Below are 115,343 nucleotides of genomic sequence, written 5' to 3' on the forward strand. Positions count from 1 at the left end.
GAGGACGATGTGGGTGCCGAACAGATGCGGGTTGTAGTCCGTGGGCTCCAGGAAGCGGGCGGCCACGAACACCTCCTCCGTCCGGACCTCCCTCTCCTCCCCGAGGGATTCCGCAGCCGTTCGGGGCGTACGGACCCGAGTGGCCCGCCAGGCCAGGGCGAACATGACCAGCGTGGCCGACGAGCCCACGGCCGCCCAGATGATCGACGTGGGAGAACCGAACGGGGTCGTGGGGTGGAGGTAGCAGAACGGCAGCACCCACAGGGCCGTACCGACCAGCGCGCCCCGGAACGGCAGTGCCGACGGGAGCACCTCGTCGTCGGGCAGCCGACGCCCCCGCAGATGCAGCAGCACCCGAGCGCCGGGAAAGCCCGCGAGCAGGGTCAACAGGGCGGCGAAGACAGCCACTTCCCCGCCGGAGGGGACATGCTCTCGCCACACGTGGTGCGCTCCGGCCACCTTCCGTGCCCCGCCGTGCCAGAAGGTCACCTCGACCCCGTCGCCCGGCTCGAACCCCTGGGCCCCCTCCTGGGAGACCGCGAGCCGTTCCAGCGGGCGGCCGTCGGTGAAGTACAGCCAACTCTTCTTCTTGGGACGGCCGATCTCGGTCCTCTCGATCACGGCGGGCACGATGGTCAGGCATTCGCGGCGCTCCTCGGCGGCCGTCCCGGTGGCGCACGGGGCGGCCGACTGCCATGCCCGCGTGCGCGAGGCGGCGTCCGGAACGGCCAGAGCGGCCACGCCCGCACCCACGAGCAGCAGCACGCACAGTGCCAGGGCCCCGACCGGAACACGTCCGGCGGTGCGGTACGAGATGACGGGAACGTGACTCGAACCGGGATTTCCGTACCGGGCGTGCAGCGCACGGAGCGCGTCCAGTTCCGCGTCGAAGGTCGCGCGGTCGTCGGACGACCAGCTCCGCGGCAGCGGCAGGAGTGTGCTGCGCCCGCCGCGCAGCGCCATGCTCACCCGCCGGACTTCCGGGGCCCGGGGGTTGTGCTCGTGCTTCAGGAGTACGCGCAGGTCGGCGATGTCGTCCCACGGCACGCTCCGGCGGCGCAGCAGCGTCCGGACGTGCACGCCGTACGCGTCGGCACGCACCCGCCTGGCCACCATGCCCAACGCCAGGACACCCATCAGGGCGAGCAGCAGGCCGACACCCATCCATACGTCCGGGAACCCGCCCCCGTACACGACACGCACCGCGACCAGGCACGCGCCGGCGGTTCCGAGGTGGACGAAGAACCACAAGGGGCGCTGTCGGAGAGGGCGACAGTTCACTTCCCGTTCCCGAGCATCGTTCATGTGCGGAATCCTGGCACCGGCCGGGCCACGCCTTCTTGTGCGATGTCCGGCAACCCTCGCCCCGCCACATTGCCGACCTGGCGCAGTCCTTCTCCCCGCCGATGCCGAGGGGCCGCTCCCGCCCCAGCAGGTCCGCCATCCGTTGTCCCGTCATATGTCTCTCGTGCGACAGGTGCTGAGTCCCCATCAGCAGAGCAGGCCGTGCGGGTCTACCGTGTGGAGAGGGCGATGGCGACCGGCCGTCGCGGAGAGGGAAGGAAAGTGGGGAAGAACCTCCTCGTCCTGCTCTGCCTCTTCGGGGGAATCGGCCTCGTGTCCCTCCTGCCGATGCTCCTCATCGCCACGCCCGAGCAGTGGTGCCGCACCTGCAAGCACCAGAGCCGCGACCACGAGGGCGGCACCGGGTCATGCGCCGGGGACGACTTCGCCCCGGGCGAGTTCACACCGAGTGGTACCTGCCGCTGCGCGGCGTACGTGCCGAACAAGGAACTCGGCTGAACCACGCTCCCTCACCGCGATGCCTCCGGCCCCGGTCGGGACGGCTCCCCCGGCCCCGGCCGGGAGGGAAGGACCCCGGCCCGGCCGGGGTCATGCCAACCAGCGTTCCGCCCTGGCCTGCTTGTCCGGGTCGCCGGATGCCAGGGCCCCTTGCAGGAGGCGGGCTCTGAGCGGTGCGGGGAGGGCGTCCACGTCCCGCTTCTGCTCGGGCCGGCTCTTCCAGCCGACGAGGTGACGGACCGCCCCCGCGTCGTGGCGGGCATCGGCCCGCGGGTCCTGCAAACCGGCGATGATCTCCGCCATGGGCACCTCCCCGAGCAGCAGCCCCGGTACTGCCTCGTGCGAGGGGAAGCCCGAGCACAGGCCGCTGCCCGCACCGCACCAGGCCAACAACAGCAGCGCCCGGTTCACCGGATCCGGGACCGACTGCCGCAGCCGGTCCCGTGCCGCGGTCAGGAGCTGGGGTGACGCGCTCCCGCCGGTTCGGGAGAGCCCGAGCATCGCCTCGGAGAACTCGTTCAGAGCGGGCGGCATCGCCGCGAGCCACGACCTCTCCTCCTCCCTCGCCCGTTGGTACCGGAGCTCGTCCTCCTCGAACTGCCGCAGGGGACCGGGAACGCCGTGCAGGTCCAGCCAACGCAGGAGCGACCGGCCGTCGACGAGGACCGCGTCGCCGTCCCAGCCGTCCCAACGAAGCGTCACACCGTGGTGGAGGAACGCGGCGGTCAGGAACAGACCATGTGCGTCCAGGAATTCGAGCTGGACGTCTCCCGAGCACATGCACACACCGCCGGGCAGCGAGCCCACCGCCATGGCCGCCCGCAGACCGTCGAGCTCGCCGGCACGGGAGAGGTCCACAACGACCCCGCTGCCCGCCGAGTCCTCGTGGAACGCGGTGGCCTCCGTCAGCCGGACCCGGACGGCGTGCCCCAGGACACTGTCCAATGCGAACAACTCACCCACTGCTCAACTCCTTTTCACTCCCATCGTTTTCACCTCGTGCCGCCCCATTCCACCGCACCCCGTCGGACCCACCGGAACCGGGCCGGGCGCGGCGGGGCCGTGCCGCTCCGGTCACGGCCGTGCCGGGTCTCTCCGCCTCCGTCCCCGTACGCTCGAACGCGGTGGCGCAGACGGGGCGGGTGCGGGCGTAGTAGGAGCGGGAGGCCAGGAGGAGGCCGAAGCCCAACCCACCGAACGCCAGCCCTCCGAAGGCCGCCAGCCACAGGGTCCCGGCGGGGGTGGCGCCCAGCTCCGCGTCGGGTTCCGGGGCGGGAAGCACCCCGAGCGCCGCGAGCGGGGTGCAGACCACCAGGACGACCCCGTACACCGACAGGCCGACGGCCGTCAGCCAGGCCGGGAGCAGCGGCAGCAGGCGCGGCACCCGACGCCCGGAGAGGAACAGTACCCAGCGGGGAAACACCTGCCCCCACCGGTACATCAGGCCGGTCAGCAGGAAGACGCCCAGCCCCGCGGCCAGGACGGTGACGTCGATGCCCACCGCGGCGAGCGCCCGTACCGCCTCCGAGCCGCCGGAGTTGGACTCCTTCCACTTCTCGGCGGTCACGCCGAACGCGTCACCGCCCAGCGTCCAGACGGTCTTGACCGCGGCCCACGGCAGCAGCCCGCACAGCAACAGGTAGGCCGCCTTCCGGGTCCGGGGCGGGGCGGGGGAGGCGTCGGGACGGCGGACCGGTGCGTCACGGTCGTGCCCGTGTGCGCGCCCGCTTCCGCAGCGGGGACACCTGCCGGTCAGCCGTCGGCGGTATGACAGCCCGACCAGGACGAGACAGGAGACGAGGGCCGCGCTCAGCAGTACGTGGACCAGTCCGGTGACGCTCTCCGGTCCCGTACCGGACGCCAGGGTGACGAAGTAGGCGGGCAGGGCGGCCATGCCCATCGCGAACACCGGGACGGTGAGGGCGAGTCCGGCCGTCACCACTCGCCGGCCCCACCGCCCCGACCGCTCCGGCGGCCACCCGGCGACCCGGCAGACGGCCCCGGCGACGAGGGCCAGAGCGGCCAGGGCGAGCTGAGTGGTCGGCGAGTACGGGGTGTGCGGGGTGAGTGGCACGGTGCTTCCCGTCACCGCCCAGGTGGTCTCGACGGCGGCGTACACCACACTGCTCGCGCCGGCGGCGGCAGGAGCCCGCTCGGGCCATTGCCGCTGCTGAACCCCGCCGCGCCCGCGTCCTGCCGAAGCACCGGACGAGGTCCTGCCCTGCGTGCTGCCCGTCGCGGAGACGACCACGATGACCTCCGGATTCCTTGATTCCTGGTCACCATGCTGGCCGGACGCACCACCGCCCACATCACTCCTGAGAGCGGTGCTCCTCACCCGCGCGGGGGAGGCGGGGGAGGTGGGGAAGGCGGGGAAGATGGAAGAGTCCCGTGGCCGGTCGGGGCGTGCGGCCGCTTCACCCTTCGGCGGGGGCGAGGCCGTGCCAGCCGTTCTCCAGCAGTTCGAAGGCGCGGACGACGGCCTGGCGGGGGTCGTCGTGGCCGAGGGCGGCACGGGGTGCTTCGAGGGCGAAGTGGGCCAGGGCGGTGCAGGCGGGATCGCCGGCCGGCAGACCGCTCTCCTCGGCGATCACCCGGGCCAGGGCGGAGGTGTGGCGCAGCCACATGGCCTGGAGGTAGTCGCGCAGGGGCGGGGTGTCGTTCACCAGACGGGAGAAGGAGGCGAAACGGGCGTCCTCGTCCGCTGACGCCATGCGGTGGCGCAGCGCGTGCTCGCGCAGCGCCGCAGGAAGGGACTGGCCTTGGGGGCGCTCACGCACGGCCGCGAGCAGCCGCGCTTCCTGGTCGGCGTCCTGGTCGAAGACGAGAGCTTCCTTGACGGGGAAGTGCTTGAACAGCGTCGTGGTCGACACATCGGCGGCGTCCGCGATCTCGCGGATACCGACGTCGTCGTACCCGCGCTCCAGGAACAGCCGCAGGGCGGCGTCGGCGATGGCCCGGCGAGTGGCGGCCTTCTTGCGCTCGCGGCGGCCCATGGGGGCTGACGCCGCCGGGGCGTCGACGGCGGTGCTGGTGTCGGTGCCGACACCAGCACCGGTTTCGGTATCGGCCATGCCAGGACCCTATCTCTTCGGTTGCCCAGATTCAAAAGTTGACTCGTTGCACTTAGTGAGTCGTTGTGCTTTTCTGGAATGGCGGCCGTGAGGGCCCGTCAGACCCAGGCCCTCCTTTCCCTGCCCGCTGCCCTTCCTTCAGCTGTACCGCGGCCCCGTTCTGGGGCTCGGGACCCGCCCATCACACTCCACGGCACCGCTGTGCGCGCGAACGGAGCATCACCATGAACACCGCCCCTTTCCCCCGGATCGTCATCGTCGGTGCCGGACCCGGCGGACTCACCTGCGCCCGGGTCCTTCAACGGCACGGCATCGCCGTCACCGTCCACGACCTGGACGCCTCTCCCCGGGCCCGCGGTCAGGGCGGCGCCCTCGACATGCACCCCGACTCCGGCCAGTACGCCCTGCGCGCGGCCGGACTGCTGGACGACTTCCTCGCGCTGTCCCGCCCCGAGGGCCGGCAGATGCGCGTGGTCGGCCGAGACGGCCGGATCGTGTTCGACGGCGTACCGCCCGAGGCCGACAGTGCCGAGGGCGCCCCCGAGATCGACCGCGGCCGACTGCGCGGGCTCCTGCTGGACTCCCTCGAACCCGGCACCGTCCGCTGGGCCCACAGGCTCACCCGGGTCGAGCCCCTCGGCGACGGTGCCCACCGCCTGCACTTCGCCGACGGCACCACCACCGAAGCGGATCTCGTCATCGGCGCCGACGGGGCCTGGTCCAGGGTCCGTCCTCTGCTGACGAACGTGACACCCGACTACACCGGTGTCACGTTCGTCGAGACAGGCTTCGACGACGCAGACACCCGCCACCCCCGACTCGCCGCGCTCACCGCCGCCGGCACCATGATGGCCCTGCACGACCACCGGGGCCTTGTCGCCCAGCGCAACGGCGACGGACACATCCGCGTCCACATCGGCATGCGCGTCGACGAGGACTGGCACCGGCGGGCCGGGCTCGACCTCACCGACGCCGCCGCCGTGCGCGACGCCCTCCTGAAGGAGTTCACCGGCTGGGACGACGACCTGCTCGGCTTCATCACCGACACGGACACGGGCTACGTCAACCGGCCCCTGTACGCACTGCCCGTCCCGCACACCTGGCCCCACACCCCCGGCCTCACCCTCCTCGGCGACGCCGCCCACCTCATGTCCCCGTTCTCCGGTATGGGAGCCAACCTCGCGATGCTCGACGGCGCCGACCTCGCCCGGACCCTCATCGACCACACCGTCACCGCCGGCGCCCTCACCGACCACACCACCCCCGCCGGCGCAGCCATCGGCAACGCCACCGTCGACCGGGCCGTCAGCGCCTACGAGAAGATCCTCCTGCCGCGCTCCGTCGAAGCCGCCGAAGGGGCGGCCGAGGCCATCGACGAGGCATTCGGCCCCGACGGCGCCGCCCGGGTGCTCGCTCACATGACCGGCCCCACGACCGTCATATGATCGCCGCATGACCGGCCATCACCGACCACTCGGTGCCCGTGGCGACGCGCACACGTGTGGGCGAGCTCTGAGCCGGCGCACATGAGCGCGCCGGGACGGAGGAGCTATCCCTATGTGGGACCGGCCGAGCTGAGGGCCGTGGTCCGGCCCGGGAGCGGTGGTCGCCGGATCGGGTCGGCGGCCGACTTCGACAGCTGGGCCGGTGGGCTGCCCGAGGCGGAACTGACCGAGCCGTTCACCTTCGTGGTCGCCACGGACGGTGTGCTCCGGCTGGCGCCGCGACGGAGCGAGCACGTGGCCTGTGCCGGTGGGGAGCCGGTCCTGGGCGCCGGTGAGATCGGCTTCGTCCACGATGCGGGCCGGTGGGCCGTCGACGGGATCAGCAATCATTCGACCGGGTACTGCCCGGACGTCACCTCGTGGCCGGCGGTCGCCCGGGCCCTGGACCGTACGGGCCTCGGGCGTCCGTCGGGCTTCACCCACGAGGTGGTGTTCCGGTGCTGCCCCGGCTGCCGGGAGCACAACATCGTGCGCGAGGACGACTTCGTCTGCGTCTTCTGCGGCGACGACCTGCCCCGGGAGTGGAACGTGGGTCCCACCGGCCCGTCGCACCGACACGACGGCCCGTCACCCGCCCCTGCTCGCCAGGGGGGCGGATGACGGGGCGGTGACGTACGCCTGTCACCGGGGCCGCTCCGGTCGGTGAGCGCCGTGCCCCGGGAGGCTCACCCCTCAGCGGTCCAGGAGCGCGAGTTCGGCGAGCGCACCGCGTACCCGCTCCCCGAAACCGACCTGCCCCACCTCGTGGTGCGCGGCCGGGAAGGAGCGCACCGGGGGCTTCTCCTCCCACTCGAACACGGAGCGGGCGGCGCGGCGGACGTAGACCATGGCGCCGACCACGTTCTGGTGGAAGACGACCTCCAGCTCCCCGAACCGGCCCGGATTCGCGGGGTTGCCGACGAAGAAGATCTGGTACAGGCCCTGGTGCGCCTCCACGTCGGGGATGTACGAGTCGATCAACTGCGATCCGTCGACCCGGTAGCCCTCCTCGGCGAACGTGTCCAGCACCGCCTCGTACAGCGGCGGCGCCACGATGTGCAGGAAGTCCAGGTCCCTGACCGGGGATTCGGTCTCCCAGCGCAGCCGGGTGGTCAGGGACACATCGACGCCGAGGGCACGGCCGCCGAGCTCGGTGACCGGACATTCCCAGGGCAGCTGCCCGTTGAACGGCACCCTCTGCTCCGTGCCGGCCTCCACCTCGAACGAGTAGCGACCCACATCCAGGCCGACCACGTTCTCCTCCCTGAGCGTGCCGTTGTAGGAGTAGCTCTTGGCCTCGACGTCGAGGTTGAGGTGATCGACCTTGAAGCCCTGGCTGCCGCCCTTGAGGACGACTTCGCCCTCAATGATGTGGCCGGGCAGCGGAGCGATCGTGGTGATGTGCGTGTCGATCTCCGGCGGTTCCTGGACGGCGCTGTTGTTCTCCAGCCCGAACAGTCTGCGAAAGCCCATGTGTGTTCCCTCCCCTATGGCTACGGCGCAGCATAACCACTGGTCAGCAGTGGGTCCCGGGCGCGCCGCCCGCTGCGGGGGCGGCGTCGGACCACAGCTCGGTGCCGTGGGCGGCGACGAGGGCGGAGATACGGGCGAGCACCTCGTCGACCGGTCGTGGGCCGATCCGGCGACCGTCGCGCAGCCGCAGGGCGACATGGTCGTCCACGGCCTCCCTGGCGCCGATGACGGCCTGATAGGGAACCAGGCGGGCTTCCCGGATCCGGGCCCCCAGGCTGCCGCGGTCCGGTGCCACGACCTCGGCACGCAGCCCGATTTCGGCGCAACGCCGGGCGAGCGCCGCGGCGTTCGGCAGCTCTGCTCCGGAGACCGGGAGGACCACCAGCTGGGTGGGGGCGAGCCAGGCGGGGAAGGCGCCGCCGTGCCGTTCGACGACATGGGCGACGGCCCGCTCCACGCTGCCGATGATGCTGCGGTGGACCATGACCGGGCGGTGCCGGGCACCGCCCGCGCCGATGTAGTGCAGGTCGAACCGTTCGGGCTGGTGGAAGTCGATCTGGATGGTGGACAGGGTGGACTCCCGGCCGGCGCCGTCGGCGACCTGGACGTCGATCTTGGGCCCGTAGAACGCGGCTTCCCCCTCGGCCGCCTCGTAGGGCAGACCGGAGCGGTCGAGGACGTCGATCAGCAGCTCGGTGGAGCGCCGCCACTGCTCGGGTGCGGCGACGTACTTGCCACCGGGGCCCGGCAAGGAGAGCCGGTGGCGGGCCAGGGTGATGCCGAGTGCCTCGTACGCCCGGCGGATCATCTCCAGTGCGGCCCGCGCCTCCTCGGCGACCTGGTCCAGGGTGCAGAAGATGTGCGCGTCGTTGAGCTGGATGGCCCGGACCCGGGTCAACCCGCCGAGCACGCCGGACAGTTCGGAGCGGTACATGCCGCCGAGCTCGGCCATGCGCAGGGGCAGCTCGCGGTAGCTGTGGGAGCGGGAGCGGTAGATCACCGCGTGATGGGGGCACAGGCTCGGCCGCAGTACGACCTGCTCGCCGCCGAGGTCCATCGGGGGGAACATGTCGTCGCTGTAGTGCGCCCAGTGCCCGGAGATCTCGTACAGCTCCCGCTTGCCGAGCACCGGCGAGCAGACGTGCCGGTATCCGGCCCGCCGTTCGGCGGCGCGGATGTACTCCTCCAGGGTGTGCCGGACGGTCGCACCGTCGGGCAGCCAGTACGGCAGGCCCGCGCCGATCAGCGGGTCGGTGTCGAACAGGCCCAGTTCACGGCCGAGTTTGCGGTGGTCGTGCATGGTGGTCTCCTCGCGGTCATCGGGCGGGTGACCGCAGGACGAAGCCCCGGGGCACTCGCCCCGGGGCTTCGGACTGAGACATGGGTCAGCGCGCCGGGACACTCTCCGGCGTCGTCGTCATGGCGGCGCGCTTCATGCCGGGGACGTTAGCAGGGGAGGCCGGTGTCCGCCCGGCCTTTTCCGCCGGGCGGGTTCGCGAAGGCCCCGCCTGCCGTTGTGCACCCGCTAGCCCGGCCCGCCGACGCGGATCGGCCCGCCCGGCCCCGCTGCCGTGCACCTGCCCGGCCCCCTGCCGTGTACCTGCCCGGCCCCCTGCCGTGCGCCCGCCCGGTCCGTCGGCGCGAGCCCGCCCGGCTCATCTGTTGAGGAAGTCCGCGCACCGGTAGGGGCCCAGCGCGGCGCCCTCGGACGGCCGCAGGGTCACCTCCACGTCATCGGCCCCGACCTTCGGTTCGAGCACGGACTGGGCGCGTGCCAGCGTGCACACCACCTGCCCCGTGCCCTGGTCGTGCCCCGAGCCGCCGTAGAGGCCCTCGATGCTGACCGTGACACGGGTGCCCGAGCCGGTCGCCGAGTAGCCGCCGAGACGGACGAGGGAGATGAGTCCCTCGGGCGGCTCCTGCCCGAGCAGCTTCAGCACCCCGGCGAGGTCACCGACCTCCTGGTCGATCAGGGGCACCGCGCGCAGCCCGGCGGCGGACGCGTAGTACAGCCGCATGCCGCGCGTCAGCCCGGACGCGGGTTCGCCCGCGCCTATCACCCCGGTCGGCTGGACCCCGCACCCCACCAGGACGGCCCCCAGCACGGCAGCCGTTCCCACCGGTCGAACCCTCACTCCGCGTCCCCTCCCATGCGCCGAACCCTCACTCCGCTTCCTCCTCCGTGCGCCGGACCCTCACTCCGCTTCCTCCTCCGTGCGTCGCAGGGGCAGCCGCAGCGTGAACACCGCGCCGCGCCGCGGCCCGTCGGCGGCCGTACCGGTCACATCGGCGGTGCCGGCCACGTCAGTCGCGTCGGTCACCTCGATCGTGCCGCCGTGCAGCCGGGCGTTCTCCAGCGCGATCGCCGTACCGAGGCCGCTGCCCTGTCCGCTGTCGTCGGCCGCACCGCGCGTGCGGGCCGCGTCCGCCTTGTAGAACCGGTCGAAGACCCGTTCCCGCGCATCGGGCGGCAGCCCGGGGCCGTGATCGGCGACGGACAGGACCACCCACTCCCCGTCCGCCGCACGGGACGTCCCGAGGGTCACGGTGACCGGCGGGGCGCCGTGCCGCAGCGCGTTGCCCACCAGGTTCGCCACGATCACGTCGATCCGGCGCCGGTCGACCACCGCCCGCACGCCCTCGCGAAGGTCCGTCCGCACCCGGTCCGTCCAGCCGCGCAGCGCCAGCGATGCCCGTACGGTGTCGGCGAGGTCGGTCTCGGCCGCGTTCAGCCGCACCGCCTTGGCGTCGAAGCGGGAGATCTCCATCAGGTCCTCGACCAGCCGGGACAGCCGGGCCGTCTCCGCGCCGACGGTACGGGCCGCCCGCGCCGCGTCCGGCGGCAACTGGTCGGCGTCCTCCTCCAGGACGGTCGCCACCATCGTCATCGCCGCGAGGGGCGTGCGCAGTTCGTGCGACACGTCCGCCACGAAACGGCGCGCCTTCGCCTCCTGCTCGCGCAGCTCCGCGTCGGACGCCTGGAGGGCGTCGGCGGTTTCGTTGAACGTCCGTGCCAGGTCGGCGAGTTCGTCGTGCCCGGTGACGGCGACCCGGCTGCCGAGGTCCCCGGCCGCCAGCTCGCGGGTGGCCCGGCCCAGCTTCCGCACCGGACGCAGGACCGTCCCCGCCGCCAGCAGCGCCAGGACGGCGGCCAGCAGGACCACCGGCACGATGCCGGCCCGTACGGAGTCGAGCAGGGCGGCCGTGTCCTCGCTCTCGGCCCGCAGATCGGTGATCGCGTAGACCTCCAGACCGGAGGCCCGGCGGTCCCCGTCGGCGAACATGACGGGCGTACCGACGACCAGGTAGGGGTCGCCCCGCCACCGCACCCGCTGGAATCCCGCACCGTCACCGGTCATGACGGCGGCGCGCAGCTCGACGGTGATCCGGGACTTCGTGTCGGCGAACGAGTCGGAGGTGGCGGACAGGTCCTGGTAGCGGGCGACCACGATCTTCCCGCCGACGCGCTCCGACACCTTCACCGCGAACCGGGACAGCGACTGCTGGTCGGGCGGCAGGTCGAAGTCGACGGCCACCGCACCGACCTGTTTCCGGAAGTCGTCCACGGCCGCGTTCTGGGTGCGCTGGAGGACGGCGGTGCGGGCGTCCCGGTAGGCGAGGGCGGTCGCGGTCGCCGCGCTGATGAGGGCGACGACGACGAAGGTGACGAGGAGCCGCACACGCAGGCCCCCGGTGAGCTGCCGGCGCCGCCGCTCCGGGCCGCCGCCCCCACGACCGCCCCGGCCGCTCCGACGGCCGCCTCCGCCGGTACGGCTCACAGCGGCCCGAAGCGGTAGCCGAAGCCCCGCACCGTCTGCACGTACCGGGGTTTGGCCGGTACGTCCTCCAGTTTGGCCCGCAGCCGTCCCACCGCCGCGTCCACCAGCCGTGAATCGCCCAGGAAGGTGTGGTCCCACACCGATTCGAGGAGCTGCTCGCGGCTGAGGACCCGGCCGGGGGAGGCGGACAGCTCCAGCAGCAGCCGCAGCTCGGTGGGCGGCAGCGGGACGGGGATGCCGTTCTTGGTGACGGTCAGCCCGGCGCGGTCGATCACCAGCCCGGCGAGATCGGCGTCCGGGCCCCGGGGAGCCGACGGCTCCGCCCGGCGCAGCGCGGCCCGGATGCGGGCCTCCAGCACGGGCGCGGTGACCGGCTTGACCACGTAGTCGTCGGCGCCCGCCTCCAGACCCGTCACGATGTCGTGGTCGTCGCCGCGCGCGGTCAGCATGATGATCGGCAGGGCGGCGGTCCGGGCCCGGATGCGGCGGCACACCTCGAAGCCGTCCATGCCGGGCAGCATCAGATCCAGCACGGCCAGCTCGACCCTCCCGCCGGCCGGGCCGTCCAGCAGGGCGAGGGCCAGCTCCCCGGTGGCGGCGGTGTCCACGCCGTACCCGTGCCGACGCAGCACGAGCTCCATCCCGTCCCGTACGGACGTGTCGTCCTCGATGAGCAGTACATGCGGCATGGGCCGATTATGGGCGTGCCGCAACCGTTTCCCCCACCCCGGACGGGGGCGGAGGCGCAGGTCGGAGGCATTGTTACGTTCCCATCATGTGCCCATGGACGGGCCATCATCCGCGGCGGCGAGCGTGGGGCGCATGAACCTCCCCGACACGAACTCCCGGGCTGCCGCCACGAGCTCCCGCGCCGCCGCCCGGCTGCGCCTGGCCACCCTCGTGGCACTGCCCCTCCTCGCGTTCTCCGCCGCCTGCGGCGGCTCCGGTGGTGAATCCGGCGGGGCGGACGAGAAGGACACCGCGATCGCCGACGTACCGGACGCGCCGACGGCGGGCACCGCGAAGGACGACGGCGAACCGAGCGCCCCGCCCGCGGGCAAGAGCGCCTTCTACGACGCCCAGTTGAAGTACGTCCAGTGCATGCGCGCCAAGGGCGGCTACAAGGACTTCCCCGATCCAAGGCTCAGTGGGCACCTCGACTGGGACAAGATCAACGAGATCGGTGCCCAGCCAGGCCGCAACGAAGGCATCAAGGGCGGCAGGAACGGTGTCTGCGTGCCCGAGTTGCAGGCCGCCATGGCGGCCGAGCCCGAACGCGACCAGCAGAAGTCCTACGAGTCGATGCTCGCGCACGCCAAGTGCATGCGCGACAACGGCGTCTCCCGGTTCACCAACCCGACCATGAGCGGCGGCAACGCCCAGCCGGGCGGCGACCCGAACCCGGCGTCCCCGTCCATCGACACGAACTCACCGGCCTACAAGAAGGCCCGTGAGGCGTGCGCGTCGAAGCTGCTCGAAGGTCTGGACGGCATGCAGTGAGGCGCGGCACCGCTCTGCGCGCGCTCGGCGCGGCGACCGCCGCCGTCGCCGTCACCGGGGGAGTGCTGCTCCTCGGCGACGGCGGCGACGCGGGCACCCCGGGGCGGGGCGACGACCTGCCGCCCGCCACCACGACCGTCGTGCGCACCGATCTCGTGCAGTCCAAGACGGTCGACGGCAGGCTCGACTTCGCGCAGCGCCGCCCGGTCAAGTCCGCCGTCGAGGGCACCGTCACGGTGGCCGCCGTCGAGGGGAGGACGCTGACCAGGGGGCAGGCACTGTACGAGCTGAACGACAAGCCCGTCACCCTCCTCTACGGGCCGGTCCCGATGTTCCGCGAGATGAAGCCCGGCGACCGGGGCAGCGACGTGCTCCAACTGGAGCGCAACCTGCGGGACCTGGGCTACGGGGCGGGGCTGTACGTCGACGTCTGGTACGGCAAGGACACCGAGGCCGCCGTCAAGCGGTGGCAGAAGTCCCTCAACCGCGACACCACCGGCCGGGTCGGCAGGGGCGACGTCGTCTTCCAGCCGGGACCGGTCAAGGTGGTCTCCGCCGACGCGGCGCTCGCCGACCAGGTGGGCTCCGACGGGCCGGTCCTGACGGTCGCCTCCACCAAGCCCGTCGTACGGGCCCGGCTGGACCAGACCGACGGACCCCTCACCTCGTCCGGCACCAGGGTCGAGGTCACCCTGCCGAGCGGGCGGACCGTGGCCGGCAAGGTCGCGGGGACGGTACGTCCGGAGGAGTCCGGGTCCGGCGGCGCGGGCGCCGAGGAGGGCATCACCGTCGAGGTCGTCCTGGAGGGCGGGGCGAAGGCCGCGTCCGGCGAGGACCCCAAGTCACCGGCGAGCGTGAAGTTCGTCAGCGAGGCGCGCGAGGGCGTCCTCGCGGTACCCGTCGAGGCGGTCGTCGCCCTGCGCGGCGAGAACGGCGGCTACGGCCTCCAGATCGTCCGGGGCACCACGTCGAAGATGGTGCGGGTGGAGACGGGCATGACCGCCGACGGGCAGATCGAGGTCAGCGGCCCGGACCTGCGCGAGGGCCTGAAGGTCGGGGTGGCGGCGTCATGACGGTGCCACCGGTGGTCGAACTGCGGGACGCCACCAAGTCGTACCCCGGCGGCGTCCACGCCCTGCGCGGAGTGGACCTCACCGTCGAGGCGGGCGAACTGCTCGCCGTCGTCGGCCCGTCCGGCTCCGGCAAGTCCACGATGCTCAACATCATGGGCACCCTCGACAGGCCCACCACGGGCACCGTCAGGATCGCCGGGTACGACGTGTCCGGGCTCTCCGACTCCCGGCTCTCCGCACTGCGCGCCCGCCACATCGGCTTCGTGTTCCAGCACTTCCACCTGGCGGCGGGCCGCGACGCGGTGGACAACGTCGCCGACGGGCTGCTGTACGGGGGCGTACCGGCGAGGGAACGGCGCGCGCGGGCGCGGGAGGCACTGGCCAGGGTGCGACTGGACCACCGCGGCTCGCACACGCCGGACGAACTGTCCGGCGGCGAGAAGCAACGCGTGGCCATCGCCCGCGCCCTGGTGGGAAACCCCCGGCTGCTGCTGGCGGACGAACCCACCGGCGCGCTGGACACCGCGTCCGGCGGGATCGTCATGGAGCTGCTGCACGAGCTGAACGCGTCCGGCACCACCGTCTGCGTGATCACCCATGACAACGAGATCGCGGACGCGCTGCCGCGCCGGGTCCGCTTCAGGGACGGCGAGATCGTCTCGGACACCCGCTCCGGGGCGCGTTCGGACCCGGACTCCGGTGCGGGCCCGGGCGGCGGCCGAGGCACGGGCCGGGGCACGCCCCCCGCCTCCCGCACGGCGGAGGACGGCACATGAGGAACGACCTCGGACCCTCCCGTCTCTCGCCCCGCGACGTGCTCCGCGTCGGCGCGGTCGGACTCCGCGCCCGCCGGGCGCGCGTGGTGCTCTCGGCGCTCGGCATCGCCATCGGCATCGCGACCATGGTCGCGGTCGTCGGCCTGTCCGAGTCGAGCCGCGCGGACCTGATGGCCCGGCTCGACCGCCTCGGCACCAACCTCCTCACCGCCGAGGCGGGCAAGGACGCCATGGGGGAGGAGGTCCGGCTCCCCAAGAACGCGGTCGCGATGGTCGAGCGCATCGGTCCGGTGCGGCACGCCACGGCCACCGCCGACATCGACGTCCGCATCCGCCGCAGCGACGTGGTCCCCGAGGAACGCACCGCGGGCGTCACCGCCCAGGCGGTCCGCCGCGACCTGCTGGCCGCGCTCGGCGGCGAGGTGCGCAGGGGCGTCTGGCTGGACCCGGCAGGCGAACGCCTCCCGACGACGGTCCTCGGCGCGGTGGCGGCGGACCGCCTGGGCATCACCCGCACCGGCGAGACGATCATGATGAACGGGACCCGGGTGGCCGTCGTCGGCATCCTCGAACCGCTCGAACTGGTCCCCAACCTGGACCGGGTGGCCATGGTCGGATTCCCCGCAGCCGAACGCCACTTCGGCTTCGACGGCCACCCCACCACCGTCTTCGAGCGCTCCACGGACGCTTCGGTGGAGGACGTACGGGCGATCCTGGCCCGCACCGTCAGCCCCGGCAAGGAGACGGGCATCAAGGTCTCCCGCCCCTCGGACGCACTGGCGGCCAAGGCCGCCACCGACGAGGGCCTGACGAACCTGATGCTCGGCCTGGGCGCGGTGGCCCTCCTGGTCGGCGGGGTCGGCGTCGCCAACACCATGGTCATCTCCGTCCTGGAGCGCCGCCGGGAGATCGGCCTGCGCCGCGCGCTGGGCGCGACCCGGGGCGCGATCCGGCTCCAGTTCCTGACCGAGTCGCTGCTGCTCTCGGCGCTGGGCGGAGTGACGGGCGCGCTGCTGGGCACGGCGGCGACGTACGGCTTCGCGCGGTTCCAGGGATGGACGGCGGTGGTCCCGCCGCAATCCCTGGCGGGCGGCCTGGCCGCCACCCTCCTGATCGGTGTGGTCGCGGGCCTCTACCCGGCGATCCGCGCCTCCCGCCTCCACCCGACGGTGGCCCTGAACGGGGCCTGAGCCGGCCGGGGAACCGACCACCGGGCGACGGGGCACAGGACACCCCGTCGCCCGGCCGCCATCAAGGTCCTCCGCGTCCGTCCCCTACCAGGGCTCCCCGGTGGAAGGATCGAGTCCCGCGTCCCAACGCCTTTTCTCCTCACGCCAGTTGACGAACGAATGCTCCTTCGGCAGGACGACGCTGATCGTCTCCTCCTGGAACTCCTCGTCGGTGAGCAGCCGGTGCAGGAACTCCGCCATCCCGACGGGGTGGACCTGGAAGAGGGGAGCGGTGTGCCGCCCGCACACGAGCACCGGCCACCGGTCGGGATCGTCGCCCGTGGTCAGCCAGCAGTAGATGTCCGCGCCGCTGGTGACTCCCCAGGCCAGTATGGAGTCCGGGTCCACGTCGAGGGCGGCTCTCCCGCCGCACATCTCCCAGGTGCCGCGGGCGTTCGCGGTCTCCTGCCGCAGACCGGCCCCGTCCGAATACGCGTCGGGCCGGGGGACCGGCAGCAATATGCCGATGTCCCGGCTGAGCCGGCCCGCCCCGTACGTCTTCATGAAGGCGACGTAGTCGGCCGGGAACCGGGTGCCCCAGATCCCCTCGGCCTCGCTCCAGTCGATCCCCTCGTCGACGCCCTGCGCCGTCGGGACGATCCGTTCGAGCGCCGCCGTTCCGGGTGTCGTGCTCACTGCCGCTCCCTCTTCTCGTGTGCGTCCGTGCGGTGCCACGCGCCGAAGGCGCCCGGTCTCACGAGGCGTCGTACCAGTACTTGCCGGCCGCCCAGTGCCCGACCCAACCGGCGAAGCCGGGCTCCGACGTGGTGTGGCCGAACTCGGCGCCGAAGGGCACGGCACCCTCGCCGCTGATGTTCCAGACGTGCCCGCGATGGGGGCCGGTGACGACGAGGTGCCAGTACATGCCGCATCCGTCGGTGCCCAGCACGATCGAGCCGTGGGAGAAGACCTGCTCCAGGAGCGCTTCGATCTCCTCCTCGGACCGCGGATCGTCCTCCTCCCCCTCCCACACCCATGCGTCGGTCAACGGGAAGGGCTTGGCCAGTACGCGCTCGGGGCGGCGGTCCCCCCAGTCCTTGGGCATCTCGGTCAGGGCGACGAGCCCGTGGTCCGGCGGCCCCGAGAAGGACCCGTCGCAGATCTCCGCGACGAACGTCCGGTACGGCTCGGGCAGCACGATCCCGTGCGCCGCCTCGAAGGCGCACACCGCGTCCCACCCCAGGGGCGGGGCGCACGAGTCGGTGTCGAAGGCGGCACGGAGCGCCTCCAGGTCGGCGGGGACGGCGTGATCCACATTCATGGGCATGGGGCCCATGGGTATCACCCCCCACTGACACCGCACGCCGCCGCCCCGCGACGACGCCCCCTCCCGCGACGGTGGGCCCCGGCGGGCCGCGGACCGCCGAACCGGCCCGGGTACGGTGGGCACCGTGACGGACTCGCCCACCACCCCGCCCCAAGACCCCGACGGCCGGCGTGCGGCGGACGACAGCCCCGTGGCAAGGGGCGCCACCACACGGGAACGGTGCCTGACCGGACACACGGAACCGGTGACGGCCATGGCGACCACGTCGCTCCCGGGCCGCCCCGTCGTAGTGGTCTCCGGGAGCCTGGACGCGACCGTACGGGTCTGGGACCTGGCCACCGGCGGCCCGGTGGGCGCGCCCCTCACCGGCCACACCGGCGGGGTGTACGCCGTGGCGACGGCAGTCGTCGGGGGCCGCCCCGTCGCGGTCGGCACGGGCCAGGACGCCACCGTGCGCGTCTGGGACCTGGCCACCGGTCGGCGGACCGGCGGGACGTCGGCCGGGCACTCCCACCCGGTGTGGGCGGTGGCCACGGCCGTGGTCGAGGGGCGCCCCGTCGCCGTCACCGGCTGCAGCGACGGCGGCATGCGCCTCTGGGACCTCGCCACGGGTGAGCCGGTGGGGCCGCCCCTGGCAGGGCACCCCGGAGGCGTGTACGCGGTGGCGACCACCGTGGTGGCGGGCCGGCCCGTCGCGGTCAGCGGCGGTGGTGACAACGCCGTACGCGTCTGGGACCTGGCCGAAGGGCGGCAGACCGGACCGGCACTGACCGGCCACACCGGCACCGTCCGCGCCGTCACCGGCCTCCGCGGCGGCGGCCGCAGCCTCGCCGTCACCGGCGGCGAGGACGAATCGGCCAGGGTCTGGGACCTCGTCGCCCACCGGCCCGTGGGACCGCCCGTCGAGAACCACGACGGGTGGGTCCTCGCACTCGCCGCCACCGGTCACGAGCACGACCCGCTCGTGCTCGGCGCGGGCGAGGACCAGTACCTGCACGTGTGGCATCCCCTCACCCGGCACCGCACGCGACGCGCCGACGGACACCGCCACAAGGTCCGGGCCGTCGCGTCCGCCGACCTCCACGGCCGCCCCGTCGCCCTCACCGCCGGCCACGACAGCACTATCCGCGTGCACCGCCTCGATGCCTGACCCCGGACCGCCAGGAACGGCGAACACCCCGCAGGCACCGCCGAGTCCGGGACGGGACGGTGTTCAGCGGGGCCGGTCCGTCTTCATCGGCCGGTGCGCGGGCGGGGGGTGAGGACGAGCGAGGACAGGCAGGTGACCGCGGCGAACGCGGCCAGGGACCAGAGGGGGAGCAGGGTGCCGATCTGGTCGTCGACGAGGTCGATTCCGTGGCCGACGGTGATGAACCAGCCGACGGCGCCCACGAGGACCATCGGGTACACGCGGCGCTCCCGCAACAGCCTCATGCCGATCCACAACACCAGCGGCATGGCCAGCACGGTGTTGAACACCGCCGCGGTGAACGCCTGGTCCCCCGTGCTCATGGGGGTTTCGCCCATGTTCGCCGAGGCCTGGCTCCACAGGGACAACGACAGGCCGTCGGACAGGAGCAGGTGGGATACGGCCGTGGCGATCACTGTCACGACGAGTGCTTTGCCCACACGCCGAGCCCGGGAGGATGAATCCATGATCACACAGTAGGCCCCGGCCCCACGGGCCCGGCGGGCGGCCCGGACGACGCACGCGTGCCCGCCGGGCCCACGGGACCGGTCGTTACGCGTGTGCTGCGACCGGCCGAACACGCGCCTGCGGGACCGGTCGGCCGAACGCGTGCCTGCCGGCCCGGTCAGCCGAGGACGAACGGGAGCCGCGCGGCCAGTTCGCCCAGCCCGGCCTTCTCCGCCTCGGTCGGGGCGCGCCGCCCGGTGCCGATCAACAGCGCGTCCTTGTCGGAGAACGACGGGGGGAACCTCGTACCGGCGATCCTCTCCAGCATCTCGCGGGTCCGGGCGAGCCCCTCGGCGGGCGGCTCCGCGGCGTCCGGGAGGTGCGCGATCAGGTCGAGGTGGTGCAGCGTCCACTCCAGGGCGTACGCGGAGAGGTAGTCGCCCGTGGTGAGAACCTCGTCACGGGTGCCGACCCGGCCCGCGGGGTCCGCGAGTCCGGCGGCGCGCCCGGCGGCCGAACCGACGTCGTCGAGGTGGAACTTGAGCAGCCACGGCTCCTGGTACGCGGCGGCGAGACGGACGGTCAGCGCGTCGAGCGGGTCGTCCCCGGTCGGCGGCTCCCCGCTGACCTCCCAATAGGTCACCGCGTCCCGGGTCGGTTCCGTCCCGGCGGGGGTGGCGAGGGTGATCAGGACGTCCTGGGCATCGATGACCAGGTGGCACACCAGGTCCCGCACGAGCCAGCCGGTGCAGCCGGACGGCCGTGCGAAGTCCTCGTCCGAGAGCTCGGCGACCGCCGCGAGCAATGCCGTCCAGGAACGCGAGAAGAGATCCACGCCCGCAAACTAGCAGCGGCCGGCCCTCCGTGCGGTGCGTCCACCCCACGGGAACGACGAGGCGTCGCGGGCGGGGCGCCGAACGGGCGCCTTCGAAGCGCCGGAACGGTTCACGGTTTGCCGAAGCGGCAACAAGGCTCGCGGCAGTCCCCGTACCCGGCGCATGATCGTGTTCCGGGCCGCAGCCCGCGGCCCACGTCGTGTCACCCGTACCGACCGGCACCACGGAGGAACCATGCCGCAGTCCACCCGGCCCACAGACCTCACGCACCGACTGGTCGCCTCGCCCGGCGGCCGGATCCATCTGGTGGAACAGGGCACCGGGCCACTGGTGTTGCTGGTGCACGGGTTCCCGGAGTCCTGGTACTCCTGGCGCCACCAGCTTCCGGTGCTGGCCGCGGCCGGATACCGCGCGGTCGCCGTGGACGTCCGAGGCTACGGGCGTTCCTCCGGGCCCGGGGAGGTCGCCGCGTACCGGATGTTCGAACTGGTCGAGGACGCCGTCGCCGTGGTGCACGCGCTCGGGGAACGGAGTGCGGTGATCGTCGGGCACGACTGGGGTTCGGCCGTCGCCGCGCACTCCGCACTCCTCCGGCCGGACGTCTTCCGCGCGGTCGGGCTGCTGAGCGTCCCCTACGCGCCGCCCGGCGGACCGCGGCCCAGCGAGGTCTTCGCGGGGATGGGCGGGGACGACGAGTTCTACGTCTCCCGCTTCCAGGAGCCCGGCCGGGCGGAGGCCGAGATCGAACCGGACGTCCGAGGCTGGCTCGCGGGCTTCTACGCCGCTTTCTCCGCCGACACGATGCCCGCGGCCGACGCCCCGGACCCGCACTTCGCGAGCCGCGGCGGGACGTTGCGCGACCGGTTCCCCGTCGACGGGTTGCCCGCCTGGCTCGGCGAGGACGATCTCGACTTCTACGCCGGGGAGTTCGAGCGGACCGGCATGAGCGGGGCGCTCAACCGGTACCGGAACATGGACCGGGACTGGGAGGATCTCGCCGACTTCCGGGGCAGGCCCATCACCCAGCCGTCCCTGTTCATCGGCGGGGCGTCGGATGCCTCCACCACCTGGCTGGCCGACGCGATCCGGGCGTACCCCACCACCCTGCCCGGCCTGGTCTCCTCGCACATCCTCGACGGCTGCGGCCACTGGATCCAGCAGGAGCGCCCCGAGGAGGTCAACCGGATCCTGACCGACTGGCTGGCCGCCCTGCCCGCCTGAGACGCGCACCGTACCGGCCGGCGGGGAAGCCGGGGAAGGGGCGGGGAAGAGTCAGGAAGCGTCGTCACTTCGTGAAGACGAGACTGACGTTGTGCCCGCCGAACCCGAACGAGTTGGCCAGTGCGGCCGACCACCGGCCGGTGCGCCGTTCACCGCGCACCACGTCCAGTTCCACGCGCGGATCGAGCTCGTCGAGGTTGCGCGTGGCCGGTACCGTGCCGTCCCTGAGCGCGAGCAGGGCGGCCATGGCCCCCATCGCTCCGGACGCGCCCATCATGTGACCGGTCATCGACTTCGTCGCCGTCACCGCCGCGTGGTCGCCGATCACTTGGCCGATCGCCTCGGCCTCCGCCAGGTCGCCGGACTCCGTCGAGGTGGCATGGGCGTGCACGACCCCGATGTCCGCCGGGGCCAGGCCGGCGTCGCGCAACGCCAGTTGCATGGCGAAGACCTGGCCCTCCGCGTCGGAGGCCGTGATGTGGTCCGCGCTCGAACTCACGGCGCCGCCGGCCAGCGTGCCGTGGGCGCGTGCGCCGCGGGCCCGGGCGAACCCGGCGCGTTCGAGCACCATCATCCCCGCGCCCTCGCCCATGACGAACCCGGACCGCTCGACGTCGAACGGGCGGGACACGGCCTCCGGGTCCGTGCACCGCGTCGACAAGGCCTTCATCTGGGCGAACGCCGCGATGGTGAAGGGATGCAGGCACGCCTCCACCCCACCTGCGACGACCACGTCCGCCCGGCCGCCGCGGATCAGGTCCTGCCCCACGGCGAGGGCCTCCGCCCCGGAGGCGCAGGCGCTCACCACGGTCCGGGCGCCCCCCTTCGCGCCCAGGTCCATGCTCACCCAGGCAGCCGGCCCGTTCGGCATGAGCATGGGGACCGCGAACGGCGACAGCCGGCGGGCCCCGGCGCGTTCGAAGACGTCGTCCTGTTCCAGCGTGGTGATGACGCCGCCGGTCCCCGTACCGATGACGACGGCGAGCCGCTCGGGCTCGACCTGCGGGGCACCGGCGTCCTCCCACGCCTCCCGCGCGCTGAGGACGGCGACCTGCTCGCAGCGGTCCAGCTTCCTGGCCCGGGGCCTCGGCAGCAGGGTGGCGGGGTCCACCGTGAGCCCGGCCGCGACGTGCACGGGCAGGTCGGCGGCCCACTCCTCGTCCAGGAAACGCACCCCCGACTTGCCGTCCAGCAGCCCCGACCACGATGACGGCGCATCGGCTCCCAGTGGCGTCATCGCACCGACGCCCGTCACCAGCACCCGGTCATTATCAGTCATGCGAGCCCCTTGGATTGTATGAATGCTACATAACGCTCGACTTGCTCTCTCGGGGATCATGGCAGCATTCAAAGGGTTGGGTGGTAGAGAGGCCGACCGATTTGAGGGCGAGAGATTATAGGGTCTCGACAAATACCAGTGATCTATTTGTTAGGACATAAGGACGTACGGAGCTAGCATGGGCTGGGACATACTTGCATCCGTCGGCAGCAGTCCCAGGAGGGGTGACGTGGAGCCGTTCACGAAGTTGATCACCATCGACCGGGGCAGTCCCGTACCGCTGTACTTCCAGGTCGCGCAGCAGTTGCAGGAACTCATCGAGACCGGGGTGCTGCCCCCCGGCACGCGCCTGAGCAATGAGATCGCCATGGCGGACGGGCTCGGCCTCTCCCGCCCGACCATGCGCCAGGCCATGCAGCACCTCGTCGACAAGGGGCTCCTGGCCCGCAAGCGCGGGGTCGGCACCCAGGTGGTCACCAACCGCATCCGCCGCCAGGTCGAGCTCACCAGCCTCCACGAGGACCTCGAACGGGACGGGCGCCGGCCGCGCACCGAGGTCCTCTCCCTGGCGACCGTCCCGGCCGACCGCGACGTCGCCGCCGCGCTGCGGGTGGACGAGGGGGCGGACGTGGTGGCCGTCGAGCGCCTGCGGTTCGCCGACGACGAACCCATCGCCCTGCTCCGCAACCACCTTCCGGCCGGTCTGCTGGAGCTGACCGGGGAGGCGCTCGCCCACAACGGCCTGTACCAGCTGATCCGCCGGTCCGGTACCGACCTGAGGAGCGCCACGCAGACCATCGGTGCGCGCCGTGCCACCGCAGCCGAGGCCCGGCTCCTCGACGAGGCGCGCGGTGCGACCCTGCTGACCATGACCCGTACCGCGTACGACGGTTCGGGCAGCCCGGTCGAGCGCGGCTCCCATCTGTACCGCGCCTCGCGGTACTCGTTCGAGATGACGGTCGCCGCCCACTGACCGGCACCGGCCGTATGCCTCTTGCCGACGGGCGGGCCGTACATCCGTACGAAGTCGGGGCGCCTGCACGGGTGGGACATTCGGCACGGGGTGGGACAACCCGCATGGGGTGGGATGTGCCCACGGGGATGCCCGTCCCCTTCCCGCCGTCCCGCCACCTGGGACCACGTCCCAGCAGGTCGGGGCGTGGGCCGTCCCGTGAGGACGTCATCTCCGCGGCGACTGTGGCGGCCCCCGCCTCCCCTCCCGCAGTCTCGATGTCGAGCCGGCCGGTGCGGTCGGCTCACTCAGGACCCGAAGGGGGAGAGCACATGAACATGACCAGGAAGCTCGCAGCCGTGGCCGGGGGCGTCGCGCTGACCGGCGGTCTGCTGGTCGGGACCGCAGGTTCCGCCGGTGCGTCACCGGTCACTCCGCAGGCGGCGGCGGACTGCCCGTCCGGCTACTTCTGCGTCTGGTCCGGGCAGAACTACACCGGCCACCGGCAGCAGGTCGCGGGCAAGAACGCGGACCTGACCAAGTACTCGGTCTTCCTGAGCTTCAAGTCGTGGTACAACCACGGCGCTTCCTGCAACTTCAAGTGGTACTCGGGGAAGAACTACAGCGGCTCCAGCGGGATCATCCCGAAGGGGTACAAGAAGTCCGACAGCGTGTCCCACTACATGAAGTCCAACACCTGGTCCTGCTGACAGGCGGCCAGTGATCGGTGACCGGTGACCGGTGGCCGGTCGGACACAGGAGGGCGGCACCCCGTCGGGGTGCCGCCCTCGGGCCGTCACCGGGGCCGGTGAGGAATCCGGCTCACTCGCTCAGCAGCCGGGCGACCTCGTCCTGGCCGCGCCGGCGGGCGTGCTGGAGTGCGGTCATGCCGGTCCCGTCCTCGATTTCGGGGTCGGCGCCCGCGTCCAGGAGCAGCTTCACGGTCTTCTGGTGGTCGGCGCCGCCGTCGCCGAGGATGACGGCCTCCAACAGGGCGGTCCAGCCGAGGTCGTTGACGTGGTCGACGTCGACGTCGATGTCCGGGTTGGTGGTGACCTCCCGGATGTAGGCGACGTGACCGTGCTCGCCGGCCGGGATGAGGGAGGTGCCGCCGTACCGGTTGACGATGGTGTAGTCCGGGTCGGCCGCCGCGAGGGTCCGGGCCATGGCGGCGCTGCCGGTCACCCCCGTCACCAGCCACGGTGTGTCGTGCTGCTGGTCCAGTGCGTTCGGGTCGGCACCGGCGTCGACGAGGATCCGGGCGGCCCCGACGTGGTCGCCGGTGGCCGCCAGCAGGAGCGGGGTGCGGTCGTTCTCGTCGCGGGCCTCCAGGCCGGCGCCCCGCTCGATCGCCGCGCGCACCGCGTCGGCGTCACCGGAGCGCGCCGCTTCGAGCAGCGCCCGGTCGGCGGCCGACCGGGCGGGCGTGCCGGTGGGGGACAGGGTGCCGGTCCTGGCGGCCGAGGGCTTCTGCCCGGTGGCGCCGTCGGGCTGGGCACCGCACGCGGACGCGAGCGCGGCCAGGCCGACGAGCGGGGCGAACAGGAGGGCGGCGCGTCGTGTCGGGGGCATGGTTCCTCTCTCGGCTGGTCGAGGGGCGGGGGCGGCGGTCGGGATCGGGGTTGCGGGCAGGGGAGTCGGGACGGTGAAGGTCTCGCACCGTCCATGTTCGACGCGGCGAGAGGGTGGCGGCGTCGCTGAACCGGCTGGAGACGCGCAGGCATCGGGACGACACCGGTGTCGTCCGTTCGGACGATGCGCGACGTACCCCCGTACCGGCCCGATGAGAACAACCCGGAACCCGCTTCGTATACCAATGTGAGTGATATCGAGAATGAATGCGGAAGAAAGTGGAGCTACAGGGCGGCTGCATCCTGGAACCCTTGTTCCGTATCGTCGTTTCGTATACAAACTGGGTTCCGGTTCGCATCGAGCGACCGGGGCGATCCGGCGGCCCGCCACGCGGCACCGCCCCCACCGCCCCACCTCAGGCCGAAGGAGCCCTCATGACACCCCCTCCCTCCCCGATGTCCCGACGCGGTGTCCTCGCCGGTGCCGCCTCCCTGGCCGGTGCCGGTGTCGCCATGTCCGCGGGCGTGTCGCCGGCCGCGGCCGACTCCCGCGGTGCGCACCGCGACGCGGTGGTCTTCCGCAACGTACGGCCCCTGGGCGCGGCGAAGCCGGTGGACCTCACGGTCGTCGACGGCCGCGTCACGCGTGACCGGGCGCCCAGGGGCGCCAAGGTGATCGACGGCGGCGGCCGCATCGCCCTGCCGTCCCTGGTCGACGCGCACATCCACCCCGACAAGACGACATGGGGCGGTGAGTGGGTGTCGCGCAAGCCGGCCGACACCATCGAGGAACTCGCCCAGCAGGACGCGGAGTTGTTCCGCAGCCAGCGCCGCCCGGTGGCCGAGCGGGCGTACGCGCTGATGTCGCACGCCGTGACCCGCGGCACGCGCGCCATGCGGGCGCACGCCGACATCGCCCCGGCCTACGGCCTGGCCTCCGTGGAAGGCGTGGGGCAGGCGCGCGAACGGCTCAAGCACGCGCTCGACGTCCAGATCGTGGCCTTCCCGCAGCACGGCGTCATCCGCACCCCCGGTACCGCGGAGCTGCTGAAGGAGGCCGCCCGCAGCGGACTCGTCGACATGGTCGGCGGGCTCGACCCGATCAGCTTCGACCACGCCATGGACGAGCAGCTGGACCTGCTCTTCGGTCTCGCGGACCAGTACGGCGTCGGCGTCGACATCCACCTCCACGACCGGGGCGAGACGGGCCTGACGGTGCTGCGGGCCATCATCGACCGCACCCGGGTGCTGTCGCTGAAGGGCAAGGTGACCGTCAGCCACGTCTTCTGCCTGCCCGGCCTCTCCGCCGCCGAACTGGCCAGGACGGCCGCGGACCTGAGCGAGCTGGACATCGCCCTGACCACCGTGGCGCCGAGCGCGTCGCTGGTCCTGCCGATCGAGAAGCTGCGCGAGCACGGCGTACGGGTCGGACTCGGCTCCGACGGGGTCCGAGACTCCTGGAGCCCCTTCGGCAACGCGGACATGTTCCACCGGACCCACCTGCTCGGCTGGGTCACGGACGTGCGCCTCGACAAGGAACTGAACGCCTGTTACGAGGCCGGTGCGCACGGCGGATCCGACGTCATGCGGCTGCCCCGCGCCGACCTCTCCCCGGGCTCGCCGGCCGACTTCGTCCTGCTGCGCGCCGAGTGCCTGCCGCAGGTCGTGGTGGACATGCCCGCCCGCGACATGGTGGTGCACGGCGGCCGGGTGGTCGCCCGCGACGGCCGACTGGTCTGAGGACCCTCCTTCCCGCCCCGACGGCGTCCCGTCGCCCCGCCTCGCGCATAGGGTGACGGGACGCCCGGCGACCGCGCGGCCCCGAGCCGCGCCCACCCCGGGACAGGGCAGGAAGGCACAGGGAGGACGGCACACGTGACGGCAGGCACCGGCCGGAAGGAAGACGGGGACGGGGAACGGCCGTCCGCGCCGACGACGCGCACCCCGCTGAGCGAGGTCGCGCGCCGGGCCGTCAGGGAACGCATCATCGACGGCAGCTACGCCCAGGGCGCCCGGGTCGTGGAACGCGAGATCGCCGAGGACCTCCGGATGTCACGGGTACCGGTGCGGGAGGCGCTGCGGGCCCTGGTGGAGGAAGGACTGCTCGACCTGCTGCCGCACAGCGGGGTGCGGGTGCGCCGGCTGGAGCGCGCCGACGTGGAGCACCTGTACGACGTGTGGGAGCCCCTGGCCATCCAGGCGTCCCGCCTCGCGGCCCGCCGGGTGGCCCTCGCGGGTCCCGGCATCATGGCGGACCTGCGGGCCGTACTGGAACGGGCGGAGGCCGCGGCCGCCGCCGGGGACCGGACCCGGGAGAACGACGCCGGCACCGCCTTCCACGACGAGATCGTGGCCCTCGCCGACAACCCGTTGCTCGCCCAGCTCATGCAGCGGCTGAGCGGCCAGCTGCGGCTGCTGTTCGGCCTGAACACGGAACCCGCGCCCATGCGCGCGCAGCACGGCGAGATGTACGAGCGCATCGCCGCCGGGGACGCCGACGCCGCGGGGGCGATCACCCTCCTCCACGTTCGCAGGAGCCGGGAACTCGCCCTGCGCGCGGTGACCGGCACGGCCGCCCCCGCACCGGCCGCGGAGCCGGGACCGCGCCCCTGACCGGCGGTACGGCCTGCTGCGCCGGCCGGCCGCCGGGACGGCCCTCCGTGCCGGCGTACGTCCCGGGGAGTGTCGCGAGTCGGTGACGGGACGGTCATGACCGCCCGACTTCGGGCCGGGGCGGGCGGGAGCTGTCGCAGAGTGGTCCCACAGCTTCCCGCCGGGCCCACGGGAACACGGACGGGCCCCTGTCGAAAGGTGCACAGACCATGCGCTCGATCCGCGGCGCCAAGTCCCTGCTGATCGCGACCGCGCTCGCCGCCGGGGTGTCACTCCTGACGGCGTGCCAGGGGGACGAATCCGCTACGGGGACGCCCGGTTCGGCGGAGACCTCGGCGGGGACTTCGCAGAACCCTTCCGCCGCCGCGGACGGCGTGAGCGGAACGCTCGGGCCGGGCACGGTCTCGTACCTGACGCCGGGCAAGTACTCCATACACGTGTCCGGCGAGAGCCGGCCGTTCGCCGTCTCCGAGAAGACCGAGATCCGCGGCGCCGGAACCATCTGCGGCGAGCCGGCCCCGGAGGCGACCGGCCGCTGCACCCAGGACGACCTGGAACGGGCGGGCGAGGGCGGGGTGTTCGCGACGGTCGTACTGGAGAAGGGCGTCGCCACACGGATCACCGAGGTGGACAACCCGGACAAGTCCTCGGGCGAGGACGACGGCCCCACGGCCGAGAGGTGACCGACGCCCCGAGAACCGCGGCGCCGCCCCGATCGGTCAGCCCGAGTCCGGGTCGGAGTCCGGGTCCGGGGCTGATGCCGAGGCCAGCATGTCGAGGTGGTCCGCCACCGGTCCCAGCGTGATCAGACCGCTGCCCGCCCCGCCCTGCTCGGGCGCGGCGGGGGCGAGTTCCGCCCGCGCCCGCGCCATCACGTCCCGGTCGCCGACGGCGACGGCGGCGCGTGCGATCAGACACCACATGGCCTCGGACATCAGGTCGCGCGGCGGTGCCGGGGCGGCCCGCAGCGCCTCGGCGGCCTCCTCGACCCGCCCCTCGCCCACCAGGAGCACCGGGCGCACCCAGGGCTCGTACGGTCCCCAGTCGGCATCGTGGTCCGCGACGACCGGCTGTCCGTGCCGCAGGCGCACGCTCAGCAGCGCCAACGGCAGCAGGCCGCCGCGCAGTCCGGGCATCCCCGAACCGGGCAGGCACCGCGCGGCCTCCTCGTAGGCGGTCAGGGCCGCGGCCGGCGGTTCGGTCATCGCGGTCCGCAGCGCCCGGTACCAGGTGGTGAAGACGGACACCAGCGGCAGACCGTGCCGGGCGGCCAGGGCGTCGGCCGCCGCCGCGTGCCGGTCGGCCCCGGCCAGGTCCGCCACCGCGGACCGGGCCTGGAGCCGGACGAGATGGCCGAGCACCTCGTACCTGACCAGCTGGTGGCGTGCCGACAGGGCCACCAGCTCCGCCCCGACGGCATCCCGGCGGCCGGCCAGCCCGGTCCGCCGGAACGTCTGCATGAAGGTGCCGTTCAGGGCGAAGGCGAGCAGCGAGGCGTCGTCGAGCCGACGGGCGATCTCCTCCGCCCGCCGGGCCGCCAGGAGGGGCCGGGCCGCGGCTTCGGACACCGACCCGCCCCCCGTTCCTTCCAGCGGCCCTTCCACCGGGCCGGACACCGGTTCAAACACCGGCCCGTCCGTCGGCAGGACGCCCCGTGACTCCACGGCGACGGTCGCCAGCAGTCGGCAGCGCGTCGCGTCGTGGCCCCCGGACGGCAGCAGCCGCAGGGTTCGTTCCGCCGCCCCCACCAGCCACCGCGCCTGCTCCGGGTCGTCGGACCGGGTCCAGACGGCCGGTACGTCGTACAGCCCGATGACGCGCGCCGTCAGCTCGGGGTCGCCCAGCTGCTCCGCGGCGGCCACGGCCGCGACCCGGTGCTGCCGCGCCGACTCCAGCCCGCCCCCGCCCGTGACCGCCAGGTCCCGCATCAGACCGGCCGTCGACTCCAGCCGGGTACGGGCCCGGGCGGCCAGGGAACTCTCGTACGCGGCGGTCGCCCGGCTCCACACCAGGTCCACCGCGGACGGGGCGTCGGGGTCCAGATGACCGGCGTGCCGCAGCACGTCCTCCTCCAGCCGCCGCAGCCGCGGCCCGGGGTCCACCCCCAGGTGCTCGTGCAGCATGCCGCGAGCCCGCCGCAGGACGGACAGCGCGTCGGCCTGCCGGGCGGAGCGGTACAGCGCCAGCGCGAGCAGCCGCCAGCCCTCCTCCCGCCACGGGTGCTCCGCCACGTGCGCGTCCAGATCCGGCACGGCACCGGCCGCGTCGCCCAGGCCGATGCGGGCCTCCGCCCGCCGCTCGACGGCGTGCAGGCGCAACTCGGTCAGCCGGGAGCGCTCCGTGCGCAGCCAGCGTTCGTCGCCGAAGTCCGCGAAGGCGGGGCCGCGCCACCAGCCCAGCGCCTCGCCGAGGCGGTCGGCCACCCGGTCCGGCCCGGCGTCGCCCAGCCCGTCCAGCACGGCCTCGAACCGCCACGCGTCGACATCGTCCTTCGGGACCCGCAGGGCGTATCCGGGCCCCTCCGTGACCAGCAGCCGGGGCGGGGTCCTGGGCGGCCGGTCCGGCTCGACGGCCCGGCGCAGATCGCCGACGAAGGTGCGCACGGCGCCCACGGCATCGGCCGGGGGCTCGTCCCACAGGTCCTCCACCAGCCGCGCCACCGGCACGACCCGACGGTGGGCGACGAGGAGCCTGGCCAGGACCGCGCGGTGCCTGGGGCCCTTGAGCGGGAGCGGGTCCCCCGCCCCGTTCCGGGCGATCACCGCCCCGAGCACCCCGAATTCCACACGCACCCTCGTCGCCCTTCCTTTCCACCCGTGGGAGCAGCCCCGTGGGAGCAGCCCTGCCGAAGCAGCCCTGCCGGAGCCGTCCCAACCTACAAGCGCTGATCCGTTGCTGATCGGAGCCCCGCAGGGTGGAGGCACCGGGCGGGCGGTCCCCGCCGCCGAGGCCCGGGAAGGATTCGCTCGGAGCAAGGAGAAGCACCATGGACCGCACCGTTCCGGGGTTCGCGTACCGACGGACCCGGGTGGACGAGGGCGTCGAGCTCAATGTCGCCGTCGGCGGCAGCGGGCCGCCCGTCGTTCTGCTGCACGGCTTCCCGCAGACCCACCTGATGTGGCGGCACGTGGCCGCGGACCTCGCGGCCGACCACACGGTCATCTGCCCCGACCTGCGCGGCTACGGCGACAGCGACAAGCCCCGGGAACAGGGGCCCGACACCTACTCCAAGCGGACCATGGCGGCCGACGTCGTCGCGCTCGCCCGGAGTCTGGGGCACGAACGGTTCGCACTGGCGGGGCACGACCGGGGCGCCCTGGTGGCGTTCCGCGCCGGACTCGACCACCCGGCCGCCGTCACCCACCTGGCCTGCCTGGACGTCCTCCCCACCCTGGACATGTGGGAGGCACTGCACGGCACGACGGCCGCCGTCGGCTTCCACCTGTACCTGATGGCCCAGCCGCCCGGCCTGCCCGAGACGATGATCGGGGCGAGCGCCGACGCGTTCTTCTCCCACTTCCTCGACGGCTGGACCGACGACCCCGACGCCCTGCCGGCCGACATCCGCGAGGCATACCTGGGGGCCTGCCGGAACGCGGTGCCGTCCATCGTCGCGGACTACCGGGCCTCCGCCGGCATCGACGTGGAGCACGACAGGGCCGACCGCGCGGCCGGGAGGCGGCTCACGATGCCGGTCTCGGTCCTCCAGCAGGACTGGGGCGCCGCGCTCGGGTACGAGGCCGCCGAGCTGTGGGGCGCCTGGGCCGCGGACCTGGAACACACCACCGTCTCGTGCGGTCACTTCATGGCGGAGGAGGCCCCGGCCGACATCGTGAAGGCACTGCGCGACCTGCTGGCCCGTCGTCCCGGCGGGAACGGGTGAAGGGCCGAACGGTCGAACGGAGGGACGGGTGAAGAAGGCCGAAGGGCTCAGGGGGCGGTGAACGCTCCGTCGACGAGGACCGGGGCGATTCCGCAGGCGTCCAGCTCCGTCGCGACGGCGACGTCGTCGGCGTAACCGATGCCGATGAGTTCGCGTCCCGAGGCGCAGTCCGCGACGGCGGCGCCGATGTCCTGCGTCCCGTCGAACACCGCGGCCGCCATGGCGGCCTCCGGCGAGATCCGGTCCCGGCCGTGCCGGCGCAGCGCGGCGATCACGGCCCCGGCGCCGAGCAGGTCCTCAAGGGCGGGCCTGAGACCGCCGTCGGGCCGGCGCTCGCCCGAGGCGATCACCGCGACGGGCCTCTCGACCGTCCCGTAGCCGCTGTCGGCCAGCCACCGGCCGACAGCGGTCGCGTTCCGCAGCGACCCGGCGACCACGGTCGAGCCCCCGGCCGTCGCGGCGATGGTGGAGCCGTTGGGCGAGGGGAGCACCAGCCGGGGAACGACGGGAGCGCGGCGCAGCGCCGCCGGGGACAGCGACCACGGCGAGGACTCGGTGACCATGCTCCGGCCCACGGCCAGACGGGCTCCCACCTCGTCGGCGAGGGCCGCCGCGGTCTCGTCGCGCCGGTGGTGGGGAAACACCCTGGTCCCTGATTCCACCGCGACCGTCACCGATGTGGTGAACGACAGCACGTCGACGACGACCAGACAAGCGGCGTCCTCCGCCAGGAGGGCCGCCCCGTCGGGGCCCCATTCGAACCGCACGCCGTGGCCCGCCTGTATGAACCAGTCACCCATGACCGAAGATCATGCCAGCATCCGGCGCGGCGCGACGCGGTGCGCACCGCGCGGGCAGGCCGGGGACGCGATGGAAGCGGGGCCAAGGATGCGATAGAAAGGGGAACTTGACGAGCAGTCGGACACGCACCGGGGTGGACGCTTTCTGTCGCCCGACCGGGCGCCGGGAGCAGCGGCCCCGCGGCCGGGGCCCGGAGGAAGAACCCTTCGGGACGGGGCCGGAACCTATTACGGCGTAATAACCAGGACCTGTTACGGCGCGATGGGGAACATGGCACCGGCGAGGGGCGATCCGGGCGGAAACGGCCGGTCTCCCGTCGCGCGGACGACGGTGCCGACCGCCGTTCCCGCGTTCCCCGGTCCCGGGAGACGCGTCGATACTGCTACTGCCACTTGCAGCACATACGGCTCGCGGTGGACCTCTTCCACCCGGCGAGACATTTCACAGCGGAAGGCCAAACACGGTGACGACCGTCGCATACCAAGGTGAGCCCGGGTCCAACTCGGCGACCGCTGCCCGCGTCCTGTACCCCGAGGGGCGCGAGCTGGCCTGCACGAGCTTCGAGCAGGCCCTGGACGCCGTGACGTTCGGCATGGCCGACGTGGCGGTGATCCCGGTGGACAACTCCGCGGCCGGACGCGTCGCGGACGTGCACCAACTGCTGCCCGAGTCGGGCCTGTTCGTCATCGCCGAGTACTTCCTCGCCATCCGCTTCGACCTCATGGGCGTTCCCGGCGCGACGCCCGACGGGGTGGAGTACGTACGCAGCCATGTGCACGCCCTGGGGCAGTGCCGGAAGGTCCTGCGCGAGGGCGGCTGGCGCACCCTCGTGAGCGACGACACGGCGGGGGCGGCCCGTGAGGTGGCGGAGCTGGGCGACCCGCGGCACGCGGCGCTCGCCCCGCCGGCCGCCGCGGAACTCTACGGCCTGGAGGTGCTGCGGTCGCAGGTCGAGGACGACCCGGAGAACACCACACGGTTCGTCGTCCTCTCACGGGATTCCGTCCTCGCGCCGAACACCGGCGAACCGACGATGACCAGCCTCTTCTTCAGCGTGCGGAACATCCCCAGCGCCCTGTTCAAGGCGCTCGGCGGATTCGCGAGCAGCGGGGTGAACCTCACCAAGATCGAGAGCTACCAGATGGGCGCCGGGCTGAACGCCAGTCGCTTCTACGTCGAGATCGAGGGACACCCCGACGAGTCCCGTGTCGAACTCGCCCTGCACGAGCTGCGTTTCTTCTCGTCCGAGGTGCGCATCCTCGGCGTGTACCCGGCCCACCCGCACCGCCGCAGGGAGCACATCGGCTGAGCGGCGGAGCGAGCGCCGCCGTACGGAAAATCCCGTTGCTCCCACCGGGCCGGGCAGCCTACGGTCCGGATCATGCTGCCCCCGGTGGAAACGAATGAGGAATGGGACGCGGTCGTCCTCGACGAGACGGTGATGCGGCCCGGGGCGGAGGATCTCTGCGCGCGCCTCGGGCTGGCCGGTGAACCGCTGACCCGGTTCCCCGAGGGATCGCAGCCGGTCTACGCGGTGGGCGACGAACACGTCCTCAAACTGTTCCCGGGCGCCGCCGCGCGGGACGGGGTCACCGAGGGCCGCGTCCTGTCCCACCTCCAGGGGCGGCTGCCCATGGAGACGCCGCGGGTGCGCGAGGCCGGGACGTACGAGAACGGCTGGCGGTACGTCCTGATGTCCCGGCTCCGCGGCGAGAACCTGGCCCATGCCTGGGACCGGGTGCCGCAGGCCGACCGCGAACGGCTCGTCGCCGAAATCGGCGAGGCCCTCGCGGTCCTGCACTCCCTCGACCCCGGCCCCCTCGCGGACCTCCTCGGCCCCGGCGACTGGGGTGCCTTCGTGGACCGGCGGCGCGACGAAACCGTGGAACAGCAGCGCGGACACGGGCTGGCGGCCGAGTGGCTGGAGCAGATCCCGGAGTTCCTCGCCTCGACCCCGCTGCCCCGCGATCCGCATCGTTCCCTGCTGCACACCGAGGTCATGCGGCAGCACTTCCTGGTCGATCCCGACGGATGGCGCCTGACCGGACTCTTCGACTTCGAACCGGCCATGATCGGGGACCGCGCGTACGACTTCGTCGGGGTCGGCGTGTTCGTCACCCGGGGCGAACCGGGACTGCTCGCCCGGCTCACGGGCGCGTACGGCCACACTTTCGAACCGGACCGGCTCCTCGCGTGCACGTTGCTGCACGTGTACAGCAACCTCCCCTGGTACCTGCGGGAACTGGGGACACCGGAGAAGCGGACGCTGTCCTCGCTCGCCGAGGAGTGGTTCGCCACGGCGTGACGCCGACCGGGCCGTCCGCCTGAAAGGCCATCCTCCTGAACGGGCCTTTCTTCTGAACAAACCGTGCGTGGGGCCGGGCTTCGCGTATGGGGCAGTCCTGTACGCAGGGCCGGTCCGCGTACGGGTTCGGTCCGCGTACCGGTTCAGTCCGTGGCCGGGGGGCTCTCCGTCCCGGCCGTGCGGGACCAGGAGAGCCCTTCGAGCCGCTCGATGCCCTGGTTGAACTCGACGAGCAGGGTGAGGAATTGCTCGGTCCGCCGGTCCGTCCACCCCGTCGCCCCGATGAGGCGCGTGGTCCCCGCGCGACTGATGGCGCGATCGGCCTCCAGGCGCTCCAGGCCGAGTTCGGTGGGGCGGAACTTGCGGGCCAGCCCGCCGTCGGGGTCGGGGATGCGTTCCACCAGGCCGTTGCGGAGCATGGCGCTGATCTGGCGGTTGATGGTGGAGACGTCGACCTGGAAGGTGTGCGCCAGTTCCTTCAGCGTGAGCGGCTCGCCGACTTCCAGCCGGGTGAGCAGGACGTAGGCCGAGCGTTCCAGGCTCTGACCGATGCGAGGCCCCCGCGCGGCGACGAAATGCCGGGACAGCAGGGTCAGCTCCCGCTCCAGATCGCCCAGCCGACGCTCTTGCTCACTCATGCCCTCGGACCTCTTCCACCATCGGTTCCCCTCATCATCGCCCATTCCGCTTCCGGTACGAGGGCCGCGTCGCCATTTTTGTGCACAGTGCACACGGTGTGTATTGTGCATATTATGTGCACGATGCTCATCGGGCTCGGTGAGAGCGCCCCCGGTGTCCGCGCACGCGGAGAAGTGGCCTCCCGCGACTCCGTACGCACCGCTCGCTCCACGGCGGGAATCCGCCTCGAAAGGACATGGCCATGGAACGCCTCAAGGACAAGGTCGCGGTCATCACCGGCGCGGGCAGCGGCATCGGAAGGGCCGCCGCCGAGCTGATGAGTGGGCAGGGTGCCCGCGTCGTGGTCGCCGACCACGACGCGCGGAGCGCCGAGGAGACCGCCGGGATCGTCGAGGCCGCGGGCGGCCGGGCGCTGCCCGTCACCGTGGACGTCACCGACGAGGGCTCGGTCGCCGACATGGTGGCCGCGACCGTGGGGGAGTTCGGCTCCCTGCACGTCCTGTGCAACCACGTCGGCGGGACGAACCCGCGCAAGGACCTGGACCTGCTGCGCATGGACATGGACGAATTCGACCGGGCCGTCGCCCTCAACATGCGCAGCACCCTCCTGGGTTCCCGGCACGCGGTGCCCCACATGATCCGGGCCGGTGGCGGTTCCATCATCAACACGGCCTCCGTGGCCGCGCTCGTCGGTGACGTCCTGCAGACCTCCTACGGCGCGGTCAAGGCGGCGGTGGTCAGCATCACGAAGTCGATCGCCGTCCAGTACGGCCCGCAGAACGTGCGCTGCAACGCCATCGCCCCCGGCGCGGTCATGACGCCCGCCCTGGAGAACAACCTTCCCGCGGACGTCGTCGAGGCGCTGAGGAAGGGCAACGCCCTGCCGTACCTGGGTTCTCCCGAGGACATCGGCCACACCATGGTGTTCCTCGCCTCCGACGAGTCCCGCTACCTCACCGGACAACTCCTCGTCGTCGACGGCGGCATGAGCATGCAGTCCTCCGCGGCCCCCGGCCGGCGTGCCATGCTCCCCGGCTGACCCCCACGCCCCCGAGGTCCTCCCGCCGGTTTCCGGCCCCTGGTCCTGATCCCGGCTGGCAGGATCGGGGCCATGTCGAAGGATGTGTTGCTGCTCCGGGCCCGCGGGCTGTGGGAGAACCTGGCCGGGGTGCCCGTGTCGTTCGCACCCGCGGGCGGCGTGGACGTGGTGGTCTCCCCGTCATCGGGGCTGTGCCCGGCCGGTTGGGCCGGGGTGGTGGCCCTGGGCGGCTCGGTGATCGTGACCGTACCGACCGGGGACGCCGCCGTGATCGTCCGGGAGGCGCTGGGGCGGCTGCCGGCGGGGGCCCTCGTGGACGGTGCCCGGGTCCGGGAGGCGCTGCCCGCAGCAGGGGTGCTCGGACCGGCGGCGCTGTCGTACGCGTCCCCCGAAGGTTTTCGCCCGGTGGGAACGGGCGGGCCGGTGGTGGAGCAACTGCCGTCCTGTCACCCGGAGTTGCGGCGTCTGGAACAGTCGGCCGGTGACGATGACGCCGGAGAGGCCGCGCTGGACGAGATCACATCGCCCGCTTTCGTGGTCCGCGAGCACGGCCGGGTCGTCGCTGCCGCCGGTTATCGGACCTGGCCCGGCCGGACCGCCCACATCGGCGTGCTGACCGCGCCGACGGCCCGGGGGAGGGGGCTGGCGCGGGCGACGGGTTCGGCGACGGTCGCTCATGCCCTCGCCGCAGGACTGCTGCCGCAGTGGCGTGCGCGGCTTCCCGCCTCCCGGCGCGTCGCGGGCGCGCTGGGCTTCGAGGAATTGGGCTTCCAGTTGAGCGTCGAGATCGCCGGGGACCTGCCCGGGTGATCGGGCCGGCCCGGCCGCTGGTTCAGCCGCGCCCGACCGCGACGATCAAGCGGTCGGGCAGGCGGGGGTGGCTCTCGATGCCGGGTGCGGGCGGGGGCATGGCCATGACCCTGTCCCGGGAAAAGGCAACAGCTGTGGCTACGGCAGTGACGGCTGTGCGGGCCGGACCTCGTGGCCGGAGAGGAAGAGCCGCAACGAGCACTGGTCCTCGGCCTCGACGAACACCTGCTGCCCCCAGTGGGAGGTGAGGCGGTGCGCGACGTCGATCAGCCGGCGGCGCTCCTCGGGGGAGTACGCGGGGAACCTGACCCAGCCCCGGTCGGCGATCGTGTTGCCGAGCTCGCTGAACAACACAGTCCGCGCGCGCTGCTCCTCCTCGGCGGTGAGCGGCGTGGGACCGTCCTCCGCGGGCTGCCACCGGACGTTGTACAGGTCTCGGATCACTGGTCGCTCACAGATCGCTCGGATTCGGTCGAGTTCGTTCCGCAGAGGCTACTCGACGGTGCCGCACCGCAGACCGCCCCGCTCCCGCCGCCCCGGGCACGGGGACGGCGGGCGCGAGGGCCGCGGCCACGGGGACGACCGGCACGGGGCGGCGTTGTCACAGCCGTGCTGTAGAACGCTGCTGGCGGACACCGGCAGCGGGGTGGCCGTCGCCACGACCGGCGTGCCCCGGAGCGTCGAGGACCCCGGAGGCGTCGGGAGCCGCAAGAGCACCACCCCGGGCCCGTTCCCCCGGCCGCCCGGCCCGTACGCGGCCCCACCGAACAGGCCCTCCCCGGGCCACTTGGACACCAGCAAGGGAGCGACCAGGAATGACCGACCAGGACCCCATGACCACGGTCAACTCACCCGCCGGGTACCGCGTCATCACCGTCGAGGAGGCGGAGGAACGCTTCCGGATCTCCGACGGGATCGCCCACCCGTACGCAGATTTCGCCGACGAGCAGGAGATCCGGCTGTACGAGGGCGGGCTGCACGTCGCGGGGCACCTGAAACCGGAGGGCGACCAGGACTGGATCCCGTACAACACCGTCGTGGACGGTGACCTGACCGTCGACGGCGACCTGGACTGGTGGGACTACAGCAGCGGCAACTTCCTCGTCGTGACGGGCGACCTGCGGGCCCGGAACGTGTTCCTGTCCGGCTGCCCCAACACGCTGGTGCACGGCAACCTGGAAGTGACGGGTGGCGTCTGCGGATCGTACGGGGACGACGGCGGCATCCTCACGGTGCGCGGCGGCGTCCGCGCGTCGATCGTCATCGGCATGCTGTACTTCGGCCTGCACCTTGCCGAGCAGCCGCAGGCACTTCTCGTCGCCGACACCTACCGCACCAACCACCCGGTCGACTTCACCGAGGACGAACTGGACCGCATCCTGCTGCCCGAGCTGCTGGGCGAGGACGGCGAGGCCGAGGCACGGCTGATCGAGCGCGCCATGGCCGAGGGGCGACAGATACTGCGTGCCGGGGTGCGTCCGCGCCACGTCATGGCGCTGGAGGAACTGGACCTCCTGCTGGACCGGGCCGACGAGGTCACCGAACTCGACCTCTCCGGACGCGGGCTCCGCGGCTTCCCGGAGCAATTGCTCGCCTTCCCCCGACTGCGCGTCCTGTCCCTCGCGGACAACGCCGATCTCGGCGCCCTCGACCCACGCATCGGCGAACTCACCGCCCTGGAAGAACTCGACGTGTCGGGAACGGGGCTGACCGGTCTGCCCGAATCGATCGGCGCGCTCCACGACCTCCGGGTGCTGGACGTGTCCGGGAACCGCTTCACGCAGCTCCCCGAATCCCTCGGCGCCCTCGACCGGCTGGAGGTACTGCGCGCCGCGCACCTGACCTGCCGGCTCCCCGAGTGGATCGACCGGCTGCGCTCACTGCGTGAGCTGGACCTGTCCCGGCTGAACCAGGGGCCCTACTACTGCGACACGCTGGTCCCGTTCCCCGAGGCCGTCACCCGCCTGACGGGACTGCGCTCCCTCGACCTGTCCGACACCTGGCTGGAGTCCGTCCCCGACACACTGCTGGACCTGATCGCGCTGGAGGAACTGAACCTCAACTCCTGTTCGTCCGCCCGGCTGACCCGGCTGCCCGAGCTGGCCCGGCTGCCCCGCCTGCGGGTGCTGCGGCTCAGCGGCCACACCCCGTGGACCGGACAGCCCCCGGCCTCCAGGGACCTGCTCACCGGCATCTGGGACATCACGACGCTGGAGCACCTGGAACTCGACCGCTGGGGTCAGGAGACCTTCGAGGGGGAGAAGGTGCGCACCGCGTTCAGGGCCCTGCCCGCCGACGCCTTCGCCCGTACGCCGAACCTCCGCCACATCGACCTGGCGTTCAACGAGCTCACCACCCTTCCTGAAGCCTTCTTCGCCCTGCGCCACCTGGAGACCGCGGAGCTCCGGGGCAGCGGGCTCGACCGGCCGACGCTGGACCGGCTGCGCGCGACGTTTCCCGGCGCCCGGCTCGACCTGAGGGGCACCGGGGCCAAGGAGGTCGTCCACGACCCGAACTGGCAGGCCGTGCACGCCCTGGTCAAGGAAGGCTCCGCCAAGGGGGGCGAGGAGGCGGTCGCCGCCTACGAGAAGGCCATCGCGCTCTGCGTGCCGGGCGCGTGCTACTCCGATCACGACCAGCTCTACGCCCACTACGCCCTGGTCGACGTCCTGGGCGGGCTCGCCGACAACGCACCGGACGCCGACCGCCCCGCCCTGGACGCCGAACTCGTCCGGTACGCCGAACGGACCATGGCCCTGCTGCCCGACACGATCTTGCACTTCACCGACGAGGGCGCCTTCCAGGAGGAGGTCAGGCGCCGCACCGGCAACGCCCTGGCCTGGCACCTGCTGCGCATCGGCGAACCGGAGCGTGCGCTGGCCGCCGTGGAACAGGCGCTGGTCGAGGCCGAGGGACCGTCGCACGACTTCATCCACGACACCCGGATCCGTATCCTGCTCGCCCTCGGCCGCACCGACGACGCCTACCGGGTGGCCGACCAGGTCCTCACCCGCGACCCCGGCTTCGAGGACCTCGCCGACCTCGCGAACCTGCCCGAGTTCCAGCGGTGGCGGCAGGCCCAGCGTCTCGACAGGGCACTCGGAGACAGCCGCTGACCCCCGGCCCCCGGACCCCGCGCACCGGGAGAAACATTCACGAGGCGAGCGTCAGCCCCGTCACCTTCCCGCGGTTCCCGCCATCGCTCGGCCGGCCGTGATCCGCGGCGCGCGCACGGCGCTCAGACCCCCGTGGTGGAGCCGGGGCGCACGATCATCAGCACGACGACGACCGCCCACAACAGGTTGAAGACGCCCGTGATCATGGCCAGCCGCGCCGCCGCCGACCGCGTCGCCGCCGCGGTCGCGGTGACACCCCCGGCATCGGCACCGGCCCCGCCCCCGGCACCGATCCCGGGGGCGGTGTTCGCTTCTGCGGGACGGGCCAGCAGCCGCCCCTGTCCGGGCAGGATCACCAGCAACAGCAGGGCCGCCGCGGCGGCGGTCAGCACGACCGATGCCAGCAGCCAGGCGTCGGTCAGGACACCGAGCCGGGCGCCGGTGGCGGCCCCGAAGACCGGGACGGCGACGCCGAGAACGGTGTACCCCCGGCACACCCGGTGCAGGAGCGCCGCGGTGCGGACGTTCTGACCCTCCGGACCGCCGCCCTCGGCGTCCGGTTCCCGGATGAAGCGGGGGAACATCGAGGCCGCGACGGTGATCGGCCCGATCGCCAGGATCGCCGCCAGAACATGCACCGAGAGCAGGAGTTCGGTCATCGGAACCCTTCCGGATCGCCTGTCGATGGATTGCCCACCAACGAATTGCCACCAATGGATTGCCATCAACGGATTGCAACCGATGGGTTGCTCACCAATGGATTGGCTGTCTACCTATAGGTAGCACGCCCGTGCGCGCTTTGGGTAGGCTGCCTGACCATGAAGGCGAGTGCGGTACGCGGGCATCTGGACGGGCTTCTGCTGTCCGTGCTGGAATCCGGCCCGCTGCACGGTTACGCGGTCATCACCGCGGTTCAGGAGCGCAGCAACGGCGTGCTGGAATTGCGCAAGGGCACCATCTACCCCGCCCTCAACAAGCTGGAACGGCTCGGACTGCTGCGCAGTGTCTGGGAGTCCGAGGGCGAACGCCGTCGGCGCTGCTACGAACTCACCGACGCCGGCCGCCGCAGCCTGGCGGCGGAGCGGTCGGTGTGGAAGGAGTTCACGGCCGCCATCGGCGCCGTGCTGGAACCGGCCCCGGGCCCCGGACACGCGACGTGAGGACGCCGGGCGGTGACGCCGATCCCATCGAGTCCCGTGTCGCGGAACTGGCCGCGGCGCTCCACGGCCCCGCCCGGGTCAAGTCCCGGATGGTGACGGAGTTCCGCGAGGGGCTCGTGGACGCCGCCTCGGACCTTTCGCAGGGGCCCGAATCCGCCCGCGAGGCCGCCCGCCGGGCGGTGCACGAGTTCGGCACCGTGGCCGAGATCGCGCCGAGCTTCCAGCGGGAACTCACCATCGTCCAGGCCCGCCACACCGCCCGCACGGTCGCGTTGATCGCCCCTCTGCTGCTCATGTGCTGGTATCCGGCGCGAGCGTGGGGCGACTCCATGGGGCATCGACTGCCCGACCCGGTCCCGCTGCTGATCGCCCACCTGGGCGGCGTCGCGGTCTCGGCCTCGCTCCTGGCGGCGGCGGCCCTCGGTGTCACCGGCGCCCTCGCGCGCCGGTTTCCCACCCCGCACCGGCTGCCGCTCGTCGTCGCCTGGACCGCGACCACCACGGCGGTGACCCTGGGGGCAGGCGCCCTCACGCTCGCCCTTGCCTCGGTGCTCGCGACGGACTGGCCGTCGAGTCTGGTCGCGGGCGTGGTGGTCATCGTCTTCCACGCCAAGGTCGCCGCTTCGGCGCGAGCCTGTCGCGAGTGCGCCCGGCTGTCCGTCGCCGTCCCCTGCTGAGGTTCCGGCAGGAACACGGCACCTCGGCAGGGGTGTTCGGTCGGTTGCGGGTGCCGACGGGATTCGAACCCGTGGACGGTGGGGGGGCAGGCCCGCCCTGATCCCCGTCAGTCGGTGTGGGAGGGCCTTGCCCGCACCGATCGCAATGGGCCGCTCTGCCACAGCCCCGCAACCTGCGGGAACTGCGCAGTCCCGCTCCGGGAAGCGTAGAGGGACGGACCCGGCGGGGGCGAACCCTTTTGCGGGGCGTCCCCGCCGGGGCCGGGACCGGTCGCAGTGGGCCGGTCGCCGGGTGCCGGGCCGGACGTCACTCCTCGGCGGGAACGCTGCCGCGCACGGCCCCGGTGGCCCCGCTCGCCAGCATGGCCACCAGCCCGTTCACCTGCTCGCGCGGGTCCGGCGCGCCGGGCCAACCGGTCATCAGGAGATGGTGAACGGCTCCGACCAGCGCGAGCGCGACAGCGGCCGTGTCGGTGCCCTTCGCGATGCGGCCGAGGCGCTGTTCGGCGTCCAGGTAGCGTGCGATCGCCTCCTGCACGGCCGAGAACCCCGGTGCCCCGCCCTCCAGTTCCTGGCGTATCCGGAGGGCGGCGGCCGGGCGCGTCATGGCCAGACCGGCGATCACGGGGCCACCGGATTCGAACAGCGCGGTCGCGACGCCCATGAGGTTCGCCGCCACCGTGTCCGAGCCCGCCAGGCCGGGCAACTCCTCGGCCAGCCGCGCGGTGCGCGCGAACCTGTCCAGGCACAGCTCGGCGACGAACTCGTCCAGCCCGGCGAAACGGGCGTGCAGCATGCCTTTGGCGCAGCCCGCCTCGGTGGTGATCGCCCGGCTGGTCAGGGCGCCCGGCCCGTCCCGTTCCAGTACGCGTTCCGCGGCGGCGAACAGCCGCTCCCTGACGTCGGGCATCGCCACTCCACGCGGTGACATGAGCCCCTCCCGATGTTGTCGCCGTCCGCCCCGGCCGTTTTGGGGATTGCCGGTATGGGCGTGTGCCCATACCGTATGGGCGCACGCCCATCATAGGCTCGCCCACCGGCGCCCGACAGGAAGGCATCCGATGCGCAACGTCGTCAACACCGAACAGGCTCAGGCGTGGAACGGCTACGAAGGCATGTACTGGGCCCGCAACCAGGACCGTTGGGACGCCGTGAACGCGGGCTTCGACCAGCCGTTGCTCACCGCCGCGGCCATCGGCGGCCACGACCGGGTGCTCGACGTCGGATGCGGATCGGGGCGGACGACGCGGCTCGCCGCGCGCCGGGCGGTGAACGGACGGGCCCTCGGCATCGACCTGTCGGGCCCCATGCTCGAACGCGCCCGTGCGAGCGCCGAGCGGGAGGGCCTCGGCAACGTGGCGTTCGAGCACGCGGACGCCCAGGTCCACCCCTTCGGACCCGGCACCTTCGACGCGGCGGTCAGCCGTTACGGGGTGATGTTCTTCGCCGACCCCACGGCCGCGTTCGCCAACATCGGAAGCGCCCTGCGCCCCGGCGGCCGACTGGCGTTCGTCTGCGCCGCGGACGCCGTCCTCAACGGGTGGGTGCGGGCCATGGCGGCGCTGCGGGACCACCTGCCCCTCGGGGACTTCGGGGCGCCGGGACGCCCCGGGATGTTCTCCCTGGCGGACCCGGACCGCATCCGCGAGGTGCTGTCCGGAGCCGGTTTCGTACGCACGGCTCTGCGACGGGTCGAGGCGTACGGGGACTGGGGGCGGAACGCCGAGGAAGCGGCGGCCTTCCTCCTGGGCACCGGACCGGGGCGCCATCTGACCGGTCAGGTGTCCGAGGAAACCCGGGACCGCGCCCGCGAAGCACTGGAGGAGCACCTGCGCGACCACGAGGAGAACGGGTCGGTCCGCCTGCTCAGCACCGCCTGGCTGGTCACCGCGACCCGCCCCGAATGACCGCCCCCGCTCCCGGCCGGGAGCCGGGGCGGACGCGTACGACCGACAACGGGGGCCGGGGCGCGGACCGCGTCGGCCGCCGCGGTGACCGGGCCGGAGCCGCCGGGGCGGGGCCGCCCGGCCGCGTGGGCACCGAGCGCCACCGCCTGCGGGCGGCAGGCGCGGGCGCTCAGTCCGGTCGGGTCGTGGCGTACGCCTCGATGGCGTCCCGCTGGTACGCGGCCAGGCCCGGCGCGATCGACTCGTACGCCGCACGCCACTGCTCGTTGTCCACGCAGGAGCGCCCGATCGCGCGGTACTCCTCGGCGGAGACCGCCCGGAGCCCGGTCAGCGCCCGGTACTGGGCGTCGATCTCGGCCTGCACCGGGGAGGCGTCGGCGGGCACGCCCGCGACCAGCAGCTCGGCCAGCCGGATCATCTGCGCCGTGCGCTCGCGGTGCCCGGTCTCGATCCGGTCCTCGCTCATCGTCGAGGTGTACCGCGCGATGTCCTCGGCCAGCCCGGGGAAGTCCCGCAGGCTCTCCCCGTACTGGGCGGGCCGGATGCCCTCGAAGAGGTTCTCGGGTCGGTTGATGGTGGTCATGGCTCTGTCGTCCTTCCTGGACTGCTCCAGTTCGGCGATCGTGCGGGAGACGGTGTCGGCCAGGGCGCCGAGCCGGTCGCGCTCGGCGAGCAGGCGACGGTGGTGACCTCGCAGGGCCTCCACCTCGTCGACCTGCTCGGCCAGGATCTCGCCGATCCCGGGCAGTCCCAGGCCCAGTGCCCGCAGCACGAGGATCTGCTGCAACCGCAGCAACTGGCCCTCCTCGTAGTAGCGGTGGCCGTTGGCGCCGATCCATGCGGGCGGCAGCAGCCCGATCTCGTCGTAGTGCCGCAGGGTCCGGGCCGTCACGCCCGACATCCGGGCGACCTCCGCGGTGGACCAGGCCATCGCTGCCTCCGTCTCCCTCACGAGTGCTTCGCCGGGCCGGTTTTTCCGGCCCTGGTCAGGACGGTAGAAGCTTCCGCTGCGGCAGTTTCAAGCCCCGAGCCCCGGGCCCCGTGCCGCGCACCTCGGGCTCCGAGGCCGGGGGCGTCGCCGCCCCGGCCTCCGTTCGTGGTCCCCGCTCACCAGTCCCGGGTGGCGATCAGCTCCTCCACGTCCGCGTCCGTGAACCCGTAGGCCGTCGCCACGAGCCAGAAACTCTCGGCTATGTCCTCCCGTGCGACGGTCTCGATCTCGCTTCCCGCCGCCTCGAACTCGCTCTCCAGGAGGTTGAACTCCTCCGTCGCCGCCTGCGTGAGCACGTACAGGGCCGGCAGGTCCGCGGGCTGCTCCGCCTCGATCCGCTCGCACAGCCGCAGCAGGATCGCCCTGCCCTTGTCGACGACGTGATCCGGGAAGTACTCGTCCGCGTACATCTGGTGCAGGAAGGAGTCCTCGGTCACTTGCTGGTTCGTGATCGGCATGGCGCCTCGTTCGCTCGGTGGGGTCCGACGCGCCGATCATGCACCACCCCACTGACAGGCCGGTCCCGTCGTGCTCGGGACGCGGGGGCGGCCGCGAGCACCTCGCGGAGCCGGGACGCGTATGCGGCGGGATGGGTGAGGTTGCCGTTGTGACCGCCGGGGAACTCCGCCGGGTCGGCGCCGAGGAGGGCGGACAGCTCCCGGGCGCAGCGGTGGTCGAAGACGGTGTCCGGTGTGGTGCGGCCGAGGGCCGGAACGACCCGGACCTCCGTCTCCCGCAGCGCGGCCACCCGTTCGGCACTCAGGGCGTCGTCGAGGACCGCGGTGAAGTCGTGGGTGAGGAAGAAGTCGAAATTGGCGATGCGCCGGGGCGTCAACGGCTGTGCGGTCAGGCCGGGTTCCGCGTCCTGGGCGGCGAGGTCGATGCCGAGGACCCGTGCCACCTCCCCGAAGGTCGCGTTCAGCCCCCGGCTCGCGTAGAGCCGCTGGATGCCGGCGAGTTCGCGTTCGTGGTGGGCGCGTTCGGCGGCCGGCAGCAGCCGGGGGGCCACCGGCTCGTGCGCGATCAGGGTGAGCGGCCGTTCGGGGTGTTCGACGGCGAGGTGGAGCCCGATGACGGCGCCGAGGCTGAGGCCCAGCATGGCGACCGGCCCATCGGTGAGTTCGGCGAGCAGCCGGTGGACGTCGTCGGCGTGCCGGGCGAGGGTGATCGGGACCGTCGGGTCGGTGCGGACGCTGCGCGACAGTCCCCGGCGGTCGTACGTCACCACGGTGTGGTCGGTGACGAGGCGGCCGACCAGGTCGATGCTGCGGCGGGCGTCGCCCTCGCCGCTCTCCGAGACGAGTAACAGCGGACCATCGCCCCGGACTTCGTAGTACAACTCGGCCCCGGGCACGGAGAGCGTGGCGTTCCGGACTGTGGTCATGTCGTCCTCCTCTGGGTGCGGCCGCCGTGGCGGCGGTCACACCCACAACATAACCAATCACTTTAGATGCATTGAAATGGATGGGTTGGGGGTGGCTGGTTATGGGCTCAGGAAAGGGACTGGCGGGCCCACCGTCGGCGCCGCGGAAGCCTCGGTGGCGGGCCCGCCGGTTTCGACAAGGCTCTCCACCGGAGGGGGGACGAGGTGGAGCGCACGGGCACGCACTCAAAGGCTTCCGGGCGGCATCGACCAGATGTGACAAGCGCGTCTGTGTCTTCCATGGCCCGGTCGTCGTTGTCACGATTCGGCTGTGGCTGCATTCCTGATCTGCCGGCAGTCCTCAGCCCCGGCTGATCAGTTCCGTGTATCCGGCCGCGTCCAGGAGCCCCGTCACGCTTGCGGGGTCATTCGGTCGCAGCTCAACGAACCAGCCTTCACTGAAGGGGTTCGAATTGACCAACTCGGATTGGGCGTCAAGGACGTCGTTCACCGCAAGGACCTCACCGTCGAGGGGGGCGTGGATGCTCACGGTGGACATCGTTGCCTCCACCTCGCCCATCTCGTCCCCGGCGGGCACCTCCTCGCCCACTTCCGGGAGTTCGACGAAGACCATCTCTCCCGGGCGCTCCACGCGGTAAGCCGTGATGCCGACCTTGACGGTGCGATCATCCATCCTGCTCACCCACAGGTGATCTTCGGTGTACATGTAGCCGTCGGGAACCATCGTCTCTCCGTTCGTTTACTGCGGTGATCGGATCGCCGTCTGTCCTGAATGGCAGAGTTTTCCGCTTTGGCCGAACGAGTGGCTTGAGCAAGAGGACACGGCTCCGCACCGGCGGCATCTGCCCGACTGACGGCGTTGTCGGCCATTGAAGGCCGGGGCCGGAGCCGTGTGGCTGAGAACCCGAGCTGCTGACTGGGGATGGTGGTTCGGCTGCTGGTGAACGCCAATCTCCGGCGGGACCCATCCGCATATCCTCCGGACATGGTTGATCAACGCTCGGTCGACGTCGGCGAGGTCCGGCTGGCTTATCAGATGTCGGGGCCTGCGGATGCTCCGCCGCTCGTCCTGTTGCACGCGCTGGGCGAGGATGCCACCGACTGGGAGGCGGTTGTGCCCGCCCTCGCCCGGAGTCGAAGGGTGTATGCCCTCGATCTTCGCGGTCACGGCCGAAGCGACTGGCCGGGGGCCTACTCACTCGAACTCATGCAGGCCGATGTGCTCCGGTTCCTGGATGCACTGGGACTTGGACCAGTGGATCTGATCGGGCACTCCATGGGCGGGATCGTGGCCTACCTGGTCGCGGAGGATCATCCGCAGCGGGTGAGCCGGCTCGTCCTGGAGGATGTGTCGGTCCCCCGTCCCCGGGAGCCGAGCACCCCGGCCAGGCCGGACGGCGCCCCGACCTTCGACTGGGAGATGGTGCCGGCCGTCAGGCGGCAGATCGACCAGCCCGATCCCAAGTGGCTGGAGCGACTCGGCCGGATCACCGCCGAGACCCTCGTGCTCGCCGGCGGCCCGCACAGCCATGTTCCCCAGGACGGTGTCGCCGAGCTCGCCCGCCGCATCCCCGGCGGGCAAGTGGTCACCATCCCGGTGGGACACCTGATCCACCACGCAGCGCCGGAGGCGTTCACCGAGGCGGTTTCGGCGTTCCTGGAGGAAAACTTCCGCCCTGCACGCCAAGCATGAGCGGGGTCACAGGCCGTGACGTGGGGACGGCCGCACGGGTTCTTCGAGTGTGACGAAGAAGTGGGCCCGTGCGGCTTTGTCCCATCCTGCCTTCACCGGCGTCTCGCGTGCACATCTCGGCGGTTTGATCGAGGAGTTGGCCGGGCCGTGGCAGGTCCGGCGGGAATCGGCATTGCATCAGCGGCGGGGAGGGAAGCGTCACCGTGCCGCCGGGGCCGGCCGCAAGCACGAGCTGGTGTTCAGTGCCCGGGTGCTGGTCGCCCTGGTCCACCTGCGCACTCGGCTCCCGCACGCCGCGCTCGCCGTGCTGTACAGGGGTTACCGGGATCTGGCGAACGAGTTCCCCGAACAGGTCGGTGCGCCGCCGAAGAAGCCGAAGGAAGACGCCCCGCTCGGTGACCAGTACGCCTGGCGTGAGCACCGGCGCCGCCAGTCCTCGGCGCGGATCTGCGTCGAACACGCCAACGCGGAGCACAGGCAGTGGCGGCCGGTGCAGCGCTTCGTCGGCCGCCGCGAGCACCACCCGGCCACGCACCGGGCCATCGCCGGCCTGCTCTCCGACCGAGCCGCCCAGCGGCCCACCCGCCGCGAACCGAGCACCGAACTCGTGCCCGTCAGTCCACGGTCCCGGCCGTGGACGTCGCCGTCACGGCCCTCCGGTTCCTCCTGGTCGGCGCCCCGGTCCACGCGGGCGGTCTGGTCGCCGTCATGGCCCTGGCCAACGAACTGGTCCTCGGCGCCGCCCCGCCGGAGCGTGCGGGTTCCGCCGCGGCCGTCCTCGAATCGGGCCAGGAACTGTGCGGGGCCCTGGGCATGGCGATCCTCGACTCCATCGGCGCGGCGGTCTACAGCCGTGACATGGCCGAGGCCCTGCCGGCCGGGGTGCCGGACGCCGGCGTGGTGCGCGAGTCCCCGGGCGGCGCGACGGCGATGGCGGCCCGGCTCCGGCCGGTCCGGCGGACGCCGTGCTGACGGCCGCGCGCGATCTGCCGGAGACCGGTCCTGGCCTCCGGGTTCCGGGCCCCGGGTTCAGGGCTTGGGACCCGGGCCGGGGCCGCGGCGCAGTGCGCGGGAACACCAGCCGATGACCGCGGCGTTGACCACCGCCCCGAGGGCGATGGCGAGGACGAGCATCGCGGCGTGGTCCGGCAGCACGAGCAGTACGAGACTGACCGGGGCGGTGGCGAGCAGCGGGATGACGCCCGCCATCGACTCGCCCGAGCTGTCGTAGACGCTCACCACCACGGCCCACACGGTCAGGACGGCACAGATCGCGAGGTACACGAGGGCGACGACATCGCCGAGAACGTGACGCAGACGGTGGAGAAGGGATCGGCCGGAACCGGTCATGGCGGTGAACTCCTCGGTGTGGTGGATGCGGTACGGGAACTCCCCGACGCCGACGCCGACGCCGATGCCCAGCGCCGATGCCGCCCTTGCCCTCGGCACCGGGCGTCGATACCGGCGCGGGGGTCGGTGGGCGGGCCGTCAGGAAGGGCCGCCGGGCGGGTTCGGGCGGGCGAGGCCGAGGTCGTACGCGAGGATCGTCGCCTGCACCCGGTCGCGCAGCCCGAGCTTGCGCAGCACCGCGTTCACATGGGACTTCACGGTGCCGATCGCGATGCCGAACTCCTCGGCGATCTCCGCGTTGTTGAGCCCGGAGGCGACCATGGTGAGGACGGACCGCTCCCGGCCGGTCAGGCCGTCCAGCTCGCGCGGACCGGTCCCGGCCCGGAACCCGCCGCCCGCCCCGGACGCGTAGTGGCCGATGAGCCGCCGGGTCGCGGACGGGGCGAGCACGCTCTCGCCGGAGGCCACCACCCGGATGCCGTCCAGCAGCTCGGCGGTGTGCACGTCCTTGAGCAGGAAGCCGGAGGCCCCGGCGCGCAGCGCGTCGAACACGTACGCGTCGAGGTCGAAGGTGGTCAGCACCAGGACCCGGCACGCGTCCTCCCGGCCGGTGATGATCCGGGTGGCGGCGATGCCGTCCATCCCGGGCATCCGGACGTCCATGACGACCACGTCGGGCCGCAGCTCCTCGGCGAGACGCACCGCGGCGGCGCCGTCGCCCGCCTCACCGACGACCGTCATGTCCTCCTCGGCGTCGATCACGGCGGCGAACGCCGCCCGTACGACGGCCTGGTCGTCGACGACCAGCACACTGAGACTCATCGTTCCCTCGCACCGGGGCTCATCGCTCCCGCTCCTCGTCGTCCTGTTCCGGAACCCGCATGCCACCACCGGCCAACGATCCGTTCCCGGCCGGTCCGTTCCCGGAGAGTGGCAGCCGGAGACGGATCGTGCCCGGTGGGCCGGTGGCCAGTGTGCCGCCGAGTGCCGCGACCCGCGCCGCCAGACGCTCCCGCACGGCGGGGCGGTCGGTCCGGGGCACCCCGGTGGCCGTGAGCGTCAACGCGTCGCCGTCCGTGTCGACCTCCAGCACCGCGGGCTCCTCGCCGCCGGTCGTGAGCACCGTCTCGGCGGCACGGTAGGCGGCCAGGTCCACCTCGGTGGGCAGCCGCTCCGGCACCCGGTCGGTCAGCCGCACCTCGACGTCACGGCCGGTGGCCCGGCACTGGTGGGCGAGCAGATCGAGGGCCTGGAGGGTGGGCTGCGGCCGCAGCCCCGGACCCGTCCCGCCCTCCCGTACCGTGTCGAGCAGGGCGCGCATCGCGGCCAGGGCCTCCCGGGCGCGCTCGGCGGTCGCCTCCAGCCGGCCCGCCTCCGCCTCCGCGACCACGTCGGCGGTGCGCGCCAGCACGGTGGTCTCCAGCCCGGCGGCGATCCGGCGGCGCTCGGCCCACGCGTCCCGGACGGCCTCGCCGGTCCAGGCGGCGAGGCGCTCCTCCCGCACGTTCCGGGCGGCCCGGTCGCGCCGCCCGCGCAGGGCCCCGCCCCACCGGGCCGCGCCGACCGCGGCCGACGTCGCGGCGAGGGCCCACCCGAGGACCGCCCAGCCGGGAAGCGTCGTACCCCGTTCCAGCACGGCGGCGACCGCGGCCCCCGCGTGTACCGCCACGGCCGCGAGCGGACCGGCCCGCAGCACCATGCGCGGGCGGCGGGCCGCCGCGGGGGACGGACCGACGGCGGGGGACGGGGCGGCGGTACGGGCCGCGTCCGCGGCGAGCGCCGCGCAGGTGGCGAGCATGCTCAGCACGGGCGGCAGGACGACCGGCCCCGTGTAGTCGCCCGCGGCCATCGCCACCGGCCAGAGCGGGGCCAGGACCAACAGGGCGGCGAGGGCGGCACGGGGCGCCCGGCGCGACCACAACAACGCGACCGCCTGTGCCGCGGCCAGCAACGCGAAGAACACCCCCGCGGACACCTGCGCCCCGCCCGGCACGGGCTCCGCCCGGACGACCAGCACCGGGAGCAACGGTTGCAGGCACAGCCCCGCGGCGGCCGTCACCTGCGCCAGGCGGTAGCGCCGCGACGCGGACCGTTCCACCGGGGCGGCGGTCCGGCCGGGCAGGACCGCGCGCACCTCCCAGCCGCCGTCCGCCGTCGGCCCACTGGTCAGCGTGCCACCGGCCTCCCGGGCCCGGGACCGCAGGAAACCCTGGCCGCGCCCCGAGCCGAGGCCCGTCCCGTGCACCGGTGAACCGGCGGGCGGTGCCGCGCTGGTCACCACGACCTCCGTACGGGCGTCGCCGTACCGGCACCGCACTTCTGTGCGCGCGCCGGGCGCGTGCCGCGCCACATTGGTCAGCGCCTCGCGCACGATGCCGTGCACCGCGTCCGCGAGGGCGCCGTCCGGCAGCGGGTCGATCTCGCAGTCCACCCGCTGGTCCAGCCGCCGGAATCCCGCGACGAGGTCCAGCAGCCGTTCCTCCGGCGACGGCAGCTCCTCCCGCGAGGGTGCCGGGGACCGTACCGCTCCGAGCGCCCGGGTCACCTCGCGGCCGGTTTCGGCCGCGAACTCCAGTGCCTCGTCGGCCAGTTCGGGGCGACGGTCGCGCAGCCCGAGAGCCGCTCCCGCCGTGACCACCACGGCCGTCAGATGGTGGGCACTGACGTCGTGCAACTCCCGTTCCATACGGCGCCGTTCGGCCGCCGGGAGCCGATGGCGTTCGGTCTCGGCACGGTTCAGCGCCTGTTCGGCCGCCCGCCTCGCGCGGCGGTTCCGTCGCGCCAGCAGACCGAGGCCGCAGGCGACGACGTACAGCAGTGCGGTCAGGACCAGATCGAGGCCGTTGCGGTCGCTGAGCCCGTGCAGGCCGAGACCGTGCCACGACTGCCAGACGGCGAGCGTCACGACACACAGCACTGTGGTGAAGGCGTCGCGCTCGACCGCGACGGTGAACAGGGCCAGCGCGACCCCCGCGGTCCCGAGCACCGCCACTGCCCCGGCGGGCAGCGGACCGGCCCCCAGCGCACAGGCGGCGGCGACCAGGACGAGGGCGGCCACCGGGCGGGTACGGCGCAGGGCGAGCGCGGCCGCCACCGGGCCGGCGACCAGGGCCGCCACGAGAAGGGCGGACGCGGACGGAACGGCTCCGCGCACCAGCCCGGCACCGGGCCACACCACCGCCTGGGCACAGATCAGCAGGACCGGGAGCAGCCGGTCGTCGGTTCGTTTCATGACGGAACCAGGCTATGTCCGCAGGTGAGGGGCTCGTCTCCGGCTGGAGACGGATTCCGTTCCCGCCCCGCCTCTATCTCCGGTTGGACACGGCAATCATCCCGCGGTGCGAGGCCCGCGGGGAGCTCCGGACCCTAGGCTCGACCCCATCGGACCGACCGCATCGGCGCCAGATCGCACCGGAGAACGAGCGAGTCCCGAAAACGAGCGAGCCCGGAGAACGAGAGAGCCCGGGAAGCGAACGAGTACCGACCCTTCCACCGCATCCGGAATTCAGAAGGAACCCCCATGTCCAAGCGCATTCTCGTGTCGTCCCTCATCGGCGCCACCGCTCTCGGAGCGGTGGCCGCAGGCGGCCTCGCCATGGCGTCGACCACCACGGCACCGACCCTGAAGAACGGCTCGGCCCGCTACACGGCCCCGTCCGCTGCCGCCCCGGGCACACTCGTCTTCACCGTCGACGTGAGCGACGATTCGGGCGTTCGTGGCCTCAAGGCCCTTTTCTGGCCCGCGAGTTCGAAACTGGACCCGACCGAGGCGGAGCTCCGTTCCGTGGAGGACGCCACATGCCTGCGCACCACGGCCGATACGTCCCACTGCACCTACACACTGCGGATCACCGAGGAGGAGGCGGCCGAGGCGGCCACCGGCACCTGGTACGTATCGGCACTGGCGACGGCCGAGGACGGCGACACGACGTTCGTACCCCGTGCCGACGCCTTCGAGGTGCCCGAAGGGCCGGCCGGTGCCCACCGCTGAGCCCCGGCGCCTTGCCCCGCGCAGCCCGTACGGGGAAACCTAGAATCGCCGCATGACCTGGAGCGAGGCGGAGTACGTCGAGTACCTGCGGAGCGAGCGCCGCAGCTATGCGTGGGTGATGCGGCGGTACGGCGACCGGACCCTGGAGAGGGCCTGGGCGGAGGCTCTGGACTGGTACCCCTACGAACCGGCCGACGCTCCGTTCCGCGGACTGGTCTTCCACGACGAGTCGTGGCACTGGGCGATGCTGGCGATTCACGGGGACCGGTACACCGTGGACCATCCCGAGCTGGCCGACCCGCCGGCCGAGTACCGGGCCCTCGGGTGAACGCCCGACCATCGCAGGGGTTTCGTCCCCGAGGACGTGGGGCCCGCGTCCCGGGGCGGTGAAGGGGCGCGTCTCAACGCACGGTCTCGGGGGAGTTCTCCCCGGGCAGCGTGCGCAGGGCCCGGAGCGGTGACAGGAAGTTCGGGAGGAAGCTCAGCGTCATACCACCCGCGCCGATCCACAGCGTGGCCGTCGCCCCGAGCGCGGAGCCCGAGAGTCCGCCCAGCAGCCCGCCCAGGGGGATGCCGCCCCAGGACACGAACCGGACCGTCGCGCTCATCCGGCCCAGGAGGCGGTCCGGTGTGAGGGCCTGCTGGAAACTGGACTGGGCCACCACGCGGACGACCCCGCCCAGCGAAAGGGCCGCGAGTCCGGCCGCCGCCGCGTACACGCTCCAACCGGGCCGCGCCAACGGCATCAGGGCCGTCAACGGGCAGGTGACCAGGGGTGCGAGCCATACCACGGGGCCCTGCCCGAACAGCTTCGAGAGCCTGGTCGCCAACAGTGCGCCCAGCAAAGCGCCGCATCCCATCCCCGACAGGACGAGCCCGATGCCGAAGGACCCGAGGCCCAACTCCTTCTTCAGGAAGACCAACAACATGGTCTGGTACATCGCCAAGGAGAGGTTGAACACCACGTCCCCCGTCATGGTCGCGCGCAGGACGGGATGTCCGAGGACGAACTTCATCCCTTCCCCGACGTCCTGACGCAACCGAGGGCGCTGACCACCGGTCTCCGGCTTCTGCTCGCGCTTCCGGATGCGGAACGCGAGGAGACCCGATGCGGCCATTCCCACCGAACTCACCAGGAGCGTCGCGGGGGCTCCGATCCAGCCGACCAACGGGCCCGTCGTCGCCGGGCCGCCGATACTGGTCACCGAGCGTATCGCCGAGAGTTTCGAGTTCCCCTCGACGAGATTCCCGCGCCCCACCAGATGCGGCAGATAACTGATGTGGGCGACGTCGAAGAAGACCGTCAGCACCCCATGGGCCAACGCGACCGCGTAGAGCCACGGCATCGTCAGCAGACCGGTCCACCACGCCACCGGTACCGTCAGGAGGATCAGCGACCTCGCGGCGTCGGTGCCGATCATCACCGAGCGCTTTCGCATGCGGTCCACCCACGCCCCGGCCGGCAGCCCGACCAGGAGCGAACCCACCGTGGTCATCGCGGTCAGCAGGCCCATCCGGAACTCGTCGGCGTCCAGGGCCACGAGCGCGACCAGGGGCAGCGCGAGGAAGATGACCCGGTCGCCCAGCTGTCCGAGCGCCGTGGCCGCGAACAGCCGCCCGAAGTCCGGATCGCGCAGGAGACCGGGCCAGGAAGAATTTTTCATGCACATCACCTGCTGTCGAATGTCGTCGAACTCGGATTTCCGCTCCGGCAGGGGGGCATTCGGCGGATGTCCCCGCCCGACGCCCCCGATGCCCCGGCCGATGCCCCCGTTCGATGGCTTCGTCCGATGTCTCCGCCCGACGCAGCGGCTACGACCGGTCGATCCCGAACTCGTAGGCCACTTCGCGGCGCACATCGGGGATGACGATGTCGGCGGTCTCCACCGGCCGCCCGTCGGTGTCGTAGATGATCCGTTCGATCCGGAGCACCAGGTCCCCGACGCCGATCCCCAACAGGTTCGCCTGGGCCCGGCTGGCGCGGGCAGGGCGCGGCAGTTCGACCACGGTCTCGACGACCACACCGATGGAACGCATCCGCTCGACCACGCCCTTGCCCGCGAGGGGCCCCATCTCGGGCAGCATGACCGGCGTTCCGTCCGTGAGGGCCATCGGCTCCCACGATTCGGAGAGCTGGACGGGCTGCCCGTCGGCGAGGAACTCGTAGTGCGTGTGGACGCAGAGGTCCCCGGGCCCGATGGCGAGCCGCTCGGCGATCGTCCCGGGAGCGGGGACCCGCACCTGGCTGTGCGCGTCCCAGGCACCGGCCCTGCCCCGCTCCTTCATACCGGTGAGGCAGGGCGGCCCGCCCCGGCGCCCGAGGTGGCGCGAACGCACCATTCGCAGGCGCTCGCGAGGCGTGCGGACGTAGGTGCCCGAGCCCGCGCGCCCTTCGAGGAGTCCCGCGACGATCAGGCCGTCCACGGCCCGCTGCACGACGTTGCGCCCGACCCCGTACTCCTCGGCGAGTTTTGCCCGGGACGGCAGACGCTTTCCGACTGCCCACTCCCCCGCGAGGACCCGGGCGCGCAGCGCGTCGGCCACTGCGAGGTACGGGGCCTCTCGGGGCATGGGCGCTTCTCCGTTTTCTCGACGGTTTCCCGTCGGTTCCTCGTTGGTTCCGCGTCGGTCCCGTCGGTGGTTCGGGCGACGTCGGCAAGCTACTGCACCGGCCGAAAGCTACTGGAGCAGAAACACGCTCGGTGCGCGGGCGCCCGTCGGTGGGAACATGCCGGTACCTGCGGCAACTCGGCTCATGACCCGGAGAGTTGGCGCATCCGTTCCGGGCCGGGTGGTGGCGGGCGGTGGGTGCCATGGAAACCGGGTGTCCGGTCAGGTGTCAATGACGGGGCATAAGGCCCCGGCGGGGCCGGGACGGACGGCACGACGGCCGACGCGCGCAGCCATGTATGTCCCGGTCGGGGCGTGGGGCGACGTATCCGCGTATGGCCGGCGGCCGGCGCGGGGCCGCGTATGCCCCGGCCGCGTGCGGGTCCTCGGTCGTCAGTCGGTTGCGGTCGACTCCGCGCGTGCTCGTCGTCGGAAGCCGGTAGGGGTCTCGGCGGTGCGGTGCCGGAAGAAGCGGGTGAAGACCGTGGTGCCGGGGAAGCCGAGCCGGTCGGCGATCGCGTGGGCGGGCAACCGGGTGTGCACGAGCAGCCGCTTGGCCTCCAGGACCAGACGGTCGTCGATCAGTGCCTTGGCGCTGCGTCCGACCGCCGCGTTGCTGGCCCGGGTCAGCGAACGGACGCTGTAACCGAGCATGGCGGCATAGTCCTGGACCTGGTGGCTGTGCGCGAAGTCGCTCTCGACCGCGGCCCGGAAACGGCGGAAGGTCTCGTCGCCGGCGGCCTGTTTCCGATGCCCGCCCGGGAGGTGGGACAGCCGCAGCACGAGGACCGAGAGCAGATGACGTACGACCTCGACATGGATTTCCAAGGGCAGGTCGCGCGGCCGGTGGTACTGGTCCTCCAGCAGTTCCAGGGTTCGCTCCACCGGCTCCGCCGCACCGGGCGCGGGTGACAGGGGGAGCCGCCAGGCCCTGCGGTCCAGCCGGGCCCCGTCGACGGTGCCCCCGTTCAGGAAACTCGCCTGGAACAGGACCACCGCCGCGTCCGTGTCCGGGTTCGTGGGCGCCGGGGACAGGCCCTCGCCGCTCTTCCGGGGGCCGGTGCGGTCCGCTGCAGGCCGGAGCAGGAAGAGCTGGCCCGGGCGGACCCACAGCCACGATCCGCTCTCGACGACGCAGTCGGTGGTGTCCACCGAGCAGGGCAGCCGGCCCGAGCGCACGGTCACCAGCAGATGGAACGCCAGGCGCACGGGCGCGGGCGTGTCCGCCTCGACACCGAGCCGCCGGATCCGGGCCGTGAGGCCGGGCAGATCGGTGACCTCCACCCCGGGAGGGCCGCCGGGAGTGGCCGGGAACGGAAAATCCGAGAGCTCGTCAAGCTGTCCGTTTCTGCTCATACCGCGTCCGAGTCTATCCCGCCCCCTCTCTCTCGTACCCCTAGCGTGAACAGGGAAGACGCGGTGCATCCGGCGCGCGTCAGCCATGGGGCGACCTTGCCCGGCAGGGTCGTCGCCGTGGATTCGCACGACTGATATTGCGCATGTCCGTCCGGGCTGTGCGGAGGAGAGGGACGGGGCGTATGCGACTGATCGTGGGCATGACCGGGGCCACCGGAGCGGTGATCGGGCTCGGGCTGCTGGAGCGCCTTGCCGCGGACCCGCGGATCGAGACGCATCTGGTGCTCAGCCGCTGGGCGCGGGCCACGGTCGAGCTGGAGACGGGCCGGTCGGTCCGCGAACTGTCCGAACTCGCCGACGCCACGTACGGCCCGGACGACCAGGGAGCCGTCATCTCCTCCGGGTCGTTCCGCACCGACGGCATGGTGATCGCGCCGTGCAGCATGAAGACGCTGGCCGGGATCCGCACAGGTTACGCGGACGGCCTCGTGGGCCGGGCGGCGGACGTCGTGCTCAAGGAGGGCGGGCCGCTGGTCCTGGTACCCCGGGAGACCCCGCTGAACGAGATCCACCTGGAGAACATGCTGGGACTCGCGCGGATGGGGGCGCGCATCGTTCCGCCAATGCCGGCGTTCTACAACCATCCCCGCACCATCGACGACCTCGTCGACCACATGGTGGTCCGCATCCTCGACCAGCTCGGCGTCCCCGTGCCCGACGAGCACCGGTGGAACGGCATGCGCGCCGCGCGCGCCGACCGCACGCCCCGTCCCCACTGATCCGCCCCGAGGCCCCGCCCTCGGAGGCTTTGTCCCCGTCCCCGTCCCCCGTGTCCCCGTCCCTGTTCTCGGGGGCTCCGTCCGCATCCCCAGAAGGAACGACCATGTCCCAGAACACTCCGGCCCTCGACTTCCGGGCCTTCGTCGAACGGCTCCTCGCCGACGGCGACGCGGTGGCGATCGAGCAGCCCGTGGATCCGCACCTCGAAGTCGGCGCGGTGACCCGTCGCGCGTACGAGACGGGAGCGCCCGCGCCGCTGTTCACCGCGCTGACCGGCGGCGCCCGCGGCCACCGGATCCTGGGAGCCCCGGCCGGGCTCGGCGACCCCCGGCAGGGCACCGCTTACGGCAGGCTCGCCGCCCACTTCGGACTGCCGCGCACCGCCACCCCGCGGCGGATCGTGGAACACCTGGTCCGTGCCATGCACGCCGACCCGGTCGCACCCGTCGAGGTCCCCACCGGCCCCTGCAAGCAGAACGTGTACACCGGCGACGCGGTGGACCTGGAACGCTTCCCGGTGCCACTGCTGCACCAGGAGGACGGCGGACGGTACTTCGGCACCTACGGCTTCCACGTGGTGCGGTCCCCGGACGGCGGGTGGACCAGCTGGTCGGTGGCCCGCACCATGCTGCGCGACCGCAACACCCTGGTCGGCCCCGCCATGCCGCAGCAGCACATCGGGATGATCCACCGGATGTGGCGCGAGCGGGGCGAGCACACCCCGTGGGCCATGGTCCTCGGCGCGCCACCAGCCGCGCTCGCCGCCGCCGGGATGCCCCTGCCCGCGCAGGTGAACGAGGACGGCTACGTCGGCGCGCTCACCGGCGTCCCGGTCGAGGTGGTCCGCACCGAGACCAACGGGCTGTACGTGCCCGCGAACTCCGAGATCGTGCTGGAGGGGCACCTCAGCAGCGACGAGACGGCCGACGAGGGCCCGATGGGCGAGTACCACGGATACGCGTTCCCGGACGGCAAGCGGCAGCCCGTCTTCCATGTGGAGGCGGTCACCTGCCGCGACGAACCCATCCTGCCGGTCTGCGCAGCCGGACTGCCCCCGGAGGAGAACCACACCGTCTGGGGCACCATGATCTCCGCCGTCGCACTCGACGTGCTCCGCCGCGCCGGTCTCCCCGTCGACCTGGCCTGGTGCTCGTACGAGGCGGCCACCTGCTGGCTCGTCGTCTCCCTCGACCGTGCCCGCCGTACCGAACTCGGTTTGACGGAAAATGAGTTGGTCGAATCCGTGGCCGACGTGCTGTTCGCCTCGCACGCGGGCTGGCTCGTCCCCAAGGTGATCCTCGTCGACGACGACATCGACATCACCGACATCCGCCAGGTCGTGTGGGCGATGGCGACCCGGAGTCACCCGGACACCGGCCACCATCCCTTCCCGCAGGCCCCGGGCATCCCGATGGTCCCCTACCTCACCCCCGGCGAGGCCGCCGCCGCCAGGGGTGGGAAGTCGGTCACCAGCTGCCTCCTGCCGGAAGGGTTCCGCGGCACCACCGCTTCCTTCCGCACCTCCTACCCCGAGCGGCTTCAGCAGCGGGTCATGGAGAACTGGACCCGCTACGGCTACCCGGCCGGCTGAGCCGCGCCCGCCCGCTCCGGCCGCGGCCCGGCCTGCCCCGTTCAGCCGCCGAGGGCGTGCCCGGTCGTCGCGTCCACGTGGTCCGGGATCTCGTCGTGGCGGTCGCCCACGGACAGCGTCCCGGTGGGCTCGAACATGAGGATCGCGGCACCGGACGGGGCGTACGGCCTGTGCTCCGTGCCCCGGGGGACGGTGAAGACCGACCCCCGCGGGAGCAGGACCGTGCGCTCCCCGCCGGGCCCGCGCAGGGAGATGTGCAGCTCCCCGTCCAGTACCAGGAAGAACTCGTCGGTGTCGTCATGGACGTGCCAGACATGTTCGCCCTCGACCTTGGCGATGCGGACGTCGTAGTCGTTGACGCGGGTGACGACGCGGGGGCTCCACAGGGCGTCGAAGGAGGCCAGGGCCTCGTCGAGAGAAAGGGGTCCGTTGCTCATGGGCCCATCCTGAGCCGTTCCGCACGGACGCCGTGAGTGCTAGGAATCGCATATGGCGAAAGAATCCTCTCACGCGGTGCGTCCGCCGGACACGCACCGGGTCGTCGTGATCGTGGACGAGAACTCGAACCCCTTCGAGCTCGGCTGCGCGACCGAGGTCTTCGGCCTGCGCAGACCGGAGATCGGCCGCGAGCTCTACGACTTCGGGCTCTGTTCCCCCGAGCCCCGCACCCTGATGCGGGACGGGTTCTTCACGCTCGCGGGAGTCGCCGGCCTGGAGGCGGCCGACACGGCGGACACCTTGATCGTCCCCAACCGGCCCGACGTCGAGGTGCCCCGCCGGCCCGCCGTGCTGGACGCCGTCCGGCGGGCGCACGCGCGTGGTGCGCGCCTGATCGGCTTCTGCAGCGGCGCCTTCACCCTGGCCGAGGCGGGGGTCCTCGACGGGCGCCGGGCCACCGCGCACTGGCAGTGGGCGGACGCCTTCCGGGCCCGTTTCCCGTCCGTCAGCCTCGAACCGGACGTGCTGTTCGTGGACGACGGCGACATCCTCACCGCCGCCGGGAGCGCGGCCGCGCTCGATCTCGGGCTGCACGTGGTGCGCCGCGACCACGGTGCGGAGATCGCCAACTCCGTGAGCCGCCGGCTGGTCTTCGCGGCGCACCGGGACGGCGGGCAGCGGCAGTTCGTGGAGCGGCCCATGCCCGACCTGCCCGACGAGTCCCTGGCGCCCGTCCTGGCCTGGGCCCAGGAACGGCTGGACGCCCCGCTCACGGTCCCCGACCTCGCGGCGCGCGCGGCGGTCAGCCCCGCGACGCTGCACCGCCGTTTCCGGGCACAACTGGGCACGACACCGCTGGTGTGGCTCACGGGGGAGCGGCTCGCCCTGGCGTGCCGCCTGATCGAGGGAGGCGAGTCCCGCTTCGAGGTGGTCGCCCGGCGCAGCGGCCTCGGCACCGCCGCCCACCTGCGCACACTGATGCGCCGTGGCACGGGCATCACGCCGTCCGCGTACCGGCGCCGGTTCGGACCGGAGGCGAACTGAGTCAGGGATTCGAACCCGGGCCCGAGTACGCGCCCCCGGAGTACCGGCTGCGGTCGTGAGCGTGACCGGTCACACGAGCAGCCGGCCGGCTCCTGCCCGGTCGTCGGCGTTGCGGCCGCTGTCCTCGTCGGTCCTGGTGGCGGTCACCTTGCCGGTGGTCGCGTCGACCGTGACCTCGTGGTCCTTGTTCCTGTCCTTGAGGTTCGTCACGTCGATGCGCCAGGCAGGGGTGGTGCCGTGGTCGTTCTCGAGGCCGGCGGAGGTCGCGGTGCCGTCGACCTCGGCCAGCGCCGCGTCGACGGCCTTGGCCAGGTCGGTCCTGGCGGACTTCGCCAGGGCGGCGTCGGCGCTGCGGTCCTCGGGGCTCTGGTCCTTGTCCGTACGGGTGGCGGTGACCTTGCCGTCGGTCGCGTTGACGGTGACCTCGTGCTCGGTGCCGTGGGAGTCCGTCACGTCGACCTTCCAGACCGGTTTGTCCGGGCTGCCGTCCAGGTCGGCTGCGGTGACCGTGCCCGCGACGGACTTCTCGGCGGTCTCGGCGGCCCGCTTGATGTCCACCTCGGCGCTCTTGGCCAGGGCGGCATCCTCGTCGTGGTCGTTGCCCGGCGATGGGGCGGTGACGGCCGTCCGAACGGTGCGGGGGCCGTCGGCGGAGGAAGCGGTGGCCGTGGTCGTGGCGCCGCCGAGGGCCGCGGTGGCGGCGAGTACGGCGGCAACCATGCGACGGCTGCCGGCCGGAGCGTGCTCGAGGGACTTCATGGGGGTGTTCCCTTCGCTCGGGTACACGTGTTCCTGAGGCCGTCCGCCGCGGGCGGGCAGCGCCGAACCTCTCCCCGGGAAGGCGCTGCGGTGCATGAGGGCATGCGGCCGGTCGGGGGCGGGGAGCGCGAAAACTCTCGTCATCGCCCTGGCAGGTGATCCGGGCCAAAGGATCCGACCGTCGCGGACGAATCCCTCACGGCAGCCATTTTCTCCCCGCTCGGTCGCTGTCGCATCCCTCGCCGGGAGCGTGGAGCGCTGGGGGCCGATGCCGCCTCGACCGGGTCCGCGCGGCGCGGGCCGTCGTCACCGACGCCGGCAGCCACCGCGTACCCGCCTCACTCGCCGCAGCGCGGCCGCGGCGTCCGCCGCCCGCCTCCGGGGCACCGCCCGTACCGGCGGCGGACGTTTCATGGCGCCTTCCCGCGTCTCCCGGGCCATGGAGGGGCGGTCCTCAGCGCGGCAGGGTGTCGATCGAGGCGGCGACCTTCCGGCACATCTCCGTGAACATGGCCTGCTCGCCGGGCGAGAGCGCCTCCACGGCGGCCCGGGCGTTCTCCCGCCGGCTGCGCGCGGCACCGGCCAGGAAGGCGTGCCCCTTCGGGGTCAGCGACGTCGTGTGCTCCCGCCTGTCCTCGCCGAGCGCCACCTGCTGGACCAGCTCCAGGTCCTTCAGGACGCGCAGCGCCTTGGACGCGGTCTGCCGCGACATCCCCAGGGACTCGCTGAGCCGCGAGGGGCTCATCGCGCCGCGGATGCGGAGCAGCTCCAGGACGTCGTACTGCTGCCAGTTAACGCCTTCGGGGTTGGTCGCGGTGCGCCGGGCGGCCAGGACGCACTGCAGATGGGACAGCGCGTCCTCCAGCTCGGAGGGCGGGCCGGGCCGTGGGGGGACGGCGTCTGCGTCCGTCATCGATGAGCTCCTTCCGGGGCGGGCACGGCGGGCCGGGACCGTTGTGATGTCCGATGAGCCCTTGTTTGGTTTCCGAACGGAAATGATAGGAGTGTATCCGCCCTTCCGTCGGCGTCGAAATCATCGGAATATGGTTTCCTGGGAGAAACCAATTGGCGTAGTGTGAGTGGAGACGAACGCGGCGCGACGGGTGGAGGTGGTGAACCATGACGGGCGGGACGAGCACGCGGTTCGGCAGCGACATCGTTCTCGGCGGTGTCCGGGAGAACAACCTCAAGAACGTCTCGCTGACCATCCCCAAGGGGAAGCTCACCGTGTTCACCGGTGTGTCCGGCTCCGGAAAGTCCTCGGTCGTCTTCTCCACGATCGCCGTGGAGTCCCGGCGCCGGCTCAACGAGACGTTCCCCTGGTACGTACGCAACCGGCTCACCCGGTACGAGCGTCCGCGCGCCGAAGTGATGGAGAACCTGTCCACCGCGATCGTGGTCGACCAGAAGCCCATCGGTGGAAATTCCCGCTCGACCGTCGGCACCATGACCGAGGTGCACCCCATCCTGCGGGTGCTGTTCTCGCGGTGCGGAAAACCCTCCGCCGGCCCGTCGAACCTCTACTCCTTCAACGACCCGCACGGGATGTGCGGGCGCTGCGAAGGGCTGGGCCGGGTCGTGACGGTGGACCTGGACCGGCTGCTCGACGGGGAGAGAACGCTCAACGAGGGCGCCATCGTCTTCCCCTCGTTCGCGGTCGGCACCGCCGCATGGCAGCTGTACGCGGAATCGGGCCTCTTCGACCCCGACAAACCACTGGCCCGCTTCACCGGGCAGGAGCGCGAACTCCTCCTGTACGGCGGCGGGTTCCGCGTCGACCGACGCAGCCGGCACGGCGTCTGCAGGAACGAGTACGAGGGAGTGGTCACCCGCTTCACCCGCCGCTACCTCAAGCGCGACGTGCGTACCCTGAGCGACCGCGACCAAGAGGCCGTGGCCCGGGTCGTCACCGAGGGCCCCTGCCCGGAGTGCGGGGGAGCCAGGCTCGACGCCGCGGCCCGGGACTCCCGGATCGGAGCGCACAACATCGCCGACTGCACGGCCATGGAGATCGGCGAACTCATCGAGGTGCTCGCCGCCCTCGACGACCCCGTCGCCGTGCCCGTGGCGGCCGAGGCCCTCGCCGTACTGCGCCGCATCGATGCGGTGGGCCTCGGCTACCTCTGCCTGGACCGCGAGACGTCCACCGTGTCGGGCGGGGAGGGGCGACGGCTGAAGATCGTGCGCCACCTCGGCAGCAGCCTCACCGACGTGACGTACATCTTCGACGAACCCAGCGCGGGACTGCATCCCCGGGACGTGCACCGGCTCAATGAACTGCTCCTGGAACTGCGGGACAAGGGCAACACCGTCCTGGTCGTCGAGCACGACCGGCAGGTCATCGCCATCGCCGACCACGTCGTCGACATGGGACCGGGCGCCGGGGCCCACGGCGGGGAGATCGTCTTCGAGGGCACCGCCGAGGAACTGCTCTCCTCCGGCTCCCTCACCGGGCGGCGCCTGGACGCCGTGTCCGGGCTCGACCGGACACCGCGCACCCCCACCGGCGCCTTCACCGTCACCGGGGCCGCCCTGCACAACCTCAAGGACATCACCGTCGACATCCCGACCGGTGTCCTCACCGCGGTCACCGGTGTCGCGGGCTCGGGCAAGAGCACCCTGGTCTCCGGCGTCCTCGCCGCCCGGCACCCCGAGGCGGTCGTCGTGGACCAGTCGGCGATCGGCATCTCGCCGCGTGCGACACCGGCCACCCATGTGAACGTCATGGACGCCATCCGCAGGCTGTTCGCCCGTGCCAACGGGGTCGACGCGGGAATGTTCAGCTTCAACTCCACCGGCGGCTGCCCCGAGTGCAAGGGCCGCGGCGTCATCGAGAACGACCTCGCCTTCCTGGACCCCGTCACCACGACCTGCGAGCTCTGCCGGGGCCGACGCTACCGGGACGAGGCCCTCGACCACCGCCTGCACGGCCGCGACATCGTCGAGACCCTGGCCCTCACCGTCGAGGAGGCACTCGGCCACTTCACCGAGCGCACCGTACTGAGCAGGCTGGCGCCGCTCCGGGAGGTCGGGCTTTCCTACCTCACCCTCGGACAGCCGCTGTCCACCCTGTCCGGCGGTGAAAGGCAACGCCTCAAGCTCGCCGGCCGGTTGCACGATTCGGGCGGCCTCCACATCTTCGACGAGCCGACGACCGGCCTGCACATGGCCGACGTCGACACCCTGCTCGCCCTCCTCGACCGGCTCGTCGACGGCGGCAACACCGTCGTCGTGATCGAGCACGACCCGGACGTGATCAAGCACGCCGACTGGATCATCGACCTCGGTCCCGGCGCCGGCCGGCACGGCGGTCGCGTCGTCTTCGAGGGAACTCCGGCGCAACTGGCCACAGCCCGGGGTTCGTTCACCGCCGAGTACCTCAGAAAGGATCTCGCGCGGACCACCGCCCGGCACTGACCCGCCCGTCGTACGTCCGCCCGGGGCAGGCCGTCCGGCGAACTGCCCGCGGCTGTCCGGCGTTTGTCCGGGCGCGCACCGGACAGGGTGCACACCGGTTCGGTACCCCGCGGTGGTACTCGTGTGCCGCCGTACGCCTCCCGGGGCGTTCCCCCACGCACGGGTACCACTGCTCCCTCACCGGGCACGGCCGAATCGCGACCTACCGGCCCCGGGAACCCGTCCGGATCCTGAAGGACATGGGGGACACCGAAAACACATCAGGTCCGGACAACACCGACGACATGTTCCGCGCCCTCCTGGAGGGCGCCATCGCTCCGCGCCCGCCCGACCCGCCCGACTGCCCCTTCTGCGACCTCCGCCAGGACCGCTGTCCCACCCTCTACGCGGGGCATTGGATCCTCCTCGAACCCCGGGTCCTCGTCCCCGCCCACACCGTGCCCCCACGACGGCGCTGGATCATCACCGGGGACGGGGCCGCCATGAACCTGTGGGACGCGGAACCCCTTCCCGGCACCCGGTGCCGCATCGCGCACCACACGGTCTGCCCCCGCCTCCGGCCCGAGGACCCCTGGCCCTGGGCCACCGCGCTCCGGCAGGAGAACGACCGCAGGACGCGGCGCCTGTTCGACCTCCCCGACGACCGGGGCCTCCTCGACGGCCGGGACCTGCCCGAGACGGGCTGATGGCCGTGGTCCGTGGGCCTCAGGGGCGGCGCGTGGCGATGATCACCGAACTGGTCGGTGTCGTGAGCAACTCGGTGGCCTCCAGGGCCGGATGCGTGAGGTAGAACAGCCGGAGCTCGTCCACTTCGCCCTCGAAGCGGGGCGGCCAGTGGGGCGAGGGGGTGAAGTCGTCCAGAACGAGCAGGCCGCCGGGAGCGAGGTGCTCGACGACCTTCCGGGCGTCGTCGCGCTTGCCCCCGCCGTCGCAGAAGAAGACGTCGAACGGGGCGTGCTGATCGAGCAGCCGCCAGTCCCCGGTGAGAACGCTGACGCGCTCGTCGTCCGCGAAGATCCCGGCCGCCCGACGGGCCAGCTCCTCGTCGCGCTCCACGGTGACCAGGCGCGCGCCGGGACCGAGACCGCTGTGCAGCCAGGCGGTGCCCACTCCCGAGCCGGTACCGCTCTCCGCCACGACCCCATGGGGTTTCGAGGCGGCGGCCAGCCCGAGCAGCCTGCCCACTTCGGGGATGCAGCTCTTCTCGAACCCCATCTCGGAGGCGACCCGCTCCGCGGCCGCCACACGGGACGGAACCGCACGTTCTGCCACGCCCATGCCCACTCCTCACCGTGATCGCACGATTACGCGATCATGAGAGTATCGGTAAATGGTGACGCCTCTACGGGGTTTCGCCCGTTCCGGGGGCCGGGTGTGAGGGGGACGTCGCGCTGCGAGGATGGGCACGGGCGGCCGGGAAGCGGCGGTGGCGTGGCCGGGGAGCGGCGACGGTGGGCGGGGGACGGAAGGCGGCGGGCGACGGCATGAGTACGGGGAGCTCGGGCGACGGCATGAGCGCACGGAGCGCGCGTGCGGAACGGATGGCGCGGTTCGCGGCGGAGGTCGACTGGTCGAGAGTGACCAGTCCCTACCACGCCCAGCGGTACGGGCCCGAGGTGCTGGAGCAGCTCTGGGCCCCGGACCACTCCACGGCCGAGGGCGCCCTGGTGGATCTGCACCACGCGTCCTGCGGCGACGGCAGTTCGGTGCTGGCGGCGGCGGCCGAGGTGCTGCCGTTCCTCGTCGAGGCGGCCCGGGACCCGGCAGTGACGGTGCGTACGGAGATCATGGAGACGGTCACCGAGGTCGCCCGCGCGGGCAACGCCGCTCTCACCGCGAGGGCCGACCCGGTCCTGGAGGGCAGATGGCGGCCCACCGTCGCCCCGGCGTGGCCGACTGCCTGGGAGCGGGCGGTGGACCCGCTGCTGCCGTTGCTCGACGACGACGATCCCGACGTCCGGGCCGCGGCGGTCACCGTACTCGCGCAGGCCGCCCACCGGGCGGACGAGCTCACCGCCCGCTTCCGGGACCGCTTCGGGAACGAGCAGAACCCGCGGGTGGCCGAAACGCTCGTCCTGGCCGTCGGGGAACTCGCCCGCCACACCGTGGAGCGGCGCGAGGAGGCACTCGCCTGGCTGCGGCAGCGGATGACCGTCGAGGAGGGGGAGGAGCCCGACATCGACGAGGACGTCGACGCCTGGCTGGAGTGGATGGAGAAGCCCCGGCACGACGTCCGGCTGCAGGCGGTCGCGGCTCTGCGCCGCGCCCTGCCCGACCGCCCCGACCCCGCTCATGCCCGCATCACGGCCGACACGCTGCTCGCCTCCCCGCCCCTGGTCGCCGGGTCCTTCGAGCGGTACCGCTCCTGGCCGGTCGACGTCATCGTCGACGCCGACCGGCAGCTCGGCGACGACCTGCCGGGCCGGCTCGCCCTCGCCCGCGGTCTGCTGCGCCACGACGGCGCCGGACAGCGCGGGGCCGGCCTGCGGGTCGCGGCCTCCCTGATGTCCCGGTGGCGTTCCGCCGTACCCGAACTGCTCCCGGCCGTCGCGGAGTTCACCGACGACCCGCACCCGGACCACCGCGCCTCCGCGCTGCGGGTCCTCGCCATGTGCGGGACCGCCGCACGCCCCTGGGCCGACCGCGCCGCGGCGCGTCTCACCGAGGACGAAGAGCCCCACGAGCCCGCGAGGAGGTACGCGGTCTGGGCGCTGAGCCGGATGGGCGACGAGCGCTGCGTGGCGCCACTGGCCCGGCTGCTCACCGTCCGCGGCAGCGGGTTCGGCCCCTGGCCTCCCTCTCCGTCCGGCCGGGGCTGGGACAAGGACGACCTCAACTTCCCCGAGGCCCTCGCCCCCTTCACCGCGCACACGGACACCCTCCTCGGCCCGCTGCTGGCCCGTATCGGGGCGGCTCCGACGAGCGAGCGCGGCGCGTACCACGGGATCATCGGCCGGTGGCATCGCGACGGCGCGTCCGTCGTCCCGCGCCTGCTCGAACTGCTCGAATCGCCCGACCCGGACGAGGTGCTGACGGCCGCCCACGCCCTGAGCCGGACGGGCCCCCGCGCGATCGCCGCCGACCATCGCGCACGACTGCGGGAACTGCTCGGACCGCCGGAGTTCTGGGCCGACTCGGCCCGTATCGACCCCTTCCGCCTCCGCCTCCTCACCGGCGACGACGAGCCCGTACTGGCCCTGCTGCGCTCCCCCGAGGAGAGCGGATACCCGGAACTGAGTGCCGGGGCCGACGACGGCGCCCGGATCCGGGCCTGCATCGCGCTGGGCCCGCTCGCCGCGCCGGCGGCGGATCTGCTGCGCGGCCTGTTCCAGGAGGCGCTGCGCGGGGGGCCGGAGCACCGGTCCGACGCGTCGAAGGACGTCGTACGGCGGGCCCGTGCCCTGTGGCGGGTCACCGGCGACGCGGGGGAGGTCCTGCCGGACCTCCTGGAACTGACCGGGCGCAGCGCGCAGAAGGGCTGCCGGACCCCGGGAGGAGTCCAGGCCCTGCGCCTGCTCGCCGAGGTGGCCGCCACCCGTCCGCCCGTCGTCGAGCGGGTCGCCCGGCAACTGCACGCCACCGCGGAGGAACGACTCGGACGCGGCAACCGCTCCGACGCGATGGAGATCGTCAGGAGCCTGTGGGAGCTCACCCGGGACCCGCGGCAGGTCGTCCCGGCCCTGAACCGGCTGGTACGGATCTGCCCGCCGCCCGGCAGGGCGCACCCCACCGTCCTCGAACCGCTGGAACTCCTCGCCGAGGTCGCCGCCGCCGACCCGGAGTCCGTCGCCCCGGTGACTCCCGCGCTGCGGGCCCTCCTCGACGCCGATGAACGCCCCGTCGCACACGACCACTGGCGTGCCGTCATGGAGGACGACGCGTTGTGCGCGGCGGTCCGGGCGGTGCTGGACGCCGCGGCGACGGGCGCGGAAGAGGGGACGGGGGAGGGGGCCGCGTAGGCGGACGCCGGCACGGGCCGGGCCCGCATGTCGACGGGGGAGGGGGAGGACTCGAAGTCTCTCCCCCTCCCCGGCGGGTGTTCCGAACCCGATCCGCGCTCCGGCGGATCAGGAACGCGCGGCGGTCGGGCCGCCGCGGACCGTTCAGACCTGGAGCCCCGTGGCCTTCACGTCCTCGACCTTGCGGACCTTGATCTCCATGCGATTCACCTCCTCGTGACTGGATGACGTCCCCCGCGCCGGTGGTGTGCCGGGCCGGGGCGGAGCGGTACCCGCGGCTCTCAGGCCCTCGTCGTGAGCCGCCGTGCGCGCTCACGGACCGAGAGGGCCGCGGGAAGAACGAAGGGGGTCAGATACACCGCGGTGCACAACAGCGCCCACCAGAACCGCCCGGTGGCCGGGCCCGTGCCGAGCCGGTCGGCGGCCCAGCGCAGCACCTCCCACGCGAAGGGCGCCAGGAAGAGCCCCGCCCAGACCAGGGTCAGCGCGGCCCCGAAGAACCGCACCCAGCGGAACCAGCGCCCGGCCCGCACATCGGCCGGATGCGCGTCGGCCAGTTCGGCCGCCCCGGCGGCGTCCGACCAGCCGACGGCGCGCCGGAGCATCAGGGTCGAGACCCGCCACAGGTTGCGGCAGCCCAGCGCGTTGACCAGCACCGCGTACAGGTCCGTGCGCAGGAAGACCATGCACTGCCAGAGCATCGCGGTGAGCTTCACGTAGATCCAGGTGGCGAGGACCGCGTCGAGCAGGTCCGGTGCCGCCCACGTGCCGGTGTCGATCAGCAGCCGCGCCGCCAGCGGTACGGCGAGCAGCACCGCGTCGAGGGCGAGACCGGCCAGCAACGGCCCGTACCGCTTGCGTTTCGGCACGGTCCACAGCTGGGTCAGGTCGGTCTCGAAGACCAGCAGGAACCCCATCCGCCGGTCCATGCCGAACCTGGCCCCCAGACCGAGGGCGCGGGCCGCGAACCAGTGCCCCAGCTCGTGGATCGCCGTGGCGGCCGTGGCGAGCGGGATGAGGATCAGGCTGCCGAGGCCGATGTCGTCCACCACGAACGCGTCGGTGGCCGGATCGGGGAAGAGACCGGGGCGGAACACGAACACGGCGAGCGCGAACACCGCGCACGCGGCGTAGCAGCTCCAGGCCACCCGCCCGAAGAAGGGCCGCGCGACCTCCTGGCGGACGCCGTCCAGCCACCGCCCGCCCTGGACGGGCGCCGAGCGGACCGGTGCGGCCTGCTGCCCCTCGTCGAGGAAACCGAGCTCGCGCAGGGTCTCGACGAAGGACGGCACGTCGACGGGTTGCCCGGCGAACTCCTCGGCCTCGGCGGCGGCCTCGGCGATCGTCGCCCCGCGCAGCAGCGCCTCGATGACCACACCGCCGACTTTCGGAATGGCGACGAACTGCCCCGTACCCGGGTCGCCCACCAGGACCTCGTCCTCCCCCTCGGGCACCAGGCTCAGCGGTCGCAGCCGCACGGTCGTCCGCGGGGACCCGTCCACCCCGGTCATGACGCGGCCACCCGTACCGGAGCCAGCGCGCACACCGGGCAGTCCGGCACGTCGGGGAACGGCACCCGGTCGGCCGCCAGCCCCTCGCGCAGGTCGAGCCGGACGCGGGCGCCCGCGGCCAGCGGCTCCTGGAACCCGGTCAGGTAGCGCAGCCCCTCCAGCGCGATCAGCGAACCGACCTGCATGGCCACAGGACCGATGAGCGGGTTGGTCGCCCGCATGCCGTGCACGAGGTCCTCCGCGGCCGCCGAGCCGGTGCCCTCCTCCGGGCGCTGCGAGAACTCGCACGCCAGACAGGCACTCCTCCCCGGATCGACGGACATGTACGAGAGCAGCGTGCGGGTCGCGCCGCCGACGACCAGGGGCACACCGGCCCGGACGGCGGCCTCGTTCACCCACAGGCCGGCGTCGGGATGGCCGTCCAGGCCGCCCAGCACCAGATCGGTCCCGTCGGTGAGGTCGGCGAGGTCCTCGGGGCCCGCGACCCAGCGGTCGACGGTGCGCACCTCGATGTCCGGGTCGTACGCCCGCACCCAGGCCGCGGCGCGCTCGACCTTCGAGCGGCCGACGTCCTCGTGCCGGTAGAGGAACTGCCGGGCGAAGTTGCGGGTTTCGACGCGGTCGTGGTCCAGCAGTGTCAACCGGCCGACGCCGAGACCCGCCAGGCACTGCACCAGCGAGGAACCGCCGCCGCCCACCCCGAGCACCAGGACGTGCGCGTCGCGCACCCGCCGCAGGAAATCGGTGCGGTGCCGGTCGAGGTCCGCGAAGGTGCCGAAGAACGCCAGGTTGGAGAAGTGCCGCTCGTCCACCGCCGGATCGCCGGTGAACCTGCCCTCCTCGCGCTCGACCAGCCCCAGGTCCGCCAGCCCCGCCAGGCCCCCGCCGAGCTCCTCCTCGGTCAGCCCGATCCCCCTGGCGGCGAGTGCGGCACGCAGCTCGGGGACGCTCCGGGGCTCCTCCCGGAGCACGGAGAGAAGCGCCTCGACCTTCCCCTCCGGGTCCTCCAGAGTGATCGACTCACGGGGGTCGAAGACGACGATCAGGTCTTCTCCCACCGCTTGCCAGGAGCACTCCTTGAGCGCGACACGCATCGACCCACTCGCTTTCGGCTTCAGCGGACCCCGGACCTTTCGGGGCACGGCTGAAACTCTGCGGCACGGGGCTGAACTCCCGCTTTGACGACGCTTTGAGCCCGCGCCGGGGCATGCCCGCACACGGTGCCGGGGCACGCCCGCATGGCGTCAGGTGCGTGCCCGCATGGCGTCGGGCGCGTGTCGGGGGTGGCTCAGTCCGCCGTCCGCAGCAGCTCGCGCACCACGTCCGCGTCCGGGTGCCCGAGCTCGTCGAGGACGGCGAGGGAGGCGTGCCACGCCTCGCGCGCACCCGCCCGGTCGCCGACGGTGCGGAGGATCTCGCCGAGGCTGCGCAGCGCGTCCGCCTCGCCGTAGCGGTTGCCGAGCCGGCGGAACCCGTCCCGGCACCGGCGATAGCAGTCGAGGGCTTCGGTGTACTGCCCCATGGCACGGCGGGTGAAGCCGAGGGTCTGCCAGGTGTACGCCTCACCGAGCGGGCTGCCTCCGGCCCGGTGCAGCCGCAGCGCCTCGTGGCAGCAGGCGAGCGCCTTCTCGTGGTCGCCCAGGTGGGTGTGGCACCAGCCGATGTTGTTCAACGCGCCGCCCTGTCCGGCCGGATTGCCGACGGCGAGCTGCAGTTCGAGCACCTGCTCGACGCAGTGGAGCGTGGCGCGGTAGTCGCCCTGCTGCTCGTACGACCAGCCGAGCGTCCGCAGCGTATCGGCCTGCGCGGCCAGGTCGCCCAGCTCGCGCTGCAGCTCCAGTGCCCGTGACAGTTCGTCCCGGGCCTCCTCGTGCCGTCCCAGCCGGATCGCGGCCCGGCCCGACTCGCAATGGCACAGTGCCGTCCCCGCTCGGTCCTCCTGCCGCCGGGCCGCCGCGATGGCCGTGCGCTGGGTGGCCACCCAATCGTGCCAACGACCGCTGAGGTGGAGGAAGTCCCCCATGGCGAGCGGGAGTTGCCAGGCATGGTCGTCGAAACCGGCCGGGCCCGCCGCGTCCGTGACCGCGAGCAGCACGGCGTGCTCCGCCTCGAACCACGCCATCGCCTCCTCGTACCCCTCCGGGCGGTGGGGCACCGAGCCGGGCACCGGCGGCGACAGCGGCAGTTCGCCGCGGACCGGGGCGAGCTGCCGACCGGCGGTGTGCGCGGTGTGCAGGAAGTGGTCGAACAGGCGGTGCAGCGCCCCGGTGCGCTCCGCCTCGGGATCCTCGGTCACCAGCCCCACGGCGTAGGCGCGCAGCAGGTCGTGGAAGGAGTACCGGCCGGGGCGGTGCTCGTCGATCAGATGGACGCGGGCCAGCGCGGTCAGCGCCGCGGCGGCCTCCCGGACGGACAGCCGGGCCAGCGCCGCCACCGCGGGTGCGGCGGCGTCCCGGCCGGGGTGCAGCCCGAGCAGCCGGAACACCCGGGCCGTACCGGCGTCCAGCCGGAGGTACGACCACGAGAACACCGCCCGTACGCTGCTCACCCCCTCACCGGCGTCCAGCACGTCCAACCGCCCCCTGGCGTCGCGCAGTTCCGCCGCGACCGCGCTCAGCGCGAACCCGGGCCGGCCGACGGCGCGGGCGGCGGTCACGGCGAGCGCCAACGGCAGACGGGCGCACAGGCCGATCAACTCGGCCACCGCCTCCGGCTCCGCGGCCACCCGGTCCGCGCCGAGCCGGGCGACGAGCAGTTCGTGCGCCTCCTCCCGCGACAGCACGTCGAGGGAGAGCAGCAGGGCGCCGTCGGTGACGGCGAGACCGGCCAGCCGGCCGCGACCGGTGACGACCACGGCACAACCGGCACCGCCCGGCAGCAGCGGACGGACCTGGGCGGCGTCGGTGGCGTTGTCGAGGACGAACAGCAGCCGACGGCCGGCGGTCTCGGTGCGCAGCAGCGCCGCCCGCGCATCCAACGGGTCCGGGATCCGCTCCGGCGGCACCGACAGGGCTTCCAGGAAACCGCGGATCGCCTCGCCGGGCGGCACCGGCCCGGCGGCGGGGTCGAAGCCGCGCAGGTTCACGTACAGCTGGCCGTCCGGGAAGTCCGGCGCCACGCGGTGTGCCCAGTGCAGCGCCAGCGCCGTCTTCCCGGCGCCCGCCGTGCCGGTGATCACCCGGACGGCCGGGCCCGTGCCGGTGGCCGCGTCACCGGGCGGTCCGTCCAGCGCCCGCAGCTCGGCCCGGCGCCCCGCGAACCCGCCCACCCCGGAGGGAAGTTGACGCGGCGGCGTCGGTACCCGCCCGGGGCGGGCGGTCCCCTCCGGCGACCGGGGAGCGGGCACGGGGGCGGCGAGCCCGGGGTCGCCGCGCAGCATGCGCAGTTGCAGTTCACGCAGAGGGGCGGACGGCTCGACGCTCAATTCGGTGGCCAGCAGCCGGTGCACCTCCCGGTAGGCGTCGAGCGCCTCCGCCTGTCGCCCCGACCGGTACAGCGCCAGCATCAACTGCTCCCACAGGCCCTCCCGGAGCGGATGCTCGCGCACCGACTGCCGCAGCTCCGGCACCAGCGCGGTGTGCCGCCCGCAGGCCAGGTCCGCCTCGACACGGGCCTGGAGGACGTCGAGCCGCTGCTCGGTCAGACGGGCGGCCTCCGCCTCCACCACCGGCCCGGCCGGTACGTCGGCGAGCGCGGGGCCGCGCCACAGCGCGAGCGCCTCCGCGAGCAGATCGGCCGCGCGTTCCGCCTCGCCGGCCGCCAGCGCGGCACGGCCGTCCTCGCCGAGCCGGGCGAAGACGGCGGCGTCCAGATCGTCCTCGCCGACCGGCACCATCTGGTAGCCGGGCGGCCGGGTGACGAGCAACCGGCCCTGCCGGTCGCCGAGTTCGCGGCGCAGCCGCAGCACGTACTGCTGGATGAGGTTGGCGGCCGCCCGGGGTTCGCGCTCGCCCCACAGTTCCGTGCCCAGCCGGTCCGTCGGGACGGGGGCGTCGCACCGCACCAGCAGGGTGGCGAGCAGGGTGCGCGGCTTGGCGGCGGAGATCCCCCGCCAGTGGGTGCCGTCGAATATTTCGAGGGGGCCGAGGATACGAAAACGCATCCGGCCTCCCCCGTCCTCCGTACCGTCCGCATGTGATCTTGCCACCGGTCGGCGCGATCCGCCACGTCGTTGCCGTCGTCATCGACGCCCGGCCGGTCGAATCCGCCCAGGCCGTCGGCCGGGGCCCGCGTGGTCCTGACGGGCAGCCTCGGCCCGGTCCGGCCGCTCCGAAAACCCCCGGGAACGCGGAACTGCGTGGTCCGCCCGCTCGTCCCCCGTCGCAGAAGCTGCTCGGGAGGGGATTTCTGTTGCTGCGGTTCCACTTCACGGCCGAGGACCTGACCCGGGTGCGTCTGGCCCCTCGGCCCCATCCGCTCTGGGAGACCTACTTCAGCCTCCTGCTGCTGCAGAGCCGCGAGGGGGCCGTGCACTTCGACCCGTGGCGCCGGTCGGTCCGCGCGGCCCTCGCCCGGGCGAACCTGACGGGCGCCGTCCGGGCGCTGACCGAGCTGTATCCCGTCGACGGCTACACGCCGGACTTCCTCGTCGCCGGGGACGGAGCCGTCGAACTGGAGGACGGGCTGGACCTGTTGATGTCGACCCCGCGCAGGTCCCTGCGGGAGCAGATGGCGCTGGTGGCCCACGTCGGCGGGGGCACTCCCGGCTGGTTCCGGCACGTCGCCGACGGGGACCCGGCCGTGCTGAATCGGCTGGGGAACCTGCTGCGCCGCTACCACGGCATCGCTGTCGCCCCCTACACCGAACCCGTGCGACGGGCCTTCGCGGTGGAACACGCGCAGCGGGCCGGCACGCTCCTGGGCGGAGGTGTGGAGGGACTGGTCGGCGGCTACCCGGCACGGCTGATGGAATGGCGTGACGACGGCACGCTGCACGTGCCGTGTTCCCTGGAGGAGCCCTTCGAGTTCGACATCGGCGGCCGCGCGACGACGCTCCTGCCGTCCTTCTTCAGCATCCACCCGACCGCCGGCGCGGCGGCGGACCGACCGCTGACGGTCAGCTATCCGCTCCACCGCCCACTGGACTGGTACACCCCGGCCCGACAGGACACCGGAACGCCCGACCCGCACGGCCGCGAAGCGGTGAAGCGTCTGATCGGTACGGCGCGGGCCGCCGTGCTCGACGCGCTCGACCGGACCATGAGCACCTCCCGACTGGCCCAGACGCTACGGCTCTCGCTGCCGACCGCCAGCCGGCACACGACCGCGCTGCGCGAGGCCGGACTCGTCACCAGCCGACGCCACGGCCAGTCCGTGCTCCACACCCGTACCGCCCTGGGGACCGCCCTGCTGGAGGGCCTGCCTCCCGACGGCGGCGCATCCTAGGGTGCTCGGCATGACCCGCCACGGCCCCGCCGGGCCCCTCGCCGCACAGGTGACCGCCCATGCCTGAACCCCACCCGCTCCTGGCCCACTTCACCGCCGCCTCCGAAGGCCGGTTCCCGCCGTGCGACGGCGGGGTCACCGTGCTGCCGCCGCTGCCCGGCGGACTGGAATGTTCCGTCGCCTTCACCGGGCACGCGGTCGTCGCCACCGCCCTGCCCGCCGCCGAGGTGCACGCCGGACGGCCCGACGGCTTCGGCGCCTCCCTGGCACCCGACTTCCTCCGCCGCCTCGCCGGCCCCGAGGGCTGGATCGACACCATCGACGTCACCCTCGCCGCACACGGCACCGGCGGGCCGCCGCGCCTCGCCGAACGGACGGAGGGAACGGACACCCACCCACGCGTCCTCCGCGCCCGCGAACTGCGCGACGACGTCACGGTCCACGGCGACGAACGGGGCCTCGTCACCCTGGCAGAGGGCCTTGCCGGACGCCGCGAGCTGAGCATCGAACTCGATGCCCCGCACGAGGCCAGCCGGGGCCGCGGACGCGGCCTCCTCACCGACGCGCTCTCCCTCGTACCGGACGGCGAACCGGTCTTCGCCGCCGTCGCCCCGGGCAACGCCCGCTCCCTGCGCGCCTTCCTGGCCTGCGGTTTCATTCCGATCGGCAGCGAAGCGCTCCTGCGACCCCGGCGTCACGGCACCGGGGGCGGTTTCCGGCCCGCCCCGGCCGGACCCCTCAGGGTGTCGAACCACCCGGGCGCCAGCCCCGGCGGCGGGCCCGGGGGAGGGTGAACGCGACGAAGCCCGTGACGAGGACGGCCACCCCGGCGGCCGCGGTGACGGCGATGGCCGTGGTGCGGCCGGAGTGGTCCTCGGGGGGAGGCATGCGGAGGCCGTCCCGGTCGTGGGGGGCCGGGGGAGCGGAGGCGGGGGCCGGGGCGGTGACGGCAGCCGCGGGGTCCACCGTGCCCGCGCCGACCAGCGCCCTGTCGGCCGGGACGCGGTACGCCGTCGAGGTGAGGCGATCGGCCAGCTGGGCGGGCGTCAGGTCGGGGTGCGCGGCGACGACGAGCGCGGCGGCGCCCGCGACGAACCCCGTGGCCATCTCGGCTCCGTCGCCCGTGAAGCCGCCCGTGCCGCCCGGTCCGATGCTCATCACGGCATTGCCGGGCGCGCTCAGGTCGGGTGCGGTACGGGGGGCGAGCCTCCGGTCGGGGACGCCGCCGGGCCCGAGCGCCGCGACGGCCAGGACGTCCGGCAGCGCGGCCGGGTGGGCGGCCGGTGCGGGGGTGTCCCCGGAGCCCGTGGGGGTGTCGCCCGCCGCGTACGCCGGGGCGATCACCAGCGCGCCGCGGCGGCCCGCTTCGCGAACGGCCGCGGTGAGCGCCGGGCTGCCCTTGGGCAGGGCGATCGGTACGGCGATGACGCGCGCGCGGCGGGCGACGGCCGCTTCGATCCCGGCGGCGACGCCGTTCGCGGTGGCGCCGCCGTCCGACGCGGTGACACGGACGGCCACGATCCCGGCCTCGGGGGCGACCCCCGCGAACCCCGTGCCGCGGCGCGGCGCGGCGGCGATCAGCCCCGCGACGAACGTGCCGTGACCGATGCAGTCGGTGCCGGAGGCGGCGGAGACGGGGGTGACACGGCCGGCGAGGGCGGGGCTGCGCGTGGCGTCCACACCGGTGTCGACGACGGCGACGACGGCGCCCGCGCCGCGGGTGGTGTCCCAGGCGCGGGACGGGGCCAGGTACTGCTGGGGCCACGGGACGTCGACGGGATGCTGCGCGGACGGTTTGACGCATCCACCGCTCCGGGGCGGGGCGGCGGAGATCCGGGGCAGGCCGGTGTCGGCCGCGGCGGGGGACGCCGCCGCGAGCGGGGCGGCCACGGTGAGGGCGGCGAGGACGGCGCCGAGGGCACGGGCGGTACCGCGGGGGAGCCGGCCCGCCGGGGTGCGCGGACCGCGCCGGTCGTCGTCGGCCCGGGGCGGCAGGTCCGGGAGGTGGGGAGCGTGCGTCATCGGGACGTTCCCCCCTCCGTCGCCGGGGCCTCGGCCCTGCCGGGGGCGGCGGCGCCGGAGCGCGGTGTGCGGACGGGGGCGGCGCCGGGCGTGGCGGTGCGCGGACGGCCCGACGCGCCGGGCGTCGGCGCCGGGGACGCCGTGCCGGGCGTCGCACGGGGTGCGGTGCGCTCCTGCCACGGGGACGAGCTGGTCGCCGTGTCGGTGCGCGGGCGGCGCGGGTCGCGGACGGGAGCGGAGGAGCGCCCGGCCCCGGGCACGCCGGGGAGCGGCGCGGTGCGGCCCGGTTCCGTGGCGGGGGCCCCGGGGCGGTCGGCGGGATCGGCGGCCCGGGGCCGGGGCGCGGCGGGCGGGCGTGCGGCGACCCCGGCCCGGTCGGTGACCCCGGACACGGAGGGACCGGCCGGCCGGTCCGCGTTCTCGGACGGGGTCGAGCCGGTCGTCCGGGGGGCGGGGCCGGACCGGGTGGGGCCGGCCGGTCGGGCGGTGGTTTCGGGGCGGGGGTCGGAGGGCGGCTGCACGACGACCCTGGGCCGGGTGGCGGTGCCACGGCCGTCGGCGCGGTCGGCGCGGTCGGTGGCGTCGGCGGGGCCGGCCGTGGTCCGGGGGCGGGAGGCGGGCGGCAGGGGCTTCGCCGGGGCGCTCACGCCCCGGGGGACCTCCCGCGTCTCCTCGTCCAGCCTCGCCCGCGGGCAGGCCGGGTTGAACGCCTCGAAGCAGGTGGCGCACCGCCCGGTGCCCCGGAGCCTCCCCGACGTCCTGCCTTCGTCCGTCATTCCGTCACATCCTCGGGAAGCAGCAGCCGCAACTGGTCCGTGTCGGCGTCCGGGACGGACGCGAGCCGCCCGGCCTGGCGGGTCATCATCTGTTCGAGCACGGTGCGGGCGTAGCGCCCGTTGCCGAAGCCCGGACCGCGGTCGACCCCGGCGAAGTGCCGGCGCAGCGCCTCCAGCGTGGCCGGCGGGCACTCGTAACCGTCCCGGGTGCTCTGGCGGCGGACGATCTCGACCAGTTCGTCGGCATCGTAGGAGGCGAAGGTGACGGTACGTCCGAAACGGGAGGCCAGACCCGGGTTGGAGCCCAGGAACCGCGCCATGTCGCCCTCGTAGCCCGCCGCCACCACGACCGTGTCGTCGCGGTGGTCCTCCATCAGCTTGAGCAGGGTGTCGACGGCCTCCCGGCCGAAGTCGGAACCCGAACCGCCCTCGGGCGTGAGGGCGTACGCCTCGTCGATGAACAACACGCCGCCCCGGGCACGGGCGAACGTCTCCTTGGTGAGCTGGGCGGTGTGGCCGACGTACCGGCCGACGAGGTCGGCGCGGGACACCTCCACCAGCTGGCCGCGCGGCAACACTCCCATCGCGCCCAGGAGTTCGCCGTACAACCGGGCCACCGACGTCTTGCCGGTGCCGGGCGGCCCGGCGAAGACCAGATGGTGGGCGACGCTCGGGGCGGGCAGCCCGGCGGCCCGGCGGCGACGCGCCGCCGACAGCAGGTTGACGAGGTCGCGGACCTGCGCCTTGGCGCCGTCCAGGCCGATCAGGCCGTCCAGTTCGGCGAGCACCCGGGTGAGGCGTTCGGACTGCCCGCCGTCCGTGCCGCTCTCGCCCGCGACGGCACGGGCGGCCTCCTCGCCGACGTCCGAGGGGACGAAGGCGGTCAGGTCCTCCTCGGTGATGTCGGGGGTTTCCGCGAGGCGCAGCGCCTGGCGGTCCACCATCTCCTCGAACATCTTGCGGGCGGCGCGCGCGTTGCCGAACGACTCGTCCCGGTGCATCTGCCCGAAGTGGTGGGCCAACGCCTTCTCGGTGTCCTCGCCGAGCGTGAACCGGTTCTGCTCGCCCTGGCGCCGCACGATGGTGACCAGCTCGTCCACCGCGTAGTTCTCGAATTCCAGGGTGCGGCTGAACCGGGACCCGAGCCCGGGGTTGGACTCCAGGAAGGCCCCCATCTGCCGCGAGTACCCGGCGGCGATGACGACGACGTCCTCGCGGTGGTCCTCCATCAGCTTGACCAGGGTGTCGACGGCCTCCCGGCCGAAGTCGGGGCCGCTGCCGCCGTCCGCGGTGAGGGTGTACGCCTCGTCGATGAACAGCACGCCGCCGAGGGCCCGTTCGAAGACCTCCGTGGTCTTGATGGCGGTACCGCCGACGATCTTCGCGACGAGGTCGGCGCGCGACACCTCCACCAGGTGTCCGGAGCGCAGCACGCCGAGCGCGGCGAGGATCGAGCCGTAGAGGCGGGCGACGGTGGTCTTGCCGGTGCCGGGCGGCCCGGCGAAGACCAGGTGGCGGGCGGTGGCCGGGACGGGCAGGCCCATCTCGCGGCGACGCCGGGCCAGTTTGTTGAGGTTGACGAGGGTGGCGACCTGCTCCTTGACGGCGCGCAGCCCGACGAGCTCGTCGAGCTGCGCGAGCGGGCCGGTGAGCGGTTCGTCGCCCGCGGCCCCGGCCTCCGGTGCGGCGGCGCCGTCGCCGCGTCCGCCGAGGACATCGGGCTCGCCGTTGCCGTCGCTGGTCAGGTCGTCGGCGGCGAGGCTGCCGCCGGGGGCGGTGTGCCGGACCCCGGCGCCGGCATTGCCCGTGACGGTGCACCTCACGGCCCGGACGGGGCGCTCGGTGGCGATCCGGACGCCGTCCGCCCCGCCGTCGGCGAACCGGCACTCCGTCAGCTCCGCCGAGGCGTCCGTGCCGACGAGCACGCCGTGGCCGCGACTGCGCAGCACCCGGGCCCGGACGGCGGTCAGCGCGGCCCCGTCGTCGGTGACCGCGATGCCGTCCGTGCCGGAGTCCTCGACGAGGACGTCGACGAGTTCGGGGGCGCACTTCCCGGCGGCGGCGAACCCGGTGGTGCCGCTGCCGCGGACGGCGACGTCCTGGAACGCCGGACTCGCGCCCTCCACGCGGACCCCGCACCCGGTGGCATCGGCGACGGTGGTCCGCTCGACACGCCCGCGGGCCCCGTCGCGGGCGTACAGGCCGTGCCCGCCGGCCTCGACGATCTCCACGTCGCGGAGCTTGGCCCGGTTCCCGCCGGTGAGGACGACGCCGTGACCCCCCGCCCGGTGCACCGTCACCCGGTCGACGCGGGGCGAGCTGTCGGCGTCGAGGAGGACGCCCTCGGCGTTGCCGCCGGTGACGAGGGTGCGTTGCACGGTGGGCTCGGCGTCGCCGCGGACCAGGATCCCGGCGGCGACGGAACCCTCGACCAGGCAGTCGGAGAGGACCCCGCGGGCGCGGTCGATCGCGACGATGCCGTTGCCGCCCGAACCCCGGAGCTCCACGTTGTCGAGGGCGGGCGCGGTGGAGGCGGAGAGCAGCACGCCGTGGGTGGTGCTGTCGACGGCGCAGCAGCCGGTGAGGACGGGGCGGCCGGCGGAGGAGATGTGGAAGCCGATGGTGCAGCCCACCGCGCGGACGTCGGTGAGGCGGGTCTCGGCCTGCTCCTCCAGGGCCACCCCGGGCTTGGGGGTGCCCTGGACCGTGAGGCGTTCGACGGTGCCGCCCGCACGGCCGTTGGCCAGCAGACCGTTGCCGCGGGCGTCGCGGACGGTGCAGTCGCGGATGGCGGGCGCGGACTGCTCGCCGAGCACCAGACCGGAACTGCCGAGATCCTCGAAGACGCAGTCCTCCACGACACTGGACTCGGGGGACAGGTCGACGAACCCGGCCCCCGCCGGGTTGGTGATGACACAGTCGCGCATGGCGAGGGAACCGCGCTCCCGGGAGAGCAGCGCCGTCCAGGAACCGGCGTGCACCCGGCAGTTCTCCAGGGCGGCCTGGCCGCGGGGGACGTCGACGACGGGGGCGTCCTCGTCACCGCCGCGCAGCACCAGCCCGGAGAGCTTGACCGCCTCGGCGACGACCTGGACGGCGGTGCCCGAGCGGGGGGCTATCTCCGGCGGGTCGTCGGGGTCGTCGGCGACGATCGTGACCATCTTGGTGATGACGAGGGACTCGTCGTAACGGCCGGGGCGGAGGCGGATCACGCCTCCCGGGCGCGTGGCGACGAGGGCCGACGTGATGCCCTGGTACGGGTCCGCGACGGTGGTCTGGCGGGCCATGGCGTTCCTTTCTGCGTCGTCTCTACGTCGTCGTGGTCGGCCACCGCACCGGCTCCCGGCCCCTCGGCACCCGGCCCCGGGCACGGCCCCGTCCGGCGCGGACGCCGACGCGTCGCGCGGGCCGGGCGGGGCGCCGGGGGCGGGGGCGCGGCAGGAGGGGCCGGGCCGTCAGGGCCGGTGGGCCGTCTGGATCTGCACCGTGCGACGGCGGGTGATGTAGAGCCCCCGTCCCGCGGGCAGGATACGTGGCTTCGTCCCCGCCACCACCTGCCCTTCCGCAGGCGGGCAGCTCATCAGCAGCACGGGCGTGTTGGCCTCGACCAGGCGGCGCAGCAGCTGGTCGGACATCATCGCCCGGCCGGAGCCGTTCGCACTGCGGGCGACGACGACGTGCAGTCCGACCTCGTCGGCCTGGGCCAGGAACTCGTGGAGCGGGGCGAACGGATCGCCGCCCGACAGGCCGCCCGTGGAGACCAGTTCGTGGTCGTCGACGAGGAGGAACAGCCGGGGCCCGCTCCACCAGTCGCGCAGCCTGAGCCGGGCGGGGGCGATGTCGGGCCCCGGGACCCGCTCCTTCATCGCCCGCGCCACCCCGTCGACCATCTGCCCCAGCAGACCGGCGCCGGTGGCGTAGCCCAGGCGGTGGGAGTCGGGGACGGCCTCGGCGAGACCGCGCCGGTAGTCGACGAGGACGATCCGGGCCTCGTCGGGGGTGTACCGGGCGCGGATGCCGTCGGCGATGTGGGCGAGCAGGTTGGACTTTCCGGTCTCGACGTCCCCGACGACCACCAGGTGCGGGTGCTCCTCGAAGTCGTGGTGGAAGACGTCGAGCCGCTGGTCCTCCAGACCGAGCGGGACACGCAGGTCGCCGTCGGCGGCGGGAAGTTCGTCCGCCGGAAGGTTCATCGGGAGCATCCGCACGGGAGGTGCCGAAGGGCCGTCCCACTCGGCGGCGACCTGCCGGACGAGCGCGGCGACGCCGTCGGCGACGGTCTCCGCGCGCGGGTCGCCGTCCGTACGGGGCAGCGCGGTGAGGTAGTGCATGCGGTCGGCCGTCAGACCGCGGCCCGGGACGGTCGGCACGGTCGCCGCCACCCGCATGTTGACCATCGAGTCGACGGGGTCGCCCAGGCGCAGCTCGAAGCGGGTGCCGAGCTGGTCGCGGAGGGCGGCGGAGATCTCCATCCAACGGCCGGAGGCGACGATCAGGTGCACTCCGAAGTTGAGGCCCCGAGAGGCGATCAGGTTGAAGGCGGGGGCGAGGTCCATGAAGTCCTGCCGGATGGTGTTCCAGCCGTCCACGACGAGGAAGACGTCGCCGTGCGCCTCGTCCGGGAACTCGCCCTCGGCGCGGCGGCGCCGGAAGTCGGTCATGGACTCCACGCCCCGCTCGGCGAAGAGCAGTTCGCGGTGCGTGATGACGTTGCCGACCTCGGCGATGGTACGGGCCATCCGCTCCGGGTCGAGGCGCCCGGTGACGCCGCCGACGTGCGGCAGCCCGGTGAGCGAGGTGAGCGTCCCGCCGCCGAAGTCCAGACAGTAGAACTGGACGTCGCGCGGGGTGTGGGTGAGGGCGAGCGCGGTGATCAGGGTGCGCACCAGGGTGGACTTGCCGGACTGGGGGCCGCCCGCGATGCCGACGTGGCCGCCCGCGCCGGAGAGATCGGCGAGCAGTTCGTCACGGCGCTGCTCGAAGGGGCGGTCGATGACACCGACCGGGACGGTGAGGAACTTCCCGCCGGGCATGCCGGGCGGGGGCAGCAGGAGATCGAGCGTCGGGGGCTCGCCCAGCGGCGCCAGCCACACCTGGTGGGCGGGCGGGCCGGAGCGCTCCAGCTTGTCGACGGCGACGGTGAGCAGGCTGGGGCCGGAGGCGTTCTCCTCCTCTTCCTCCGCCAGGTCCGGTTCGGTCCGCGGGTCGACCTCGGGCAGCGCCCGGGGCGCCACCCAGCCCGCCTCGAACGGCACCACCTGCCCGGCGACCACCGCCTGCCGGACCGCGGGGCGGACCACCTGGTACCGCCCGGAGACATAGGCGGCCTTGAACCGGGTGAGGGCGCCGACGTCGTTCTTCAGCAGGCCGCTGCCCGGCTGCGGGGGCAGCTCGTAGGCGTCCGGGACACCGAGCACGCCCCGGCTCTCCATCGCGGAGAAGGTGCGCAGCGCGATCCGGTAGGACAGGTGGCTCTCCAACTGGCTGATGCGGCCCTCGTCCAGGCGCTGCGAGGCCAGCAGCAGATGCACGGAGAGCGAGCGTCCGAGCCGTCCGATCATCACGAAGAGGTCGAGGAAGTCGCGGTGCGCGGCGAGCAGTTCGCTGAACTCGTCGACCACGACGAACAGGGTGGGCAGCGGGTCGAGGGCGGCGCCGTTCGCCCGCGCCTCCTCGTACTCGCGGACGGAGGCGTAGTTCCCGGCCTTGCGCAGCAGCTCCTGGCGGCGGACCAGCTCGCCGTGCAGGGCGTCCTTCATCCGCTCGACCAGCGCCGCCTCGTCGGCCAGGTTGGTGATGACGGCCGAGGTGTGCGGCAGCCGGTCCAGGCCCAGGAAGGTGGCACCGCCCTTGAAGTCGGTGAGGACGAAGTTCAGCGTCTCGGAGGAGTGGGTGAGCGCCAGCGCGAGCACCAGGGTGCGCAGCAGCTCCGACTTGCCGGAACCGGTGGCGCCGATCAGCATGCCGTGCGGGCCCATGCCGCCCTGCGCCGACTCCTTGAGGTCGAGATCGATGTGCGCGCCGTCCGCGCCGATGCCGATCGGAACCCGCATCCGCTCCGCGGAACTGCGCGGACGGTGCAGCTCGGCCGGATCGGTGGCGTGCAGATCGCGGATGCCGAGCAGGTCCGTCAGCTCCATGTTCTCCTGGAGCGGGCGTTCGGCCCGCGCCGCGGCGCCCAGCCGGTAGGGGGCGAGGACGGTGGCGAGGGCGCGGGACGCGTGCGGTCCGAGGGCGTCGGGCCGGCCCAGGGCCGTCTCGGTGGGCTTGCCGTCCGGGGCGGTGGACAGCAGCGCCAGCGCGTCCGGTTCGATCCGCAGGCGCAGTGTGCCGCGGGTGGGGCAGGCGCCGTCCAGCGTGCCGCGGACGTCGACGACGACGGTGTTGCGGTAACCGGACTCGGCGAGCCGGGCCCCCGGCGGTACGGACGCGGTGTCCAGGACGACGACGGTGAACGGTTCGTCACGGCTCGGTTCCGCACCGGGCTCGAACGGCGGCCGGTCGGCGAACTCCTCGCCGAGCAGCGGCTCCAGTTCGGAGACCGTCTCGGCCACCAGCCGGGCCGAGCCCGCCCCGTCGACGTCGGCCTGGTGCTGGACGTGCGGCAGCCACTTGACCCACGACCAGGAAGGCAGCGCGTCGCCGTCCGCCACCACGGCGATCGTCAGGTCCTCCGGGGCGTGTGCCACGGCGAGTTGGGCGACCAGCGCCCGGGCCGCCGCCCGGGAGGTCTCGCGGTGCTCCTCCTTCGCGGTGAGGAGCACCCGCGCGAACGACCGAAGCCGGACGGCGACCGGCTGGTCGCCGACCGTCGAATAGGCGTGGATGAAGCGGCGCAGCGCGTGCGCGGAGAGCGGCTCCAGGTCCTCGACCGGCTTGGTGGACAGCGGCGAGAGGGTCAGCGCGAGCTGCTGCTCACCGGTGCCGATCCGCACCTCGCCGAAGTCGTCATGGGTGGCGCGTCGTTCCCACAGCCGCCCGGTGCGGGCCACCGACCACAACGCCCCGGGAAGGGGATGGCGCCACTCCTGGGCGCGCCGCTGCTGCTCGACCACCTTGCGGATACGGCGCCGACTGGTCGTCAGGTACCGGAGGTAGTCCCGGCGCTCGGCGCGCAAGGCACGCTTGCGGTCACCGGCGGCCCGGAGGAACTGGGCGATCAGCATGCCGACGGCCGAGGCCCCCATCATGCCGATCGACACCCACATCAACACGCCGTTGCCCTGGCCGGGACGGATGAAGATGAGCACCATGCCGAGCGAACTCAACGCCATCGGCAGGTAGGTGATGATGCCGCTCATGGCGCCCTGGGGCTCCGGCAGGGAGGGGGGCTCCTGCAGCGTCAGCTCGCCCTCGGGCATGGCCGGGCCAACCCGGCGCGGAGGCCGCCGAAAGGTGACGGTACTCAAACCGGCTCCCGGATCGATGTGTCGGCGATTCGATATCGGCGCTCGGGGTGCCGATTATCGTGCGGTCGGACGACCGTACAGTCATAACGAACTTCACGATAATGTGCAGCCGATCCCGGGTCGAATCCCGATCGGAAAAACATGGCGGGAGTGAATCGCGCACCGTGAGCGACAAGACCGCCGGGCTCTGCCGAATAACCATCAGAAGCCCGGAAAAAACCTTCGAACTGGGCATACCTGTCGATGTCCCACTCGCGGATCTGTTGCCGGTACTCGTCGAGTACGCCGGCGGCGACCTCCACGAAAAGGGCCTGGAACACGGCGGCTGGAGCCTGCAACGGCTCGGCGCGGCCCCGCTCGACGAGGAGCGCACCCCGGCCGCCCTGGAGCTGCGCGACGGCGAGACGCTCTACCTGCGAGCCCGCCACGAGGCCCTGCCCGAGGCCGACTTCGACGATCTCGTCGACGGCATCGGCGAGTCGCTGCGCGCCCGTTCCGACACCTGGCGGCCCGAGCTGACCCGTCGGCTGCTCCTCGGGTTCACCGTGGCGGCCCTGGCCGCCGGGCTGATCACCGTCCTGCTGCCGGGCGAGGCGATCTGGCGGGCCACGGCCGCCGCCGTCTTCGCGTCGCTGCTGGTGGCGGGCGGTCTGGCCGCCTCCCGGGCGGTCGGCGACGCGGGCGCCGGGGCCGTGCTCGGCGTACTGGCCGTGCCCTATCTGGCCGTCGCCGGCACACTCGTCCCGGTCGCCGGGCACGGCGAGGACATGCTCGGCCCGCGGCTGCTGGCCGGCGGCGCCGCAGGGGCGGGCGCGGCGATCGTGGCCCTGGCCGCGGTCGGTGCCTTCGCACCGCTCTTCCTGGGGGCGTTCACGGTGGCGGCGTTCACCGTGGCGGCCGGCGCGATCGCCCTCGCCGGAATGTCGATCGCGCAGGTCGCGGGGTGGTTGACGGTGGCGACCGTGCTCGCGGGCGGGTTCGTGCCCAGCCTGTGCTTCCGGCTCGCCGGGATGCGGATGCCGCCACTGCCGTCCAACGCGGGCGAACTCCAGGAGGGCATCGAGCCGTTCCCCGCCCAGCAGGTGCGCGAACGCGCCGAACTGGCCGACCGGTACCTGACCGGGATGTACACCGCCCTCGGACTGGTGGCCGTCGCCTGCGAGACGGTGCTGCTCACCGCCGGGGACGGCTGGACGCCCCCGCTGCTCGCCGTGGTGCTGAGCACGCTGCTGTTGCTGCACGTCAGGGTGGTCGGCGCGGTGTGGCACCGGCTCGCGATGGCGATCCCCGGGGCGTACGGGATCGCCCTGGCGGCCGTGGTGCGCGCGATGGACACCGGGCTCCCGGGGCGGCTGGAGGTCACCGCCACCCTCGCCGCTCTCGCCGCGGTCACCGCGATCGCCGCGTGGACGGTGCCCGGCCGCAGGCTCGTCCCCTACTGGGGCCGGGCCGCCGACCTCCTGCACACCTTCTGCGCGCTGGCACTGCTGCCGCTCGCGGTGCTGCTCGCCGGGGTGTTCGGCGCGCTGCGCGGAATCCGGGGGTGATGCGCTGATGGCGGTGCAGTCGCGCAAGGACCAGGTGCAGGCGCACCTCTACGTGATGGGCAGACTGGCCAGCGGCCTGCTGCGGGACGACCCCGACTCGCCCGACACCCCGACCGCGCGGACCTGGCGCGGCATCCGGTGGGGCGCGCTCCTGGTGGTGCTGGCCTGTGTGGTGACGGTGCTGTACGGGCTGATCAAACCGGGCGGCGGGACGTCCTGGCAAACCCCGGGCGCGCTGGTCGTCGTGAAGGACACCGGCGCCCGCTACCTGAACATCGGCGGGACGCTCCACCCGGTGCTCAACGAGGCGTCCGCACGGCTGGTGGCCGGGGACCGGATGACGGTCGAGCAGGCCGCGTCCCAGTCGATCGTGGACGCGCCGCGCGGCGCCCCCATCGGGATCGTGGGCGCTCCGGACGGCTTGCCGGCCGCGCCCGGCCCCGAGACGTGGGCGGTGTGCGCCGGCGTGCGGCCGGACGGCGCGGCGGGCGGCACGAAACCGCTGACCAGCGTGGTCGTGGCGGGACCGGAGGAAGCCGGGGACGGGCTCGGCTCCGATCGCGGCGTGCTGGTGACGGCGCCGGGGGAGGGGCAGCAACTGGTGTGGAACGGGCGCCGGTTCCGCGTCGACGCCCGGCACGGGACGGTGGCGGCGCTGGGCTGGGCCGGCGTGACGCCCGTACCGGTGAGCGCGCCGTTCCTGACGGCGCTGGACGCCGGGCCGGGGCTGGCCCCGCCGGAGATCGCCGGGCGGGGCCGTCCCGGCCCGCGGCTCGCGGGCGGCGCCACCCGCGTCGGACAGCTGTTCTCGGCCGGGGGCCAGCACTACGTGCTGCGCACGGACGGGCTGGCGCCGCTGACCGGGCTGGTCAGACGCCTGCTGCACGGCGACCCGCGCACCCAGGACCAGGCGTACGACGGCCGGGCCGTGGTGGAACGGCCCATCGGCCCCTCCGACCTGGCGGCCCATCAGGCCCCCGCGTCGGCGGCGCAGCAGCTGGCCGCCGGGCTGCCCGACTCGGCACCGCAGGTGGTGAGGGTGGACCCGGCGCAGGAGCAGGTCTGCGCCCGGGTGACGCCGTCCGCCGGGGGCCACACCACGACGGTGGCCCTGGTCCCGGCGGCCGGGGTGCCGGGCTCGACGCCCACCGCCCAGGCGGGGGTGACGGCGCCGTGCGTCCCGGTGGACCGGACGTGGGTGCGCCCGGGGGCGGGCACACTGGTCCGGGCCCGATCGTCGGCCGGGACGGGCAACTCCCTTTATCTGGTGGCGGATTCGGGTGTCTCGTATCCCGTCACGACGGCGGGGCTGAAGCAACTGGGATATTCGGAAGGCGCGGCCGTCGACGTTCCGGGCCGACTGCTGAACCTTCTTCCGGGCGGCCCCGTGCTGGACCCGTCCGCGGTATCGAAGGCCGGGGAGGCGGACGCGGATGCCGAAAGCGCGGAGAGGGTTCCCCCGAAAGGAAAACGAATCCGTGAACAATGCGGCGCCGGGTTGTAAAGAGGCGACAGAGGGCGCAGAACTTCCCTCTGCCGCTACTGACATGGGCTCATTGAACAGTTAATCTCATTGGTGCAGGTGGGGGTGGGGAGGACTCTGTGACGTATGAGTCATGCCTTCCCCCGTGCACCGGGTTCCGACTCAGAGGGAGGCAGCGGTGTCCGAGCTCGTCAAGGACGCGGCAGCGGCGCGGAAGGCAGTCACCGCGCTCGACACGCACTACGGGTTCATGAAGCAGGCCGGCGGTGTGGCCGACGGCATCAGGTCCAACGTCCAGGCGAACTACCAGACGGACTCCGGCTCCGCGGCGACCTTCCAGCAGAAGTTCGAGACGTGGCAGCAGGGTTACAACGAGGCGATGCGCGCCGTCGACGACGTCTGGAACAAGCTGAACCAGCAGCAGCAGGTGCTCGACGCCGGTGAAGAGGCCGCCCTCCAGCACGCCAAGAGCGGCTTCGACAACACCGCGGTCTCGGACGGCATCCTCGGCGTCCTCAACCGCAACTGATCAGGGTCCTCGACCACAACTGATCCGGCCACATCCGTCGTACGGGAGAGGGGCACGCAGTGTCCGGCAACATCAGGATCAACTGGGGCGGCTTCGCCGACGCCACCAACGACATGCAGCAGCTCACGGCGAACATGCGCAACGCGCTGGAGGAGCTGATCGGGGGCGTGCAGGACCTCGCCCGGAACGCCGAGGGCAAGAGCGCCGACACCTGGCGCGACGTCCAGACGCAGCTCAACGCCGCGATCAGCAAGATGGACAACGCGTTCAACCAGGGCCACCAGACCCTGAGCAACATGGGCAGCACCCACCACGAGCACGACGGTCAGGGTGCCAAGGTCATGGCGAGCTGACGGGAGGTGAGTCGTGGCTGAGGACACCACCTCCACCTACCAGGTCTCGTCGGAGTTCCTGCAGGGCTTCGCGCGGGACAGGATCAACGGTCTGTTCCTCGAACAGTTCAGGGACGAGCCGTACATCAAGAAGCTGCGTGGCTACGGCGGTCAGGGCGGGTCCGGCGAGTACGACAAGCTCCTCACGGGCAACCCGGATTCGACGGTCACCTCGGCGAAGACCCTGCAGGACGAGTTCACGGCGTTCGCCACGAACATGGTGAAGATCCTGGACGGCCTGCAGGACGGGATGAAGGTCCTCTCCGACAAGGTGATCGGGGTCAACCACATCACTCAGCAGGGCGAGCAGGAGGCCAAGGACACCGCCCTGCAGTCGATGATGGACGACCTCAGGGAGCCGCTGGCCCTGTTCAGCGGCAGTGGCAAGAACACGCAGCCGACGGCGGGCAACACGCCGACGACCACTGGTAGTTGACCGGGCGCCGAAGTGACGGGCGAGGCCGGAAGGGCAGGGAGACAGGATGGCAGGCACGAATTGGGAGGACCTTCTGGGCCTCTTCGCCGAATCCGCGACCCCTCCGGCCAAGCGGACGGACGTCACCGACCTGAAGTGGATCGCCGATCACTACGTGAATCCCTGGCACCACGCGGCGGGGGAGGTCGGCGCGCCCGGGGGCTACGAGTTCGGCTGGCACAAGACGTGGTTCCTGAACAACATCCTGTACGTCAACTACCAGGTCGGCTTCAACATCAGCCCGGAGCTGAAGGACCCGCTGCCTCAGGACAAAGCGGTCTACCAGTGGCACTTCCGTGCCAGGGAAACCCTCCGCAGGGCACTCTCGGAGGAAGGCAACTCCGTCTTCGCGTTGCTCAGCTTCGACGACGCCAGCAACACGGTCAAGGGCGTCCAGCGGTTCCTAGAGACCTGGTTCCACACGATCAAGGGCTGGGCCGAGGAGATCGACGTCCCCGGTTCGGACTTCCAGGGCACCGCGGCAGGGCAGTTCCGCAGCATGCTCATCGGCGTCGCGAACCAGTTCGGCGACCTGCACACGCAGATAACCAATCCCGGTGACCCCTCCAAGGAGATCGACGAGGCCCGGACCGCGGCCACCAACGAACTGCGCGGCCTGTACGACCTGTTCCTGAAGTACGGCACGGAGAAGAACGCCTGGCCCGCCCAGATCCTGGGCGACCTGTTCCGCGAGGAGTTCGGGGAGGGCGCCTACCACTTCGACAACGGCTGGCTGACGACGGCGACGCTCGGCGACCCGAACTCGTCGGGCTTCTGGGCCGCTTTCGAGCAGAAGGCCAAGGACCGTTGGCTCACCCAGGTCAGCGAGAGCCTCGACAACCCCGCGTCCGCTGCGGCGAGCGCCATCAGCAGCGCCTACACCGACGCGAGCAATGCCATCATTCCCCCGTACAAACCGACCTGGGACGCCCCCGCCGGCACCGGCCAGGGCGGGCCGAACCCGGCCGACGGCAAGAACCCGACGGCCGATGCCATCGCCACACTGCTCAACGGACTGAAGAACCCCCAGGGCGGTCCGGACGGTCTGTCCGAGAAGCCCCCCGGCATCGACGACGAGACCCAGCTCCCGGGCGGCGACAGCGAGGGAGAGTTCAGCGGTGGCGGCGGGGCCTTCGACCAGAACGGCGCCGGGGGCGAGGGCCCCGGCTCGGCGCTGGAGAACCAGCTGAAGAACCTGAACGCCGAAGGACCGGGAGCCTTCGACAACAAGGGGATCACCGGCAATGGAGGCACGGGCCTCGGGAACACCGGCCTCGGAGACACCGGCACCGACACCGACAAGAACGTCACCGGCCCGGGGGTGTTCGGCCCCGGCGGCGGCCTGACGAACATCCCGCCCGGCTCCACGATCAACAAGAACGGCACCGTCACCGGCCCGGACGGCAAGACGCTCAAGAACCCCGACGGCTCCGTCTACAAGGCCCCGCCCGGCGCCTTCCAGCAACAGCAGAAGCAGCAGGAGGCGCTGCGCCGCGAGGCCGAGGCGCAGCAGAAGGCGTACCAGGAACGGCTCAAGCAGCAGGAAGAGGGACAGCGGCGCGCCGAGCAGCAGCGGCGCGACAACGAGAAGGCGCTGGCACGCCTCCGCGAGACCTCCCGGCTGTCCGGCGAGCACCCCGGCACCCGTGGCAACGGCGAGGGCGGAACGCAGCAGAGCAAGGGCGTGTTCAAGGTCCGCAACCCCGACGGGACACACTCCGAGTACACCTTCGGCAAGAACGGCAAGGGCCCCGTCGGCGTCGAACCGCCGGCCGGCCGGGTCAGGACCTCCTCCGCCGACCCCAACGTCAGGACCACCGAGGAGACCACCACCGGGCGGCGCACCTCGTCCTCGCCACCGATGATGCCGCCGCCCGGAGCGGGCGGCGGCGGGGCCCCGGCGGGGCAGGATCAGCACCGGGAGCGGAAGAGCTACCTGGACGAGGACGAGGAGACGTGGGGCACCCAGGAGTGCACCTCGACGGGAGTGATCGGCTGATGGCGGAGCAGAACGACGGCGGCATCCGGGGCGGCGGCCCCGCGTCGCGTCCCCGTTCCGCGCGCGAGCAGTTCGAGTCGATCCTCGGCTCGACGCTCCAGGAGCAGTTCGACGAGATGCAGCAGCAGGTCCGCGAGCACACCGAGAAGCTCGCTTCCGTCCAGCGCGAGCTGGCCGCGCGCACCTCCACCGTGCGTTCCAAGGACCGTGTGATCAGCGTCACCGTCGGTGCCCAGGGCGACGTCCGCGAGATCAAGTTCCACAACGAGGACTACCGGCGGATGGACCCGGCACGCCTGGGCAGGGCCCTGGTGGAGCTGATCGGCAGGGCACAGACCGAGAGTGCCGAGGCGGCGCGCGAGGCGTTCGAGCCGCTGCGCGGGAAGGGCGCCGAGATGCGCCGGTCGATGCTGGCCGGCTCGCCCGTCGAGGAACTCCTCGCCCCGATCCGGGAGATGACGAAGAACCTCGGACAGACTCCCCCGGCCCGGGGAGGCAGGAACGATGGCTGACGGCAACGAACTGAGGGCCGGCGACGCCACCTGGCAGGGGTTCGCCGACTACGAGAACCTCGGCACGGCCCTGGCCAAGGGACACGGCAATCTCGACGCCATCAACGACCTCAACACCCGGGGCGGCGGCGACGGCGAGGACGAGTCGTCGAAGCAGTACCTGGAGCGGATCAAGCCGGGCATGCCACCGCTCACCGACACCCTGAAGATGCTGGACCTCCTGATCACCCAGCTGGGCCAGAACGGCCAGGACGTGAAGAAGATCTTCGGCGACGCCGAGGACCAGGCCGCATTGCTGGCCAAGCACTGGAAGGCGGCCGGAGGGGAACAGTGACGCGCACCACCACTCGGCGGCGCCCGTGTTGACCCCGTCCCCCGAGGCACAGACGCTGCTCATGGTCTTCTCGGGCGAGAAGTGGCCGTCCATCAACGAGGATCTGCTGCGGGAGGCCGCCGACCACTACGAGGCACTGGTCGGCAACTTCGAGGAACTGCAGACCTATCTCGTCGGGGCCACGAACTACATCAAGGAGAACTTCTCCGGCAAGGCCGCCGAGGAGTTCGTCAAGTACGCCGACTACCTGGCGAGCGGCGGCGAGAAGTCGATCCTGAACGGCTGTGCCGATCAGGCCGAGAACCTTGCCGCGATCGCCCGGGACACCGCCACCCAGGCGGAGTACTCGAAGTGGATGATCCTCGGCCAGGTCATCCAGCTGATGGCCGAGCTGGCGTTCCTGGCCGCGGTGTGGTGGATACCCGGGGTCAACGCGGCCGCCGAAGCCTCGGCGGCCGCCGCGGAACTCGCGCTCAAGATCGTCGCCCAGGCCGTCATCAAGGCACTGGTCAAGAGCATCCTGACCCACACCGCCATCAGCGTCGCCATGGGCGCGGCGATGGACGTGATCGTCCAGCTGATCCAGATGAAGCAGGGCAACCGCGGCGCCTGGGACTGGGACGCGACGAAGAGCGCGCTCGGATTCGGTGCCGTGCAGGGCGTGTTCGGCGGTGTCTTCAGCCTGGCCGGCGGCGCGCTCGGCAAGCAGATCGCCAAGGTCGTCGGCAGCGACGCGGCCAAGTGGCTGGGCACGCAGATCGGCAACCACCTCGACACGCTGGCCGACAAGACCGGCGCGAACAAGGGGCTGGCGCACGCGCTCGGCAACCTCCTCGGAGGGGCCGACGGGGAACTGGCGAAGGGCCTCAACAAGAGCACCGGAAAGCTGGTCTCGGACAGCTTCGTCGACAAGGTCGGCAACGCCTTCGCCAAGCACGGGTTCAACGGACTGTCGGGGGACGCGGCGCGGAACGTCGGCAAGACCTGGGCGAGTTCCCTCAACAAGCACTGGTCCACGGCGGTGTCCGTGGACCAGGTGTCCGAGAAGATCGCCAAGGACCTGGCGAAGGGCATCGGCGGCCAGGTCGACGCGGCGGCCCTGAAAACGTTGTCGCACGCCATCACCGGGGACGTGGCGAAGTCCCTCAGCTCGAAGACGATGTCCGAGACGCTGACCAAGACGCAGAAGTTCGGCTACGCGGCGGGTTTGTACGGGACGTCGGCACTGGTCGATGCGGGGGCCCAGAACCTGGCCGAGGGCACGTACAACCTGATGACCCAGGGAAAGTTCACCACCACCTGGCAGACGTTCGTCTCGGGCGTCGTGCCGACCGCGTTCGGCCACGCGATACGGCACACGATCGTGCACCCCCTCCTCGCCCAGTCGAACTCGCTGCTCGCCAACTTCCTCAAGGACGTCAACTTCAAGCTCGACACCCTGGACAAGGTGCCGGGGGAGTACGGACCGCAGGTCACGCCGAACGACTCCTCGGTGCCGCTCGGACGGGACATGGGGGCCACCGCGACCGCGACCGGGGAGCCGACCGGGGAGACCGGTACGGAGCCGGAGCCGGAGACGGAGGCGGGTACGGGCACGACGGCGCCCACCGCGACCACCACGTCCACGGTGTCCCCGGCGCCTTCGCCGGTCGTGACGCAGTCGCAGACGACGCCCCAGGCACAGCCGCAGGTCACACCTCAAGCACAGTCGCAGACGACGTCCCAGACGCAGACACAGACCCAGTCGACGTCCCGGACGCCCGCCCCGTCCGGGTCCGGGAACGGTTCGGGCACACCGCCCGTGCAGAGGTTCTTCACCCCGCGGCCCACGGAATCGAACTCCCCCTTCTCCGGCCCCTCCAGGGGAATGCCTCATTTCAGCGCCCCGAGCCCCATGGGGCCGCCCGCGCATCAGGACTTCGGCACGCCGACCGGGCCCGTCATCACCACGACGACGAGCTCGCCCACACCCACGGTCACCCCCGTCTCCACCTCCGCCCCCATCTCGACATCCGAGTTCGTGACGGAGACGACCTCCCACGACATCGAGTTGACCCAACTCGGTGACCCGACCCCAACAGGCACCACCGACACCACCGAGAACAACACCGAGGGTGTCACCGAGAACAACACCGGCGACGCCGACGAGAACAACACCGACAACGCCGACGAGAACACCGGCGGCACCGGGCCGAACACCACGACGACGACCTCGAACGAGACGACGGAGACCTCCGTCCCCCACTTCCTCAAGGACGTCTCCACCTACCTCCAGGACACCGAGAACAAGCCCCTTTTCAGCGGGGCCGTCGGTGGGCACCTCGCCGTCCGGCTCGACCACGACAGCAAGGACCCCGCACAGCTCGCCGACGAGCTGGTGAAGAAGGCCGGCGTCACCCTGCACGAGCCGGAGGCCCTCGCCCTCGCCCTCGCGCAGCAGCCGCACACCTTCCTCGGCGACGGCCGTCGCTTCGCCGTCACCACCACCGACGGCCGCACCCAGGAACTGCGCATCAAGGCGGTCCCCGAGCAGGACACCTGGAAGACCGTCCCGGCGGACGAGGACGCCCCCACCACCCCCTTCAAGCTCGACACCGTCCAGCGCTCCCAGCAGACCGAGGGCCTGTCCCACGCGGAGTCCAGCAACTTCCGGGCACCGGTTTCCGCCGCGGTGGTTGGGGCGGGCGTGGTGGGCCGGATCACCGTCGCCCCGGGAATGGCCACCGGCCGGGACCACAACCTCAACACCCAGCTCCTGTCACAGCGCGAGACCCGCAGCCACGGCGCGTCCGTCGAGCTCAGTACCGACGTCAGGTACGAGCTGACCCTCCGCGACAAACCCGCCACCGAGTCCGCCGGCTCGCCGGCCGCCCCCACCCACACGCACACCGTCACGAACGGCCTGACCGTCCGGGTTCCCGAGTCGCACACGACCAACACCCGGCCCGACCCGCGCAAGGACCGGGTGCCGCTGAAGTTCACCACGGAGTCCGGCGAGCGGGCGGGCATCGAGCACACCGAGTCGTACTTCAACCTCGACGCGGTGACGGACTGGGTGCTCCAGCACACCGACTCCCCGGTCGGCAGCAGCAACTACAAAGCCGTCGTCAACCACTTCACGGCCGAGCACTTCACCCAGATGGACGGCCGTTCCCCCGTACCGCCGCTGCGGCTGCACACGTCCGACGGATCGGCGTCCGGCACCGTCACCATCGACCGGCCGGTGCCCCGCCGGCACTGGGTGATCGACGCCGGCACCGACTTCGAACTGCGGGACACCGGCCAGTTCACGCAGAAGAACGAGAGCAGCGTCCATCGCGACCACAGCCTCGACACCACCCTGTTCGTGGGCGCCCAGGCGGACCCCACCGGCTTCTCGGACGCCTTCGCCGCGCCGCGCGTCCAGGCCGGCCTGACGTTCGGCTACAGCCATTCCTCCCGTAACACCGCCAACCTGGGCGGCCCCGCAGCCGTCAAGCACGCCGAGCGTTCCCCGAAGGACGTCCGGACGGTGCTCGTGCTGCGCGAATCGACGGTCACGGTGCGAGCGCCGGACGGCACGCACGAGACGTTCACCGTCGGCAGCCTGGTCCGGATGCCGGTCGGCGAGGCCCGGCGACTGGCCGGCTGGGACAATCAGGACGGGCTGCGCGTCGACGTCAACCCCCCGAAGAAGCCCGCCTATTGGGGCGACGAGCAGGTGTCCGTGCTCGGGCCGGGGCGACTGGGCGAGATCCGTGTCGATACGCCCCCGCGGAATCCGGAAGCGGCGGCGAACGACCGCCGCACCTCCGAGGAGAGGCTCTTCGACGCCCTCTTCGACAAACTGAAGAAGGCCGACCCCGGTCTGCCCCTGGCGACCCGTGACGAGGTGGAAGCCGCCGGGCAGCACCGCTCCTGGTTCAAGAGGCTCTTCCGACGCGGCAGGACCTCCGCCCTCGCCGTGGAGAACGCCCGCGGCCTGATGGCGGCGCTTTCCGAACAGGAGTTGCGGGAGGGGATGCACCAGGCGGCCACCGCCGAGGGCATCCGGGTTCCTCTGGCCGGTTCGACGTTCGTCAAGAACCGCGGCTACACGCTGACGATCCGGGCCGACCTGGACAACCCGACGTACACGGGCAGCGCCCGCCGTACCCCGACCGAGGCGACCGGCGGCGGCGAACGGTTCGATACCGCCCAGCAGGTCACGCACTCCTGGAACCTGGGCCTGGAGGCGACCTTCTCCGCCCGGCAGAACGCGAAGGACGAGCTGGGCACACCATTGGCCGTCGGCACCGGCGGCATCGGCGCGCGCGGTGGCGGGACGACCACCCGGCAGGTCAAGTCCGGTGGGACCGCCACCCGCGAGGACCTGTTCGTGCCCGGGCCCGGCACCGACTACTACGACTTCACGGGCAGCCTGACCTTCGAGATCGAGCGCTCGGCGTTCCCGCAGCCCCTCATGCAGGCGCTCACCCTGGGCGGAATGCGGGCCCTGGCACAGTACGGCGAGGACTCGCACGTCCGCGCGGTGAAGTGGCTGTACGAGCACGCCGGACTGGGCGGGATCGGCGAAGCCCGGAACGGGAAGAAGTCCGTCACCCTCGCCTCCCACCCGGTGGCGTTCAGCTTCGGTGTGCCCGACGCCCTGTCCAGGACGAGTGGGATGTCGGACGACAACCGGGACCGGTTCACCGGCAAGGCGGAGTCCAGCAGATCATCGGATGCCGAGGTGCCGGACGAGATCCTCGCCAAGGGGCTGGCCGCCATCACCCTCTCGACCCGGGCCGACCGGAATCTGCTCGGCTCGGTGCTCGACCTGGTCGGGAAGAACTCCGGGAACGCGTGGCAACTGACCGACGCGGGGGCGGTGATGTCCGAGCGGATCCGCCGGATCTTCGGGCAGCACTCCCTCACCTCCCTCTCCGACCAGGTGTTCTCGCCGGGCGGCCACATCGTCGGCAACCTGCACGACAAGGGCACCTTCTTCGCCGGGGACGAGTCCGTCTCGCTCACCGGCACCCGGCACAACCTGACGGTGGTGGGCACCTCGTTCACCGCGTCGCCCGAGATGAACACCGCGCTGGAGCAGGCGTTCGGCCACTCACGGGGCAAGGCGTGGGGCGGCTCGCTCGGCACCACCGGAATGTTCGCCGGTGTGGAGACGGCCGGCGCCACACACCTCACCGGCCAGGGCGGGACGTTCAGCACCTGGCTGCAGAAGTTCCGGAGCTCGACCAAGGGGGCCGCCGTCACCTCGACGCGCGACCTCAACCAGGTGATGGACAACGACCGTTGGGTGCTGGTCGTCGGCGACACCGACTACCGGATCGACGCTCGCCACAAGCCGTTGGGCTTCTTCGGCCGCCCCTTCGGAAACCACCGTACCGGCCCCTCGCAGGTGATCCGGAAGCCGGGCGGCTGGGTGGGCCTGATCCGGGAACGCGACGCCATCAGGACGGGGCTGATCGACGACGGGCTGGGCCCGATGCCGAAAACGGCCGCGGACACCAGTACCGGTACCCCCGCGGGCACCGGTACCGGGACCCCCCTCGACACCGGCGTCGAGACCCCCGTCCACACCGGCGCCGACACTGATACCGACGCCCCTGCCACCGTCGGCACGAAGTGGCGCCACCGGAGCGACCTCGACGGAGCGAGCCGCGGTGCCTTCGCGCACAACGCCCCGCAGGACGCCGCCGGGCTGAAGAAACTCGGGGAGGCCCTGGACGAGGCGGGCATCGCCGAGCAGACCCGGCACACCATCAACGCCATGGTGTCCGCCCGCTCGGGCCGGTCCGCCATCCAGAGCGGAGGCCCGCTGACCGCGCGTGGTCGCACCTCCGCCCTCGCGCACGTCCGGAAGCTCAACGTCCTGGGCAAGGACGTGGCCATCACCGTCCGGCACGAACGCGTCGGAACGCCCGAGATCATCGACACCCTGTTCGGCGACCACGAGTTCGGGGCGAACCGTGGCACGGCCCAGGACGATTCCGTCTCCTCGTCGAAGACCGTCGCGCACGGGGTCACCGGCGGCGAACTGGTGCGTGTCCCGGGCGGTTCGGGCGGCCCCACCGCCGGTGGCGGTGCCGGTGCCGGCGACTCCGTGGCCGCGGTCGAATCCGTCTCGGGCGTGACCACCCAGGTCACCACTCTCCCCGGTCCGAAGGCGGTGCTGGAGACCAGGTGGAGGACCACCGTCACCGTCACCTACTCCGACGGCGGCAACGCCATCGAACCGGTCACCTGGGACGCCACCGTCACCACGTCGGAGTCGTACCTGATGCTGGAGCCGGTCGGGGACGAGGAAGGGCCCTCGACACCGCCCCCGGGCTCGTCCTCGACAACCCCTCCGGCGACGCCCCCGAGCCTGCGGCCGAAGGCCGAGGTGACGATCGACCCGCCGAAGAGCGGTGGCAACCCCGCCGACCTGCTGACCGAGACCACGAAGAAGAACGACGAGAAGGCCCGCAAGGGCGACGGCGGCCTGCACATCCATGAGGTCATCGGTGCGGACCAGGTGCAGAAGCTCGGCAAGCTGCTCGTCTCCCGGGCCCACCGCAACGACCTCGGCCACACCGCGCAGCACACGTACGAGGGCGACCGGCTCACCGAGGCGGTGAACCACGCCACGCGCCGGAGCAGCCTCGTGAAGCCGGGCAGTTCCGGCGCCGACGCGCTCGACACCGCTCTGAACGACCCCTCCCTCACCGCCGCGCTCTCCTCCGGCGTCGCCCAGAGCGGCCAGCACGCCGTCACCGTCTTCGACAACAGTCTGGTGGGCGGGGTCGACGCCACCCTCACCCTGGCCACCCACCTCGACTTCAAGAACGCGCGCCGCATAGCCGTCAGCGGTCAGGTGAGGCTCGACGACCTGACCGGCACCGGCACCGGGGACGAGATGTCCGACGGGACCGCCCTGACCTGGACGGCGGGGCCCGGTGCCGCAGGCAGCGCGGCCATCGGCAACAGCCCGATCGTCGCCCCGGGGATCTCCGGTGCGGGCGTCGGCAACAGCGCCGGCGAGACGCACCGGATCGGGCAGGCCGAGCAGAGCCGGCTCAACCTCAAACCGCCCGCCGGACACGGCCACCTGTACGCCGTCCCCGCCACCTTCCACCTCGCCGCGGAGACGAACCGCCACATCAAGGACGGCGCCGTCGGGCGGCCGTTCACGAGCCCGGCCGCCCTGCAGTCCGGGAAGACGGAGGCGACGGTCCTCGTCTGGCTGAGCGACCAGCGGGTGAAGGAACTGGAACTGGACCGGCTCGCCAGAGCGGAGGCCGAGGCCACCGACGAGGCGACCAGGACCGAACTGAAGCAGCTCATCGAAACGGAGAACAGGGCCGCCCAGAAGGTGACCGAGGCCGAGAAGGCATGGGCGGACAGCGACAAGAAGTACTGGGAGGAACGCCGGAAGCTGCGGGAGGAACTCGACAGCATCGAGGAGTACCGGGAGAAGCACCGGCAGCTGGAGGAGGAACACGCCGCCATCGAACGCGACCTCCGCTCCGACCCCGGGGAGCGCGAGTTCCATCAGGCGAGGCTGGACGAGTCCACGGCGAAACTGGACGGGCTCACGACGAAACTGGCCGAACTCACGGCACCGCAGGACGAACTCACCGTGCCACTGAAGGAACTCGCGGAGCAGGTGGAGAAGGCCCGTGCCGAGTACTTCGAGATCCGCGAGCTGACCGACCCGATCTTCCGCGACGGCGCGGACGCCCGGGCCGCGGCCGAGAAGTTCAGGGAGAAGTACGGCCAGGAGGACGAGCCGGATCCGGAGCCGGAGGACGAGAAGAAGGAGTTCTCGGAGAACGAGGGCGAGAACGGCACCCCGGCGACGATCACGATCGACGGCACGACCTACCCACTGGTGGAGGTCGAGAACGAGGGGCACGGGTTCTTCAACGCCTTGGCCATGGGCCTCGACCCGGCCGGATCGAACGGCCCGGAGCTGTGGAAGGAGCTGGTCGATGAACTGAAGAAGGGGGACAAGGCGCCCAGACGGTTCGTGGAGCTGGCCGGGATGGTGCCGCCCGACCTGGCGGACGCGTTCACCGGCGAGGACGTCACCGAAGCGGGACTGCTGCCCTTCCTCGCCCCGACGACCATGGCCGGACGGGAGTTCCAGGACCGCGACGGGGCCCTCCCACCGATGAAGGAGGCGCTGACGGAGCAGCAGCGCCACGCGCTCGCCGAGCTCTCCGCGAACCGGACCGGCAACCGCGCGACGCTGACCGACCACGGCACGGCGGACCTCTACCCGGCGCTGGCGGCGGCCCTGTGGAAGGTGCCGGTGACCGTCGCGTACGAAGGGAAACTGCACACCTTCACGCCGGGTGGCGGCGAGGCGAAGCCGGGGGACCGGGAGCGGGGCGTCCTGCTGCACCTGAAGGACGACCCGGAGGGCAGGACATACCGGTACGTCGACCAGAGCTCGGCACAGTCCGAGACGCCGAAGCGGTCCGGGACACCGACGCCGACGCAGGAAGAGACACCGACGTCGACGCAGGAAGAGGCGCCGAACCCCGCCCCGACGGAGCCCCCGGCGCAGCACGCCCCGTCTTCGTCGAGCCCCGTGGTGAGGGACGACGAAGGATCCACCGGCGACACCGGGGGCAGCACCCTCTCCCAGGACATCTTCGAGGTGCTCAGCACGCCCCTCACCGTCGACGACGGACTCGCCGAGCTGGGACAGCGGTTGCGGCTGCCCGTGATGGGACTCGTCGCGCTCGACCAGAACCTCGCGGGCCTGGGCATCAACCGCTCCCAGTGGTACGCCCTCGACGGCCACCTGGCCCGCAACGGCTCCGCCCTCGCCGACCTGGCCGGCAGTGGCGACCCCGCCCGGATTCGTCGGGCCGTCGTGGACTGGCTGGCCGCGCCCCTCCACCAACCGTCGTCAGCGGTCGTGAACGCCGCACAGCAGTACGGGATCACGCCGGACCACCTGGAACGACTCCTGCGCGAGAACGACCTGCACCGTGCCGACGGGCTCGTGGACTTCATCGAACACAGCAGGTGGCGGGGGCCCGTCACCGAATGGTTCACAGCCCACCCCGAATCCGTCACCTTTCTCCGTGACCAGCAGGACGCCATACGGCTCGCAGCCGTCGCGAACCGCCTGGGCATCACCGTCGAGGGCGCGAACGGGCCTCGTGCGAGAGAGGCCAGAGCGCAACACCTCACCGCGTTCCGTGCCTGGTTCACCGACAACGGCGGCCACGCACAACTCGCGCGCACCACCGATGAGCAACTCCATGACGCGGTCGCGCGCTGGAACCTCGAATTCCGCCAGGAACTCGGCAACCTTCCCGCCGACGTCGACGTACGCGCACTCCTCCGGTTCGGCCGGGCCGCCGAGGCCACGGGCACGACCGCGCGATTCCGCCAGAGCGTCACCCACCACCTCACCGAGGGCGGCCTCACCCAGACCGTCGCCCTCGCGGACGCGCTCGGCCACGACGCGGGACTCCACGAAGCCGACGCACTCACCCGGGCGTTGGGAGTCGAAGCCACCACACTGCGACCCTTCGGGAAGCTGCTCGGCCACCACCTCGCCCAGCACGCCGCAGCCCCCCGGGCGATCGATGAGACAGTGGCCTCCTTCCGCATCGACCTCGCGCACCACGGCTTCACCACGGCGGACCTCGCCGCGCTGGCCGCTCCGGGGGCCGGGAGCCGGAACGCCGATGTCATCGGCACCGAACAACTGGACTCCTTCGCCCACTACCTCGTCAACCAGAAGACGCTCGGCGCCACACCGCACGCGGCGGTCCGGGCGTGGCGGAACCTGCCCTCCGCCGAGGCCGCCGCCCACGTCGAGACCTGGCGCGGGAACGACACCGCCGAGGGGGTGGTCCTCGGCACCGTCGACGTCCTGCCCCCGAGCTGGAAGAAGTACCAGCGTTTCGGCTACCTCGGACCGATCAAGAACCGCGCCTTCCGGGCGCAGCGCGTGCAACTCCCCGACGGGACCATCCGCGCCGACGTCACCCTCCCCATCAAGCTGCTCCCCCGGCCCGGACAGGAGTTTCTCGCGGACGCCGCCGGCCAAGCCGCCCGGACGGCCCTCGACACCTACCTCAACGCCCCCCGCTACCGGCTCCCCAACGGCGATCTGCTGCGTGTCACGGTGGAGTTCACCGATGCCGACGTGCCCATCGAGCGCTGGGAGAACGGCTACCTCAAGAGCCCCAGCGACGGTGTCCATCTCGTCGACCTCTCCTTCGAGCCCGGCGGACGCATGGAGGCACGGCAGTGGAACCTGCCCGGCGAAAGCCTTGCCGTCCTCGCCCATGAGCTGACCCATCTGCTCGGCCCCTGGGACTACTACCGTGAGCACTCGAACACCCTGCGCCCCGTCTACACCGACCGGGCCCTCATGGGTGGCCCGGTCATCGGCGATCTCTACGGGCAGCCCGCCAACAGCCCGCTGAGCCCCGCCACCGACCGGCTGCACAACCAACGGCTGATGCCCCGTGACCTGAATCTGATCGGATCGGCGATCGAGGCCGCGTGGAAGGACGCCGGGTTCGAGTCCGGTTCGCGCAACGACGTGCCGTCCCACCTGCCGCTCGACGTCGCGGAACGGGTGCTGCGCGGCAACCCGGCCACCGGTGCGGTCGGCCTCCTGGCACCCGTCGGCGCCAGTGGACGCACACGGCCCGATCGGCTCGGCGACATCAACCCCAACGGCACCTACCGCGCGGCTCGGGGCGGCCCGGACAACCGGCCCGTCATGATGTTTCCCGAGCACTGGTCGCTGGAGGAGGCGGCCGCGGCGGTCGAACACGTCCACCGCGAGCAACGGCGGCGCGGCAACATCGGACCGGACGGCGAGTTCGAGGGCGTCCACCACGGGGTCCGCATCCGCGGCCACGCCCTGTCCGACGGCACCATCACCGACTTCGAGCCGTCGATGCGGCAGGACGACCTCGCCCCGGCCCTGTTCGCCGACCCGGCCGACGAACCGCGCCCGACACCCTTGGCCGAGGGCGGTGACCCGCTGGCCACCCACCGGCTGTGGGACTCCCTCGGAATCGGTGACCGGTCCCACGGCGACGGCGGGCACGTGTACACCGGGGATCGGCAGCCGGCGGTGCGCCAGCTGCTGTTCGGCACCATGGCGGGCAACCACACGCTGCGGGCCCGCGTCTTCGCCCTCGAACTGCAGCACTGGATGAACGGGGCCGTCCGCACCCCCCTGACCTCCCCGGGCCCGGCCGTCGCCCTCTCCGACGGCGTCGCCGGCCTCAACACCCTCTTCCCGGCCCAGTGGGGCAACCGGACGATGGACGACTTCATTCGCGAGGCCCACCGACAGGCCCTCAGGAACGGGTCGTTCACCCTCCTGCCCTCAGGCGGCTACATCTGGTACGCCACGGTCGGGAACGTACCGATGCACGGCCAGGTCCTCGACGGCGAGCACCAGCGGGTACAACCGTCCTGGCACCAGTCCGGAAGGGGGGACCACACGTCCACCGCGGTACTGGCCGAGGCCCACGACATCGAATTCCACACCGGCGACGGGGCCCACTACCGGATGAACCGGGAGCTGCGCCACAACGGCGAACAGACCACCGAAATCGTCCGTGTGCTGCACGTGCCACGGGACAGCGGCATGGATTTCCTGCTGGAGCCGATCCTGGGTGCACGGCTGTTCCTCGGCGACTTCCCGGGTCTCGGCCAGGTGGAGCTCCGAGTCGCGATCGAGTACGACGGCACGGCCGACGGACCCGACACCGAGCCGCTGAACCGGGCATCCCGCGGTGTGAAGGACCTCCACACGCTGCTCGGCACCGACTACACCGCGCTGCGCCTCTCCGCCCCGCGAACCCTCGAACCGGACCGGTGGAGGCCACCTGCCGGAACACCGGCCACTCCCGTCTGGCACGCCGCCGCCTCCGCGGTGCTCGACCTCCACGGAACGAGCCCGCTGACCCACGAGCCCGGCATCGACGCTCTCGTGCTGCACACCGCCCAGAAGCTCGCGTCCCACGCGGACCGCGAACGCACCGAGCAGGACCTGGTCGGTGCCACCGGCCGCCTGTACCACCCGGGCGCCGGAAGCAACCTGACGATCCCCGAGAACCTGCGGGGCGACTGGACACCGGACCGGGTGCGGCTGGCCGCACTGCAGCACTCCCTGCACGCCCGCCCCGTCGAGGGGCGGCAGGGACTCGACGGGCTGGTGCTGGAGGCATTCCCCACGCCGGGCGTCCGCCTGGAGATCCGTCACGAACGGGGCCCCGACGGGACATGGCTGATCGCCGACTACGCGATCCACACCGACGACGGCCCCGGCACGCCGCCACTGTGGCAGCCCGACGGGCCCCTCGCCGAGGCGGCGGCCGACATGGGAGTCGATCCGGCGCACCTCTTCGTCCTCAGCCAGGAGATGGAACTGCATCCCCAGGACGTGTCGAGCATCGCCGCGCTCCTGCGCGGCTTCGGAGACCCGTTCGTCGTCCTCGACCAGCTGGATCTGATCACCGACCGGCTGGGCGCCCGGGACCCGCTGTCGCTGATGAGGTGGATGAGCGCCCAGGGCGTCGGGGTCGAGCACTGGTGGGACCTCGCCGCCCATCTGCACGACCGGGGGGAAACGCTGGACGGCCTGATCGAGGCGGGCCCGGACAGCGACCTGTTCACCTCCTGGGACCAGCGGACACAGCGGCCGGTCCGCCAGGACATCATCGCTCAGGCCCTCGTACTCGGAGTGCATCCGCGTCGGCTGGAGATGCTGATGAACGCGACACTGATCGATGACCCGACGGAGTTCGGCGAGAACACCCGGCCGCTCTGGGAGGCCGGGAACACCATCGAGGAGCTGGCCGAGCAGCTTGCCGGGCAGCGCTGGCGCGGCAACTTCGGTCAGATGGCGGTCCAGTTCAACGCCGCGGAAACGGCACAGGACGCGCTGGCCGAGTTCGCCCTGTGGTCCGGGGTTCCCCAGCAGTACGCTGCCCGGGGACTGCCGCTGGATCGGCTCACCCTGGACCAACTGACGCATGCCGTGGCGCTGTGGCGGCTCGGCATGGACGGCCCGGCCGCCACGCTTCCCGACGGTCTGGACCCCCGCCCGCTCGCGCTACTGGTCCACCGTCTCGACATGTGGCCCGACCACGCCCGGGCCTACATCGAGGGGCCCGGCCGGGAAGCCGGCCCTCTCCCGCTGACGGTGCAGTTGGAACAGCGGTACGAGGACGCCCGTAAGACGGCCGAGACGTTCGCCGACTCGGCTACGAACACGATGCCCTACATCACCAGGGTGCTCGAATTCGCCGACCGCCTCAACATCGACCCCGAGCTCCTGAGAGTCATCCCGAACCTCGTCGTCAGCGACGGACGGACCGTCGGGACGATGCTCTGGCACGACGATCCGTACGTTTCCGCCGACCTGATACTGCGGCGTCTCAGCGGTCTCGGGCTCGAACCCCGTGAACTGGCCTGGTTCCGGAACGTCGAGGTGACGGCCGAGGACATCGCGCACCTCGCGGTGACGGCCAAGGACATCAAGAACCTCACGGTGACGGCCGAGGACATCACCCGGTTCTGGAAATACGTGACGGACCACCACACGACCGACGAGGACCTGGCAGCGCTGCTCGCCGGCAACCGGGAAGCGGGACCGGCGGCGGTGCGGAAGTGGGCCGAGCACGAAGCGGCGGCGAGGCGCGGGCCCGCCCCGCTTCCCGGACAGGAGCCGGGCCGCCCCGGGGAAGAGCTCGGGACGGACGAATGACCACACCACCACCATCAGCACGACGGAAGACGAAAAGAGGAGTGGCGCCAGTGGCAGTCACGGAGTCGCAGAGCGGTACCCCCGGCAGTGCCGGTGGGGCCGGACCGGAGAAGGCCGAGGCGCCGACGGCGCGTGCAACGGTGTCCGTCAGCAACGGTGTGATCGGTGCGGACCCGGACGAGCCGGAGGCCGCGCCGGAGAAGGAACCCGGAGCGAAGCCGGAAACCAGCCCCGAGGCCGAGGTCGAGGCCGAAGCCGAGGCCGTGGTGGTGGCAGAGCCCGAGGCCGAAACCGAGCCCGAGACGGCGGCGGGCGTCGCCTCCGCGCTGCGGGGGAGCGGCGCGCCCAAACCGCCGGAGTCGACCAGGACGGAGAGCGAGCCGGAGGGCGCCGAGGCAGAGGGCGCCGAACCGAAGGGCGCCGAGACGGGGGCGAAGGCCGGGACGTCGCCGTCCGAGGAGCCGTCATCCCCCGGGGGGACGGCGGCCTCCGAGGAGACGGCGGCGTCCGCCGCATCGGCCGCCACTGCCGCAACCGCCAACAGCAGCACGGCCGTTGCCCCGGTAGCGGCCTCCAGGACCCGCTTCTCCTGGCTGCGCGCCGGACGCACCGGCGCCACCGCGGCCGCATCCGGCAGCGGCTCGGGCGACGGCTCCCCGGACACCGATGCCACCGGCGCCCCCGGGGACCCGAACCGGATATCCCGTCCCATGGTCGCCGCCGCCGCGATCGGCGGAGTGATCCTCCTCGCCACCCCCTTCATCATCGGCGCCCTCTCCGGCGACGACCCGAAGGACGACAGGAGCCGTGACACCGCGGCCGGATACACCGGCCCGAGCACGTCCCCCTCGGGATACGTGCCCAGCGCCGAGCAGGACGGCGACAAGGCCCCGGGCGGCAGGACCCCCGGCGGCAAGGCGCCGGACGGCAAGAAGGACACGACCTCGAAGATGCCGCCCGGGCCGCAGAACAACGCCGTCGCCGACTCCGGGGGGAAGGAGAAGACAGCCGAGAAGCCGTCGTCCACCGGGACCCGCGAGGCGACCACCAAGTCGGGATCCGGCTCCAGGACCTCGGCCGGGGGATCGACGACGGAATCCAAGTCCGGCGCCGCCACCGTCCGTTCGTTCTCCGCCTACGCGGGCCCGCACTGCTCGGGCTCCGGCACCTCCTACCGCGAGCACGGCTCGTCCAAGGTCGCCAACGACGACGACCAGTGGACGACCGCGGTCGGCGGCTACTCGTCCAACGGCTGCAGCGGCCGGTACCGTTCGGTCCCGATGTCCGGTGACAACAACGACGCGGGCAACTACGCGACGTGGTCCTTCGACACCGGCTCCGTCACCTCGGGCACCTGCCGCGTCAGCGTGCACATTCCCGCCTCCGGCGGCATCCGGCACGTCGGCGGCAACCCGTCCTACTACACCGTCCACGCCGGCAGCAGTTCCTCCGGGGCACGGCTCGCGAGCTTCACGATCGACCAGGTGGACCACCTGGGGCAGTGGGTGGCGGCCCCGAACGTGAGGATCAGCGGCGGAAGCCTGTCGGTCGTGCTGCACGACCGCGGCAAGGACTGGAACTCCAAGGGCCCCACCGACGCGCACCACGCGGCGGACGCGGTCTACGTGAGCTGCAGCTGACACCCTCCGGTACCGCGACGGCCGAACAGGGCGAGAGCCGCCGCTCCGCCCCGTGACACGGCGGCAACCCACCGCCCGGCGTGGCACACCACGCCGGGCACCCGGGCACGCACGCCCCGTGGAGGATGCCCGCGGCCGACCGGGCGGGGCCTGGCCGACTGTTTCGAAATGCCTTCCAGGGGTGCCCTACCGGGGGCGGTCGAGCACCAGATCGGCGGCGTGGGCGAGCACTTGGGCCCGGGTGCGCCCGCCGTGGTCGGCGGCGAGGAAGTGGCCGCCGATCGCCGCGCAGAAGGCGAGCAGGCTGCGGGCCTCGACCTCGTCGGGGTCGGAACAGAAGGTGCCGATCATCTCGCGCAGCAGGGCCATGCGCTGGTTGTCGACGCGTCGCAGGCGCTCGGCGACCGACTCGTCGTGCCGGGCCCAGGCGCGGACCGCCAGGTCGATGGGGAGCAGGCGGTCGTCGGAGAAGGTCAGCATGCCCGCGCGGTGGATCTTGGTCTTCGGGTCGCCGCCCTCGCGCTCGACGCGGGCGATCACCTCGTCGGTGCTCTCCCGCTCCCAGGCGTCCAGTATCGCCTCCAGCAGCGCGTCGCGGTCGGCGAAGTGCCCGTAGAAGCCGCCCTTGGTGACACCGATCCGCTTCGCCAGCACTTCGACGCGCACCGCGTCCGGCCCGGCGGCGGCCAGCACGGCCAGGCCCTCCTCGATCCACCTCTCACGTGGCGTACGCGTCGTGCCCACGGTGTGCCTCACCTCACCTCGTCGCCAGGTATACGGCACCGTATATCCGGGCTATCGTTTGTGTATACGCTACCGTATACATGAGCGGAGACGTGATGTGTGGGCAAGCTTCGGCGAGCGTGAACACAGGCCCCGACGTGGAGTCCGGTCCGTTCGCCCCGGCCGCGGGTCCCGCCCGGCGGCCCTCGTGAAAACCGACGGCCCGCCGGGGCGGGCACACGCGGTCGACGCGGCCGTGGGGGTGCACACCCTTCCCGATTCCTTCCGCGCACTCGGCTCGTTGCCGGCCATCGACTACGCCGATCGCTTCACCCTCGCGACGGACGCCTCGGCGACACCGGAGCAGTGGGCCAGGGCGATGTTCGGCGACGTTCCCGGACTCGCCCAACAGGTGATCTGGCGCGGCCTGTTGGGGCTCCGGCTCAGTCGCGGGCGTTCGCCGGACACCGTGGCGGGCTGGCGCGTCACCGGGCGCGGCGAGGACTGGATCCGGCTGGAGGCCGCCTCCTGGTTCCTGTCCGGCAACCTCGTCGTACGGGCGGACGGCGGAAAGGTGTCGTTGGGAACCTTCCTGCACTACGACAGAGGACTGGGCCGCAGGGTGTGGCCCCCGCTCTCCGCCGTCCACCGTCGACTGGTCCCCGGCCTGCTCCGCGACGCGGTGGCGACGGTCGAGGGCCGCACCCGGCCCGGCGGCGACCGCACCCGCGCTCCGGGATCCCGGAAGGGGGGAACCCGATGAACGGCCGGCGGGTCGTTCCCCGCAGTCGTCATGTCGAGCCCGACCCGGCGGACACCATCGGCACGCTCGGCGGTTGCGACCACATCGACGCCGTGGCCGTCGACGTCCCGCCGGGCACGAGTGCGCGCGACTTCGTCCGGGCGATGCTGGGCACGCCTCCCGCGTCGACGACCCGTCTCCTGAGACTGCGGGACGCGCTGGTGAAGCCCTTCGGGCTCGAGGGCACCGACCGGAGCGGGGGGACCCGGATCGAGGAGGGCGGCAGGGCGGGGCCGCTCCACCTGTACCGGGTCGGGGAGGACGCGGTCGTCGCCGGCAAGGACGACAAGCACCTCAGCTACCGGTCGACCTTCAAGGTCCGCCCCGGTCCGCACGGTTGGGAGGGCGTCACCACCACGGTCGTGCGCTATCACCGGTACGCCGGACGGGCCTACTTCGCCGTGATCAAGCCCTTCCACGTCCTCATCCTGTACAGCCTCGCCCGGCACGGGGCTGCGGTGCTGGCCGGTGCGGAGCCGCTTCGCGGGAGCCGGGGGCCGGGAGGCGGGGGCGGACCGGACCGCCGAACCGGAAGTCCCACCGAGAACCCGAACAGGTAGCCCCGTACGGAAAATAAGTACGACTACTCACGCTCCGATCGGCCCCCGCCCCGACGATGAGGATCGACACCGTCGAGACGGGGAGACCGTTCATGCTCAGCCGCATCGCCGACATCCTGGTGCCCGCCGTCGGCCGCCTGTCGGTGACCACCGACCCCGGCGTCGCACTCGCGCCGGGCAGCATCGTCGCCGCGAACCACACGTCCCTGGCCGATCCCGCGGTCGTGGTCGCCGCCCTGCGCCGGCTCGGCGCAGAGCCGGTCATCATGGCGGCCGCAGGGCTGTGGCGCATTCCGCTGCTCGGCCGCGCGCTCGTCCGCGAGGGGCACATCCCCGTCTTCCGCGGCGACCGACGCGCCGCCACGGCACTGGACACCGCGGCAGAAGCCCTGGAACGGGGACGGCTGGTCCTCATCTATGCCGAAGGGGGCCTGCCCCGCCGCAAGGACGTCGGGGAAGAGGTGCCCGGCGCCTTCCGCAGCGGCCTGGCCCGGCTCGCCGAGCGCACCGGGGCCCCCGTCATACCCGTGGGCCAGGCCGGAGCCCGCCGGATCACCTCGGGCAACCCCGTCAAGCAGCTCGCCGGCCTGGTCACGGCGCCCCTGCGCCGACCGGACCTCCATGTGCACGTGGGCGCGCCGCTGGACCTGACCGGCACCCGCGCCGCCCGTACGGCACGGGCCCGCACCGCGGTGACCACCGCGTGGCGAACGGCGGCCGCCCACCTGCGCGAGCCCGCCGCGTTCCCGCACACGCCATCGGCTTCCTGAGCCGGACCCGGATCCCGTCCCGCGACGACCGGATTCCCGTGTGCGGGGACCGTCGGGAGCGCCGGAGCGCGAGATTTGCCGAAGCGGCAAGTTCTGTTGCCTGTTCCGGCGCGGGAGTCGCAGCCTGGTCCCGGTCGAGAAAACCGAAACCGAGAGACCGAAAGGCTGCGCGATGACTACCGACGAAGGCGCCGGGCCCGCACCGGAACCCCGCGACCACGAGCCGGTCAACAACCGGGTCCACCGTGTCCCGGCCGGTGAACTGGATGGCTTTGCCGCCATCAGCGGGGGCACGGTCGGCTCGAAGAAGCTCTGGATGGGGCTGGTGGAGAACCCGCCGCTGAGCTCGACGGACAACCACCACCACGGCGATTCGGAGGCCGGTGTGTACGTGGTCAGCGGCCACCCCGTGTTCGTGTACCACGACGGCACGCGGGAGGTGCGGCTCGCCGCCGGACCGGGCGACTTCTTCCTCGTCCCTCCGTTCGTCCCGCACCGGGAGGAGAACCCCGACCCGGACGAGCCCGCAGTCGTCGTGATCGCCCGGACCACCCAGGAACCCGTCAAGGTGTCCGTACCCGAGCTGTACCGGCTCGACGGGCCGGGCGCGTGGCCGGGCCCCGGCCCCGACATCTGACCGTGTGCCGGGGATATCATCCGGCATTCGTATGCACGGCGGGCAGTGCCTGCAACCGGCAGGAGTGGTGGGTGACATGGGCGACATGTGGACCGGGCGGAAGGTACGTCTGCGGGGTGTCGAGCCGGAGGACTGGGAAGGTTTCCGCGACCTGGCCCGGGACACCGTCGACGTCCGCAACACCGGCCTGATCGACCCTCCCCGCTCCGAGGAGAGCTTCCGCGCCTGGACCGCCGAGCGCGCCGGACGCCCGCCGGGCGGGGAGGCGTTCCGGCTGGTCGTCGAGGGGCTGGCCGACGGGGCCTTCGCCGGATCCGTGACGGTCGGCGAGTTCGATGCCCGGGCCGGGAGGTTCAGGACGGGCATCGAGATCACCCGCGAGAACCGTCGCAGGGGTTACGCGGCCGAGGCCACCGAACTGCTCCTCACCTACATGTTCGCCGAACAACGCTGCAACAAGTGCGAAGTGGAGATCTACGCCTTCAACGACGCTTCCCTCGCCCTTTACCGGACTTTGGGCTTCGTCGAGGAAGGACGGCTCCGCCTGCACGAGTTCTTCGCCGGCGACTACCACGACGTGGTGCTGATGGGCATCACCGCCTCCGAGTACTGGACCACCCGCCGTCCCCCCTCGGTGCGGTGACCGCGCCGGAGGCCCGCCTCACAGGTCGTCGACCCGGACCAGCCCGTCCTGGATCGCCCGTGCCAGGAGCGCGGCCTTGGTGGGCGCCGCCCTGCCGCTCATCGCGTACTTGACCCGGATGTGTTCGAGGTGGGTGTTGACCGTGCGCGGCGAGATGCCCAGGCGCCGGCCCACGAAGTCCTTGGACTCGGACTGGAACCACTCGATCAGCACCTCGGTCTCGCGCGCCGAGAGCGTCGGCCGGCCGGTGGAGCGGTCCCCGGCCAACGCGCCCGCCAGCGACGGCGGAGTGTACGCACGACCCGATGCCGCGGCGGCGGCGGCTTCGAGGAGATGCTCGGCCCCCTCGGCCTTCGTCAGATAGCTCAGGGCCCCCAACTCAAGGCAGTGCAGGGCGATTTCGTCATCCGCCCGCATCGAGTAGACGACGACCTGCCGCCCCGCCTCGGCCAGTCTGCGCAGCTCCCCCATGGCCGGTGCCGGCCCGCCCAGATGCAGGTCGAGGATCACCACGTCGGCGGTGGCACCCTCCCCGGTCCACGCGAACCGGACGTCGTCACCCGACGCCACGACCCGGATCGGCGGGGTACCGGTGGTCAGCCAGTGGGCGACCCCGGCGCGTACGGCGGGGTGGTCGTCGACGATGACCGCGCTCAGCCCTGTCGCTCGTGCCATCTGGCCTCCAGCCGCAGGTACTCACCGTAGACACCGTACTCGACCCCGACCCGGCCGGTGGAGGGGATGACCACGTCGGCACAGGCGTCGGCCACCACCGCGATGCGCACCTCCTCGTCGGTGCGCAGCATGCTCACCCTGGCCCGACTCCGCGCCGCGGACAAGGCCGCGACCACCGGCCCGGTCAGCTCGCGGCGCACCTGAGGGGGCACCGGCACGACGGCGCCGCTGATCGCGAACGACACCTCCACGCCCCGCTGTTCCGCCGCGTCGACGCATGCGGTGACCTCGTGCACCAACGGGTCCGGCACGTCGTCGTTCTCGGCGAACAGCCGCCGCAACTGCGTCGAGGCCAGCGCACACCGCCGCCGGGTGTCGTCGTCGCGGGGATCCAGCTCGCCGTCGGCCAGACCCGCGAGCAGCGGCAGCGTCGCCCCCAACTGCCCGGCGAACACGCTCCGTCGCCCCTGTTCCTCCTGCTGCGCCGCCACCATCCGCGCCACCAGCAGGTCCTGTTCCTCGGCGACCGCCGCAGCCTCGCGGCTCTGCCGGTGCAGCACCCGTGTGATCACCACGACCGCCAGCTGGACGTCGACCGCGCCGAACACGGCGGCACCGGCCGCACCCAGCGCGGCACGGTCCGGCACGCCCGCCGACAGGAACAGCCCCGTGCTCGTCACCAGATGCGCGGCCAGGACCGTGACCAGTACCCGGGGCCGGTCCAGCAACAGCAACAACAGGTGCCACCCCACCAGGCCGAACGACCAGTCGGGAGCCTGGAAACGCCGGTCCGGGTCGATCGCGGCGGCGGCGCAGAACGACGCCGCGAGCACCACCGCCGTTCCGGCCGCCACGAGGGCGACGGGCAACGGCCGACGGCGCAGCACCCATCCGCAGCAGACCGCGGTGACGCAGGCCAGGGCGACGAAGGCGGTCACGGCGAGCCACCGGTACCGGTACTCCTGCGCGAGCAGGGGGCGCAGGCTCAGGCCGAACTGCAGAACGCCGGTGGCACAGACCAGGATGATCCGCATCGTCGCGTGAACGTGGTCGCCCGCCGCCCGCCGCTCGCCCGCCGCACGTCCCTCACCTGCCGCGCGTTCCTCATTCACCGGGCCACACCAGCCTCACGGTGACCCCCGCACCGGGACACGAGGTGACCGTGGCGCTGCCGCCGACGGCGGCCATGCGCTCGACCATCGAGTTCCGGATCCCGCGACGGGAGCCCGCCACCCCGTCCGGGCGGAACCCCACCCCGCGATCGGCCACCACCACGACGACCCGCTCGCCCTCGCCGTACGCGCTCAGCGAGGCGGTGTCGACCCCGGCATGCCGTTCGACGTTCACCAGCGCCTCGCGCACCGCCCGGACGAAGGCGAGCGCCACCGAGGCCGGAACCAGCGGGGCGTGCTCCGCGCGGACGTCGACGGCCAGCCGGCCACGGCCGACGACGGCGCGCAGCGAGGCCGCCAGGTCCACGGCACCGTCCTGGGCGGACGCTCCTCCCGAAGTACCGGTGAGCAC

General features: G+C 72.6%; 96 protein-coding genes (2 of these 96 cut by a window edge). 50 read left to right on the forward strand and 46 right to left on the reverse strand.

Features of this window, described 5'->3' with window-relative positions; genetic code table 11:
- Positions 1-1,305 carry the 5' portion of a PH domain-containing protein gene (locus ACFYW1_RS17300; protein WP_388992950.1) on the reverse strand. It extends 240 nt beyond the left edge of the window, so the window shows 1,305 of its 1,545 coding nt (coding positions 1-1,305); the start codon lies at positions 1,303-1,305; its stop codon lies off the left edge, out of view.
- 261 nt (positions 1,306-1,566) lie between these two features.
- Here ACFYW1_RS17300 and ACFYW1_RS17305 point away from each other — a divergent pair, with 261 nt between their 5' ends.
- Positions 1,567-1,803, forward strand: coding sequence for a hypothetical protein (locus ACFYW1_RS17305; protein ID WP_388992953.1), 237 nt, complete (start codon positions 1,567-1,569; stop codon positions 1,801-1,803).
- Positions 1,804-1,893: 90 nt separating this feature from the next.
- On the opposite strand, the gene ACFYW1_RS17310 is transcribed toward ACFYW1_RS17305, so the two are convergent.
- The 3 genes from ACFYW1_RS17310 to ACFYW1_RS17320 all read right to left on the reverse strand — a co-directional run bounded on the left by ACFYW1_RS17310 (position 1,894) and on the right by ACFYW1_RS17320 (position 4,799).
- Positions 1,894-2,766 carry a hypothetical protein gene (locus tag ACFYW1_RS17310; RefSeq protein ID WP_388992956.1) on the reverse strand — a complete coding sequence of 291 codons (873 nt, stop codon included), beginning with the start codon at positions 2,764-2,766 and terminating at the stop codon, positions 1,894-1,896.
- Positions 2,759-4,114, reverse strand: a complete 1,356-nt coding sequence (locus ACFYW1_RS17315) for a hypothetical protein (protein WP_388992960.1) — start codon at positions 4,112-4,114, stop codon at positions 2,759-2,761. Before ACFYW1_RS17315 ends, ACFYW1_RS17310 begins: the two co-directional genes overlap by 8 nt.
- 106 nt (positions 4,115-4,220) lie before the next feature.
- Complete coding sequence (locus ACFYW1_RS17320; RefSeq protein WP_388993384.1) at positions 4,221-4,799, reverse strand: TetR/AcrR family transcriptional regulator; 579 nt, start codon at positions 4,797-4,799, stop codon at positions 4,221-4,223.
- A gap of 302 nt (positions 4,800-5,101) precedes the next feature.
- Here ACFYW1_RS17320 and ACFYW1_RS17325 point away from each other — a divergent pair, with 302 nt between their 5' ends.
- Together ACFYW1_RS17325 and ACFYW1_RS17330 are read left to right on the forward strand one after the other, a co-directional pair.
- Positions 5,102-6,322: an FAD-dependent oxidoreductase gene (locus tag ACFYW1_RS17325; RefSeq protein WP_388992963.1), complete on the forward strand. Its 1,221-nt coding sequence runs from the start codon at positions 5,102-5,104 to the stop codon at positions 6,320-6,322.
- A gap of 81 nt (positions 6,323-6,403) precedes the next feature.
- Positions 6,404-6,982, forward strand: coding sequence for a hypothetical protein (locus ACFYW1_RS17330; protein WP_388992966.1), 579 nt, complete (start codon positions 6,404-6,406; stop codon positions 6,980-6,982).
- Between the two features lie 72 nt (positions 6,983-7,054).
- On the opposite strand, the gene ACFYW1_RS17335 is transcribed toward ACFYW1_RS17330, so the two are convergent.
- The 5 genes from ACFYW1_RS17335 to ACFYW1_RS17355 form a co-directional block, all read right to left on the reverse strand.
- The gene (locus ACFYW1_RS17335; protein WP_388992969.1) at positions 7,055-7,834 is read right to left on the reverse strand and encodes a sporulation protein; all 780 of its coding nucleotides are present in this window, start codon (positions 7,832-7,834) and stop codon (positions 7,055-7,057) included.
- Between the two features lie 43 nt (positions 7,835-7,877).
- Positions 7,878-9,236 (reverse strand): threonine--tRNA ligase, encoded by a 1,359-nt coding sequence (thrS, locus tag ACFYW1_RS17340; RefSeq protein ID WP_388992972.1) that lies wholly within the window; start codon positions 9,234-9,236, stop codon positions 7,878-7,880.
- 253 nt (positions 9,237-9,489) lie between these two features.
- Entirely contained in the window at positions 9,490-9,954 is a 465-nt protein-coding gene (locus ACFYW1_RS17345) for a hypothetical protein (RefSeq protein ID WP_388992975.1), read from the reverse strand.
- A 75-nt stretch (positions 9,955-10,029) separates the two neighbouring features.
- Positions 10,030-11,520, reverse strand: coding sequence for an ATP-binding protein (locus ACFYW1_RS17350; protein ID WP_388993386.1), 1,491 nt, complete (start codon positions 11,518-11,520; stop codon positions 10,030-10,032).
- Positions 11,521-11,609: 89 nt separating this feature from the next.
- Complete coding sequence (locus ACFYW1_RS17355) at positions 11,610-12,302, reverse strand: response regulator transcription factor (RefSeq protein WP_388992978.1); 693 nt, start codon at positions 12,300-12,302, stop codon at positions 11,610-11,612.
- Between the two features lie 133 nt (positions 12,303-12,435).
- On the opposite strand from ACFYW1_RS17355, the gene ACFYW1_RS17360 reads away from it, so the two are divergent.
- The 4 genes from ACFYW1_RS17360 to ACFYW1_RS17375 are packed head-to-tail and all read left to right on the forward strand — an operon-like array spanning position 12,436 to position 16,152.
- Positions 12,436-13,113 carry a hypothetical protein gene (locus ACFYW1_RS17360; RefSeq protein WP_388992981.1) on the forward strand — a complete coding sequence of 226 codons (678 nt, stop codon included), beginning with the start codon at positions 12,436-12,438 and terminating at the stop codon, positions 13,111-13,113.
- Positions 13,110-14,186, forward strand: coding sequence for a peptidoglycan-binding protein (locus ACFYW1_RS17365; protein WP_388992984.1), 1,077 nt, complete (start codon positions 13,110-13,112; stop codon positions 14,184-14,186). Before ACFYW1_RS17360 ends, ACFYW1_RS17365 begins: the two co-directional genes overlap by 4 nt.
- Complete coding sequence (locus ACFYW1_RS17370; RefSeq protein WP_388992987.1) at positions 14,183-14,962, forward strand: ABC transporter ATP-binding protein; 780 nt, start codon at positions 14,183-14,185, stop codon at positions 14,960-14,962. Before ACFYW1_RS17365 ends, ACFYW1_RS17370 begins: the two co-directional genes overlap by 4 nt.
- Positions 14,959-16,152: an ABC transporter permease gene (locus ACFYW1_RS17375; protein WP_388992990.1), complete on the forward strand. Its 1,194-nt coding sequence runs from the start codon at positions 14,959-14,961 to the stop codon at positions 16,150-16,152. Before ACFYW1_RS17370 ends, ACFYW1_RS17375 begins: the two co-directional genes overlap by 4 nt.
- 84 nt (positions 16,153-16,236) lie before the next feature.
- Here ACFYW1_RS17375 and ACFYW1_RS17380 read toward each other — a convergent pair whose 3' ends face one another.
- Both ACFYW1_RS17380 and ACFYW1_RS17385 read right to left on the reverse strand, forming a co-directional pair.
- Positions 16,237-16,827, reverse strand: a complete 591-nt coding sequence (locus ACFYW1_RS17380; protein WP_388992993.1) for an SMI1/KNR4 family protein — start codon at positions 16,825-16,827, stop codon at positions 16,237-16,239.
- 58 nt (positions 16,828-16,885) lie between these two features.
- Complete coding sequence (locus tag ACFYW1_RS17385) at positions 16,886-17,452, reverse strand: SMI1/KNR4 family protein (RefSeq protein WP_388993389.1); 567 nt, start codon at positions 17,450-17,452, stop codon at positions 16,886-16,888.
- 130 nt (positions 17,453-17,582) lie between these two features.
- Here ACFYW1_RS17385 and ACFYW1_RS17390 point away from each other — a divergent pair, with 130 nt between their 5' ends.
- The gene (locus ACFYW1_RS17390; protein ID WP_388992996.1) at positions 17,583-18,608 is read left to right on the forward strand and encodes a WD40 repeat domain-containing protein; all 1,026 of its coding nucleotides are present in this window, start codon (positions 17,583-17,585) and stop codon (positions 18,606-18,608) included.
- 83 nt (positions 18,609-18,691) lie between these two features.
- On the opposite strand, the gene ACFYW1_RS17395 is transcribed toward ACFYW1_RS17390, so the two are convergent.
- Positions 18,692-19,069 (reverse strand): hypothetical protein, encoded by a 378-nt coding sequence (locus ACFYW1_RS17395; protein ID WP_388992999.1) that lies wholly within the window; start codon positions 19,067-19,069, stop codon positions 18,692-18,694.
- 203 nt (positions 19,070-19,272) lie between these two features.
- Entirely contained in the window at positions 19,273-19,929 is a 657-nt protein-coding gene (locus ACFYW1_RS17400) for a maleylpyruvate isomerase N-terminal domain-containing protein (protein WP_388993002.1), read from the reverse strand.
- 235 nt (positions 19,930-20,164) lie between these two features.
- Between ACFYW1_RS17400 and ACFYW1_RS17405 the strand changes: the two genes are divergently transcribed.
- Entirely contained in the window at positions 20,165-21,151 is a 987-nt protein-coding gene (locus tag ACFYW1_RS17405; RefSeq protein WP_388993005.1) for an alpha/beta fold hydrolase, read from the forward strand.
- Positions 21,152-21,215: 64 nt separating this feature from the next.
- Here the strand turns inward: ACFYW1_RS17405 and ACFYW1_RS17410 are convergent, their stop codons facing one another.
- Positions 21,216-22,430 (reverse strand): beta-ketoacyl-[acyl-carrier-protein] synthase family protein, encoded by a 1,215-nt coding sequence (locus tag ACFYW1_RS17410; protein WP_388993008.1) that lies wholly within the window; start codon positions 22,428-22,430, stop codon positions 21,216-21,218.
- Between the two features lie 229 nt (positions 22,431-22,659).
- On the opposite strand from ACFYW1_RS17410, the gene ACFYW1_RS17415 reads away from it, so the two are divergent.
- Positions 22,660-23,403 (forward strand): GntR family transcriptional regulator, encoded by a 744-nt coding sequence (locus ACFYW1_RS17415; RefSeq protein ID WP_388993011.1) that lies wholly within the window; start codon positions 22,660-22,662, stop codon positions 23,401-23,403.
- 311 nt (positions 23,404-23,714) lie between these two features.
- Complete coding sequence (locus tag ACFYW1_RS17420; protein ID WP_388993014.1) at positions 23,715-24,092, forward strand: peptidase inhibitor family I36 protein; 378 nt, start codon at positions 23,715-23,717, stop codon at positions 24,090-24,092.
- Positions 24,093-24,204: 112 nt separating this feature from the next.
- On the opposite strand, the gene ACFYW1_RS17425 is transcribed toward ACFYW1_RS17420, so the two are convergent.
- The gene (locus tag ACFYW1_RS17425; RefSeq protein WP_388993392.1) at positions 24,205-24,825 is read right to left on the reverse strand and encodes an ankyrin repeat domain-containing protein; all 621 of its coding nucleotides are present in this window, start codon (positions 24,823-24,825) and stop codon (positions 24,205-24,207) included.
- 563 nt (positions 24,826-25,388) lie between these two features.
- Here ACFYW1_RS17425 and ACFYW1_RS17430 point away from each other — a divergent pair.
- The 3 genes from ACFYW1_RS17430 (at position 25,389) to ACFYW1_RS17440 (ending at position 28,249) form a co-directional block, all read left to right on the forward strand.
- Positions 25,389-26,693, forward strand: a complete 1,305-nt coding sequence (locus ACFYW1_RS17430) for an amidohydrolase family protein (protein WP_388993017.1) — start codon at positions 25,389-25,391, stop codon at positions 26,691-26,693.
- Between the two features lie 135 nt (positions 26,694-26,828).
- Entirely contained in the window at positions 26,829-27,566 is a 738-nt protein-coding gene (locus ACFYW1_RS17435; protein ID WP_388993020.1) for a GntR family transcriptional regulator, read from the forward strand.
- 209 nt (positions 27,567-27,775) lie between these two features.
- Complete coding sequence (locus tag ACFYW1_RS17440) at positions 27,776-28,249, forward strand: hypothetical protein (RefSeq protein WP_388993023.1); 474 nt, start codon at positions 27,776-27,778, stop codon at positions 28,247-28,249.
- A 36-nt stretch (positions 28,250-28,285) separates the two neighbouring features.
- Here the strand turns inward: ACFYW1_RS17440 and ACFYW1_RS17445 are convergent, their stop codons facing one another.
- Positions 28,286-30,358, reverse strand: coding sequence for a BTAD domain-containing putative transcriptional regulator (locus tag ACFYW1_RS17445; protein ID WP_388993027.1), 2,073 nt, complete (start codon positions 30,356-30,358; stop codon positions 28,286-28,288).
- 194 nt (positions 30,359-30,552) lie between these two features.
- Here ACFYW1_RS17445 and ACFYW1_RS17450 point away from each other — a divergent pair, with 194 nt between their 5' ends.
- Positions 30,553-31,449 carry an alpha/beta fold hydrolase gene (locus ACFYW1_RS17450; protein ID WP_388993031.1) on the forward strand — a complete coding sequence of 299 codons (897 nt, stop codon included), beginning with the start codon at positions 30,553-30,555 and terminating at the stop codon, positions 31,447-31,449.
- A gap of 47 nt (positions 31,450-31,496) precedes the next feature.
- Here the strand turns inward: ACFYW1_RS17450 and ACFYW1_RS17455 are convergent, their stop codons facing one another.
- The gene (locus ACFYW1_RS17455) at positions 31,497-32,249 is read right to left on the reverse strand and encodes a 2-phosphosulfolactate phosphatase (protein WP_388993034.1); all 753 of its coding nucleotides are present in this window, start codon (positions 32,247-32,249) and stop codon (positions 31,497-31,499) included.
- A 464-nt stretch (positions 32,250-32,713) separates the two neighbouring features.
- Between ACFYW1_RS17455 and ACFYW1_RS17460 the strand changes: the two genes are divergently transcribed.
- Positions 32,714-33,559: a prephenate dehydratase gene (locus ACFYW1_RS17460; RefSeq protein ID WP_388993037.1), complete on the forward strand. Its 846-nt coding sequence runs from the start codon at positions 32,714-32,716 to the stop codon at positions 33,557-33,559.
- Between the two features lie 72 nt (positions 33,560-33,631).
- Positions 33,632-34,555 (forward strand): phosphotransferase family protein, encoded by a 924-nt coding sequence (locus tag ACFYW1_RS17465; protein WP_388993040.1) that lies wholly within the window; start codon positions 33,632-33,634, stop codon positions 34,553-34,555.
- A 143-nt stretch (positions 34,556-34,698) separates the two neighbouring features.
- Here ACFYW1_RS17465 and ACFYW1_RS17470 read toward each other — a convergent pair whose 3' ends face one another.
- Entirely contained in the window at positions 34,699-35,193 is a 495-nt protein-coding gene (locus tag ACFYW1_RS17470; RefSeq protein ID WP_388993042.1) for a MarR family winged helix-turn-helix transcriptional regulator, read from the reverse strand.
- Between the two features lie 242 nt (positions 35,194-35,435).
- Here ACFYW1_RS17470 and ACFYW1_RS17475 point away from each other — a divergent pair, with 242 nt between their 5' ends.
- Both ACFYW1_RS17475 and ACFYW1_RS17480 read left to right on the forward strand, forming a co-directional pair.
- A complete protein-coding gene (locus ACFYW1_RS17475; protein ID WP_356933429.1) occupies positions 35,436-36,233 on the forward strand; it encodes an SDR family NAD(P)-dependent oxidoreductase in 798 nt (265 codons plus the stop codon).
- 72 nt (positions 36,234-36,305) lie between these two features.
- Entirely contained in the window at positions 36,306-37,043 is a 738-nt protein-coding gene (locus ACFYW1_RS17480) for a GNAT family N-acetyltransferase (RefSeq protein WP_388993046.1), read from the forward strand.
- A 138-nt stretch (positions 37,044-37,181) separates the two neighbouring features.
- On the opposite strand, the gene ACFYW1_RS17485 is transcribed toward ACFYW1_RS17480, so the two are convergent.
- On the reverse strand, positions 37,182-37,487 hold the full coding sequence (locus ACFYW1_RS17485) for a hypothetical protein (protein ID WP_388993049.1): 306 nt from the start codon (positions 37,485-37,487) through the stop codon (positions 37,182-37,184).
- 371 nt (positions 37,488-37,858) lie between these two features.
- Between ACFYW1_RS17485 and ACFYW1_RS17490 the strand changes: the two genes are divergently transcribed.
- The gene (locus ACFYW1_RS17490) at positions 37,859-40,159 is read left to right on the forward strand and encodes a hypothetical protein (protein WP_388993052.1); all 2,301 of its coding nucleotides are present in this window, start codon (positions 37,859-37,861) and stop codon (positions 40,157-40,159) included.
- Positions 40,160-40,281: 122 nt separating this feature from the next.
- Here ACFYW1_RS17490 and ACFYW1_RS17495 read toward each other — a convergent pair whose 3' ends face one another.
- Positions 40,282-40,818 (reverse strand): hypothetical protein, encoded by a 537-nt coding sequence (locus ACFYW1_RS17495; protein ID WP_388993055.1) that lies wholly within the window; start codon positions 40,816-40,818, stop codon positions 40,282-40,284.
- A 159-nt stretch (positions 40,819-40,977) separates the two neighbouring features.
- Between ACFYW1_RS17495 and ACFYW1_RS17500 the strand changes: the two genes are divergently transcribed.
- Positions 40,978-41,319, forward strand: coding sequence for a helix-turn-helix transcriptional regulator (locus ACFYW1_RS17500; protein WP_388993058.1), 342 nt, complete (start codon positions 40,978-40,980; stop codon positions 41,317-41,319).
- Entirely contained in the window at positions 41,316-41,996 is a 681-nt protein-coding gene (locus tag ACFYW1_RS17505; protein ID WP_388993061.1) for a permease prefix domain 1-containing protein, read from the forward strand. Before ACFYW1_RS17500 ends, ACFYW1_RS17505 begins: the two co-directional genes overlap by 4 nt.
- Before the next feature lie 307 nt (positions 41,997-42,303).
- On the opposite strand, the gene ACFYW1_RS17510 is transcribed toward ACFYW1_RS17505, so the two are convergent.
- The gene (locus ACFYW1_RS17510) at positions 42,304-42,927 is read right to left on the reverse strand and encodes a TetR family transcriptional regulator (RefSeq protein ID WP_388993064.1); all 624 of its coding nucleotides are present in this window, start codon (positions 42,925-42,927) and stop codon (positions 42,304-42,306) included.
- Between the two features lie 130 nt (positions 42,928-43,057).
- Between ACFYW1_RS17510 and ACFYW1_RS17515 the strand changes: the two genes are divergently transcribed.
- Positions 43,058-43,903 carry a class I SAM-dependent methyltransferase gene (locus tag ACFYW1_RS17515; protein ID WP_388993067.1) on the forward strand — a complete coding sequence of 282 codons (846 nt, stop codon included), beginning with the start codon at positions 43,058-43,060 and terminating at the stop codon, positions 43,901-43,903.
- 169 nt (positions 43,904-44,072) lie between these two features.
- On the opposite strand, the gene ACFYW1_RS17520 is transcribed toward ACFYW1_RS17515, so the two are convergent.
- The 4 genes from ACFYW1_RS17520 to gcvH form a co-directional block, all read right to left on the reverse strand.
- Positions 44,073-44,834 carry a MerR family transcriptional regulator gene (locus tag ACFYW1_RS17520; protein ID WP_388993070.1) on the reverse strand — a complete coding sequence of 254 codons (762 nt, stop codon included), beginning with the start codon at positions 44,832-44,834 and terminating at the stop codon, positions 44,073-44,075.
- 176 nt (positions 44,835-45,010) lie between these two features.
- On the reverse strand, positions 45,011-45,352 hold the full coding sequence (locus tag ACFYW1_RS17525; RefSeq protein ID WP_388993073.1) for a DUF5713 family protein: 342 nt from the start codon (positions 45,350-45,352) through the stop codon (positions 45,011-45,013).
- On the reverse strand, positions 45,328-46,278 hold the full coding sequence (locus ACFYW1_RS17530) for an alpha/beta fold hydrolase (RefSeq protein WP_388993076.1): 951 nt from the start codon (positions 46,276-46,278) through the stop codon (positions 45,328-45,330). Before ACFYW1_RS17530 ends, ACFYW1_RS17525 begins: the two co-directional genes overlap by 25 nt.
- Before the next feature lie 340 nt (positions 46,279-46,618).
- Complete coding sequence (gcvH, locus tag ACFYW1_RS17535; protein WP_388993079.1) at positions 46,619-47,002, reverse strand: glycine cleavage system protein GcvH; 384 nt, start codon at positions 47,000-47,002, stop codon at positions 46,619-46,621.
- A gap of 261 nt (positions 47,003-47,263) precedes the next feature.
- On the opposite strand from gcvH, the gene ACFYW1_RS17540 reads away from it, so the two are divergent.
- Both ACFYW1_RS17540 and ACFYW1_RS17545 read left to right on the forward strand, forming a co-directional pair.
- Positions 47,264-47,971 (forward strand): alpha/beta fold hydrolase, encoded by a 708-nt coding sequence (locus ACFYW1_RS17540; protein ID WP_388993082.1) that lies wholly within the window; start codon positions 47,264-47,266, stop codon positions 47,969-47,971.
- Positions 47,972-48,604: 633 nt separating this feature from the next.
- Complete coding sequence (locus ACFYW1_RS17545) at positions 48,605-48,943, forward strand: hypothetical protein (RefSeq protein WP_388993085.1); 339 nt, start codon at positions 48,605-48,607, stop codon at positions 48,941-48,943.
- A gap of 57 nt (positions 48,944-49,000) precedes the next feature.
- On the opposite strand, the gene ACFYW1_RS17550 is transcribed toward ACFYW1_RS17545, so the two are convergent.
- The 3 genes from ACFYW1_RS17550 to ACFYW1_RS17560 all read right to left on the reverse strand — a co-directional run bounded on the left by ACFYW1_RS17550 (position 49,001) and on the right by ACFYW1_RS17560 (position 52,553).
- Positions 49,001-49,321 carry an SCO4225 family membrane protein gene (locus ACFYW1_RS17550; protein ID WP_388993395.1) on the reverse strand — a complete coding sequence of 107 codons (321 nt, stop codon included), beginning with the start codon at positions 49,319-49,321 and terminating at the stop codon, positions 49,001-49,003.
- A gap of 138 nt (positions 49,322-49,459) precedes the next feature.
- Positions 49,460-50,143 (reverse strand): response regulator, encoded by a 684-nt coding sequence (locus ACFYW1_RS17555; RefSeq protein WP_388993088.1) that lies wholly within the window; start codon positions 50,141-50,143, stop codon positions 49,460-49,462.
- Between the two features lie 19 nt (positions 50,144-50,162).
- Complete coding sequence (locus ACFYW1_RS17560; RefSeq protein ID WP_388993091.1) at positions 50,163-52,553, reverse strand: histidine kinase; 2,391 nt, start codon at positions 52,551-52,553, stop codon at positions 50,163-50,165.
- A gap of 288 nt (positions 52,554-52,841) precedes the next feature.
- Between ACFYW1_RS17560 and ACFYW1_RS17565 the strand changes: the two genes are divergently transcribed.
- Both ACFYW1_RS17565 and ACFYW1_RS17570 read left to right on the forward strand, forming a co-directional pair.
- Positions 52,842-53,312 carry a DUF5707 domain-containing protein gene (locus tag ACFYW1_RS17565; RefSeq protein ID WP_388993094.1) on the forward strand — a complete coding sequence of 157 codons (471 nt, stop codon included), beginning with the start codon at positions 52,842-52,844 and terminating at the stop codon, positions 53,310-53,312.
- Between the two features lie 52 nt (positions 53,313-53,364).
- Positions 53,365-53,640 (forward strand): hypothetical protein, encoded by a 276-nt coding sequence (locus tag ACFYW1_RS17570; protein ID WP_388993097.1) that lies wholly within the window; start codon positions 53,365-53,367, stop codon positions 53,638-53,640.
- Between the two features lie 73 nt (positions 53,641-53,713).
- Here ACFYW1_RS17570 and ACFYW1_RS17575 read toward each other — a convergent pair whose 3' ends face one another.
- The 3 genes from ACFYW1_RS17575 to ACFYW1_RS17585 all read right to left on the reverse strand — a co-directional run bounded on the left by ACFYW1_RS17575 (position 53,714) and on the right by ACFYW1_RS17585 (position 57,278).
- Positions 53,714-54,976: an MFS transporter gene (locus tag ACFYW1_RS17575; protein ID WP_388993100.1), complete on the reverse strand. Its 1,263-nt coding sequence runs from the start codon at positions 54,974-54,976 to the stop codon at positions 53,714-53,716.
- 148 nt (positions 54,977-55,124) lie between these two features.
- On the reverse strand, positions 55,125-55,883 hold the full coding sequence (locus ACFYW1_RS17580) for a GntR family transcriptional regulator (RefSeq protein ID WP_388993104.1): 759 nt from the start codon (positions 55,881-55,883) through the stop codon (positions 55,125-55,127).
- Positions 55,884-56,315: 432 nt separating this feature from the next.
- Entirely contained in the window at positions 56,316-57,278 is a 963-nt protein-coding gene (locus tag ACFYW1_RS17585; RefSeq protein WP_388993107.1) for a helix-turn-helix domain-containing protein, read from the reverse strand.
- Positions 57,279-57,460: 182 nt separating this feature from the next.
- On the opposite strand from ACFYW1_RS17585, the gene ACFYW1_RS17590 reads away from it, so the two are divergent.
- Both ACFYW1_RS17590 and ACFYW1_RS17595 read left to right on the forward strand, forming a co-directional pair.
- The gene (locus ACFYW1_RS17590) at positions 57,461-58,057 is read left to right on the forward strand and encodes a UbiX family flavin prenyltransferase (protein ID WP_388993110.1); all 597 of its coding nucleotides are present in this window, start codon (positions 57,461-57,463) and stop codon (positions 58,055-58,057) included.
- A 104-nt stretch (positions 58,058-58,161) separates the two neighbouring features.
- Entirely contained in the window at positions 58,162-59,649 is a 1,488-nt protein-coding gene (locus tag ACFYW1_RS17595; RefSeq protein WP_388993113.1) for a UbiD family decarboxylase, read from the forward strand.
- A gap of 41 nt (positions 59,650-59,690) precedes the next feature.
- Here the strand turns inward: ACFYW1_RS17595 and ACFYW1_RS17600 are convergent, their stop codons facing one another.
- Positions 59,691-60,086: a cupin domain-containing protein gene (locus ACFYW1_RS17600; protein WP_388993116.1), complete on the reverse strand. Its 396-nt coding sequence runs from the start codon at positions 60,084-60,086 to the stop codon at positions 59,691-59,693.
- A gap of 52 nt (positions 60,087-60,138) precedes the next feature.
- On the opposite strand from ACFYW1_RS17600, the gene ACFYW1_RS17605 reads away from it, so the two are divergent.
- A complete protein-coding gene (locus tag ACFYW1_RS17605) occupies positions 60,139-61,131 on the forward strand; it encodes a GlxA family transcriptional regulator (RefSeq protein WP_388993119.1) in 993 nt (330 codons plus the stop codon).
- Between the two features lie 69 nt (positions 61,132-61,200).
- On the opposite strand, the gene ACFYW1_RS17610 is transcribed toward ACFYW1_RS17605, so the two are convergent.
- Positions 61,201-61,890 (reverse strand): PepSY domain-containing protein, encoded by a 690-nt coding sequence (locus ACFYW1_RS17610; RefSeq protein WP_388993122.1) that lies wholly within the window; start codon positions 61,888-61,890, stop codon positions 61,201-61,203.
- A 454-nt stretch (positions 61,891-62,344) separates the two neighbouring features.
- Positions 62,345-62,803: a MarR family winged helix-turn-helix transcriptional regulator gene (locus tag ACFYW1_RS17615; RefSeq protein WP_388993125.1), complete on the reverse strand. Its 459-nt coding sequence runs from the start codon at positions 62,801-62,803 to the stop codon at positions 62,345-62,347.
- Between the two features lie 206 nt (positions 62,804-63,009).
- Here ACFYW1_RS17615 and ACFYW1_RS17620 point away from each other — a divergent pair, with 206 nt between their 5' ends.
- Both ACFYW1_RS17620 and ACFYW1_RS17625 read left to right on the forward strand, forming a co-directional pair.
- Positions 63,010-65,307, forward strand: a complete 2,298-nt coding sequence (locus ACFYW1_RS17620; RefSeq protein ID WP_388993128.1) for an ATP-binding cassette domain-containing protein — start codon at positions 63,010-63,012, stop codon at positions 65,305-65,307.
- A gap of 239 nt (positions 65,308-65,546) precedes the next feature.
- Complete coding sequence (locus tag ACFYW1_RS17625; RefSeq protein ID WP_388993131.1) at positions 65,547-65,993, forward strand: DUF6083 domain-containing protein; 447 nt, start codon at positions 65,547-65,549, stop codon at positions 65,991-65,993.
- Between the two features lie 19 nt (positions 65,994-66,012).
- On the opposite strand, the gene ACFYW1_RS17630 is transcribed toward ACFYW1_RS17625, so the two are convergent.
- Complete coding sequence (locus ACFYW1_RS17630) at positions 66,013-66,585, reverse strand: O-methyltransferase (protein WP_388993134.1); 573 nt, start codon at positions 66,583-66,585, stop codon at positions 66,013-66,015.
- Positions 66,586-66,818: 233 nt separating this feature from the next.
- On the opposite strand from ACFYW1_RS17630, the gene ACFYW1_RS17635 reads away from it, so the two are divergent.
- Positions 66,819-69,266: a HEAT repeat domain-containing protein gene (locus ACFYW1_RS17635; RefSeq protein WP_388993137.1), complete on the forward strand. Its 2,448-nt coding sequence runs from the start codon at positions 66,819-66,821 to the stop codon at positions 69,264-69,266.
- Positions 69,267-69,547: 281 nt separating this feature from the next.
- Here the strand turns inward: ACFYW1_RS17635 and ACFYW1_RS17640 are convergent, their stop codons facing one another.
- From ACFYW1_RS17640 to ACFYW1_RS17650, 3 genes are all read right to left on the reverse strand, one after another.
- Positions 69,548-70,777 carry a hypothetical protein gene (locus ACFYW1_RS17640; RefSeq protein WP_388993140.1) on the reverse strand — a complete coding sequence of 410 codons (1,230 nt, stop codon included), beginning with the start codon at positions 70,775-70,777 and terminating at the stop codon, positions 69,548-69,550.
- A complete protein-coding gene (locus tag ACFYW1_RS17645) occupies positions 70,774-71,871 on the reverse strand; it encodes a ThiF family adenylyltransferase (RefSeq protein ID WP_388993143.1) in 1,098 nt (365 codons plus the stop codon). The genes ACFYW1_RS17640 and ACFYW1_RS17645 overlap by 4 nt, the downstream gene beginning before the upstream one ends.
- A 194-nt stretch (positions 71,872-72,065) precedes the next feature.
- Positions 72,066-74,879, reverse strand: a complete 2,814-nt coding sequence (locus ACFYW1_RS17650) for a BTAD domain-containing putative transcriptional regulator (protein WP_388993146.1) — start codon at positions 74,877-74,879, stop codon at positions 72,066-72,068.
- Between the two features lie 248 nt (positions 74,880-75,127).
- Here ACFYW1_RS17650 and ACFYW1_RS17655 point away from each other — a divergent pair, with 248 nt between their 5' ends.
- A complete protein-coding gene (locus ACFYW1_RS17655; RefSeq protein WP_388993149.1) occupies positions 75,128-76,162 on the forward strand; it encodes an ArsR/SmtB family transcription factor in 1,035 nt (344 codons plus the stop codon).
- A 59-nt stretch (positions 76,163-76,221) separates the two neighbouring features.
- A complete protein-coding gene (locus tag ACFYW1_RS17660) occupies positions 76,222-76,956 on the forward strand; it encodes a hypothetical protein (RefSeq protein ID WP_388993152.1) in 735 nt (244 codons plus the stop codon).
- Here the strand turns inward: ACFYW1_RS17660 and ACFYW1_RS17665 are convergent.
- From ACFYW1_RS17665 to eccCa, 4 genes are all read right to left on the reverse strand, one after another.
- Complete coding sequence (locus ACFYW1_RS17665) at positions 76,901-78,184, reverse strand: S8 family serine peptidase (RefSeq protein WP_388993155.1); 1,284 nt, start codon at positions 78,182-78,184, stop codon at positions 76,901-76,903. The two genes, ACFYW1_RS17660 and ACFYW1_RS17665, sit on opposite strands and share 56 nt — an antisense overlap.
- Positions 78,181-78,960, reverse strand: coding sequence for a hypothetical protein (locus ACFYW1_RS17670; protein WP_388993158.1), 780 nt, complete (start codon positions 78,958-78,960; stop codon positions 78,181-78,183). The genes ACFYW1_RS17665 and ACFYW1_RS17670 overlap by 4 nt, the downstream gene beginning before the upstream one ends.
- Entirely contained in the window at positions 78,957-82,247 is a 3,291-nt protein-coding gene (locus ACFYW1_RS17675; protein WP_388993161.1) for a right-handed parallel beta-helix repeat-containing protein, read from the reverse strand. Before ACFYW1_RS17675 ends, ACFYW1_RS17670 begins: the two co-directional genes overlap by 4 nt.
- Before the next feature lie 168 nt (positions 82,248-82,415).
- Entirely contained in the window at positions 82,416-86,321 is a 3,906-nt protein-coding gene (gene eccCa, locus ACFYW1_RS17680; protein WP_388993164.1) for a type VII secretion protein EccCa, read from the reverse strand.
- Positions 86,322-86,533: 212 nt separating this feature from the next.
- Here eccCa and eccD point away from each other — a divergent pair, with 212 nt between their 5' ends.
- The 10 genes from eccD to ACFYW1_RS17730 all read left to right on the forward strand — a co-directional run bounded on the left by eccD (position 86,534) and on the right by ACFYW1_RS17730 (position 109,009).
- Positions 86,534-87,916, forward strand: coding sequence for a type VII secretion integral membrane protein EccD (gene eccD / locus ACFYW1_RS17685; RefSeq protein WP_388993167.1), 1,383 nt, complete (start codon positions 86,534-86,536; stop codon positions 87,914-87,916).
- A 7-nt stretch (positions 87,917-87,923) separates the two neighbouring features.
- Positions 87,924-89,420: a type VII secretion protein EccB gene (gene eccB, locus ACFYW1_RS17690; RefSeq protein ID WP_388993170.1), complete on the forward strand. Its 1,497-nt coding sequence runs from the start codon at positions 87,924-87,926 to the stop codon at positions 89,418-89,420.
- A gap of 157 nt (positions 89,421-89,577) precedes the next feature.
- A complete protein-coding gene (locus ACFYW1_RS17695; RefSeq protein ID WP_388993173.1) occupies positions 89,578-89,928 on the forward strand; it encodes a hypothetical protein in 351 nt (116 codons plus the stop codon).
- A 59-nt stretch (positions 89,929-89,987) separates the two neighbouring features.
- Positions 89,988-90,281, forward strand: a complete 294-nt coding sequence (locus tag ACFYW1_RS17700; protein ID WP_388993176.1) for a WXG100 family type VII secretion target — start codon at positions 89,988-89,990, stop codon at positions 90,279-90,281.
- Between the two features lie 13 nt (positions 90,282-90,294).
- Positions 90,295-90,756 carry a hypothetical protein gene (locus ACFYW1_RS17705; protein WP_388993179.1) on the forward strand — a complete coding sequence of 154 codons (462 nt, stop codon included), beginning with the start codon at positions 90,295-90,297 and terminating at the stop codon, positions 90,754-90,756.
- A 46-nt stretch (positions 90,757-90,802) separates the two neighbouring features.
- Complete coding sequence (locus tag ACFYW1_RS17710) at positions 90,803-92,794, forward strand: hypothetical protein (RefSeq protein WP_388993182.1); 1,992 nt, start codon at positions 90,803-90,805, stop codon at positions 92,792-92,794.
- Positions 92,794-93,306 carry a YbaB/EbfC family nucleoid-associated protein gene (locus ACFYW1_RS17715; RefSeq protein ID WP_388993185.1) on the forward strand — a complete coding sequence of 171 codons (513 nt, stop codon included), beginning with the start codon at positions 92,794-92,796 and terminating at the stop codon, positions 93,304-93,306. The genes ACFYW1_RS17710 and ACFYW1_RS17715 overlap by 1 nt, the downstream gene beginning before the upstream one ends.
- On the forward strand, positions 93,299-93,640 hold the full coding sequence (locus tag ACFYW1_RS17720) for a hypothetical protein (RefSeq protein WP_388993188.1): 342 nt from the start codon (positions 93,299-93,301) through the stop codon (positions 93,638-93,640). Before ACFYW1_RS17715 ends, ACFYW1_RS17720 begins: the two co-directional genes overlap by 8 nt.
- A 25-nt stretch (positions 93,641-93,665) precedes the next feature.
- Positions 93,666-107,369 (forward strand): hypothetical protein, encoded by a 13,704-nt coding sequence (locus tag ACFYW1_RS17725; protein ID WP_388993191.1) that lies wholly within the window; start codon positions 93,666-93,668, stop codon positions 107,367-107,369.
- Positions 107,370-107,419: 50 nt separating this feature from the next.
- On the forward strand, positions 107,420-109,009 hold the full coding sequence (locus ACFYW1_RS17730; protein ID WP_388993194.1) for a hypothetical protein: 1,590 nt from the start codon (positions 107,420-107,422) through the stop codon (positions 109,007-109,009).
- A 186-nt stretch (positions 109,010-109,195) separates the two neighbouring features.
- Here the strand turns inward: ACFYW1_RS17730 and ACFYW1_RS17735 are convergent, their stop codons facing one another.
- The gene (locus ACFYW1_RS17735) at positions 109,196-109,753 is read right to left on the reverse strand and encodes a TetR/AcrR family transcriptional regulator (protein ID WP_388993197.1); all 558 of its coding nucleotides are present in this window, start codon (positions 109,751-109,753) and stop codon (positions 109,196-109,198) included.
- Between the two features lie 187 nt (positions 109,754-109,940).
- Here ACFYW1_RS17735 and ACFYW1_RS17740 point away from each other — a divergent pair, with 187 nt between their 5' ends.
- From ACFYW1_RS17740 to ACFYW1_RS17760, 5 genes are all read left to right on the forward strand, one after another.
- The gene (locus ACFYW1_RS17740) at positions 109,941-110,495 is read left to right on the forward strand and encodes a hypothetical protein (protein ID WP_388993200.1); all 555 of its coding nucleotides are present in this window, start codon (positions 109,941-109,943) and stop codon (positions 110,493-110,495) included.
- Positions 110,492-111,094 (forward strand): DUF2867 domain-containing protein, encoded by a 603-nt coding sequence (locus tag ACFYW1_RS17745; protein WP_388993203.1) that lies wholly within the window; start codon positions 110,492-110,494, stop codon positions 111,092-111,094. Before ACFYW1_RS17740 ends, ACFYW1_RS17745 begins: the two co-directional genes overlap by 4 nt.
- 92 nt (positions 111,095-111,186) lie before the next feature.
- On the forward strand, positions 111,187-111,864 hold the full coding sequence (locus ACFYW1_RS17750; protein WP_388993206.1) for a lysophospholipid acyltransferase family protein: 678 nt from the start codon (positions 111,187-111,189) through the stop codon (positions 111,862-111,864).
- 172 nt (positions 111,865-112,036) lie between these two features.
- Positions 112,037-112,501 (forward strand): cupin domain-containing protein, encoded by a 465-nt coding sequence (locus ACFYW1_RS17755; protein ID WP_388993209.1) that lies wholly within the window; start codon positions 112,037-112,039, stop codon positions 112,499-112,501.
- Positions 112,502-112,577: 76 nt separating this feature from the next.
- Positions 112,578-113,144 carry a GNAT family N-acetyltransferase gene (locus ACFYW1_RS17760; RefSeq protein WP_388993212.1) on the forward strand — a complete coding sequence of 189 codons (567 nt, stop codon included), beginning with the start codon at positions 112,578-112,580 and terminating at the stop codon, positions 113,142-113,144.
- Positions 113,145-113,162: 18 nt separating this feature from the next.
- Here the strand turns inward: ACFYW1_RS17760 and ACFYW1_RS17765 are convergent, their stop codons facing one another.
- The 3 genes in view from ACFYW1_RS17765 to ACFYW1_RS17775 are tightly spaced (each overlapping or abutting the next) and all read right to left on the reverse strand, a layout consistent with a single transcriptional unit that may run on beyond the window.
- On the reverse strand, positions 113,163-113,819 hold the full coding sequence (locus ACFYW1_RS17765) for a response regulator (RefSeq protein ID WP_388993215.1): 657 nt from the start codon (positions 113,817-113,819) through the stop codon (positions 113,163-113,165).
- Positions 113,798-114,931 carry a hypothetical protein gene (locus tag ACFYW1_RS17770; RefSeq protein ID WP_388993218.1) on the reverse strand — a complete coding sequence of 378 codons (1,134 nt, stop codon included), beginning with the start codon at positions 114,929-114,931 and terminating at the stop codon, positions 113,798-113,800. Before ACFYW1_RS17770 ends, ACFYW1_RS17765 begins: the two co-directional genes overlap by 22 nt.
- Positions 114,924-115,343 carry the 3' portion of a sensor histidine kinase gene (locus ACFYW1_RS17775; RefSeq protein ID WP_388993221.1) on the reverse strand. Its footprint extends 696 nt past the window's final position, so only the last 420 of its 1,116 coding nucleotides appear in the window; its start codon lies beyond the right edge, outside the window; its stop codon occupies positions 114,924-114,926. The genes ACFYW1_RS17770 and ACFYW1_RS17775 overlap by 8 nt, the downstream gene beginning before the upstream one ends.

It is taken from the genome of Streptomyces sp. NPDC002669 (assembly GCF_042889165.1).
GTDB lineage: Bacteria > Actinomycetota > Actinomycetes > Streptomycetales > Streptomycetaceae > Streptomyces.

What these genes read in the sequence shown, in the direction of transcription:
- ACFYW1_RS17320 (WP_388993384.1), bottom strand. Translation starts at nt 4,799, where the DNA reads ATGGGCCGCCGCGAGCGCAAGAAGGCCGCCACTCGCCGGGCCATCGCC.
- ACFYW1_RS17325 (WP_388992963.1), top strand. Translation starts at nt 5,102, where the DNA reads ATGAACACCGCCCCTTTCCCCCGGATCGTCATCGTCGGTGCCGGACCC.
- ACFYW1_RS17330 (WP_388992966.1), top strand. Translation starts at nt 6,404, where the DNA reads ATGAGCGCGCCGGGACGGAGGAGCTATCCCTATGTGGGACCGGCCGAG.
- ACFYW1_RS17335 (WP_388992969.1), bottom strand. Translation starts at nt 7,834, where the DNA reads ATGGGCTTTCGCAGACTGTTCGGGCTGGAGAACAACAGCGCCGTCCAG.
- ACFYW1_RS17355 (WP_388992978.1), bottom strand. Translation starts at nt 12,302, where the DNA reads ATGCCGCATGTACTGCTCATCGAGGACGACACGTCCGTACGGGACGGG.
- ACFYW1_RS17360 (WP_388992981.1), top strand. Translation starts at nt 12,436, where the DNA reads ATGAACCTCCCCGACACGAACTCCCGGGCTGCCGCCACGAGCTCCCGC.
- ACFYW1_RS17370 (WP_388992987.1), top strand. Translation starts at nt 14,183, where the DNA reads ATGACGGTGCCACCGGTGGTCGAACTGCGGGACGCCACCAAGTCGTAC.
- ACFYW1_RS17375 (WP_388992990.1), top strand. Translation starts at nt 14,959, where the DNA reads ATGAGGAACGACCTCGGACCCTCCCGTCTCTCGCCCCGCGACGTGCTC.
- ACFYW1_RS17385 (WP_388993389.1), bottom strand. Translation starts at nt 17,452, where the DNA reads ATGAATGTGGATCACGCCGTCCCCGCCGACCTGGAGGCGCTCCGTGCC.
- ACFYW1_RS17405 (WP_388993005.1), top strand. Translation starts at nt 20,165, where the DNA reads ATGCCGCAGTCCACCCGGCCCACAGACCTCACGCACCGACTGGTCGCC.
- ACFYW1_RS17410 (WP_388993008.1), bottom strand. Translation starts at nt 22,430, where the DNA reads ATGACTGATAATGACCGGGTGCTGGTGACGGGCGTCGGTGCGATGACG.
- ACFYW1_RS17420 (WP_388993014.1), top strand. Translation starts at nt 23,715, where the DNA reads ATGAACATGACCAGGAAGCTCGCAGCCGTGGCCGGGGGCGTCGCGCTG.
- ACFYW1_RS17430 (WP_388993017.1), top strand. Translation starts at nt 25,389, where the DNA reads ATGACACCCCCTCCCTCCCCGATGTCCCGACGCGGTGTCCTCGCCGGT.
- ACFYW1_RS17440 (WP_388993023.1), top strand. Translation starts at nt 27,776, where the DNA reads ATGCGCTCGATCCGCGGCGCCAAGTCCCTGCTGATCGCGACCGCGCTC.
- ACFYW1_RS17450 (WP_388993031.1), top strand. Translation starts at nt 30,553, where the DNA reads ATGGACCGCACCGTTCCGGGGTTCGCGTACCGACGGACCCGGGTGGAC.
- ACFYW1_RS17455 (WP_388993034.1), bottom strand. Translation starts at nt 32,249, where the DNA reads ATGGGTGACTGGTTCATACAGGCGGGCCACGGCGTGCGGTTCGAATGG.
- ACFYW1_RS17465 (WP_388993040.1), top strand. Translation starts at nt 33,632, where the DNA reads ATGCTGCCCCCGGTGGAAACGAATGAGGAATGGGACGCGGTCGTCCTC.
- ACFYW1_RS17470 (WP_388993042.1), bottom strand. Translation starts at nt 35,193, where the DNA reads ATGAGTGAGCAAGAGCGTCGGCTGGGCGATCTGGAGCGGGAGCTGACC.
- ACFYW1_RS17475 (WP_356933429.1), top strand. Translation starts at nt 35,436, where the DNA reads ATGGAACGCCTCAAGGACAAGGTCGCGGTCATCACCGGCGCGGGCAGC.
- ACFYW1_RS17480 (WP_388993046.1), top strand. Translation starts at nt 36,306, where the DNA reads ATGTCGAAGGATGTGTTGCTGCTCCGGGCCCGCGGGCTGTGGGAGAAC.
- ACFYW1_RS17490 (WP_388993052.1), top strand. Translation starts at nt 37,859, where the DNA reads ATGACCGACCAGGACCCCATGACCACGGTCAACTCACCCGCCGGGTAC.
- ACFYW1_RS17495 (WP_388993055.1), bottom strand. Translation starts at nt 40,818, where the DNA reads ATGACCGAACTCCTGCTCTCGGTGCATGTTCTGGCGGCGATCCTGGCG.
- ACFYW1_RS17500 (WP_388993058.1), top strand. Translation starts at nt 40,978, where the DNA reads ATGAAGGCGAGTGCGGTACGCGGGCATCTGGACGGGCTTCTGCTGTCC.
- ACFYW1_RS17510 (WP_388993064.1), bottom strand. Translation starts at nt 42,927, where the DNA reads ATGTCACCGCGTGGAGTGGCGATGCCCGACGTCAGGGAGCGGCTGTTC.
- ACFYW1_RS17515 (WP_388993067.1), top strand. Translation starts at nt 43,058, where the DNA reads ATGCGCAACGTCGTCAACACCGAACAGGCTCAGGCGTGGAACGGCTAC.
- ACFYW1_RS17520 (WP_388993070.1), bottom strand. Translation starts at nt 44,834, where the DNA reads ATGGCCTGGTCCACCGCGGAGGTCGCCCGGATGTCGGGCGTGACGGCC.
- ACFYW1_RS17525 (WP_388993073.1), bottom strand. Translation starts at nt 45,352, where the DNA reads ATGCCGATCACGAACCAGCAAGTGACCGAGGACTCCTTCCTGCACCAG.
- ACFYW1_RS17530 (WP_388993076.1), bottom strand. Translation starts at nt 46,278, where the DNA reads ATGACCACAGTCCGGAACGCCACGCTCTCCGTGCCCGGGGCCGAGTTG.
- gcvH (WP_388993079.1), bottom strand. Translation starts at nt 47,002, where the DNA reads ATGGTTCCCGACGGCTACATGTACACCGAAGATCACCTGTGGGTGAGC.
- ACFYW1_RS17540 (WP_388993082.1), top strand. Translation starts at nt 47,264, where the DNA reads ATGGTTGATCAACGCTCGGTCGACGTCGGCGAGGTCCGGCTGGCTTAT.
- ACFYW1_RS17550 (WP_388993395.1), bottom strand. Translation starts at nt 49,321, where the DNA reads ATGACCGGTTCCGGCCGATCCCTTCTCCACCGTCTGCGTCACGTTCTC.
- ACFYW1_RS17555 (WP_388993088.1), bottom strand. Translation starts at nt 50,143, where the DNA reads ATGAGTCTCAGTGTGCTGGTCGTCGACGACCAGGCCGTCGTACGGGCG.
- ACFYW1_RS17560 (WP_388993091.1), bottom strand. Translation starts at nt 52,553, where the DNA reads ATGAAACGAACCGACGACCGGCTGCTCCCGGTCCTGCTGATCTGTGCC.
- ACFYW1_RS17565 (WP_388993094.1), top strand. Translation starts at nt 52,842, where the DNA reads ATGTCCAAGCGCATTCTCGTGTCGTCCCTCATCGGCGCCACCGCTCTC.
- ACFYW1_RS17570 (WP_388993097.1), top strand. Translation starts at nt 53,365, where the DNA reads ATGACCTGGAGCGAGGCGGAGTACGTCGAGTACCTGCGGAGCGAGCGC.
- ACFYW1_RS17575 (WP_388993100.1), bottom strand. Translation starts at nt 54,976, where the DNA reads ATGAAAAATTCTTCCTGGCCCGGTCTCCTGCGCGATCCGGACTTCGGG.
- ACFYW1_RS17580 (WP_388993104.1), bottom strand. Translation starts at nt 55,883, where the DNA reads ATGCCCCGAGAGGCCCCGTACCTCGCAGTGGCCGACGCGCTGCGCGCC.
- ACFYW1_RS17585 (WP_388993107.1), bottom strand. Translation starts at nt 57,278, where the DNA reads ATGAGCAGAAACGGACAGCTTGACGAGCTCTCGGATTTTCCGTTCCCG.
- ACFYW1_RS17590 (WP_388993110.1), top strand. Translation starts at nt 57,461, where the DNA reads ATGCGACTGATCGTGGGCATGACCGGGGCCACCGGAGCGGTGATCGGG.
- ACFYW1_RS17595 (WP_388993113.1), top strand. Translation starts at nt 58,162, where the DNA reads ATGTCCCAGAACACTCCGGCCCTCGACTTCCGGGCCTTCGTCGAACGG.
- ACFYW1_RS17600 (WP_388993116.1), bottom strand. Translation starts at nt 60,086, where the DNA reads ATGAGCAACGGACCCCTTTCTCTCGACGAGGCCCTGGCCTCCTTCGAC.
- ACFYW1_RS17605 (WP_388993119.1), top strand. Translation starts at nt 60,139, where the DNA reads ATGGCGAAAGAATCCTCTCACGCGGTGCGTCCGCCGGACACGCACCGG.
- ACFYW1_RS17610 (WP_388993122.1), bottom strand. Translation starts at nt 61,890, where the DNA reads ATGAAGTCCCTCGAGCACGCTCCGGCCGGCAGCCGTCGCATGGTTGCC.
- ACFYW1_RS17615 (WP_388993125.1), bottom strand. Translation starts at nt 62,803, where the DNA reads ATGACGGACGCAGACGCCGTCCCCCCACGGCCCGGCCCGCCCTCCGAG.
- ACFYW1_RS17620 (WP_388993128.1), top strand. Translation starts at nt 63,010, where the DNA reads ATGACGGGCGGGACGAGCACGCGGTTCGGCAGCGACATCGTTCTCGGC.
- ACFYW1_RS17625 (WP_388993131.1), top strand. Translation starts at nt 65,547, where the DNA reads ATGGGGGACACCGAAAACACATCAGGTCCGGACAACACCGACGACATG.
- ACFYW1_RS17630 (WP_388993134.1), bottom strand. Translation starts at nt 66,585, where the DNA reads ATGGGCGTGGCAGAACGTGCGGTTCCGTCCCGTGTGGCGGCCGCGGAG.
- ACFYW1_RS17635 (WP_388993137.1), top strand. Translation starts at nt 66,819, where the DNA reads ATGAGCGCACGGAGCGCGCGTGCGGAACGGATGGCGCGGTTCGCGGCG.
- ACFYW1_RS17640 (WP_388993140.1), bottom strand. Translation starts at nt 70,777, where the DNA reads ATGACCGGGGTGGACGGGTCCCCGCGGACGACCGTGCGGCTGCGACCG.
- ACFYW1_RS17645 (WP_388993143.1), bottom strand. Translation starts at nt 71,871, where the DNA reads ATGCGTGTCGCGCTCAAGGAGTGCTCCTGGCAAGCGGTGGGAGAAGAC.
- ACFYW1_RS17650 (WP_388993146.1), bottom strand. Translation starts at nt 74,879, where the DNA reads ATGCGTTTTCGTATCCTCGGCCCCCTCGAAATATTCGACGGCACCCAC.
- ACFYW1_RS17660 (WP_388993152.1), top strand. Translation starts at nt 76,222, where the DNA reads ATGCCTGAACCCCACCCGCTCCTGGCCCACTTCACCGCCGCCTCCGAA.
- ACFYW1_RS17665 (WP_388993155.1), bottom strand. Translation starts at nt 78,184, where the DNA reads ATGACGCACGCTCCCCACCTCCCGGACCTGCCGCCCCGGGCCGACGAC.
- ACFYW1_RS17670 (WP_388993158.1), bottom strand. Translation starts at nt 78,960, where the DNA reads ATGACGGACGAAGGCAGGACGTCGGGGAGGCTCCGGGGCACCGGGCGG.
- ACFYW1_RS17675 (WP_388993161.1), bottom strand. Translation starts at nt 82,247, where the DNA reads ATGGCCCGCCAGACCACCGTCGCGGACCCGTACCAGGGCATCACGTCG.
- eccCa (WP_388993164.1), bottom strand. Translation starts at nt 86,321, where the DNA reads ATGCCCGAGGGCGAGCTGACGCTGCAGGAGCCCCCCTCCCTGCCGGAG.
- eccB (WP_388993170.1), top strand. Translation starts at nt 87,924, where the DNA reads ATGGCGGTGCAGTCGCGCAAGGACCAGGTGCAGGCGCACCTCTACGTG.
- ACFYW1_RS17710 (WP_388993182.1), top strand. Translation starts at nt 90,803, where the DNA reads ATGGCAGGCACGAATTGGGAGGACCTTCTGGGCCTCTTCGCCGAATCC.
- ACFYW1_RS17715 (WP_388993185.1), top strand. Translation starts at nt 92,794, where the DNA reads ATGGCGGAGCAGAACGACGGCGGCATCCGGGGCGGCGGCCCCGCGTCG.
- ACFYW1_RS17720 (WP_388993188.1), top strand. Translation starts at nt 93,299, where the DNA reads ATGGCTGACGGCAACGAACTGAGGGCCGGCGACGCCACCTGGCAGGGG.
- ACFYW1_RS17745 (WP_388993203.1), top strand. Translation starts at nt 110,492, where the DNA reads ATGAACGGCCGGCGGGTCGTTCCCCGCAGTCGTCATGTCGAGCCCGAC.
- ACFYW1_RS17750 (WP_388993206.1), top strand. Translation starts at nt 111,187, where the DNA reads ATGCTCAGCCGCATCGCCGACATCCTGGTGCCCGCCGTCGGCCGCCTG.
- ACFYW1_RS17755 (WP_388993209.1), top strand. Translation starts at nt 112,037, where the DNA reads ATGACTACCGACGAAGGCGCCGGGCCCGCACCGGAACCCCGCGACCAC.
- ACFYW1_RS17760 (WP_388993212.1), top strand. Translation starts at nt 112,578, where the DNA reads ATGGGCGACATGTGGACCGGGCGGAAGGTACGTCTGCGGGGTGTCGAG.
- ACFYW1_RS17765 (WP_388993215.1), bottom strand. Translation starts at nt 113,819, where the DNA reads ATGGCACGAGCGACAGGGCTGAGCGCGGTCATCGTCGACGACCACCCC.